This window comes from Streptomyces sp. NPDC031466 (assembly GCF_055581265.1).
Genome location: NZ_JBVIJT010000012.1, coordinates 1 through 109,220 on the forward strand (window position 1 = coordinate 1; position 109,220 = coordinate 109,220).

Consider the following 109,220-nt stretch of genomic DNA (forward strand, 5'->3'; position numbering starts at 1 on the left):
AACGCCCGGTTACATTCCGAACCCGGAAGCTAAGCCTCACAGCGCCGATGGTACTGCAGGGGGGACCCTGTGGGAGAGTAGGACGCCGCCGAACTCCTTTTAATAGCCGTGGTTCCTGGAACTGATTCCAGGAACCACGGCTTTTTTGTTTTTCGGCCACGGTGGTGCCGCCACCCCTCCGCGCCCTCGTACCGCGGCTGAGGGTAAGGTCAGGGAGTATCATTGGCTCTTTTCCCCCAGGAGGCCCCCGGGTGGAGGTCCAGGAGACGCGCGTCCAGACGGACCGCGTCCTCACCATCCCGAACATCCTCAGCATGGCGCGCCTCGCCGGCGTGCCCCTCTTCCTGTGGTTGATCCTCAGGCCGGAGTTCGGGGGGCCCAACAGCGACGGGTGGGCCCTGCTGGTGCTGGCGTTGAGCGGCGTCAGCGACTACCTCGACGGGAAGCTCGCGCGCCGCTGGAACCAGATCAGCAGCCTCGGCAGGCTGCTTGATCCCGCGGCGGACCGGCTCTACATCCTCTCGACGCTCGCCGGCCTCACGTGGCGCGAGATTCTCCCGCTGTGGCTGACCGCGGTGCTCCTGCTGCGCGAGCTGGTCCTGCTGGTGATGGTCTGGATCCTGCGGCGCCACGGCTATCCCCCGCCGCAGGTGAACTTCCTGGGCAAGGCCGCGACCTTCAACCTGATGTACGCCTTTCCACTACTGCTCCTGAGCGATGGAAGCGGCTGGCTCGCTACTCTCGCTGCTATTTTCGGATGGGCGTTCGCCGGATGGGGTACAACGCTGTATTGGTGGGCAGGGATCCTGTATGTGGTTCAGGTCCGCCGACTTGTCAAGGTGGACAACACGGCCGATTGAGCCTGCCGATTCGGTGGCTGTAGTGGCGCCGCCGGCCCGTACCTGACAAATGCGGGCCCTACACGGTGGGCTGAGTCGGCCAGGTCGTCGTCTTAGGGAGGACGTTTCCGACATGAAGGCCGTCGTAATGGCCGGCGGCGAAGGCACCCGCCTTCGCCCCATGACCTCAAGCATGCCCAAGCCGCTCCTGCCCGTGGCCAACAGGCCGATCATGGAGCATGTGCTGCGCCTGCTCAAGAGGCATGGTCTGACCGAGACCGTAGTAACAGTGCAGTTCTTGGCCTCGCTCGTCAAGAACTACTTCGGCGACGGCGAAGAGCTCGGGATGGAGCTCACCTATGCCAACGAGGAGAAGCCGCTCGGCACAGCCGGCAGCGTGAAGAACGCCGAGGAAGCGTTGAAGGACGACGCGTTCCTCGTGATCTCCGGTGACGCGCTGACCGACTTCGACCTCACCGAGCTGATTAACTTCCACAAGGAAAAGGGCGCGCTCGTCACCGTCTGTCTGACGCGCGTACCCAACCCCCTGGAATTCGGCATCACCATCGTCGATGAGGAGGGCAAGGTCGAGCGCTTCCTCGAGAAGCCGACCTGGGGCCAGGTCTTCTCCGACACGGTGAACACGGGCATCTACGTGATGGAGCCCGAGGTCTTCGACTACGTCGACCCCGATGTGCCGGTCGACTGGTCCGGTGACGTCTTCCCGCAGCTCATGAAGGAAGGCAAGCCCATCTACGGCTACGTCGCCGAGGGCTACTGGGAGGACGTCGGCACCCACGAGAGTTACGGCAAGGCCCAGGCCGACGTCCTGGAGGGCAAGGTCGACGTCGAGCTGGACGGCTTCGAGATCTCGCCCGGCGTCTGGGTCGCCGAGGGTGCCGAGGTGCACCCGGACGCCGTGCTGCGCGGGCCGCTGTACATCGGGGACTACGCCAAGGTCGAGGCCAACGCCGAGATCCGCGAGCACACCGTGATCGGCTCGAACGTCGTGGTCAAGGAGGGCGCCTTCCTGCACAGGGCCGTGGTCCACGACAACGTCTACATCGGACAGCACAGCAATCTGCGCGGCTGTGTCGTCGGAAAGAACACCGACATCATGCGGGCCGCCCGCATCGAGGACGGCGCCGTCATCGGCGACGAGTGCCTCGTCGGCGAAGAATCGATCATCCAGGGCAACGTCCGGGTGTATCCCTTCAAGACGATCGAGGCGGGCGCGTTCGTCAATACCTCCGTCATCTGGGAGTCCCGGGGCCAGGCACACCTGTTCGGCGCCCGAGGGGTGTCCGGCATCCTGAACGTCGAGATCACCCCTGAGCTGGCCGTGCGCCTCGCGGGTGCGTATGCGACGACCCTGAAGAAGGGCTCGACCGTCACCACCGCGCGTGACCACTCACGTGGCGCCCGGGCGCTCAAGCGGGCCGTGATCTCGGCGCTGCAGGCCAGCGCCATCGACGTACGCGACCTGGAGAACGTGCCGCTCCCCGTGGCGCGGCAGCAGACCGCCCGGGGCAGCGCCGGCGGCATCATGATCCGCACCACGACCGGAGTCCCGGACTCCGTCGACATCATGTTCTTCGACGAGCAGGGCGCCGACCTCTCCCAGGGGAGCCAGCGCAAGCTGGACCGGGTGTACGCACGTCAGGAGTACCGCCGGGCCTTCCCCGGTGAGATCGGCGACCTGCACTTCCCGTCGAGCGTCTTCGACTCGTACACCGGGTCGCTGCTGCGCAACGTCGACACCACGGGCATCGCCGAGTCGGGCCTGAAGGTCGTCGTCGACGCCTCCAACGGAAGCGCCGGGCTCGTGCTGCCCAGTCTCCTCGGAAAGCTCGGGGTGGACGCGCTGACGATCAACCCGGGTCTCGACGAGTCGCGGCCCACGGAGAGCGCCGACACGCGCCGAGCCGGTCTCATGCGGCTCGGTGAGATCGTCGCCTCGGCGCGGGCCGCCTTCGGTGTGCGCTTCGACCCGGTCGGCGAGCGGCTGTCGCTGGTGGACGAGAAGGGCCGGATCGTCGAGGACGACCGGGCCCTGCTGGTCATGCTCGACCTGGTGGCCGCCGAGCGGCGCAGCGGGCGGGTCGCGCTGCCCGTGACCACGACCCGCATCGCGGAACAGGTCGCCGCCTACCACGGCACCCAGGTCGACTGGACGACCACGTCGCCGGACGACCTGACGCGCGTCGGGCGCGGCGAGTCGACGATCTTCGGCGGGGACGGGCGCGGCGGATTCATCGTGCCGGAGTTCAGCGGTGTGTTCGACGGGACGGCCGCCTTCGTGCGGCTCATCGGGCTCGTGGCGCGCACCCAGCTCACCCTGAGCCAGATCGACGCGCGCATCCCGCGTGCCCACGTGCTGCGGCGCGACCTGGCGACGCCGTGGGCCGTCAAGGGGCTCGTGATGCGCAGTGTGGTGGAGGCGGCCGGGGACCGGTCCGTGGACACCACCGACGGCGTCCGGGTCGTGGAGGCCGACGGGCGCTGGGTGCTGGTGCTGCCGGACCCGGCCGAGGCCGTCACCCATCTGTGGGCCGAGGGCCCCGACGACGCGTCCGCCCAGGCCCTGCTCGACGAGTGGGCCACGGTGGTGGACAGCGCCGGCCGCTGACCGCGTCGGCCTGCCGGGCGGTACCGCAACAGGTGCCGCCCGGCACGCCGGTGGGGCCATTCGGAGGTAGCGCCCGCGACGTGCGACGATGTGCGGCATGCCGCAGCAGCCCCCCGTTCGGAGCACCCCCTTTCGCCCCAGGCGCCCGGACGCGTCCATGTCGCTGCTCACCACCGTCATGGACCACAGCCTGGACGAGGGGTACGCGGAGGCCGCGGCCAGAAGAGAAGCCCAGGGCAGCAGCGGTGTCCCTCGGCCCCTGCGGGCCAAACTGGGTCTCGCCGCGGGGCTGGTGCTCGCCGCGCTGGTCGTCACCGTCGGGGCCGCGCAGGCACGTATAGCGGCTCCGGTGCTCGCCAAGGAGCGCGAGGAACTCATCGACCGTGTCGAGGACGCGACGGCGGGCGCCGACACGCTCGAGGACGACGTGGACGAACTCCGCGACGACGTGGGCGAGCGGCAGCGGGCCGCGCTGAAGAAGCACGGCGGCAGCCAGGGCGAGTTGGTCGGTCTCCTCTCCGGCGCCACGAAGGTGACCGGGCCCGGCGTGAAACTCGTGGTGAACGACAAGAAGCAGGCCGACCAGGGCGGTGGCGGGCCCCGGGAGAGCGCCGGGTTCTCCGACACCGGGCGGGTGCGCGACCGCGACATGCAGCGCGTCGTCAACGGCCTGTGGGAGTCCGGCGCCGAGGCGATCTCGATCAATGACCAGCGGCTCACCGCACTGTCGGCCGTCCGCGCCGCGGGTGACGCGATACTGGTCGACAACAGGCCGCTCGTGCCGCCGTATACGGTGCTCGCGGTGGGTCCCGGGCAACGCTTGAGCACCCGGTTCCAGAACAGCCGCGACGGTCAGTACCTGCATGCTCTGCAGGAGAACTTCGGCATCCGGACCAGTATTTCCGTGTCGGACGAGCTCCGGCTGCCGGCAGCGCCGAGTGTGACCGTACGTACAGCAGAGCCGAAGGCAGGAAAGGGCACATCGTGATCGCCGTACTGGGCCTCGTCGTGGGAGTCGTGGCCGGATTGCTGGTTCGGCCCGAGGTTCCGGCAGTGGTCGAGCCGTACCTTCCGATCGCCGTGGTCGCGGCTCTGGACGCCGTCTTCGGCGGGTTGCGCGCGATGCTCGACGGCATCTTCGACGACAAGGTCTTCGTGGTGTCGTTCCTGTCCAACGTGGTGGTGGCGGCGCTGATCGTGTTCCTGGGCGACAAGTTGGGCGTCGGTGCGCAGCTGTCCACAGGTGTCGTCGTCGTCCTCGGCATCCGGATCTTCTCCAACGCCGCCGCCATCCGTCGGCACATCTTCAGGGCGTGACGCCGATGAGTGCCGACGAGACGCCCGCGTACGACCGTCGCAAGGAACTGCCCCCCGAGGTCCCGGCGGAACCCGGGCCCGCCGCCGAGCCGGTGCGGCGGGAGCAGCCGCCCACCGGCCGTCAGCGGCTGGCGAAGGGCCTGTGGCCGCCCCGGGTGACCCGCCCCCAACTCATCGTCGCCCTGCTCCTGTTCGTGCTGGGCCTCGGCCTGGCCATCCAGGTGCGTTCGAACAACGACAGCAGCGCGCTGCGCGGCGCCCGGCAGGAAGATCTCGTACGCATCCTCGATGAACTGGATGACCGTACTCAGCGTCTGGAAGAGGAGAAGCGGCGTCTCGAGGAGCAGCGGACCGGGCTGGAGAACAGCTCGGACCAGGCGGAAGAGGCCCGCAAGCAGACAACCGAGCGGGAGAGGCAACTCGGTATTCTGGCGGGCACGGTGGCGGCCCAGGGGCCCGGCATCACGCTTGCCATCGGGGACAAGAAGGGGGCGATCGAGGCGGACATGCTTCTCGACGCCATTCAGGAGCTGCGCGCCGCGGGCGCCGAGGCGATCCAGATCAATGACGTGCGCGTGGTGGCCAGCACTCATCTGTCGGACGCCGGCCGCGGTGGCGTGCGTGTGGACGGCCGCAAGGTCGGTAGGCCGTACCTCTTCAAGGTGATCGGCAAGCCCCAGGATCTGGAACCTGCGCTGAACATCCCGGGCGGCGTGGTGCAGACTCTGGAGAAGGAGCAGGCCACGGTCACCGTGACACGCTCGGAGAAGATCATTGTGAGTGCCTTGCGACCCGCGAAGCGGCCTGACTACGCTCGGTCGTCCTCCCCGTGAGCGGCGGGAGCATGAGGGCCGCGGGTCAAGGGCATGAGGTTGCGGGGGGTCGGCGCACCAGAAGCGTGGTGCGTGGTGGAAACTGTTTGGTGGATACGGACGTTGTGAGGATGTCTGGTTCACCGATGGATGTCGGTGTGTGCAATCAGGGTTCGTCCTGCCCCACGGGCGGGTCTGTTTCGGTCAAGGGGAATCGCCCGTGAAGTTGTTTGCGAAGTTGTTCGGCAAGAGCGCACGTGAGGACAGCGGCAATCCCGCCACTGCCCGGCACCGTGCCCCGCGTCATGGGGACGCGGAGGGACAGGGGGCCGAGCGCCCCATGTTCCGGGACCAGGTGGCTGGTCCAGGGGGTGACAATCCGGGCGGACAGGGCGCGTCGTCCGTTGACCCTGCCGGTCCCGGCCGCATAGGTTTCGGAGACCGGTCGACCTCGGGTTCGGGTGGAGGGTTCGCCTCCGGCCCGCACGCATCGAACGCCCCCGCGGGGCAGCCGCGGCAGGAGGACCCGTCCATGGCCCTGGTGTGTACGAGGTGCGGGAACCGCAACGCCGAGGCGAGCCGGTTCTGCTCCAACTGCGGTGCGCCGCTGCGAGCCGGAGCGGCTCCGGAGCGTGCGTCCGAGACGACCTCGACGATCTCCATCTCCGGTCTCGAGGCCTACGACGCCGAGGTGACGGGGCAGACGCCGTCGCCGGCGCTCTCCCCGGAGGCGCAGGCCGCCGTCGACGCCCTGCCGCTCGGCTCGGCGCTCCTGGTGGTGCGCCGCGGGCCGAACTCGGGCAGTCGTTTCCTGCTCGACGGCGAACTGACCACGGCGGGTCGTCACCCGCAGAGCGACATCTTCCTCGACGACGTGACAGTGTCGCGTCGCCACGTGGAGTTCCGTCGCCTTCAGGACGGTTCCTTCACCGTCGCCGACGTGGGCAGCCTCAACGGCACGTACGTCAACCGGGAGCGCATCGATTCCGTGGCGCTGTCGAACGGCGACGAGGTGCAGATCGGTAAGTACCGGCTGGTCTTCTACGCCAGCCAGCGGAGCGTCGGCATCTGACCCACCCCCCGGGCCTCGTCCGGGGGCCACCCCCCCATGGAAGGTCCATGCTTCACACACCGAGTGGTGGTGCCGGCACCGGCACCACCGTCGCGGACCGTCGGCTGATGAGCATCGGCACCGTGCTGAACCAGCTGCGTGAGGAATTTCCCGAGGTCACGATCTCCAAGATCCGCTTCTTGGAGTCCGAGGGCCTCATCGAGCCGCAGCGCACGCCGTCCGGCTATCGCAAGTTCAGCCCGGAAGACGTCGAGCGGCTCGGTCATGTGCTGAGGATGCAGCGGGACCACTACCTGCCGCTGAAGGTCATCCGTGAGCACCTCGAAGCACTGGAGCGCGGCGAGAGGGCCCCGCTGCCCTCTCTGGGCCGTCAGCGGGGCGCAGAAGGCGCCGGGGGCCCCGAGGAGGCCGAGAGGCCGACAGCGGCCCGTGTGGGCCGTGCCGAGCTGCTGGCCGTCGCCGAGGTGGACGAGCGGCAGCTCGACGAGTGGGAGACGTACGGCCTGGTCGTACGCCTGCCGGACGGTGGTTACGACGCGGAGGCCGTCACGGTCGCCTCGCTCGTCGTGGAACTCGGCAGGTTCGGCATCGAGCCACGCCATCTGCGGGCCATGAAGGCCGCCGCGGACCGGGAGGCCGGGCTCGTCGAGCAGGTCGTCGCTCCGCTGCGGCGGCACCGCAATCCCCAGACCAGGACCCACGCGGAAGCCCGTACCAAAGAGCTGGCGAGCCTCACGGGGAAGCTGCATTCGGCTCTTGTGCAGAGCGCCCTCGGCGTCAGACTGCCCTGAAATACGGGCTCGCGCGGGGCGGGCGGACCGTCCCCGGCCGGTACTCGACGGCTGCCCGACTACCCAAACCTGCCGGCCACGTCCTAGGGTTGCTGTGTGAACGAGCTCGACGTCGTAGGTGTCCGGGTCGAAATGCCCTCCAACCAGCCGATCGTGCTCCTGCGTGAAGTGGGAGGCGACCGGTACCTCCCCATCTGGATCGGACCAGGTGAGGCAACCGCCATCGCCTTCGCGCAGCAGGGCATGGCACCCGCACGACCGCTGACGCACGACCTGTTCAAGGACGTGCTGGAGGCGGTGGGCCAGGAGCTCTCCGAAGTGCGCATCACGGACCTGCGGGAAGGGGTCTTCTACGCCGAGCTGGTCTTCGCCAGCGGCGTGGAGGTGAGCGCGCGGCCCTCCGACGCCATAGCGCTCGCACTGCGCACCGGCACGCCCATCTACGGGAGCGACGGCGTCCTGGACGACGCCGGCATCGCGATCCCGGACGAGCAGGAGGACGAGGTGGAGAAGTTCCGCGAGTTCCTCGACCAGATCTCGCCCGAGGACTTCGGCACCAACAGTCAGTGAGCCGCTCTCAGCGGCTCACTTCGGCCCATTCGGCTAGCCTTTCCCCGCGGCGGGGCACGCGAAACCACTCTCAGGGTGATTATCACTCGGCGTGGCGAGTGTGGCGATCGTTGACGAGCCCCTGGTGACTGCCTACCGTCGAGAAGGCAGGTCAAGGACGGAGGTCGGCGTGAGAAGCAGCGGCGACGGTACGGCGGTGGACGGTCCGTACCCGTTTCACAGCGCGGCCGATCACTCTCCGAAACCGATGGCGGTCCAGGGGAGCGGGGACGCGACGGTCGAGAATTCCGAGCAGATCGGGTATCGCGGTCCGACCGCGTGCGCGGCCGCGGGCATCACTTACCGCCAGCTCGACTACTGGGCCCGGACGGGCCTGGTCGAGCCCAGCGTGCGCGCCGCCGGGGGGTCCGGTACCCAACGGCTCTACAGCTTCCGGGACGTCGTCGTCCTGAAGGTGGTCAAACGGTTCCTCGACACCGGGGTATCGCTGCAGAACATCCGGACGACGGTGCAGCATCTGCGGGAGCGTGGCTTCCGTGATCTGGAGCGGATGACGCTGATGAGCGATGGGGCGACGGTGTACGAGTGCACGTCGCCCGGTGAGGTCCACGAGCTGCTCCAGGGCGGCCAGGGCATCTTCGGGATCGCCGTGGGCGTCGTGTGGCGCGACGTCGAGGCCGCACTGTCCCAGCTGCACGGGGAGCGGATCGACACGGGGGAGACGCTCGTCGGGCACAACCCCGCCGACGAGCTGGCCAGACGGCGCAACCGGGCGGTCTGAGCCCGCGGCGGGGCATTGTCAGTGGCGTAGGGCAGCATCGGAGATGTGAGAAGCGCGCCGACGATTCTGCATCTGGACATGGATGCCTTCTACGCGTCCGCCGAGCAGGCCGCGAAGCCGAGTCTGCGCGGGAAGGCCGTCGTGGTCGGCGGGCTCGGGCCGCGCGGCGTGGTGGCCACCGCTTCCTACGAGGCGCGGCGGTTCGGTGTGCACTCGGCGATGCCGATGGGGCAGGCGCGCCGGCTGGCGCCGAACGCCGCCTATCTCGTGCCGCGCTTCGGGCTGTACCGGGAGATCAGCGAGCAGGTGATGGGGCTGCTGCGCGAGCTGTCGCCGCTGGTGGAACCACTCAGCCTGGACGAGGCCTTCGTGGATCTGGAGGCGGGTGGCGTCGCCGATGACGAGAGCTCGGCCAGGGCGGTGGGCGAGCGGCTGCGGGCGGACATCAGAGCGGTGACCGGCCTGACCGGTTCGGTGGGCCTCGCCGCGTCCAAGATGCTGGCGAAGATCGCCTCCGAGGAGGCCAAGCCGGACGGCCTGGTGCTGATAGCCCCGGGCACGGAGCGGGCGCTGCTGGGGCCGATGTCGGTGCGCACGTTGCCCGGCGTGGGGCCTGCCACCGGCGACCACCTGCGGCGGGCCGGGATCACCACGGTCGAGGAGATCGCGGAGGCGGGGGAGGACGAGCTGGTGCGGCTGCTCGGGAAGTCACACGGCGTCTCGCTGTACGCCATGGCCCTGGCGCGCGACGAGCGGCCCGTGGTCGCCGAGCGGGACACCAAGTCGGTCAGTGTCGAGGACACGTACGACGTGGACATCCACGACCGGGTCCGCGTCAGGGGAGAAGTGGCCCGGCTCGCCGACCGGTGCGTGCAGCGGCTGCGGGCGGCGGGGCACTCGGGGCGGACCATCGTGCTGAAGGTGCGGCGCTTCGACTTCTCGACGCTGACCCGGTCCGAGACGCTGCGGGGACCCACCGACGACCCCGCAGTGGTGCGGGAGGCCGCGGCGCGGCTGCTGGAGTCCGTGGACACCACGGGCGGGGTGCGGTTGCTCGGGGTAGGGGTCACGGGGCTCGCGGACTACACGCAGGAGGACCTCTTCGCCCAGGCACAGGCGCAGGCGCTGGCAGCGGAGGCGGAGGTTTCGGCGACGGAGGGTTCAGCGGGTGATCCGCCGGCAGGGGAGGCGGTGCCGGGGGCTCCTTCGCGACCGGCTGACGGTGAGGACGCGCAGGAGACGGTGGCGCCCGCGGAGCGGCGGTGGGTGGCCGGGCACGACGTGCGGCACACCGAGTACGGCTACGGATGGGTCCAGGGCAGCGGGCTCGGCCGGGTGACCGTGCGTTTCGAGACACCCGGGTCGGCGCCGGGGCGGGTGCGGACGTTCCGGACGGATGATCCGGAGTTGCGCCCCGCGGAGCCTTTGCCGCTGGTCGGAGCGGGCTCCTGCGGGGAGGAGGTGGGAGCGGTGGAGACGGGGTGAGACTCGGCGCCTCAGGTGGGGTCCGAGCCCGCGATGTGCCCGAAGTCGTGGTCGGGGGGTGGCGGGTGGGGGAGCGTGGTGTCCAGGCCGTAGTGGTGGTAGAGCTGGAGCTCCTGGGCGGGGGAGAGATGGCGGCCCACGCCGAAGTCCGGGGCGTCCTTGATCAGGTCGCGGTCGAACGGGATGCGCAGGGTGCCGTCGTCGACCAGTTCGCTCGGCTCCAGGGGGACGAAGGCGTCGCGGCTGAAGAGGCCCGTGCGTATGGCCGCCCACTCCGGTTCGCCGGTGGCGTCGTCGAGATAGATCTCGTCGATCGTGCCGATCTTGGCCCCGCTGCGGTCGAACGCCTTGCGGCCGATCAGATTCCGCGGATCGATGTCGGTCTGCACGGGCCCTCCAGCTGTCGCGGGGTCTGAGATGTGGGCATTACTCATCTTTGTCCGCTCGTACTCACTACGAAAGAGCACTTCGGGGCGGGCGGCCACTCGAGGGAACGCCTGTGACCCTCGCTGGTAGGCTGACGAACGGCTGCTGACCCCGTGCGGGAGAGCTCTCCGGGTCACGATCGCCGGAGGCGCCGAAGGAGCAAATCCTCCCCGGAATCTCTCAGGCACCTGTACCGCACGGACGAGGTCACTCTGGAAAGCAGGGCGGGCGTACGGGCGGGCACGTCCCAAACCCTTCCTCACCGACGGTGAAAGCCGGGACGGTGCCTTCACGGGCGCGCCCCGGTGAAGCTCTCAGGTTGAGATGACAGAGGGGGAGGCCGTCCGGGTACCCGCGCCGTGGTACCCCTCGTAGGTCGCGCAGACCAGGAGGCCTCCGCAATGACTGCCACCAATCGCATCCCCCTCTCCGAACTCGAACAGGGCATCCCCTTCGAGCAGCGGCACATAGGGCCCGATGCGGAAGCGCGGGCGAAGATGCTCGCCCAGGTCGGGTACGGCTCGCTCGACGAGCTGACGGCCGCCGCGGTGCCGGATGTGATCAAGAACGCCGAGGCGCTGAAGCTGCCAGGTGCCCGCACCGAGGCCGAGGTCCTCGCCGAGCTGCGCTCCCTCGCGGACCGGAACCAGGTGCTCGACTCCATGATCGGACTCGGGTACTACGGCACCTTCACGCCGCCCGTGATCCTGCGGAACGTGATGGAGAACCCCGCCTGGTACACCGCGTACACGCCGTACCAGCCGGAGATCTCCCAGGGCCGGCTGGAGGCGCTGCTGAACTTCCAGACCATGGTCGCCGAGCTGACCGGCCTGCCCACCTCCGGGGCCTCGCTGCTCGACGAGGGCACGGCCGCCGCCGAGGCCATGGCCCTGTCCCGGCGCATGGGCAAGGTCAAGGACGGCGTGTTCCTCGTCGACGCGGACACCCTGCCGCAGACCATCGCCGTCATCAGGACCCGCGCCGAGCCCACCGGCGTCGAGATCGTCGTCACCGATCTGAGCACCGGCATCCCGGCCGAGGTCGCCGAGCGCGGTGTGGTCGGCGTACTGGTGCAGTACCCGGGCGCCTCCGGTGTCGTCCGCGACATCAAGCCGCTGATCGACGAGGCGCACGAGCTCGGTGCCGTCGTCACCGTCGCCGCCGACCTGCTCGCTCTGACGCTGCTCACCTCGCCCGGTGAGCTGGGCGCGGACATCGCGGTCGGGACGACGCAGCGCTTCGGTGTGCCGATGGGATTCGGCGGCCCGCACGCCGGTTACATGGCGGTGCGCGAGAAGTTCGCCCGCAGCCTGCCCGGGCGGCTCGTCGGCGTCTCCGTCGACGCCGACGGCAACAAGGCGTACCGGCTGGCGCTGCAGACCCGCGAGCAGCACATCCGCCGCGAGAAGGCCACCAGCAACATCTGTACCGCTCAGGTGCTGCTCGCGGTCATGGCCGGGATGTACGCGGTCTACCACGGCCCGGACGGGCTGAAGTCCATCGCGCGGCGCACCCACCGCTACGCGACGCTTCTCGCCGCCGGCCTGAAGGAGGGTGGGGTCGAGGTCGTCCACGGCGCGTACTTCGACACGCTGACCGTACGCGTGCCCGGCCAGGCCGAGCACTTCGTCACGGCCGCCCGTGAGAGCGGCGTCAACATCCACCGCGTCGACGCCGACCATGTCTCGCTCGCCTGCGACGAGACCACCACGCGTCGGCAACTGGCCGCGGTCTGGAGCGCCTTCGGCGTGGAGGCCGACGTCGACGCGCTGGACGCCACCGTCTCGGACACGCTCCCCCAGGGCCTGCTGCGCAGCGACGAGTACCTCACGCACCCGGTCTTCCACCAGTACCGCTCCGAGACCTCGATGCTGCGCTACCTGCGCAAGCTGGCCGACCGCGACTACGCGCTCGACCGCGGCATGATCCCGCTGGGCTCCTGCACCATGAAGCTCAACGCGACCACCGAGATGGAGCCGGTCACCTGGCCCGAGTTCGGGCAGCTGCACCCCTTCGCGCCCGCCCAGCAGGCGCAGGGCTACCTCACGCTCATCCGCGAGCTGGAGGAGCGCCTCGCCGAGGTGACCGGGTACGACAAGGTCTCGCTCCAGCCCAACGCCGGGTCGCAGGGCGAGCTGGCGGGCCTGCTCGCCGTCCGCGGCTACCACCGGGCCAACGGCGACGACCAGCGCACCATCTGCCTCATCCCGTCCTCCGCGCACGGCACGAACGCGGCGAGCGCCGTGATGGCCGGCATGAAGGTCGTCGTCGTGAAGACCGCCGACGACGGTGAGATCGACGCCGACGACCTGCGCGCGAAGATCGACAAGCACCGCGACGAGCTGGCCGTGCTCATGATCACGTACCCCTCGACGCACGGGGTGTTCGAGGAGCACGTCGCCGACATCTGCGCGGAGGTGCACGAGGCCGGCGGCCAGGTGTACGTCGACGGCGCGAACCTGAACGCGCTGGTGGGTCTCGCCAAGCCGGGGCACTTCGGCGGCGACGTCTCGCACCTGAACCTGCACAAGACTTTCTGCATCCCGCACGGCGGCGGCGGTCCCGGGGTGGGCCCGGTCGGTGTGCGCGAGCACCTCGCGCCGTATCTGCCGAACCACCCCCTGCAGCCCGCCGCGGGCCCGAAGACCGGTGTGGGCCCGATCTCCGCCGCGCCGTGGGGCTCCGCCGGAATCCTGCCGATCTCCTGGTCGTACGTGCGTCTCATGGGCGGCGAGGGGCTCAAGCGCGCCACCCAGGTCGCGGTGCTCTCCGCGAACTACATCGCCAAGCGCCTGGAGCCGCACTACCCGGTGCTCTACACGGGCCCCGCCGGGCTCGTCGCGCACGAGTGCATCATCGACCTGCGGCCGATCAGCAAGGCGACGGGCGTCAGCGTCGACGACATCGCCAAGCGGCTCATCGACTACGGCTTCCACGCGCCGACCATGTCGTTCCCGGTCGCGGGGACGCTGATGATCGAGCCGACGGAGAGCGAGGACCTCGCCGAGATCGACCGGTTCTGCGACGCGATGATCGCCATTCGCCGGGAGATCGAGAAGGTGGGTTCCGGCGAGTGGGCCGCCGACGACAACCCGCTGCGGAACGCGCCGCACACCGCGGCGGCTCTCGGCGGTGAGTGGGAGCACGGTTACAGCCGTGCGGAGGCCGTCTTCCCTGCCGGTGTCGTCGCGTCCGACAAGTACTGGCCGCCGGTCCGCCGTATCGACCAGGCGTACGGCGACCGGAACCTCGTCTGCTCCTGCCCGCCGCTGGATGCTTACGAGGACTGATGACGGGGCCCGGGTGACGGGCATGCGTCGGGGCCGGTGCGGAGAGTTCTCTCCGGGCCGGCCCCTCGGTCTTTCGGCGTGCTGTGTGCCGTGTGTGCTGTGTGTGCTGGTCGTGCGTCCGTGCGGGTGTGCCGGTGGCGATCAGGCGGCCGTCATGATCTGGTCGGTGCCCAGCGGTCGGTGCGGGGCGATGATCTGGCCGTCCGGCAGCAGCTCACCGGTGTCCTCGAAGAGCAGGACGCCGTTGCACAGCAGGCTCCAGCCCTGTTCCGGGTGGCTCGCCATGAGGAGCGCGGCTTCCCGGTCGGCGGAGTCGGCTGTCGGGCACGGTGGTTGGTGCTGGCACATGGAAGGGTTCTTTCGCTGCGGTGAGATGGCTGTGACGTCGGTCCTGTGGCTCGATGCGGTATGCATGACCGCCCCCCGTTGTAGTCGGTCCGATCCCAGTGTTGCCCTCCGGGCGTCAATCCGCAGGGATTTTGCTGCAGCGGTTCTTACTGATTGATGACGTATCACCCGCCCGGACGGTTCAGCCCAACTCGGGTCTCTCTTCGGGTGGTTCACCCATGGCCCGTCCGGGCTAGTCCACCTGGGTGCGGGGGGTGGGGGGGCAGCATCGTGCCCCGCGGCCGAGGGGGCGGCGGGGCACGAGTGGGCGGCGGGGGCGCGGGTGTCAGGCGGGTGAGCTCAGTAAGGGGGACGGGGCCAGCCGGTGGGCCAGGACGGGCAGCAACTCGGCGACGCGATGCGGGCGATGGGCGGCGATGCCGGGCGGGGCGGGGGCGAGGGGCACGAGCAGATCGGCGGCGTCGAGCGGGGCATCGGTGCCCTCGTCCGTGCAGTCGCGGTGCAGCCAGAGGGTGAGCATGTAGAGCTCCGGCACGGAGAGCAGCCGGGGTTGGCAGGGCATCGGCATGGTCTCGGCTTGTCGCAGGGCCCGTTCCGTGGAGGCGATGTAGGGGCCCTCGAAGAAGTGGGAGAAGGCCCAGCCGTCGGGGGTGAGCATGGTGTCCGCCGCGGCGAGGGCGCGCTCCCCGCCGCGGATCATGAAGCGCCAGCCGGTGAGGCGGGTAGGAGAGGTGCCATCGGCGGTGGAACGGCCCAACACATGGAGGGGCAGCGGCAGTTCGGGGGACACGGATCCCTGGGCGGCACGCAGTGACGGGGTGCGTGCTTCGCGTACGGCGGTGGGGGAACCGAGTGCCGCGAGAACGCTGCGCAGGGCTGGCGCGGGGGCCGGGAGGACATGCAGCGGCATGGTGGGTCGCCTCTCTCGTTCGACAGGCACGGTGGGGCGGGGGCAGGTGCGTGACGGCGCTGTCAGCTCTGGGTCAGAGGGGCGGGGGACCGCGAGCGCCAACTCTCTGCCTAGAGTGCGGAGTTTATACGAGACGTGTTCGAACCATGTTTCAGCTAGACGTACTCGATATTGCGGGCAAGGGGATATCCGGTCTCCCTTGCGAGGAGTTCATCCCGATTTCATCGGGGCACCACTTGTGTGACCTCGTATTTCGCGGGGCAAGCGGTCGGCCGATTCCCGTCGGTCTTTTTGACCACACTCTCCGGAAGGGAATCTGCGCTTTGCCGCATGCCGCGTGAATGTGCCCCACGCCCACGCGTCGAGCGTACTGGCTCAACGGCCGGAAGGGGGCGTTATCGATCACATTGCCTGGGCATCATCCCCCGTACACAGCGGCCGGACCCTTGGCTGCCCATGCGAGGAGGGACGCTTCGATGGGGGAGAAGGTCGTGGCGGGCGCGTTCGACCTGTCCGATCGCCACCAGTACCGCGTCAAGCTCCGGGCGTGCCTGGCGGGGCTGGAGCGATTGTTGGAGGAGGAGCGCTTCGACCGGCCCAGGAATCTGATGGGCATGGAGATCGAGCTGAATCTCGCGGGGCTCGACGGGCTGCCGAGAATGTTGAATGCGCAGGTTCTTGAGCGTATCGCGAGCCGGGATTTCCAGACGGAACTCGGAATGTTCAATCTGGAAGTGAACATCGCCCCGCACCGGCTCGGCGGGCGCGTTCTCGACCGGCTCGCCGAAGAAGTGCGCACGGGTCTCAACTACGCCCACAGGAAAGCGAACGAGCTGGGCGCGGGCATCGTCATGATCGGCATACTGCCGACGGTGAACAGAGCCGATCTGGTCTCCGCGAACCTCTCCGACGTGGACCGTTACGCCCTGCTGAACGAACAGATAGTGGCGGCGCGCGGGGAGAGCTTCGCCCTGGACATCGAGGGCGTGGAGCGGCTGACCTGCACCTCGGCCTCGATAGCGCCGGAGGCGGCCTGCACGTCCGTGCAACTGCATCTCCAGGTCACGCCGGGCCGGTTCGCCGACGTGTGGAACGCGGCGCAGGCCGTCGCCGCGGCGCAGGTGGCCGTGGGCGCCAACGCGCCGTTCCTGTTCGGCCGCGAGCTGTGGCGCGAGTCGCGGCCCCCGCTGTTCCTGCAGTCCACCGACACGCGCCCGCCCGAGTTGCAGGCCCAAGGGGTCAGGCCGCGGACCTGGTTCGGGGAGCGGTGGATCAGCGGACCACTGGAACTCTTCGAGGAGAACCTCCGCTACTTCCCCGCACTGCTGCCCCTGATGGACGTGGAGGACCCGCTGGGCGTCCTCGACGCGGGCGGAGTGCCGCAGCTCGGCGAACTCGTCCTGCACAACGGCACCGTCTACCGCTGGAACCGGCCGGTGTACGGCATCGCTGACGGCGTCCCGCATCTGCGCGTCGAGAACCGCGTGTTGCCCGCCGGGCCGACCGTCACCGACGTCATCGCCAACGTCGCGTTCTACTACGGGCTGGTGCGGGCGCTCGCCGAGGAGGCGCGGCCCGTCTGGACCCGGCTGCCCTTCGAGGCAGCCGCCCGGAACTTCGACGTGGCGTGCCGCCATGGCATCGACGCCCGGCTGCGGTGGCCCCGGCGCGGCCGGCTCGGCGGGACGGTCGAGGTGCCTGCCGTCGACCTCGTACGCGATGAACTGCTGCCGCTCGCGGCCGCCGGGCTCGACGCGTGGGGGGTGGAGCCGGCTGACCGGGATCTGTACCTCGGGGTGATCGAGGGGCGGTGCCGACGACGGGTCAACGGCGCGTCGTGGCAGGTGGCGACGTACCACCACGCCCTGGAGGGCGGACTCGGCAGGGAGGCTGCCCTGGCCGAGACCACGCGGCGCTACTGCCGGCTGATGCATGAGGGGGAGCCGGTGCATACGTGGCCCGTGGGGCTCATCGGATCGGCGGGGCGGGCGGGCTGAGGGGGCTGGCGGAGGCGGCGGCGGCTTCCTGTCGTGGCGGCGCTCTGTCGCCCGATCTGCGAGGACGACGCCGTACGCCTGGACCCATCGATGCCGAAGGGGCCGTGGCCGACGCGCGTCCCGTGCCCCGTGACCATGATTCGGTTCGTCGGGCCGACTGTTACGTGGTGCATCGGGCAAGCTGTGACCTCCCAGGGTGGTGGTGTCCTCCTGTCGTACGCGGTCCTCGTGCGTTCTCCCGAGACCCTGGTGGGCGAGGATGGGGACGATGCGGGATCACTCAACTGGAGGCGTACGTGCACGTGGAGCCGGGGCCGATGGCCGGTTCTCTTTCAGCGGCCGGGCCGACGCGGCGGACCTTGCGGGACGAGACGCTGCTCGTCCTGGCCCTGTCGCTCGGGGCAAGTGGTGTGTCGGCCCTGATCAGCTTTGTCGGGTCGGTCACCAGGCCGGGTGGTCTGAAGGACCAGGCGGCCACGTTGAACGCGTCGGCGGCTCCGGGGCGTCCGTGGCTCGATCTCGCGTGGCAGTTGTTCGGGATCGCCAGTGCGCTGGTGCCTGTCGCGCTGGTCGCCCACCTCCTGCTGAGGGAGGGCGCGGGCTTCCGCACGATCGGGTTCGACCGGGCGCGGCCCTGGCCGGACCTGGGGCGGGGCACGGCGATCGCGGCCGTGATCGGCAGCACGGGGATCGCCTTCTACCTCGCGGCGCGCGGGCTCGGTTTCAACCTCACGGTGGTGCCGGAGGCGCTGCCGGACGTGTGGTGGAAGTACCCGGTCCTCGTGCTCTCCGCCGTGCAGAACGCGGTCCTCGAGGAAGTCATCGTGGTCGGTTATCTGCTGCGCAGGCTCGGGCAGTTGGGCTGGACGCCCATGGCCGCGCTGATCGGCAGTTCGGTGCTGCGCGGTTCGTACCACCTGTATCAGGGCGTCGGCGGGTTCCTCGGGAACGTGGCCATGGGCGTGGTCTTCGCCCTGCTCTACCGCCGGTGGGGGCGGGTCGGGCCGCTCGTCGTCGCCCATTCGCTGCTGGACATCGGGGCGTTCGTCGGTTACGCGCTGCTCGCGGGGAAGGTGGGGTGGCTGCCGACGCCTTCGTGAGGGGCGGCTCCACGGGGACATACGATTTCGTCGTACGTCCCCGTGGGGCCCTATGGGGATGCCGGGGCCTCCGGTTGCCGGTGCCGTCAGGCGAAGAGCCGGCCCTCGATGACCGTGACCGCGCGGCCCGTCAGGAGGGTGCGGTCCCCGCGCAGCTCGGTGCGGACCAGGCCGGTGCGGGGCGAGGCCTGGAGGCCCGTCAGTCCGGCGCGGCCGAGGCGCTCGGACCAGAAGGGGGCGAGCGCCGTGTGCGCACTGCCCGTCACCGGGTCCTCGTCGATGCCGACGCGCGGGAAGAAGCAGCGCGAGACGAAGTCGTAGCCACGGGACGGGTCCTCGGCGCGGGCCGTGGCGATGATGCCGCGTTCGGAGTGGCGTACGAGGGCCTTGTGGTCCGGGGTGAGCGCCCGGACCGTCTTCTCGTCGGCGAGCTCCACCAGCAGGTCGCCGATGTACGGGCCGGTGTCAAGCGCGGCGAGCGGCTCGGCGCCCAGCGCTTCGGCGACGCCGTCCGGGATGGCGGTCGCGGTGAGCGGGGCGGTCGGGAAGTCGAGGGTGTGGGAGCCGTCGTCGTGGGCCGTCGCCGTGAGGACGCCGCTGCGTGTCGCGAAGCGGACGGGGCCCGGCGTGTCACCGGTGGCGCCGGTGGTGTGCAAGACGTGGGCGGTGGCCAAAGTGGCATGGCCGCAGAGATCGACCTCGGTGGTCGGCGTGAACCAGCGCAACGCCCAGTCGGCTTCGCCACCCTCGGGGAGGCGGTGGGCGAAGGCGGTCTCGGCGTGGTTGACCTCCCTGGCCACGTCCTGAAGCCAGGTGTCGTCGGGGAAGGCGTCCAGGAGCAGGACCCCGGCCGGGTTGCCGGCGAAGGGGCGGTCGGTGAAGGCGTCGACGATGCGGAGCTGCTGGGTGGTCGGCATGGAACTGACGGTAGAGGGCCGTCGGGGAGGAGGGGTAAGGCCAATTGGGGGTGAGTGGACTGGATTGTTGGACTGGTTTGGCGGATCGGGCTGGCGGGGCGGGCTGGCGGAGTGAGTTGCTGGACTGCGTTGTGGGCCGGTTGCGGTTGCGGTTGTTGCTGCTGTGGCTGTGGCTGTGGCTGTGGCTGCGGCTGACCGGCGTAGAGCGGGGGCGAGGGGGCCTCGTCCGTCAGGAGAGGTAGTGCACGCGTCCCTCGTCGTCCATGTCGAGGGGGCCCTCGGGGATGACGCAGAACTCGTTGCCCTCGGGGTCGGCCATCACCAGGAACCCGCCGTCGTCGTACTCCTCCAGGCGGCGCCCGCCGAGCGCCTCGATCCGCTGTTGCTCGGCTGCCGGATCGGCGGAGGTGAGGTCGAAGTGCAGGCGGTTCTTGCCCGACTCGGGCTGGTCGCCGCGCTGGAAGCCGATGCCGAGGCCGTGCTCGCGCCGCAGCCACACGTAGGGGCCGATGCGGCTCACGATCGGCCTGCCGAGCAGCTCGGACCAGAAGGCGGCGAGCCGCTCGGGATCGGTGGCGTCGACGATGAGGGCGTGGATCTTCGGGGGTGAGTCCGTCATGCCTCGATCTTCTCAAGGGAGGGGGCTCGGTGGGGTGGGAAGCGGGGTTGGTCCGGCTGGACCGAGCTTCAGCGCGTGGACCCGACACGGGGTGCGGCCGCCGAGTCGCCAGCCGGCGGCGAAGCTCAGCGCCGTCGGGGCGGCCAAGGGGGTGCGCGCATTGCGCCGTGAACATCGTGACGACCGGATTGGCCTGGGGCGAGGCCGGGCTGCGGTCTTCGGTGGGTTTCGCCGACGAATGGAACTCCGCGACCGTGCCGCTCAGACTTTGTGGGGCGGCCCTCAGCTCTGGTCGAACGAGATCCAGACGTCGGGCGGCAGGTCCGGTCGTTGGCTCACTGGCCTGCGCTCCTCCGTCCAGGCGTCACCAGCGACCTCCCTGGCGACGCGTCGCCAGAAGTGGACTGCTCCTGGGTTGGCGTCCTGAAAGGCGATCTCCCAAGGGCCCGGGTGTCTGGCCATCACCTGCTGCACAGCGCTCAGGCCGATCCCCGCCCTGCGAGCCCCACGAACGACGAAGAAGCTGTTCAGCACGCGCTTTGGGCCGGTCAGGCCCCGGACGAAGGCAAGACCCGCTGGGCCTGCGTCAAGTGTCAAGAGGTACGCCGCCCAGTCGGGGTCGGTGAGAACGACATGGGGCCGCTCGGCGTAGAACATCCCGTCGGCATCGGGAAGGGCCTCATCGAACTCCGACATGTCGTGGCGGAACATCAGCCATAGCCGCTGCACCAAGGGGCGGTCGGCGGTATCTGCCAAGCGCACGGCTACCTCTTGCATCGGACTCCAATCAACAGACACCCGGGCAGTCCGATGGGACTCGAACGCCGACCTGGGACGGTGCCGCGAGGTGGCCCTCCGTGGGGGCGACATCGGGGCGGCTCCACTGTCGCAGGTCTGCAGCGGGCAGCGAGCAAGGGCTTGTCGGCGTAAGAGTTCCGATATATCGTTGAAGCATCGCGATAGTGGCGCGATGGATCTGAGTAGGTAAAAGAAGAGGAGTGGTCGCTGTGCGTTCGCATGGTTTTGAGCATGGGCACGAGCACGGACACCGGCATGGTCGTCGTGGTGGGCCCGGTGGGGGGCAGGGGCGAGAGGGCTTCGGGAGCGGGGGGTTCGACGGGTTCGAGGGGCGGCGTGGGGCGTTCGGGCCGTTCGGGCCCGGTTTCGGTGGGCCCGGGGGGCCCGGCGGACCCTGGGGTGGTCGCGGCGGGCGAGGTGGTCCGCGGGGCAGGGCGCGGCGCGGGGATGTGCGCGCGTCGATCCTGGCCCTGCTGCGGGACCGCCCCATGCACGGCTACGAGATGATCCAGGAGATCGCCGAGCGCAGCGGCGGGGCGTGGAAGCCCAGCCCCGGTTCGGTCTATCCGACGCTTCAGCTCCTGGAGGACGAGGGTCTGATCGTCAGCGCGAGTGAGGGCGGCAAGAAGCTCTTCTCGCTCACCGAGGCCGGGCGTGAGGCGGCCGACGAAGGGCCCGACGCACCCTGGGAAGAGGCCGGGCGCGGCGTCGACTGGGACACCCTGAACGAGATAAGGCAAGCCGGCTTCGGCCTGATGGAAGCGTTCGGCCAGGTCTGGAAGACCGGTAGCAAGGAGCAGCGCGACAAGGCCGTCTCCGTCATCAACGACGCCCGGAAGAAGCTGTACTTGATCCTCGCCGATGAGGATTGAGGACTGGCGGGGTACGGGTGGCGGTGAGGTTCTCGTCGAGGGGGTCTCGCCCCCCCTGTATCCCCGTAGCCGTCGCCTCCCGCGGAGTCCTCGGGGGTGCAGGTCAGGAGACCAAGGCGCTCAGTTTGCGCAGTGATTCGGTGAGCGCGGCCGTCGCCGAGTCCCTCAGTTTGCCCGCCATCAAGGAGACCGCCGCGCCGACGAACTCGCCCTCGACGCGGACCAGTGTCCCGGCGCCGTCGGGCGTGAGGGTGTAGCGGGTGGCGACGTGGACGCCCATGGGGCCCTTCCCGGCGATGGCCAGGGTGCGGGCCGGTGCCAGTTCCTCGACCGTCCATTCGACCTCGGCGGGGAAACCCATCAGTTTCATGTTCTCCGTGAAGGTGCCGCCCTCTTCCGGCGTGGTCGGTGCGCCCTTGGGGAAGTTGGTGTGGGTGACGTTCCACTCGCCGTACGAGGAGAAGTCGGTGAGCTGGGCCCAGACCCTCTCGACGGGTGCCTCCATCCGTGCTTCCGCGCTGACTTCGGCCATGTGGCCACCCCTTGGCGTCGGGCGCTGCGACAGCCGCAGCTACGGTGTCGCGGAACGTAACCCCGGGGGCTTGAACAAGCAATGCTGATGAACCGTCAGGCCTGCCCCTTCGGCCCCCCGCCCTTCGCGTCTCTCATGGGGTGCACGCGCGGTGGGGTACTGTTCGGGTGCCCTGTGACGGACGCAGGCGACGTGTTGTGGAGGTGAGACCCATTACCGCAGTAGCAGGTCGGGCGCTCCCTTCTCGCGACCGCGCGGTTCACCCGGCATAGGTGATCCGAGGGAGCCCCATCGGGATCCCGGAAGGTTTTCTTCACATGTCGGTTTCTTCTTTCTCCGCGTTCGATTCGTCTTCCTTCGGTTCGTCTTCCTTCGGTTCGTCTCTTTCAGGTTCGTCTCCCTCCGAGTCGTCTTTCGCCGCTTCCCGGTCCTCGTCGCTCCTCGCGCAGCGTCCCTCCGTGGTCGCCGCTCTGCGCGCCGCGGGCTGCGTCTTCGCCGAGGACGAGGCCGAGTTGATCCTCTCCACCGCTCGCACCCCGGAGGAGGTCTCCACCATGGTGGAGCGCCGGGCGGGCGGGCTGCCGTTGGAACACGTCCTCGGCTGGGCGGAGTTCCGCGGTCTGCGGATCGCCGTCGACCCGGGTGTCTTCGTGCCGCGCCGCCGTACCGAGTTCCTGGTCGCCCAGGCCGCCGCGCTCGCCGGGCGCGAAGCCGTCGTCGTCGACCTGTGCTGTGGTTCCGGTGCCCTTGGTGCCGCGCTCGCCGCGGACCTCGACCGGGTCGAGCTGCACGCCGCCGACATCGACCCGGCGGCCGTCCGCTGCGCCCGGCGCAATGTCACCCGCGCCAACGGCGTGGTCTACGAAGGTGACCTGTACGCCCCGCTGCCCGCCGCCCTCCGCGGGCGGGTCGACGTACTGCTCGCCAACGTCCCCTATGTCCCCACCGGTGAAGTCGGCCTGCTGCCCGCCGAGGCCCGCGTCCACGAGGCGCGGGTGGCGCTCGACGGCGGCAGCGACGGGCTCGACGTACTGCGCCGGGTGACCGAGGGGGCGCCGCAGTGGCTGGCGGCCGGTGGCCACCTGCTGTTCGAGACGAGCGAGGGGCAGGTGCCCGCCGCCGTCGACGCCGTCGAACGGGCCGGGCTGGCGGCGCGGGTCGTCGAGGACGAGGAACTGTACGCAACCGTCGTCGTCGGTACTGCGCGGGGGTAGCCCTCCTCGTGCGTCAGCGGTCACGGGTGTGCGGTCCGCGCCCGTGTCGCCGGCGCCGTACCGGCGCGGTGGCCCGCCGGGGCTCCCGCGCCGGCCCGCGTGCCCGACCGGCCCCCGCCGCCGGGCCACCCCGTCCGACCGCCCCCGCCCTCGGTCACTTCCACACCCCCGCTACCCCACGTGCCGTATGACCGCCGCGTCGAACAGGTCCGACGCCCTCGGCAGCGTGCTCTCCTCGTGGCAGTGCCAGGCGTCCCAGAACAGGTCGGCGGGCAGCGCGTCGTCGGGTGCGTAGACCCGATAGACGTACTGCCTGCCGTCGACCGCAGGCAGAGCGACCATCCAGAACCTGCTCTCCATGCATCTGTGACCGCTGACGCCCGCCCGGGGTTGCCCCCCGGGCGGCGGGCGAGACGGCGCGCGCCGTCAGGGGCGGCCGAGTGGATCTCATCCGTAAGGAGGACAACCGACCCATGTCTGCCCAACCTGTGTCGGACATGAAGATGCTTCCCGCCGCCGATGCATATGCCAGAGAGGGTTGATGAGGTGGAGAGGTGCAAAGCCGTGCCCCGTCCGGCGCCGAGTCCGGCCCGACCCGAGCAGAACCCGACTCCAGACTCAGCCCGGAGCTGGCCTCCGTGGTGGCCGGGGCGCGCCGCCGGGCGTTGCGTGACGGGGACCGGCAGATCGACACCGCCCACTTGCTGCACTCCCTCCTGGAGACCGACCCCGAGGTGCGCGCCGTCTTCGAGAACGGCGCGCAGGTGGTCCGCCTCCTCGGCTACCTCGTGCAGCGCAGCATCGGCTACGGCCTCCAGTGGCACGGCACCGTCGAGGACTCGGGCGCCGTGCCGGTGGTGACGCCCGCCGAGGAGCACGCGAAGGACACCGGCTGGTCGCCCGCCGCCCTGTCCGCGATGGACGCGGCACGGGAACGCGCCGACGTGCGCGGCGACCCGCGTGCCCTCGGCATGGACCTGCTCGCCGGGCTCACCGCCGACCCGGAGTGCCGGGCGGTCGAGGTGCTGGGACGCGCCGGGGTCGACGTCGAAGTCCTGCTGCTCCGCGTCGAGGCCGGCTGCCGGCAGTACGCGTCCGGAGGCCACGGATTCGCGGGCGGTCACGGCACGGGGCGCTGAACGCCGCAGGTCGCAGAGGCGGCACGGCACTGATCGGTGCAGGTCGGAAAGGCGACACCGCCTTGAACGGAGCCACGGCGTCCGCCGATTGAGACAGGGGTCAAGGCGGATGACGCTCGTGACACCGCCTGTCATGATGTGCCGGTGCAGGCGTCAAAGGGGATCAAGGACAGTCATGGGGGCCCGCCGCAGCGGGGCCGGGGTGTCGGGCTGGGGCTCGCCCTGGTGTCGGCGATGGCCTTCGGAGGCTCGGGCGTCGCGGCGAAGCCGCTGATCGAAGCGGGCCTCGATCCCCTGCATGTGGTCTGGCTGCGGGTGGCGGGCGCCGCCCTGGTCATGCTGCCCGTGGCCTGGCGGCACCGCCGGCTGCCGCTGCGCAGGCCCGCGCTGCTCGCCGGTTTCGGACTGCTCGCCGTGGCGGGCGTCCAGGCCTGCTACTTCGCCTCCATCTCCCGCATCCCCGTCGGCGTCGCGCTCCTTGTCGAGTACCTCGCGCCCGCGCTGGTCCTCGGCTGGGTGCGCTTCGTGCAGCGCCGGCCCGTGGCACGTGCCGCCGCCCTCGGCGTCGTCCTCGCGGTCGGCGGCCTCGCGTGCGTCGTCGAGGTGTGGTCGGGCCTGAGCTTCGACGCCGTCGGACTGCTGCTCGCCCTCGGCGCCGCCTGCTGCCAGGTCGGCTACTTCGTCCTGTCCGACCAGGGCAGCGACGCGGGGGCCGACGCGCCCGACCCCCTCGGCGTCATCGCGTACGGCCTGCTCGTCGGCACCGCGGTGCTGACCGCCGTCGCGCGCCCCTGGGGCATGGACTGGTCCGTGCTCGCGGGCCGCGCCGAACTGGACGGCTCGACTGTTCCCGCGTGGCTGCTGCTGGGCTGGATCGTGCTGGTGGCGACCGTCATCGCGTACGTCACCGGGGTGCTGTCCGTACGCCGGCTCTCGCCGCAGGTGGCGGGCGTCGTGGCCTGCCTGGAGGCCGTCATCGCGACCGCCCTCGCCTGGGTGGTCCTCGGCGAGCACCTCTCGGCGCCGCAGATCGTCGGGGGCGCCGTCGTCCTCGCGGGGGCGTTCATCGCGCAGTCGTCGGCGCCCGCGAAAGACGCCGGGGCGGCCGAGGCCGCTGAGGCAGGCGGATCCGTTGTGCAAAGTGGCGTGCCGGATCGCGAAACGCGGTTGTCGCACAGCGGCAGCGCGACCTAGTGTGCTGATCATGTACTCACGAGCACGCGTTCTGCCGCCCCCCGCCGCCTAGCGCGGGGTGCCCACGGACTCGCCCGGGCCGATGGCCGGGCGGAACGGTGCTGCCCGCAGACGGAGTCAACCCATCCTTCTGTGCTGCGGAGAACTCACGTGTCGAATGCCGTCCTCGGCCTGCCCGTCGGGCGAGGCCTCCTCTATCTGATCATCGCCGGGACCGCGTGGGGCACCGCCGGTGCCGCCGCTGCGCTGGTCTTCCGGTCCAGTGACATGGGGCCGGTCGGCCTCTCCTTCTGGCGGTGCGCGGGCGGGTTCGTCCTGCTGCTCGCCGCGCGCCTGGCGCGGCCGCGCCGGACCAGGCCCTACGGGTCGACGGCCCCGGCCCCGGCCCTGGTCCCGGTGCCGTTCGGCCGGAGGGTCCGGCGGATCGTCGTGACCGGCGTGGCCCTCACGGTGTTCCAGACGGCCTACTTCGCCGCCGTCCACACGACCGGCCTCGCCGTCGGCACCGTCGTCACCATGGGGGCGGGGCCCGTCCTCATCGCCCTGGGCGCGCGGCTCACCCTGGGGGAGCGGCTGGGCGGTGGCGGAGCCGTCGCCGTCGTGGGCGCCCTCACCGGGCTCGTGGTGCTCGTCCTCGGCGGCGGTGACGCCGGCGGTGCGACCGTGCGCCCGGCGGGGGTGGCCTGGGGGCTGGTCTCCGCTGCCGCCTACGCGGCGATGACGCTGGTCACCCGGTGGTGGGGCCGCGACGGCGGCACCGACTCGGCCGACACGACGGTCTGGTCGTTCGCCGTCGTCGCGCTCTGCCTGCTGCCGCTCGCGGGCGCCGACGGGTTGGTGCCGCACACCGCCGACCTCGCCCGCGTGGCCGGCTGCCTGCTGTACATCGCCACCGTGCCCACCGCTATCGCGTACACGCTGTACTTCGCCGGGGCCGCCGTCGTGCGGTCCGCGACCGTCTCCGTGATCACCCTCCTGGAGCCGGTCGGCGCCGCCGTCATCGCGGTCGCACTGCTCGGCGAGGAACTGACGGCGACAACGGCCGTCGGCACAGTGCTGATGCTGGCCGCGGTGACCGGGCTCGCGGTCGCGGAGACGCGGGGCGCGATCGCGGCACGGCGGGAGGTGGCGGCGCGGCGGGAAGCCACGCCGGTGTAGCGGCGCGGGGGCCGGGGCGGGGCCCGGCGGTAGCCGGTTGCGGGGAGTGGCCCGCGTCCCGGAGCGTACGGCGGCGGGGCGGGGGCGCGAAGACGCTGTCCCGCCCCGTCCGCCGACGGTCAGCTGTCGCGGCGGCGCAGGTGGTGCGCGAGGGCTGCCGCGTCGCCGGGGCCGTTCCGCTCGGCGAGCCCGGCGGCGATGCGCTGCCGGACCTCCTGCGGCCGGTGGTTCGCGTACTTGAACTTGGCCCGTACGTCCGTCACTTCCAGGCACAGCGCGCGGATGCCCGAGAGCATGCGGCCGAAGGGGGCCTCGCCCACGGCCGCGCGCGCGGAGCCGCCGCCCGGCTGGAAGTGCTCGACCTGGCGGTTCAGGATGTCCGCCGTCTCCTCGGGGTCATCGACGACGCGGGCCGTGCAGCGCAGTTGGACGGCGGCGTAGAAGCCGGTGGGCACGCCGTGCTCGGCAGGGCCGTCCGGTGCGGCCTGCCAGGGGCCCGGCACGAACACGTAGTCGTCGACCACGCTCAGGAGCACCTCCGGGTCGGCTTCCAGGGCGAGCCACAGCGGGTTCGGCCGGGCCAGGTGGGTCAGCACCCTGCCGCGCCCCCCGTGCCCGGCCTCGTAGGCGAAGTGCAGGGGCTGCACGTGCGGCGGCTCGCCGGGCAGGCCGTTGACGGCGAACTGGCCGAAGTCGTGGGCGGCGAGCCACTCCTGCCACTCCGTGTCGGTACGGGCGGCGTCCCAGGGGTGGATCAGCATTACAGCTCGATGAGGTAATCGGGGACGTCGATGCCGGGTGTGAGGTCGGCGGAAGGGATCGGGCCGCCGTGCCCCTTTTGCAGGGGGAGCACGCCTGCCCAGTGGGGGAGGTCCAGGTCCTCCGGCTCGTCGTGCGGGCCGCCGGTGCGGGCCTTCGCCGAGACCGCGTCCAGGTCGAGGCGGAGCACGGCGGTAGCCGCCAGCTCCTTGGCGTTGGCGGGGCGGGAGTCGGCGGCGCGGCCCGGCACGACGTGGTTCACGAGCGCGTCCAGGGCGGTCCGCTTCTCCTCGGGGTCCGTGACCTGGTGAGCGATGCCGTGGACCACGACGGAACGGTAGTTGATCGAGTGGTGGAAGGCGGAGCGGGCCAGGACCAGGCCGTCGACATGGGTGACGGTCAGACACACCGGGAGGCCCGGATCCTCCTGGCCCTCCTGGGTCTCGCCCGCCATGCGCAGCGGCCGGGAGCCCGTCGAACCGTGCACGTACAGGCGTTCACCGACGCGTCCGTAGAGCGTCGGCAGCACGACAGGGGAGCCCTCGCGCACGAAGCCGAGGTGGCAGACGTAGGCCTCGTCGAGTATCGCGTGCACCGTCTCACGGTCGTATGAGGCGCGCTCCCGCGAGCGGGTCGGGACCGTGCGGTCGGTCGGTGTGTAGGCGGCGCTGTCCGGCGAGGCGGCGTCGGGGGTGGTCGGCGTCGTCTGCATGGTTCTCCCTGTACTGATCCGTTTACTGACGCGTGTGCTGATTACTGATGTCTGTGCTGATTACTGACGTGTGCGCTGAGCTGAGCCAAGCCGCGTTCCGCGTGCGACGCGTGTGTGCTGAGCCGCGCCTGCGCCGTCGCGTCGTATTGCCTGGGTTATTGCACTAGTGCATACTCATCTTTGTGCTAGGAGAGTATCGGATCGAAGGCCGGCGCGCAGCGGATATCGCGGCCGGTGTGGAGCGGGCCGTCGGTGACGGCGCTCTGGAGCCGGGGCAACCGCTGCCGCCCATGCGGGAGTTGGCGGCCCGGCTCGGGGTGAATCCCAATACCGTCGCGGCCGCCTATCGCACGCTGCGTGAGCGCGGGGTCATCGAGACGGCGGGGCGGCGCGGCAGCCGCGTACGACCGAAGCCCGCCACGACCGCGCGTGAGCTGATCCGGGTGGACGCGCCGCCCGGGGTGCGCGACGTGTCGCAGGGGAACCCTGACCGTCGGCTGCTGCCCGCGCTCGCCGGGGCGTTCGCCGCAGCGGCCGCGCAGAGCGACGAGCGGGCGGTCCTCTACGGGGAGGAGGCCGTGGATCCGGAACTCGAACGGCACGCGCGCGTGGCCTTCGAAGCCGATGGCGTCCCGGCCGGACCCGTCGCCGTCACCTCCGGCTCGCTCGACGCCATCGAGAGGGTGCTCGCCGCCCACCTCAAGCCCGGTGACGCCGTGGCCGTCGAGGACCCGGGCTGGGGAAGCCTCCTCGACCTGGTCTCGGCCCTCGGGCTGCGGACGCTCGCGGTGGGGGTGGACGACGAGGGGCCGCTGCCCGCCGATGTGGGCCGCGCCCTGTCCGGCGGGGCCCGCGCGGTCATCGTCACGGACCGCGCGCAGAACCCCACCGGCGCCGCGGTGACCACCGCACGCGCGCGTGCCCTGCGCGAGGTGCTCGCCGCGCACGAGGAGGTGCTGCTCATCGAGGACGACCACGGCCACGGCATCGTCGACCTGCCGCTGCATCCGCTCGCCGGGACGACCCGCAGCTGGGTGTTGGTACGTTCCACGGCCAAGGCGTACGGGCCCGATCTGCGGCTCGCCGTGCTCACCGGCGACCCCGTCACCGTCGACCGGGTGCAGGGGCGCCAGCGGCTCGGTCCCGGCTGGGTGAGCCGGCTGCTCCAGCGTGCCGTGGTGCGGCTGTGGGCCGACGGCGCGGTCGACCCCGGCGTGGTGGCGGCGTCCTACGGGCGTCGGCGCGACGCGCTGATCGCGGCGCTCGCCGAACGGGGGGTGCCGGCGAACGGGCGCAGCGGCATGAACGTATGGGTGCCGGTTCCCGACGAGACCGGGGCGGTGGCCCGGCTGCTGCACGCCGGCTGGGCGGTCGCCCCGGGGGCGCGCTTCCGGCTGAGCGCGCCGCCCGGGGTGCGGATCACCGTCGCGGCGCTCGCCGACCAGGACATCGCGCAGATGGCCGACGCGGTGGCCTCGGCGGTCGGGCCCGCGTCGCCACGGCGCTACGAGTGACGGGGGCCCGGGGGCACGAGTGACGGAGGCCGGGGGTGCCCGCCTTCCGGCATCAAGGGCGGCCGGGGTGAGGATGCCCCGGCGTCTCAGGCGCCCCTCGCCGCGCGCGGTCGGGACTGGGTGAGCGCCGCGCCGGCCAGCACGATCACCGCGCCGACCGGCGTCGACCAGCTGAGGGACTCACCGAGCACGGCGACGCCCGCGGCGGTCGCGATGACGGGCACGAAGTAGGTGACCATCTGCGCGGTGGTCGGGCCGACGTCGTCCACCAGCGAGTACTGGAGCAGGAAGGCGAGCCCGGTGCCGAGCGCGCCCAGTGCCATGACCGCCAGCATCGGTGCCACCGGGAAGCTGGTCGGCACGGAAGTGAACAGTGGCGTCACCACGGCCAGTTCGGCCGTCGCGAGCAGCATCTGGGCCCCGGTCAGGGAGAAGTTCGAGTGGCCCGAACCGGCCAGTGTGCGGCGGACGTAGATCCAGCCGATCGGATAGCTGAGCGAGGCGAGCAGCGCCATCGCCGTGCCCGCGAGGTCGACACCGCTGAAGCCCTGCCAGACGCCCAGCACCGTCAGCACGCCGAGGAAGCCGAGCCCGAGACCCGCGACGCGGCGCCGCGTCGGGCGGTCCTCGGAGAGGGCGACGAGCGAGAGGGCCATGCCCCACAGCGGCGACGTGGCGTTGCAGATCCCGGCGAGCGTGGAGGGGATCGTCAGCTCCGCGTACGCGAACAGGGAGAACGGCAGCGCGTTGAGCAGCAGGGCGGCCACCGCCAGATGCAGCCAGGTCCGCGTCCCGCGCGGCAGCCGCTGCCGCTTGACCACGAGCACCGCCGCGACCACCAGCGTGCCGAACACGAGCCTCCCCAGGGTGACCTGGAAAGGCGCGTACGCCTCCGTGCCCACCTTGATCAGCAGGAAGCTGAAGCCCCAGATCAGCGAGAGGAGCCCGAAGCGGATGCGCCAGTCGAGAGCGGGCGGAACGGGTGCCTTCGCGGTGGGTGCGCCGACCGGACCCGAGCGCTGCACGGCGGGTGCGTCGACAGATCCCGGGTGCTGCTGCCCCGGCCCGGCGGAGGGGGCGATCGAAGGGGTGGGGGGTGTGCTCATGCGGACCACGATGCGCCTCGACGATCTCTTAGTACAAGCGATATTTCATGCGGAGTATGGCGTAGCATCGCTTACATGTTGAACCTGGAGCGTCTGCGTACGCTCGACGCCCTCGCCCGGCACGGTTCGGTGAGCGGCGCCGCAGCGGGCCTGCACGTCACCACCTCCGCGGTGTCCCAGCAGATGACGAAGCTGGAGCGGGAGGTGGGCCAGCAGCTGCTCGCCAAGAACGGCCGGGGCGTGCGCCTGACCGACGCGGGGCGGCTGCTCGCCGAGCACGCGGCGCGAATCCTCTCGCAGGTCGCCCTGGCCCAGGCCGACCTGGAGGAGCAGCGCGGCAAGGCGGTCGGTGAGCTGCGGATCTCCGCGTTCCCCACGGCCATGCGCGGTCTGCTGCCCGCCGCGCTCTCGGCGCTGCGGACCGAGCACCCCGGGCTGCGGGTCGGCTGCCGCGAGCTGGAGCCGGTGCCCGCCGTAGCGGCCGTGGTGCGCGGTGACATCGACATGGCGGTGGTCCTGGACTGGTACAACAAGCCGCTGCCGATCCCGGACGGCCTGGTCAAGACGCCCCTCCTCGACGACCCCGCCGACATCGCGATGCCGGCCGCGCACCCGCTCGCGGACCGCTCCGAGGTCGACCTGGAGGAGTTCGCGGACGACGAGTGGATCACCTGGGCGGAGGGCGAGTTCTGCGACGAGTGGCTGCTGTTCACGCTGCGCGGCAAGGGCGTCGAGCCACGGATCGCCCACCGCGCCGTCGAGCACCACACCCAGCTCGCGCTGGTCGCGGCGGGCCTCGGCGTCTGTGTGGCCCCCCGGCTGGGCCGCGATCCGATGCCGGCCGGGGTGTGCGCGGTCCCGGTGCGGCACCGGGTGCGGCGTCATGTGTACGTGGTGTGGCGGGCGGACGCGGACCGGCGCCCGTCCATCAGAGCGGCGGCGGAGGCGCTGCGGGCGGCGGGCGCGGGGCTGCGGTAGGCGGATGTACGGGAGTGGGGGGCGGGGCCGCTGCCTGGCGCGGGGGCGCTGGGAGCGGGGCTCTCGTGCGGGCCCGTCCGGACGGGGCCGCGGTGGGGGCCTGAGCGGGGACGCCGCTGAGGCAGGCGTTTGCGCGGGCCGCGGCGCGCCTGCCTTGGGCCGGCGTTCGCGCAGGCCCCGGCGCGCCTACAGTGAGGCCAGTTTCCGGAAGTCCCAGGACGCGATCGCGTCCGGCGTCAGCCGGATCCAGGCGTGGCGGCCGTCGTGCGGCATCTCGTCCACGCCGAACAGCTTGCGGGCGAACAACCGCTCGGGTGCGTCGAGTTCCGGGCACGGCTCTCCCGTACGCGGCGCTTCCCCGACGAACTCCACGGTGCCCGACAGTTCGACGCCGCGCAGCTCGCCGTACTCCTCACCCGAGTCGACCACCACGGCCACCCGCCGCTCCCGGCGCAGATCGGCCCAACGCCTGCTGCGCGTGATCGAGTACAGCCACAGGGACGTGCCGTCCCAGGCGAACCAGAGCGCGCTGACATGCGGGGCGCCGTCGGCGGAGACCGTCGCCACCCGGCAGGTGCGCTCCGAGGAGAGGAACACGTCGATCTCCTCCGGCGTCATCATGATCCTGCGGCCCCGGCGCTGTACGGCGGCCATGCGTCCTCCCGACTGGCGTGCGCCACCCGCCGACTGACTGAGCGTCAGGCAAGGATGGCGGCTCTTCCTTCGTGACGCAATGGCCGTTAGCCTCGCGCGGACTTCGGAGCCGACCGTCCGCCGGGCGCCGGGCACCCCGTACGGACGCGACAGGGGGAACCATGCCGTCGTACGAACAGCTCAAGGAGATCCTCGACCCCGCCACCACGGCGCTGCTCACCGTCGAGTGCCAGCGGGGCGTCGTCGGCCCGGAGAGCGCGCTGCCCGAACTCGCCGAACAGGCGCGCTCGTCCGGCGCCCTCGACAACGTGGCGCGCCTCGTGGCGGGCGCCCACCGCAGTGGCGTACAGGTCCTGCACGCGGTCGCCGAACGGCGGCCCGACGGACGCGGGGCCGGCCGCAACGCCCGGCTCTTCCGCGCCGCCGAACGGCTCCCGGTGCGCCAGCTCCCGGGCACGGCGGCCGTGCGCGTGGCACCGCCGATCGAGGTCGCCGACGAGGACCTCGTCGTACGCCGGCTGCACGGTCTCTCGCCCCTCGCGGGCACCGACGTGGACGCGTTGCTGCGCAACCTCGGCCGCCGCACCCTCCTGGTCACCGGGGTCTCGGCCAACGTCGCGATACCCAACGCCGTGTTCGACGCCGTGAACCTCGGCTACACCGCCGTCGTCCCCGCCGACGCCATCGCGGGAGTGCCCGCCGACTACACCTCCGCGATGGTCCGCCACACCCTCGCCCTGGTCGCCACCATCACCGGCACGCGGGAGATCCTCGACGCCTGGAAGTGACGGAGGCGCCTCAAGGGTGGCCCCGCCCGAGCCGCACGTCGGTCTCCTCGATGCCCACGTCATGACCCGCCGCGCACCGCACGGCCGGAAGGAGTGTCTCGCCGCAGCCGGCGTGCGCGAGTTCGACCCCGCTCCGCCCGCCGTCCGCGCTTCCCCAGTTCATCAACGCGACGAACAGTGGGAACAGGGAGCGGCCCCGCTCGGTCAGCACGTACTCGTGCCGGGTGCGCGCGCCCGGCTCCCGGTAGGGGCGCCGTTCCATCAGGCCGTCGGCCACCAGCTGCCGCAGGCGCTTGGCGGCCGCCGTCTCCGCGAGGCCGGTGCGCCGGACCAGGTCGTCGAAGCGGCGCCCGCCGTAGAACGCCTCCCTGACCAGCATCATCGCCGAGCGTGTGCCGACCACTTCCAGGGCCCGTTCCATGGCGCACCAGCCGGTCGCCGTGAAGGCGTCGCGGTCGGCGAACTCGCCCGTGCGCGTGAACACCGTGTCTTCGTCGTGCAGGTCAGCGCGTTCCATGAACACATTCTAACCTGGCTAGCTTTTTCAGAAGTCAGGCTGCTACTTTCCTGGCTATGCAAAACAGCAGCCAGCCATCCGGTGTGAGCACCGCGCTCCCTCCCGCCGCCCCGACCGCCGCGACACCCGCCCATCCCTGGCGCGGGGTGTTCACCGTCTGCCTCGGCGTGATGATGGCGTTCGTCAACGTCTCCTCCACCATCGGCGCACTCGGCGCCATCCAGCAGGACCTCCACCCGGCCGCGAGCACACTGGTCTGGGTGACCAGCGCCTACTCCCTGGTCGTCGCCACCCTGGTGCTGTTCGCCGGCACGCTGGCCGACCTGGTCGGACGCCGCGCGGTCTTCTTCGGCGGAGCGCTGGTGCTCACCGCGGGCAGCCTGCTGGCCCACGCCGCCGACAGCGCGGCGCTGCTGATCACCGCGCAGGCGGTCATGGGAATCGGCGGCGCGGCGGTCCTCCCCGCCAGCCTGTCGATCGTCAGCCACTCCTTCGCCGACGCGCAGCAGCGGACCAAGGCGATCGGGGCCTGGGCCAGCTGCTCCGGCCTCGGCCTCGCCGTGGGCCCGCTCGGCGCCGGGCTGCTGCTCGACGGCTTCACCTGGCACGCCGTGTACCTGATCGACGTCGTGATCGGCGCGGTCACGGTGATCCTGACACCGTTCATGGTCACCGAGACGAAGCACCCGACCCGGCGCCTGGACCTCGCCGGCGTGCTGACGGGCACCGTCATGATCGCGTCCGCGACCTACGCCATCATCGAGGGCGGCTCCTCCGGCTACACCTCCGGTCGCATCATCACCATGTACGGCGTCTTCGCCGTCTCCCTCGTCCTCTTCCTCACCGTCGAGACACGCCACCACGACCCGATGCTGGACCTGCGTCTGTTCCGCAACGCCTCCTACGCGGCCGTGATGGGCGTGGCGGCAGCCTCGATGTTCGGCTTCGTCGGCACGTCCCTGCTCGCCGTCCTGTACATGGAGCGGGTCCAGCACCTGTCCGCGCTCGCCACAGGCGTCCGGCTGCTGGCCATGTTCGCCACCTACATCGTCGTCAGCGCGCTCGCCGTCCGCCTCGTGCGGAAGGTGGGCGTCACCCTCGTGCTGACCGCGGGCCTCGTCATGCTGGGTGGCGGCGCGCTGGCCCTGCTGGCCGTCGGCCCCTTCACCGGCTACCACGCACTGTGGCCCGGTCTTTTGATCGCAGGCGCCGGCTCGGCACTGCTGACCGCCCCCTCGACGGCGGCGGCCGTCAACAGCGTGCCGCGACTGCAGGCCGGCATGGCCAGCGCGACCGTCAACATGTTCCGCCAGATCGGCTCCGTACTCGGTCCCAGCGTCCTTGGAACCATCGTCACCACCAGATTCCCCGGCTACCTGGAAGACCGGCTGATCGCCTCGGGCGTCCCGGCCCCGGACGCCGTCCGGATAGCCGACGGCGCCGTCCACGGCGACGGCGCCACCTCGCTGCCGCCCCCACTCGCCCACACCGTCAGCGACGCCGTGGCACGCGCCTTCACCGACGCCGTCCACCTGGGGCTACTGGTCGGCGGCAGCGCCCTGCTCGCCCTCGCGATCCCCACAGCGATCTTCGTCCGGCACCGCAACACGCCCGCCCCGGCGCCGTCAGTGACCTGATGTCCAGCTCGCCCCGCGCCTGGCCGTCCCGCAGGCCGGCGCCTGGTGTTCAACGTCGCCGGCCCATGGTTCGAAGCCTGCTGCGACGAGGCCGCCGGCCGCGTGACCACGACGCTGCGGCAGGGACTAATTCGGGCTGGACACCATCGCCGAAGGCGGCGGCGCGACCGGCTTCCAGCTCGCCTAGGGCGACTGGGTCAGGGTCCTGCGCGGCGCGGGTCTCGTCATCGACGATCTCATCGAGCCGCGGCCCGAACGCGGAACGCCCAACGGCCACAACGAGACCGACCCACCCGACTGGGCACACCGCTGGCCGGCCGAACTGCTCTGGGTGACCCACAAACCGTAGGTTCCGCCGCGCCGGGACAAGAGCGGGACAAGAGCGGGACAAGACCGGGGACAAGGAAGCACCCCTCGCCCGGCAACGGGCCTACGCCAGCTTGATCGTGTCGCCGTCCACGGAGATCTCGGCCACGGGCAGCGGGCTCGGCGCCGGGTCCTGCTTGACGCTGCCGTCGGCGATGTCGAACTTGCTGCCGTGGCACGGGCAGTTGATGGTGCCGCCCTCGACGCTCGACACCGGGCACTTCTTGTGGGTGCACAGGTTCGAGAAGGCCTTGAACCGCCCCTTGGTGGGCTGGGTGACCACCACCCCCTCGTCCTTGAAGATCTTGCCGCCGCCCACGGGGATCTCCGACGTCCTGGCGAGCACGGTCCCGGCGCCGCCGCCTCGCGGCGCCTGGGCGCCCGCCGGTTCGGAGGAGTCCTTCTGCTCGTCGCCGCACGCGGTGAGGGCGGCGGCCAGCCCCGCCGCGCCGATCGTGGCCACGACGGTGCGGCGGCCGGGCCCTGGGACGGTTTCTTCGTAAGTCGTCATGCCCGGTGGTACGCACCCACCGGGCACCGCGTTCACGCGCCCGGGCAACTCCTCGGGAAGCCCGACTCCCGCCGCGGCGGTGTGCGGGAAGTCCAGGGCGGGCGCTGCGGGCAACGAGGCAGGTGATCGAACGGGTCCTTCGCAGAAGTAACCTGGGGCCATGCTCACCGAAGTCACCGCGGTCCGCTATGTCACGCCCCTGCGGGAGGGCGGATCGCTGCCCGGCGTCGTCGAGACCGCCGACGCCGACGGCGCGTACGCGACGTACGTCATGAAGTTCACCGGCGCCGGGCAGGGCCGCAAGACGCTCGTCGCCGAGGTGATCTGCGGAGAGCTGGCGCGCCGCCTGGGGCTGCGGGTGCCCCGGCTGGCGCAGATCCTGCTGGACCCGGTGATCGGCCTCGGCGAACCCGACCAGCAGGTGCAGGAACTCCTCAAGTCCAGCGGCGGGCTCAACCTCGGCATGGACTTCCTGTCGGGCGCGCTCGGCTTCGACCCGCTCGCCCACGACGTCGACCCCGGCGAAGCGGGACGCGTCCTGTGGTTCGACGCACTGATCAACAACGTGGACCGGTCCTGGCGCAACCCGAACCTGCTGGTCCGGCGGGGCGACCTGTGGCTCATCGACCACGGCGCCAGCATGATCTGGCACCACAACTGGCGCACGGCCCACAGCGCCGCCGCCAAGCCGTACGACGCCTCGGACCACGTCCTCGCCCCCTTCGGGCCCGACGTGGCCTCGGCCGCCGCCGAACTCGCCCCGCTCGTCACCGAGGAACTGCTCACCGAGGTCGCCGCGCAGGTGCCCGACGTATGGCTGGTCGACGAGAGCGGCTTCGAGGGCCCCGACGACGTGCGCCGCGCCTACGTGGCGGCGCTGCTGCCGCGCGCCGAGACCATCCACCAGCGCATCGCCCTCGGCGAGCCGCGGCCGAAGGGGGCCACCAAGTGACGGACAGGGACGTCTTCGAGTACGCGCTGGTGCGTGTCGTGCCCCGTGTGGAGCGCGGCGAGCAGTTCAACGCGGGAGTGGTGCTCTACTGCCGCGCCAAGTCCTTCGTGGCCGCCCGCACGCACCTCGACGCGAACAAGCTGCTGGCGCTCGACCCGGCGGCCGACGTCGGCGGCGTCAAGGCGGCGCTCGCCGCCGTCGAGCGGATCTGCGAGGGCGGCGAAGCGGCCGGCCAGGCCGGGCACGACGACGCGGGGCGGCGCTTTCGCTGGCTCATCGCGCCGCGCTCCACGGTGGTCCAGCCGGGGCCCGTGCACACCGGTCTGACGGCCGACCCCGCGGCCGAGGTGGATCGCCTCCTTGACCTCTTGGTGAGGTAACGCGTCACAGCTCGCCCGGCGCCGTTGACACCCGGTGCCAGGGCTTCTAGCGTCACGTCCAACTGAAGGTACTAAGCGGTCGCTCACCCATCGGGCGTACCGTGGGGTGGATCACGTGGAGCGGCGTTCCGCGGGGCAGTGTTCCGTAGGGCCACGCTCCATGGAGCTGCACTCCAGGGAGCCGTGTTCCAGAGAGCCGCATTCCGTAGAGCCGCATTCCAAGGGCGAGGAGAACCAGCATGTCCACCACAGAGCAGCGCGTCGCGATCGTGACGGGCGGAGCGCGAGGCATCGGGGCGGCGACCGCCGTACGGCTGGCGGCCGAAGGCCGTGCCGTCGCCGTCATCGACCTCGACGAGGCCGCCTGCAAGGACACCGTCGAGCGGATCACCGCGGCCGGCGGCAAGGCGCTCGCGGTCGGCTGCGACGTGTCCGACGAGGCCCAGGTCGAGGCCGCCGTCGCCCGCGTCGCCGAGGAGCTCGGCGCGCCGACGATCCTCGTCAACAACGCCGGTGTGCTGCGCGACAACCTCCTGTTCAAGATGAGCGCGGGCGACTGGGACACGGTCATGAACGTGCACCTGCGCGGCGCGTTCCTGATGTCCCGCGCCGTCCAGAAGCACATGGTGGACGCGGGATTCGGCCGGATCGTGAACCTCTCCTCGTCCTCCGCGCTCGGCAACCGCGGCCAGGTCAACTACGCCGCCGCCAAGGCCGGGCTCCAGGGCTTCACCAAGACCCTCGCCAAGGAACTCGGCAAGTTCGGCGTCACCGCCAACTCCGTCGCCCCCGGCTTCATCGTCACCGAGATGACCAAGGCCACGGCCGACCGCGTCGGCATGGACTTCGAGGAGTTCCAGGCGGCGGCCGCCACCCAGATCCCGGTGCAGCGCGTCGGGCGCCCCGAGGACATCGCCAACGCCATCGCCTTCTTCACGGGCGACGCCGCGGGCTTTGTCTCCGGACAGGTCATGTACGTCGCCGGCGGACCGCTCAACTGACCGGGAGGGCTCAGATCATGACTGGACAGGACAGCGGGAAGGCCGCGCTCATCACGGGCGCGAGCCGCGGCATCGGCTACGGCATCGCCGAGGCCCTGGTCGCCCGGGGCGACCGCGTCTGCATCACGGGACGCAACGAGGACGCCCTCAAGGAGGCCGTCGAGAAGCTCGGCTCCGACCGGGTCATCGGCGTCGCGGGCAAGGCCCACGACGAGGCGCACCAGGCGGCCGCGGTCGAGCGCATGATGGAGGTCTTCGGCCGCGTCGACTTCCTGATCAACAACGCCGGCACGAACCCCGTGTTCGGGCCGATCGCCGAGCTCGACCTGAACGTGGCCCGCAAGGTCTACGAGACCAACGTCATCTCGGCCCTGGGCTTCGCCCAGCAGACCTGGAAGGCCTGGCAGAGCGAGCACGGCGGCGCGATCGTGAACATCGCCTCCGTCGCCGGCGTCTCCGCCTCGCCCTTCATCGGGGCCTACGGGATGAGCAAGGCCGCCATGGTCAACCTCAGCCTGCAGCTCGCGCACGAATTCGCGCCGAAGGTGCGCGTGAACTCCATCGCGCCGGCGGTCGTCAAGACCAAGTTCGCCCAGGCGCTCTACGAGGGCCGCGAGGCGGAGGCGGCCGCCTCCTACCCGCTCGGCAGGCTCGGCGTGCCCGAGGACATCGGCGGCGCCGCCGCCTTCCTGACCTCCGGCCAGTCCGACTGGATCACCGGCCAGACACTCGTGGTCGATGGCGGCATCTTCCTCAATGCGGGCGTCGGCTGACGAAGGCCCCACACCCTCGGGTACGCCGCGAAAGTGACGTACGCACGCATCAAGTGCCCTGTCGGCGCCAGCAGTTGGCCCGGCGGGGCACTGCGATATTGTCTGCCGATCCCATGGCATGGCCGATCGAGGAGCGTGCGCGTGTTCAGTGAAATTCCCCTTGCGAAGCGTATGAGGGGTCTGCGTCCCATGGCGGCGCTCGCGTCCGTGTCGCTGCTCGCGGGATGCGGGGTACTGTCCTCCGACGGCCCGGACGGGGAGCAGCGGATCACCGTGGGCACCATGAGCGCGCCCACCACCCTGGACCCGGCCAAGGCCTGGGACAGCTCCTGGGAGCTGTACCGGAACGTCTTCCAGACGCTGCTCAGCTTCCCGTCGGGGGCCACCGAGCCCGAGCCGGACGCCGCGGAGTCCTGCGAGTTCGCGGACGCCTCCAACACCGTCTTCACCTGCGACCTGCGCGAGGGCCTGAAGTTCTCCGACGGCGACGAACTGGACGCGGCCGCCGTCAAGTACTCCTTCGACCGCATGCGCAGGATCGAGGCCAAGGGTGTGGTCAAGGGCGGTCCCACGGGGCTGCTCGGCTCGCTCGACCGGGTCGAGACCAAGGGCGAGCGGACCGTGATCTTCCGCCTCAAGAAGGCGGACGCGACGTTCCCGTTCGTGCTGTCGACGCCCGCCATGTCGATCGTCGACCCGAACGAGTATCCGGCGGACAAGCTCCGCACGGGCAACGAGATCACCGGGTCCGGCCCGTACGCGCTTGAGGCCTACTCGCCGAACGAGAAGGCCGAACTCGTCAAGAACAGCCATTACAAGGGCGTGGCCGACGTCAAGAACGACGCCGTCACCATCCGCTATTTCAAGAAGTCCTCGGACATGGTCGAGGCCCTCAAGGACAAGCAGATCGACGTCACCTTCCGAGGCCTGGCCTCCGAGGACATCGTCGCCATGCAGAACAAGGGCCGGCGCGAACAGGAGATCGAACTCGTCGAGGGCGCGGGCACCGAGATCCGCTACCTGGTGTTCAACACCAAGGACCCCTGGGTGCGGAAGCTGCCCGTCCGGCGCGCCTTCGCGCAGGTACTCGACCGGGGGGCCATCGCCCACAAGATCTACAAGGACACCGTCGAGCCGCTCTACTCGATGGTGCCGAGGGGCCTCACGGGCCACGCCACCGGGTTCTTCGACGACTACGGGGACCCCAGTGTCGCCAAGGCCAGGAAGATCCTCACCGACGCCGGCATCAACGAGCCCGTCCCGCTCACCCTCTGGTTCACCACCGACCGCTACGGATCGGTGACCGAGCGGGAGTTCGCCGAGATCAAGCGGCAGCTGGAGGCTTCGGGGCTCTTCGAGGTCACGCTCAAGAGCCGCCCGTGGACACAGTTCCAGGAGGGCTACGGCAACGGTGAGTACCCCGTCTTCGGACGCGGCTGGTTCCCGGACTTCCCGGACGCCGACAACTTCATCGCGCCGTTCGTCGGCCCGAAGAACGCGCTCAGCACGCCGTATGTGTCCAAGGAGATCACGGAGCAGCTGCTGCCGCGCGAGCGCAGGGAGACCGACCGCGGCGCGGTGATCGACGAGTTCGAACGGGCGCAGGAGATCCTGGTCGACGACGTCAGGCTGCTGCCGCTGTGGCAGGGCAAGCAGTACATCATGTCCAGCGAGGAGATCGCGGGCGGCGAGCGGGCGCTGGACCCCTCGGCGATCATGATGATGTGGGAGCTGCAGCGCAAGACCAGCTGGTAGGGGACCGGCCTCCTCGTCGGCCCCGGTCCGGGGGCCTTGCGGGCGGGGGCCGGGGGGCCGCGTCGAATGTCAGTGGCCGCCGGTAGGTTCTCCCGTGAGAAGTGACCGCACACCGGAGGTTGTTGACGTGACCGACATCGCCATGCTGCCCGCGTCCTGGCGCGGAGTCCTCGGCGAGGAGCTGCAGAAGCCCTACTTCAAGGAACTCACCGAGTTCGTCGAGGAGGAGCGGGCGAAGGGTCCCGTCTACCCGCCGCGCGAGGAGGTCTTCGCCGCCCTCGACGCGACGCCGTACGACCAGGTGAAGGTCCTGGTCCTCGGCCAGGACCCCTACCACGGGGCGGGCCAGGGCCACGGGCTCTGCTTCTCCGTGCGCCCCGGCGTGAAGACCCCGCCCTCCCTGCGGAACATCTACAAAGAGATGAAGGAGGAGCTGGGCCACCCGGTGCCGGACAACGGCTACCTGATGCCGTGGGCCCGGCAGGGCGTCCTGCTCCTGAACGCGGTGCTCACGGTCCGCGCCGGTGAGGCCAACTCCCACAAGGGCAAGGGCTGGGAGAAGTTCACGGACGCGGTGATCCGCGCGGTGACCGACCGCCCCGACCCCGCCGTCTTCGTGCTGTGGGGGAACTACGCCCAGAAGAAGCTGCCGCTGATCGACGAGGAGCGGCATGTCGTCGTGAAGGGCGCGCACCCCTCGCCGCTGTCCGCCAAGAAGTTCTTCGGCTCGCGCCCCTTCACGCAGATCAACGAAGCGGTGGCGGCGCAGGGGCACGAGCCGATCGACTGGCGGATCCCGGACATCGGCTGAGCCGCTCAGCCGCCGATCGAGTGGTCGAAGGTGTACGCGGCGGACTTCTCGCCGTGCCGCGCGGTGAACGTGCCGGACCCGGTGAGCCCGGCCAGCTCGCCGGTGCCCGAACCGGGCAGCACGGTGAACACGCACTCGATGCCGTCGGCGACGAACGAACCGCGCTGCTCGATCACGAACGACCCCTTGTGGCCCTGGACCGCGCCCGCGATGAACTCGTAGCCGACGTAGCCGCCCGTCGTCCCGCTCGTGTACGCGAGGGTGTACTCGCACGAGGTGCCCGCCGCCTCGATGGCGCCGGCGTAGTCGTTGGTGACGGCGGCGTGCGCGATGCGGGGGCCGCCGTCCGTGCCGGCGACCGGCTGCTCGTCCCAGCCGGTGCAGGTGCAGGTGCCGGTGGTGTTCGTGCTCATGTGTGTCCTCCTGGAGTGAGGTGGCCGGCGGCGCAGTGCCGTTTTCTCGCTGCGACCGGCCGGACGTGTCTCGCTGGACCGGCCGTACCTGTGCCGCCTGTGACGTGTGGCGTTCCGCCGGTGAGGAGGACTGTGCCGCCCGTACCTGACACCTTCTGTCAGGTACGGGATGTCGGGCCGGGGACTCTCGGGACCGGGGCCGGGACCGGGGCCTGCCGGGCGCGGGTGCGTCAGGCGTCGGTTCCGCCGGGCCGAGGACACGGCCGGCCGCGGGGGCACACTTGGTGCCCATGCGCGCCGACCGCCTCCTCGCCCTCCTCCTGCTGCTCCAGAACCGCGGGCACATGACCGCGCCCGAACTCGCCGAGGAACTGGAGGTCTCGGTCAGGACCGTCTACCGGGACGCCGAGGCACTGGCCGCCTCCGGGGTGCCCGTCTACGCGGAGCGGGGCCCGGCGGGCGGCTTCCGGCTCCTGGACGGCTACCGCACGCGGCTGACGGGCCTCACCGACGACGAGGCGGACTCCCTCGCCCTCGCCGGCATGCCGGGGGCCGCGGCCGACCTCGGGCTCGGCGCGGAACTGGTCACCGCGCAGCTCAAGTTGGGCGCCGCGCTGCCCAAGGGGCTCGGAGAACGCTCGCGGCGCATCCAGGAACGGTTCCATCTCGACGCGACCGCGTGGTTCCGCACGGCCGACCCGGCGCCCGCGCAGCTCGCCGTCGTCGCCGAAGCGGTGTGGCGCCGACGGGTGCTGCGGGCCCACTACCGGCGCTGGGGCGGCGAGGTCCACCGGGAGCTGCATCCCTTGGGGCTGGTTCTCAAGGCGGGCAACTGGTATCTGGTGGCAGCCGCCGAGAGCGCCGGGACCACGGAGGAGCATGCCGCCACCGAGGGCTCCGGTGTGAGCGTACGTACGTACCGGGTGTCGCGGTTCTTGACGGCGACGGTGACGGAGGAGACCAGTGCCCGCCCCGCCGGTTTCGATCTGGCGGGGTACTGGGCGACGGCGGCGAGCGGCCTGGAGGCCCGGGTGCTGGGGGGAACGGCGCGGCTGAGGGTGTCCAGGGCGGGGCTCCGGTTGCTGCCCGCGATGTTCGGGGCGGCGGGGGAGCGGGCCGTGCGGGGGGCGGGCGCGCCCGACGCGGACGGCTGGGTCGAGGTCGGGCTCGAAGTGGAGAAGCTGCCGGTGGCGGCGGGTGACGTGCTGCGGCTCGGCCTGGAGGCGGAGGTGCTCGGCCCGCCGGAGCTGCGGGCCGAAGTGGCCAGGCGCGTCACCGGGCTGGCCCAGCGCTACGTGTGAGCACCGCTGCCGGCGAACGTGCCTGACCGCGATTGCCGGTGGGTGCGGTTAGCGTCGTGAGGTATGGGGGCGATGGCCGTACGACCATGGAGGACCCGGTGGCGGAGCAGCAGGAGCAGACGGCGGAAGACGCCATGATGACGCGGATCGGCCAAGCGGTCATGCTGCACCACGGTGGTGACCGCGAGGAGGCCCAGGACCGCTTTCTCGGTCTCTGGGGGGAGATCGGCGAGGACGGCGACGCGCTGCACCGGTGCACGCTCGCGCACTACATGGCGGACACGCAGGAAGACCCCTCGGTCGAACTGGCGTGGGACCTGCGGGCGTTGTCCGCGGCGGACGAACTGACGGACGAGCGCCTGACCGCGCACCACCAGTCGCTCGCGGTGCGCGGCTTCTACCCCTCCCTGCACCTCAACCTCGCCGCGGACTACTTGAAGCTGGGCCGCCCCGAAGCGGCCCGCAGCCACCTGCGCCGGGCCCGCGGCGCGGTGGACGCCCTGGAGGACGACGGCTACGGGAACGGCATCAGGGCGGCCATCGCGAGGCTGGAGGGGGAGGTGGGGGAGGGGAGCGAGGTGGAGTGAGGGGCGCGGTAGGCGCGTGGGGGCTTCCGGCCCGGGTCCGGGGTGGCCGGGGTCGGGGCGGCTGAGGCCGGGCGGCCCGGATCGGGACAGTGGCGGCTTCGAGATCCCGCCGGGCACGCCTTCGCTCAACGGCGGCCACCGCCCCGGTGGTCAGTTCTCCAGGCGGACAGGCATCAGTATCGAGAAGGTGTCCTCGGTGTCGGTCCGGCGGATCGCCAGGGGCGCTGTAGGGGCGCCGAACTCCAGAATCAGCTGGTCCCGGGCTCCGGCGGCGAGGGCCTGCAGCAGGTAGTCGCGGTTGACGGCGACGCGGTCCTGATCGTCGTCACCGTCTTCGCAGACGGTCACCACGCCGTCGGCCGCCACCTTGAGCACACTGAGATCACAGGGCACGCCGTCCTGCTCGCGCACCTCGCTTGCACGGACGGGGCCGGTTTCCACCGTCTCCCGGAAAGCCGGGACATCGACAAGGGCACGGCGCCCTGCCGGCAGGCGGACGAGGCGACGGTAATCAGGAAAGTCGTGATCGAGGCACTGGCCGGCCGTCTGACGGTCCCCCGTCTCCAAGGCCACGCGGTCACCGTCGACAGTGAGCTGAACGGTTGCGTCGTCACTCAGCAGCGCCCGCATCGCGTCGGCGAGCGGGGACGGCACGATGGTCTGCACACGGGGCCCGCCATGCCCGATGGCAGTGGCCCGTGCGACAGCCATCCGGTACCGGTCGGTGGCCACGACGCGGAGCTCGTCGCCCTCGATGTCGAACAGGACACCGCCGAGCATCGGCAGCTCGGGGTCGGCGCCGGCGGCGAAGCGGACCGCGTCCAGCGCGGCGCCCAGCTCGGGTGCGGAGACCGCCGACCGGACGGTCGTGGTGCGGAGCGAAGTCATGGGGTTCTCCCTGCATTCGAGTAGTGCTCGGATCGTGGAGAACTCGTCGCGGGCATCGGACAGCCCGCGTTCGAGACGGCGCAGATGCGCCTGGAGCAGCTTCCGCACCAGGTCGGTGTCCGCACCGGACCATCCGGCCAGCACCAGCCGAATGTCCGCCAACGGCATACCGGCCCGGCGCAGCCGGCCCAGCAACTGGGACTCCTCAAGCTGCCCGGGGCCGTACCAGCGGTAGCCGCTCACCGGATCCACCCAGGCCGGGACCAGCACGCCGGCCCCGTCGTAGAACCGCAGGGCGCTCACGCTCAGTCCACTGTCCCGGGCCATCTCACCAATACTGCGCATCTCGCTCTCCACACCCAGCACTCTGAGCCCTCCACCAAGTCGAGGGTCAACAGCCGACCGACTCGAACGCTGAACAGCATGCGGGTACAGCGGTGAGACAAGTTCCCATCAGAGCCTGGACGCGGTCGGCTCAAGGTGCGGTGGGCGCGCGATCACCGCTCTGCCAGGGGACGGCCGGACGGGGAGAGGGCCAATAGGGGTGAGGGTCAACGACCGTATGCCTTGTGGCAGATGGTCGACTCCGGGCTGCCCGGCCGCCAGCCCCCGTAGGCCTCGCCGAGCGCGCACACATCCGGGATCAGCGGCTTCACCACCGGTGGGGCGGGCCGGGTGGCGCGCGCGTCCGGCCGGGCCACGGGCGGCCTGCGCGCCGGGGGAGGCGGCGGCTGCTCGGAGCGGGGCGGTGGGGCGACGGGGCGGGTGTCGACGGCCGGTTTCCGCGGCGCCGGGCGAGGGGGCGGGGTCATGCGCTGCAGCACTTCCCGGCCGGGGCCCTGCTCGGTCTGCGGCCGGCTCTTCCCGTGGCCGGGGGAGGCGGCGGGGGACGCCGGTGCCCTCGTCGGCGCGGGGCCGGCCGGCCGCTCGACACCCACGCAACCGGAGGCGGTGACCGAGACGGCCACGGAGACGAGGAACGCGGCGGTGACGGAGCCGGCGGCGGACGATCGGTGCACGCGCCCAACTCTCCTGCCCGCCGACCCCCTTGAGGAGGAACGCGGCAGAGGTTGCCCCGCACGGGTGACGGAGCGGTACGCCACGGCTGACGAGACGGCGGCTCATGGGCACCCCGGCGACCATGCCCAGCACCCCAGCGCCAGGGCGCCCTGGCAAGGCTCCGCCCCCCCCGTTCCGTGCGGCATCGGCGCCCGGGCCCGAGGGCGGCCGGCGCGGGCCCCGTATGCTGCGGGAACGGCCGGCCAACCCTCGTGCGGACGGGCGGAGGGCTCGGGACGTGGGCCGGAACAGCGGTGGACCCAGTGGTGGGCGGTAGGGAGACAGTGGTGAAGATCGGCTGCATCGGACTCGGTGACATCGCGCAGAAGGCGTACCTGCCTGTCCTCACCACCCTGCCCGGGGTCGAGCTGCACTTGCAGACCCGCACGCCCGCGACGCTCGCCCGGGTCGCCGCCGTCCACCACATTCCCGACGCCCACTGCCACACCGACCTGGACACGCTGCTCGCCCAGGACCTCGACGCCGCCTTCGTGCACGCGCCGACCGCCGTGCACCCCGAGATCGTCACGCGGCTCGTCGAGGCCGGAGTACCGACGTACGTTGACAAGCCCCTCGCGTACGAACTCGCCGAGTCCGAGCGTCTCGTGGGCCTCGCCGAGGACCGGGGCGTTAGCCTCGCCGTCGGGTTCAACCGCCGCTACGCGCCCGGCTACGCCCAGTGCGTCGAGCACCCGCGCGAGCTGATCCTCATGCAGAAGAACCGCGTCGGGCTGCCCGAGGCCCCGCGCACGCTCGTCCTCGACGACTTCATCCACGTCGTGGACACCCTGCGGTTCCTGGCGCCGGGTCCGATCGACCACGTCGGCGTGCGCTCCCGGGTCGTCGACGGCCTCATGGAGCACGTCGTGCTGCACCTGGCGGGCGACGGCTTCACCGCGATCGGCGTGATGAACCGGCTGAGCGGTTCGACGGAGGAGATCCTGGAGGTCTCCGGGCAGGACAGCAAGCGCCAGGTGCAGAACCTCGCCGACGTCATCGACCACAAGGGCCAGCCCAGCGCGCGGCGACGCGGCGACTGGGTGCCGGTGGCCCGGCAGCGCGGCATCGAACAGGTCGTCCTCGCTTTCCTCGACGCCGTCCGCGCGGGCAAGGTCCTCAGCGCCCGGGATGCGCTGGCGACCCATGAACTGTGCGAGCGCGTGGTCCTCGCCGCTCAGGGACAGGCCGCCTGAGAGCCCGCGCCCCCTCGGCAGCGCACAGCGCCACGAGCACGCCGAGAGCGCCGCGCAGGGGCCAGTCGCCCCACCTGACGTACGCGGTGACGCCCTGACCGAGCGGTACGTCGTAGACGGCGGCGGCGCTCGCCGAGGTGCCCAGCGGGGCACCGACGCGTGAGCCGTCCGGGGCGTGGACGGCCGAGACGCCGGTGAGGGTGGCGTGCACCATGGGGCGGCCCGTCTCGGCGGCGCGTATCGCCGCCAGCGAGGCGTGCTGCTCGGGGGCCCAGCTGGCCTGGAACGACGACGTCGCTGACTGGGCGAGCAGCAGCTGGGCGCCGTCGCGGGTCAGTTGGCGGCTCATGTCGGGGAACGCCGACTCGAAGCAGACCAGGGGACCCACCCGCAGGCCGTGCCCGGCGTCCATCACCACCTGGCGGTCCCCGCGCCTGCGGTCCTCACCGGCGGCCTTGCCGACGGAGGTGGCCCAGCCCAGCAGGGAACGCGCCGGTATGTACTCCCCGAAGGGGACGAGCCGCATCTTGTCGTAGCGGTCGCCGGTCGGACCATTTGGGCCCACGAGCACGGAACTCTTGAAGATGCCGGGGCGGTCGGAGCGGCGGGCGTCCACGTTGACCAGGATGTCGGCGCCGACCTCGCGGGAGAGCGCGGCGATGCGGCGGGCCACGTCGGGCCGGTCGGCCAGGTCCACGCCGACACTGCTCTCGCCCCACACGACCAGGTCCGGGTCCCGTCCCGCGAGCGAGCGGGTCAGCTCCTCCTCGCGGGCGAGCCGCTTGTCCGGAGCAGAGGTGCCCTCGATGACGCCGGGCTGTACGACGGCCACCCGGACCCGCCCCGCCGGCTCGGGCCGGGGAGCCCAGGCACAGGCCGCGCAGGAGAGGCCCACCACGGCGACGAGGCCGGCGAGAGCGGGGCCGGAGGCGGCCCGCCGGGAAGGACGGCAAGCCGCTCCCGCGCCGACCGGCCCGCGCCGGGCCCAGGCGGCGGCCGACTGCGCGAGCGCGGTGTTGACGCACACCACCACCGCGCTCACCAGCCACACCCCGCCCACCGAGGCGAGCCGCAGGGCCGGGGGCAACTGCCATTGGCTGGAGCCGAGCAGGCCCCACGGCCCGCCCAAGCCCTCCGAGGACCTGACCAGTTCCACCATCAGCCAACCCGACGGCAGAGCCACCAGAGCGACCGCGGCCCGTCCCGGCGATGGCGTGCCCGCGAGGAGCCGCCGTACCAGCCAGCCCCACGGCGCCCACAACAGACCGAGCAGCGCGGCGAGGACGACCGTGAACACATGCAGGCTCGGCAGCAGCCAGTGGTGCACGGCGACCATGAAACCGAGGCCTCCGAGCCATCCGTCGAGCATGGCCCGCCGCCCGGTCGGCGCCGTCCGGGCGAGCAGGATCCACGGCACCAGCGCGACGTACGCGAACCACCACAGCGACGGGGCGGGGAACGCCAGGGCGGGCAGCGCTCCCGCCAGGACGGCGAGGGCGCCCCGCCCCCGGCGTGTCACGAGCAGCCGCTCGGCGCGGGACCGAAGCCGCCACCGCCCATCCTCGCCGAACCGAGCCATGCAGCGCCTCCCCAGCTCCCCGAAGATCCCCGACGCCCGGAGGTGTACCCAGTGTGCGGGCCGCCGACGATCAATGACAGTGGGCATTTGTTCGATCGACGGCGGGAGCGAGGGGCGGGGACGGTGAGTGCTAGGGACGGTGAGTGATGGGGGATGCGGGGCGGCGTGGCCGGTCTCAGTCCCCGGTGGGGGCCGCGCGTGGCCGGTCCTCGGCCCGGCGCCACTTCTCCTGTACGGTCACCCCGCGCAGCCGCCAGCCTCCGGGGGTGCGCAGCAGCGTAAAGATGTAGCGCCCGCCGCAGACGAAGTCCGGCGCCGTGGACGGCGCGTCACCGGCGCGGTCCGCGAACCGCATGGGGTTCACATAGTCGGCCTGTACGCGCGCGGTGTCGCCGATGTCCTGATCGAGCGTGCCGAACTCCAGGCGGCGGTTGACGATCAGATGCTGGCGCATCGGGAACACGCGCATCGTCTCGGCCAGCCAGGTGGCGACCTCGGCGGATCCTCCCTCGATGCCGCCCGCCGAGCGGTAGTCGGCGCGCCCTTCGGGAGCGAACAACTGCTGGTAGGCGGCCCAGTCACCGTCGTCGACGGTCACCGCGTACTCGGTGATGAGGGAATCGATGGCCAGCCGGTCGAGCACGGCGGCGAGTTCCACGCGCTGCGTCATCGGCTCAGTGTTGGGTACGAGCGGGTCCGAGCCAAGGGCCGCGCGGAAACGAAGGGCTCGGCGAGGCGGGAAACCGGTGCCGGTCGCCTAAGCGGCCTTCACCATCTCCGCCCGGACCGCCCGCGCCCACTCCGTCACCAGCTGCTCGTACTCTCTGCGCTGCTCGGCGGAGAGACGTCCGGAGGCGCGCAGCCACAGGCCGCGGATCCGCTCGTTCAGTTCGACAGAGGAGCGCACGGAACCATGAGGGGGTGGGGTTAAGGGCATGGCGCCCAGCCTAGGGGATGGCTCTGACAATCGGAACTGTCAGCTACCACACACCTGCGCCACGTGATCATCCCGGCTGCCGGACCCCGGACGGCCGCGGGAGCAGTGGGCGGCAATCGCCCCGAGCTGGCCGGCCCGTTGCTGTCCTGTCGTCCGATGCCTCACCCCTGTTCAGTGCGCGGCGCCGTCTGCTGCCTCTTGGGTGATGTCGGCGTAGAGGCGGAAGAGGACCGGGCGGGCTTCGTCGTGTTCTTGCCGGTGCAGGGCGGCCCAGCACCGGGTGATGAGTTCCCGGGCCTGGGTGCCGGGCCATGGCTGGGGCAGGAGTTGGGGCGGCAGGAGTGGGTCGGGTTCCATGGCGCGCGTGAGTTCGGCGGCCAGTTCGACCGCGATGGTGAGGAGTGCGGAGGGGGAGAGCCGGTCGGGGCCGGTGAGCCCGGCGAGGCGGGGCTGGGCGAGGCGGCCGAGGCGGTGGTAGCGCTCGGCGATCTCCTGCAGGGGCCACAGTTGGCGGGCGAGCTCGGCGGGTTCCAGGGTGGCGCCCCTGCGCAGGTCCGTCGTGGTGAGGAGGGTGAGCGCGTCATGGGCGCCCAGGCGGTGGGCCGCTTCTTCGACGTACGGTTCCCAAGCGTTGGCGCAGACGTACAGTCCGCCCTGCAGCGGGGCGCCGCCTAGGTGGACGAGGGTCTCGCGCAGGGAGTCACGGGCCGTGCGCGCCGATTCGGGCACCGCGAAGGCGGCGAGGTGCCAGACACCGTCCCAGGGCGCGAGCCCGGCGTCCTGCCGGAACGCGTGCCGCAGGAAGTCCGCGTTGGGGGCGAGGGCACGCAGGGTGTCCGCGGTGGCGTGCAGTTCAGCCTTGCGGCCCCGGCCCTCGTGGGTGAACCGGCCTTCGGTCACGAGGCGTTTGACGCACAGCCGCACCTGCTGGTCACTCATGCCCAGGGTGTTGGCCACGGTGTAGAGCTCGTCCGCGCGGACAGTGCCGTCCTCGCGGATCAGCGCATGGACGAGCATGCGGGTGGGGATCTCGATGTGTTCGGTCATGATGCGCTCAGTCTTCCCGGCGCGTTCGCCACGACAGGGCGGTGCATGGTGGTCACCGCGCCGAAACCCATGAGCCCGCGAAGCCAGGGCGTGTGCTCGGTCCGTACGGCCGCGAAGCCGCGCCGCTCGTACAGGGCCCTGGCACGTGGGTTGGTGTCGATCACGTCCAGTCGGATCTTCCGGCAGCCCTGCTCAGCGGCGACGGCGGCCACTTCTTCGATGAGCAGGCTCCCGACACCGCGGCCCCGTAGGTCGGGGTCCACGGCGATGCCGTCCATGACGAGCTGCCCGGGGGCCGGGTGGCGTTCGAACAGGGCGAGGAGCAGGAGTCGGCGCAGTCCCCGCAGGTGCCCGTACGTGCGCAGCACGGCGGCCGCCGAGCCCCCGGTGAGGGCCCGCCCGCCGAGCTGGTAGCCGGCGAGGCCGACGAGCTGCCCGTCGAGGAACGCGCACACCGCGCGGTCGGCGTTCAGATGGGCGGCGATGAAGGACACCGCCTTGTCCGGCGGGTTCAGGGCGGGGCCGAGTTTGCGGCCGAAGGCGTCCCAGTACAGTTCGGCCGCCCGCCGCTCGGCTCCCTCTGGTATCCCCCGCCGCACTGTCACCGGCCCGGTGCCGGTATCCGTCGCGTCGAACCCCATGCGATGTCCCCCTCTTGTGGCTGTGACCTGACCTGGCTGCGAACTCCACTCAAAACTATCATCCAAGGAACGACCGTTCCAGCAGTGATAGTTTCGTTCCGTGTGAATCGAACAGATCCGTGGATCGAACAGAGGCGGTCAGATCTCATGTGCGCAAAGATCCAACCCCGACGGCGTGGGCTCCGCATCGCCGTGTGGTCCCTCGTCGCGGTGCTGGTCGTGGCCGCTGGTCTCGTCGGCGTGGTGCTGTGGCAGAACACCTACGACCTGGAGGAGGAACGGGTGTCGATACGCCACGGCGGCCATACCCTCCACGCAGTACTCGCCACCCCCAAAGACGGCCGCAAGCAGCACGGCCTGGTCGTGTACGTCCACGGCGACGGACCTGTCAACGCCACCCACGACGACGGTTACAAACCCATGTGGGAAGCGAACGCCAGGGCCGGATACGCCTCCCTGTCCTGGGACAAGCCCGGAGTCGCGGGCGCACCCGGCAACTGGCTCGACCAGTCCATGGACGACCGAGCCGAGGAGGCCGCCGCCGCCATCGCCTGGGCGCGCGCCCGCCCGGACATTCAGGGCGACCGGATCGGGCTCTGGGGCGCCAGTCAGGCGGGCTGGGTCCTGCCGAAGATCGCCGCCCAGACGCCCGTGAGCTTCGTCATCGCCGTCTCGCCCGCGATCAACTGGCTCCAGCAGGGCCGCTACAACCTTCTCGCCGAGCTGCGCGCCGACGGAGCGTCGGCGGCCCGCACCGAGGCAGAGATCAGCAGGAGCGAGACGACCCGCCGGCTGCTGGAACGCGGCGCGACCTTCACGGAGTACGTCAGGGCGATGGGCGGCGACGCGGACGGCATGACCGCCGACCGCTGGGGCTTCATCTCCAAGAACTACACCGCGGACGCCACGCGGGATCTCCGCGCTCTGCGCGGCGTACCCGTACTGCTCACCCTCGCGGGCCACGACACCAACGTGGACATCGCCGACACGGAGCGCGGCTACCGCAATGCGCTGGACGGAGGTGGTGCATTGACGGTCAAGCGATACCCGGACGCGACCCATTCACTGCTCAAACGGTCCATCGAGCAGTCGAACCTCAAGACCACGCTCACCGCGCTCTTCTTGCCCCGTTCACTCTTCGCGGACGGATTCCTGGACGACCAACGGCAGTTCCTCGAACATCTCGGCCACGGCAGCAACCCCACGCCATGACACTCCCGCAAGGCCGGCGAGGGCGCGTGGCGCACGTTCGCGTGTACCACCCGGTGCGCTTGGACCGAACACCGACAGTTGTCGGCGTACAAGTGGACCTGCCGGCTGATCACCTGGGACATCAACGCCGACTCCGCGCTCCGTCGGGCGACCAGCACCCGCCGGAGCGCGGAAAAAGGGGACCTACAGGTCGAACCACCCGGCGGGGTCGCCATCAACGAGTGGTGGCGGCCAGCACCTTCGCCGGCGATCTGATGGCCCTTCACCGTTTCTCGGCCTCGAATGCCTGGGCGACGGCGAGGCTGTCCTCGTAGACATGGTGCCGGGTGACAAGGCCGTCCTCGACGGTGAGGTGCAGGGCGAACCGGGCACGATACGCCCGGCCCGTGGGCCGGGCGGTCTGGCGAATCTCGCCGAGCACGACCGCATCGTCTCCATCGATGAGGATGCGCTCGACCTCAGTAGCTGCGCGCTCCGCCACATGGTGCTCAGCAAGCTCGCGATAGTGGGCGGCCGCGTCGGCCCGCGTGGACCGGTGCCGGATCCACGGCGTGGCAGCGCGGCCGTGCTCGCCGTCCGGCCAGTCGAGCTTCCAATCGCCGTGCTCGGCATACAGTTCGGCGATGTGCTCGGGGTCGCCTGCGCCGATCCTGCGCAGCAACTCCTCGACGACGGTGCGCGTGTTTGTACGGGCGGCTATGGACATGGCTTGCCTCTCCGTCTTCATCCGCATCCTCTGACGCGGAGAGATCGCCAACCTTGCCAGCACGGGTCGACCGAGACGATTACCCCTGAAGTAAGGCAAGCGCATTCTCAAGATTTACTTCCGAAGGCTCGTTCGCGTGCAAGCGTGGCACCGACGCAGGCGTGATCAACCAGGGCCTGTACTACATGGCCTGGCTGACGAACCACAAGGACGCCTTCCGGAATCTGGTCAGATTCTGTGGAGCGCATCTTGGCTGATCTGCGTGGCCGGGTACTTCACCCGCTACGACGCGCACGCCGTGCGCGAGCACCGGCGCTCGATCGACCTGGTCCGCTACCGGTACTTCGACCGCGACCGCTTCGGCTTGGAGACCGTAGCCTCGGGACGTGACAGGGCTCGGCCACCACGGCACCGGCGACCAGAAACTGCGGCTGCGTACGGAGCGCGACCTGGCGATCAGGGGGCGTTCTTCGCCGAGGGCTTCCTCGCCGGTGCCCCTGGCGGGTGCCGGCGGCAGCGAGGTGCGAGGCCGGGGGTCCGGGGTGCGGGGTGAAGCGGCCGGAGAGGTCGTCCAGGCGCCAGGAAACGTTGGATAGCGCTGCCTGCGCGGCCCTGGTTCAGCCGCCGGATTCGCCCGCGTGCGGGCTGAGCGTGCCCGTGGCGACCAGGGCGATCAGGACGATGCCGAGCAGGACCCGGTAGTAGACGAACGGCATGAAGCTCTTGGTGGTGATGAACTTCATGAACCAGGCGATCACCGCGTAGCCCACCACGAACGCGATGATCGTCGCGAAGATCGTGGGGCCCCACGAGACATGTCCCTCGCCCGCGTCCTTCAGTTCGAAGACGCCGGAGGCGAGGACGGCGGGGATGGCCAGGAGGAAGGAGTAGCGGGCGGCGGCCTCGCGGGTGTAGCCCATGAGGAGGCCGCCGCTGATCGTGGCACCGGAGCGGGAGACGCCCGGGACCAGGGCCATCGCCTGGCAGACGCCGAAGATCAGGCCGTCCTTGACGCCCAGCTCCTTGAGGCCCTTGCGCTCGCGTACGGCGCGGTGCTTGCCGCCCGTCTCGTCGCGGGCCGCCAGGCGGTCGGCGATGCCGAGGACGACGCCCATGACGATCAGCGTGGTGGCGATGAGCCGCAGATCGCGGAAGGGACCCTCGATCTGGTCCTTGAACGTCACGCCGAGGACGCCGATCGGAATCGAGCCGACGATGACCAGCCAGCCCATCTGCGCGTCGTGGTCCGAGCGCGGCACCTTCCCGAGGAGCGAACCGAACCACGCCGAGATGATCCGCGCGATGTCCTTGCGGAAGTAGATCAGGACGGCCGCCTCGGTGCCGATCTGCGTGATCGCCGTGAACGCGGCACCGGGGTCGTGCCAGCCCGCGAACGCCGCCGTCAGCCGCAGATGCGCGCTGGAGGAGATCGGGAGGAACTCGGTCAGTCCCTGGACGAGCCCGAGGATGAAGGATTCAAGCCAAGACATGAGAACTGCGCCGTCCAAGTACTGATCATCAGACCGCGCGAGCGGTCACAGCGGTCATGGGGGTCATAGGAGTCATAGCGGTGCATGGCTGAGGCGTACGGGATGTGTGAGCGGGCGCCGCGGAGGCGGTACGCCCGGACGCGAGAGGAGATCACCCCCTCGTCGTGGGGCAGCGTAGCGGCCTTGGGTTACGAGAACGCTGGGAGGGCCGTCCCGTCGGCCGCCGATCAGCCCGAGGTCGTGGCAGCTCCCTGTGCCGCCGAGGGCCCCGCCGTCGTCCAGCCCGGGGCCTGCGGATGCGCGGTGAGTTCCTCGTGGCGGACCGCGTCGCCGCAGGCCGAGCAGGTCACCGTGGGGACCAGCTCGTGCCCGCAGGAGTGCTCCACGACCATCGGGCGGTCCTCGTCCCCGCGCAGATGCCGGTCGCCCCAGGCCATGAGGGTCATCAGGACCGGCTCCAGTTCGAGGCCCGCGGGAGTCGGCCGGTACAGGAAGCGCTGCGGGCGCTCGCTGTAGGCCACCTTCTCCAGGACGCCCGCCTCCACCAGCCGGCGAAGGCGCGTCGCGAGGATGTCGCGGGGCGCCCCGATGTTGCGTACGAGCTGGTCGAAGCGCTCATTGCCGAGACACACCTCGCGCAGCACGAGCAGGGAGTACTTCTCGCCGACGAGGGCGAGGGCGTCGGCGATGGAGCAGGGGCGCGGATCCTTCATGCGGGCAGTCTAGGGGCCCACGACGAGAGGGTTCGTTTTTCCAACTCGCGGAGTTATGGTGAGTCCAGATTTCCTACTTACTGGTAGCCCCATCGGTAGCCGAAAGAGGCCGCATCATGCGCGACGCCGTCATCGTCGAAGCCGTACGCACCCCCGTCGGCAAGGGCAAGCCCAACGGCGCCCTCGCCGGCGTCCACCCCGTCGAACTCCTCGCCCACACCCTGCGCGCCCTCGTCGAACGCACCGGCATCGACCCGGCCCTCGTGGACGACGTGATCGGCGGCACCGTCGACCAGGTCGCCGAGCAGGCCATGAACACCACGCGTTACGCCGTCCTGTCGGCCGGCTTCCCCGAGTCCGTGCCCGCCACCACTGTCGACCGGCAGTGCGGCTCCTCGCAGCAGGCCGTGCACTTCGCGGCGCAGGGCGTCATGTCCGGGGCGTACGACATCGTGGTGGCGTGCGGCGTGGAGTCGATGAGTCGCGTGCCGATGTGGTCGAACGTGCCCGCCGGGGCCGACCCGTTCGGGCCCGGCGTCGCCGAGCGCTACCCGGAGGGCCTGGTCCCGCAGGGCATCAGCGCCGAGCTGATCGCCGCCAAGTGGTCCCTGGGCCGCGAGCGGATGGACGCCTTCGCCACCACCTCGCACCAGCGGGCCGCACGCGCCTGGGACGCGGGCCTCTTCGACGCCGAGACCGCGCCGATCGCGGGCCTGACGCGCGACGAGTCGGTGCGCCCCGCCACCACCCCCGAGGTCCTCGCGGGTCTCAAGCCTGCCTATTACGACCCGCACTTCGGCGAGCGCTTCCCGCAGATCGACTGGTCCGTCACGGCGGGCAACTCCAGCCCCGTCAACGACGGCGCGTCCGCGGTCCTCATCACCACGAGCGAGCACGCGGCCCGGCTCGGTCTGCGTCCGCTCGCCCGCCTGCACAGTTTCGCCGTCACCGGCTCCGACCCGCTCCTGATGCTCACCGGCATCCTGCCCGCCACCGAGAAGGTGTTGCGCAAGGCATCGCTGACTCTGGACGACATCGACCTGTTCGAGGTCAACGAGGCCTTCGCCGCCGTGGTCCTGGCCTGGCTCCAGGAGACCGGCGCCGACCACGAGAAGGTCAATGTGCACGGCGGCGCCATCGCGCTCGGCCACCCCCTCGGCGCCAGCGGCACCCGCCTGATGACCACGCTGGTCCACGCGATGCGCGCCCGGGGTGCCCGGTACGCCCTGCAGACGATGTGCGAGGCCGGCGGGCTCGCCAACGCGACGATCCTCGAAGCGCTCTGAGCCGACGGGGCCGGCGGCGGGGCGGGCGGAGATCCGCGGCCGCCTCGCCACCGGCCCCGTTCGGGCTCGGCGTCCACCCCGCCGATATTGCGCCCGTGCTCAACGGCGCCCCGCGTGCCACGCTGCCTGAAGCCGGCGCGGCGCCCGGCGCGCCACGCCGACCGAACTCAGCGCGCGCCGCGCAAGTGGTGGCGCTTGAACCAGGCGACCGCCGCCCCCGCCAGCCCCGTCACCGCGATGAAGCCCATCGCGATCAGGAACGCGGGCGACGTCGGCGTCGAGGCGCGGGCGCCCGCGACGACGTACGCCGCCGTGTTCGGGATCGACCCGAGGCCCGTGGCGACGAGGAAGGGCAGCCAGCCCATGCGGGAGACGGCCGCGCAGTAGTTGGCCGCGGCGAACGGCACGCCGGGAAAGAGCCGCACGGCCAGCATCGACCGGAAGCCGTGCCGGCTGAGCTGGCCGTCCGCGGCCTTCAGCCAGCGGCCCCGCAGCAGCGGCCGCAGCGCGTCCTGGCCCAGCATCCGGCCGAGCCCGAAGGCGATCCCGGCGCCGAACACCGTGCCGGCGATCGCCGCCCCGAGCCCCGCCTGGGAGCCGAACAGCGCGCCCGCCGCCAGATTGAGCAGCGGCCGCGGGACGAACGCGGCGGTGCACACCCCGTACGCCACCGCGAACAGGGCCACCGCCGTGGCGCCGCCCAACTGCGCCGGCCACCCGTCGGAGAGGTATCTCTGCGGCTGGAACAGCAGCACGCAGGTCGCGGCCGCCGCGAGCAGCACCACGAGGAGCGACAGGCGTGACCACGGAGACAGCAGCGCCTTGGTGCAGCGCACGGCGAGGCCCTGGGGTCGGGCGGTTGCGGTCTCGAACATCCGGGAAGACTAACCGGCTGATGTGTCTGATCGCCGTATGGTGCGTCTCACGAGCGTCACAGTCCCGGGAAGTGACCCGGTCCACAGCGCGGTCGACCCCTCGTCCCGGCCCGTGCGGAAAGCGCTGCGGAACCTCTGACGTCACCGGCGGACCGCGCGCGGCAACCGCGTGCACGGCACGCGCAGTTCGGGCGGAAAACCACTCGACGCCCGCGTCCTCTTCGGTGAGGATCTGAGGCATGTCCCGGTACGCCTTCCTCGCAGCCACGCCCGCAGTCGCGGGCGCTGCGACGGCTGCCGTCCCCGCACTCGACGCCTTCGACGGCGCCCGAGGCTGACCCTCCCCGGACACACCGGCGGACCCCGCAGGGGGAGGGTCGGTCCGGCCCCCGGGGTCCCCGTCCCGACCGCGTACACGCCGGTCCGGGACAACAGCTTCGAGTTCCCGAGAAGGAACCCCCATGCCCAAAACGGCTTACGTCCGCACGAAGCCCCACCTCAACATCGGCACCATGGGCCACGTCGACCACGGCAAGACCACCCTGACCGCCGCCATCACCAAGGTCCTCGGCGAGCGCGGCACCGGCACGTTCGTGCCCTTCGACCGGATCGACCGCGCGCCGGAGGAGGCCCGGCGCGGCATCACCATCAACATCGCGCACGTCGAGTACGAGACCGACACCCGGCACTACGCGCACGTGGACATGCCGGGCCACGCCGACTACGTCAAGAACATGGTCACCGGCGCCGCCCAGCTCGACGGGGCGATCCTCGTCGTCTCGGCGCTCGACGGGATCATGCCGCAGACCGCCGAGCACGTGCTGCTCGCCCGTCAGGTCGGCGTCGACCACATCGTCGTGGCCCTGAACAAGGCCGACGCCGGGGACGAGGAGCTGACCGACCTGGTCGAGCTGGAGGTCCGCGACCTGCTCTCCGCACACGGGTACGGGGGCGACGGCGTCCCTGTCGTACGCGTCTCCGGGCTGCGGGCACTGGAGGGCGAGCCCCGGTGGACCGCCGCCATCGAGGCGCTGCTCGACGCCGTGGACACGTATGTGCCGGTGCCCGAGCGCTATCTCGACGCGCCGTTCCTGCTGCCCGTCGAGAACGTGCTCACCATCACCGGGCGGGGCACCGTGGTCACCGGCGCCGTCGAGCGCGGCACCGTCCGCCTCGGCGACCGTGTGGAGGTCCTCGGCGCGGACACCGAGACGGTGGTCGCCGGCCTGGAGACCTTCGGCAAGCCGATGGAGGAGGCACAGGCCGGCGACAACGTCGCCCTGCTGCTGCGCGGCCTGCCACGCGACGCGGTCCGCCGCGGCCATGTGGTCGCGGCGCCCGGCAGCATCAGTCCGCGACGCCGCTTCACCGCGCAGGTGTACGTCCTGTCGGCGCGGGAGGGCGGCCGCGCGACGCCGATCGCCACCGGCTACCGGCCGCAGTTCTACATCCGCACTGGGGACGTGGTCGGTGCCGTCGACCTCGGCGGGGCGGCGGTGGCCCGCCCCGGCGAGACGGTCACGATGACCGTCGAACTGGGGCGTGACGTACCGCTGGAGACGGGCCTCGGCTTCGCCATCCGCGAGGGCGGCCGCACGATCGGCGCGGGAACCGTCACGGAGGTCGCCTGACGGGTGGTTAGGCCGCCTCCTGGGGCGGGCAGTGCTCGGCGTGAGCACCGCCCGCCTCCCCGGGGCACGTTGATAGGCGACCACCTTTCGAGCCCTGGGTCATCGGTGTACGCCGTGTGCGCCGTGTGCTCCAACGCGCCGGGGGAGAGCGCCTGTTGCCCCGTGTGCTGAAGCGACTACGTAAAGTAACGTCGACCCCGTACCAAGTTCGGAGCAGGCGAACTCGCGGGAGCAGACATGCGCACCTGGAAAACGGCGGCCGCCTCGGCGTCGATGGCGGTACTGGCACTCATCGGCGGGACCTCACCCGGCGCGGCGCGAGGGGCGGGGCCCGACCCGTCCGCCCCGGCCGCCGTGCCCGCCGGGCAGAGGCCCGCGTCCGGGCACGCGGAAGCCGGCAGGTCCGGCGCGGACGCGGACGCCTCGGCGGTGATCCGCTGCGAGGGCCAGGTGCAGCGCCCGCACAACTCCACCCACGTGCCCGGCACCATCAACGTCGTCGTGACGGTCTCGTGCACGGGACCGGTGCCGGAGATCACCACCCGGGCGGCCCTCTACAAGAACGGACGCCTCGTCAACCAGTCCGCGCTCAGGACCCAGCGGAACACCCGCGGCGGCCAGAACAACGCGGCCGTGCGGTGCAGCCCCGGCAACTACCGGGGCTGGATGTACTTCAAGGTCGTCTTCCCGCCCGGCTACCGCCCGCCCACCGGGTCCTCCAACGGCTTCGGCCAGGAAGTGGCCCTCTCCTGCTGACCCGCGACCGTGCCGCGACCGCGCCGCGAGCCGCGGCGTCCGGCGCGCGGGTCGCCGCCGGGGAAGGAGTACCGGCGTGCCCCTCACCTCCGCCCAGATCCTGCGCCGTCGTGTGACCCGGCTCGACGTGGCGGCGGGCCCGGGCGCCGACACGGGCGCCGGGCTCCGCCACTTCACGTCCGTCATGACGGCCTCGACCGAGCCCGAGATGACGGCCCTGGCGGGCGGCCCGGCCGTCCTCACCCCCGCGGAGGTGGGGGAGGCGGACGAACTGGCCGACACCTGCCTGCTGCTCGCCCGGCTCGCCCGCGACGAGGAGAGCCTGGTCCGGGGGCCCCTCGACCGGACCCGCCAGCACTGGATCGGCGCCGGCCCCCACGCCCTGGCGCCGCACCGGCACCCCGTCCCGGATCCGGGCCGGTTCACCGCGCCCGGCGAACACCCCGGACCACCCGGCACGAAACCGTTCCACCTGGGGCTCTACACCTCCACGGCACGGGACGACGGGCCCGGCATGTGGCGGACCTACCTCGACATCGGCTCGACCCTCCACCCCCGGCCCTGGCAGACCTGGCACCTGCCGGTCACCGCCCCCGCCACCGACATCCTCGAGATCGGCGGCGCGGGCGACTGGGCCGCCTTCGTCGGGCGCTACCCCCTCGTCCACGGCGATGACGTCCACCCCGACTGGGCCGCCGCCGCCCGGGACCACGCCGGGGTCCACATGACGCTGCGGGCGATCGTCGCGGCCCAGGGGTTCCGCGTCCGGGTGCCGGCCGGCCTCGCGGCCGCACCCTATTGGGACATCGAGTCCACGCTGTGGCTGCGCTGGTGCTTCGCCGCCCCGCGCCTGGCCGAGGTCACGCCATGACGGACGGGGGCCGGGCCGGCGGGCGGGCACAATGGAGCGCGTGGACGAGCACATTCCCGTGACCCGCGACGTCGATCACGGCGTCGCCAAGCTGATGCCCGACGTCGACCGGGCACGGGCCTGGCTGCTCACCGTCGACGGCGCGCCCCAGTCGTACGTGGACCTGGACGCGCCCACCCACCTGGAGTTCGAGTACGCGCGACGGCTCGCCCACGTCCTCGACATCGCCGCCGGGCCGGGCCGGGCGCTGGACGTCCTCCACCTCGGCGGCGGCGCCCTCACCCTGCCCCGCTACGTCGCCGCCACCCGCCCCGGCTCCCGCCAGGACGTCGTCGAGGCCGACCGCGGGCTGCTCCGCCTGGTCGCCGAACAACTGCCGTGGGAGCCGGACTCGGGGATCGCCGTGCACGGGGCGGACGCCAGACGGTGGCTCGACGCGGCACCCGACGACAGCGCCGACCTCCTGGTCGCCGACGTCTTCGGCGGCTCCCGGATACCCGCGCACCTCACCACGGTCGCCTACGCCCGGACCGCCGACCGCGTGCTGCGCCCGGACGGGAGCTACGTGGCGAACCTCGCCGACGGCGCTCCCTTCGCCTTCCTCCGCTCCCAACTGGCCACCTTCGCCGAGGTCTTCGAGGAGCTCGCGCTGATCGCCGAACCGTCCGTGCTGCGCGGCCGCCGCTTCGGGAACACGGTCCTCGTCGCCGCGCACACCCCCATCGACGTCGCCGCCCTCGCCCGGCGCGCGGCCGCCGACGCCTTCCCCGCCCGCGTCGAGCACGGCGAACCGCTGCGGCGCCTCATCGGGGACGCGCGTGCCGTCCGCGACGAGGACGCCGTCCCCTCACCCGAGCCGCCCGGCGGCGCCTTCGGCATCGGCTGAGGTCCCGGCGATGGCGTCCGCGGAACCGCCGGCGCGCGGCGCGGGCACCGCCGCCATCTCCTTCGTGCGGCGCGTCAGACGGCGTACGTCGGGAACGAACAGGACGGCCGCCGTCACCAGCACCACGAGCACCGCGCAGCCCCACAGCGACGCGGAGCGCCCGAACGCGGACTCCGCGGGACCGGCGAGGGCCGTCGCCAGCGGGACCATCGCGATCGAGCCGAACCAGTCGTAGGCGGCGACGCGCGACAGCTTCTCCTCCGGGATCTCCTGGTGCATCGCGGTCATCCAGGACACGCCGAACACCTCGATGGCCACGCCGCTGACGAACATCACCGCGGCGAGCCCCGTCACCGGCAGCGGCACGGCGAGCGCCGCCGAGGGCGCGGCCAGCGGGAAGACGCAGAGGGTGCCCGCGAGCAGCAGCCGGCGCGGCCGCCACCGCGTCATCAGGAACGCGCCGCCGACCGTACCCGCGCCGAACGCGCCGAGCGCCAGGCCCCACGGCCCGGCGCCGCCCAGCTCGTCCCGCGCGACCAGCGGCCCGAACACCGACTCGGCGGCGCCCACCACCGCCACCACGACCGAGAACTGCGCCACGATCGACCAGAGCCAGGGGCGCCCGGTGAACTCCCGCCAGCCCTCCCGCAGGTCGGAGAGGAGCCCGCCGCCGGGCGCGCGCGCCGGGATGTGACCGACGTCGAGGAAGGAGCGCAGCGCGCCCGCGACGGCGAACGCCACCGCGTCCACGGCGAGCACCCAGCCCGGGCCGATCGCCGCGACCAGCAGCCCGCCGAGCGCGGCACCGCCGAGGCCCGCTCCCTGCATCGCCATCCGGTACATCGCGAACGCCCGGCTGACCTGTTCGCCGCTGACCGAGGACATCAGCATGCCCTCGGCCGCGGGGCCGAAGAAGGCCTGGCCCACGCCGCCGAGGCCGGTGAGCAGCATCATCTGCCACAGCTGCGGCTCGCCCGCGACGACCAGCACGGCGAACGCGGCCTGCGAGAGGCAGTTGAGGGCGTTCGCGGCGACCATCACATGGTGGCGCGGCAGGCGGTCGGCGACCGCGCCGCCGATGAGCAGGAACAGGACGAGCGGCAGCGTCCGCGCGGCCGCCACGAGCCCGACGTCCCCGCCGTCGCCCCCGGCGTCGAGAACCGCGAACGCCGCCGCGATCAACGCCCCGTGGCTTCCGAGGTTCGTCACGATCGCGGCGGCGGTCAGCAGCGTGTAATTGCGGCCCGCCCACGAGGGGCGGCGGCGCGGCGCGGGAGCGGGATTCGTCACCCGGGGACTATCCCCGGCGGTGGACCGACTTGCCAAACCGATTCTTCAGTGGCTCAGAGGTGAAGCGGCTCAGCGTCGGCCCGCGCCCGCACAGGCCCGAAGGATGCGCCGGCTCACGACTCCTCGGAACCCGCCTCGCTCCACCGGACCGTGGAGAGGATCTTCTTCACCGTCGCGTCGGACAGCTCGTCCTTGACGCCCTTGGCGCCGTAGAGCGTCCAGGCCACGTACTCACCGGCCTCGTTCTTGAAGGCGAACGTGGTGGCCTTGCCGTCCGAGTCGCACTTGGCGGACGTGGCGGTGCCGGACGTCGTGGAGGTGGCGACGCTGCCCTTGACGCCCGACTCGGTGGTGAAGTCCTCCACCTTGCCGATCTTGATCTTCTTCTTGTCGGCCTTGGTCTGCTCGGTGTAGCCGCCGTAGACCCACCAGGCCGAGTCGTTGCGCGCGATGTCCTTGGTGTTCTTCGCGCCGTTCTGGCCCTTGGTGCCGACCGCGGCGAGTTCGGTGTCGTCGGACGTGCCGTCCTTGTCGTCGTCGGACGTGCACCACTTCTCTTTGTAGATGGCGGGCGCCGACATGCCGATGATCGCCTTCGCGCCCTTGTCCTTGCGGTCGTCGAAGCCGATGAACGTGTCCGGGGTCCTGAGCACCCAGTCCGCCGGCACGTCGAAGGCGGTGCCCCACTTGGGGTTCACCACGACCTGCCAGCCGGGGATCGTCGGCTTGTCCTCGCCGCCCTCACCGCGTTCGTTGCCGCCGCCGGTGGGCGTCGGGCTCGGCTTCTTGGTGGCGGACTTCGAAGGCTCTGCCGGGGCCGCCTCGTCGTCCTTGTCGCCGCCGAGGACGAGGAAGCCGGTCACACCGGCCGCCACCACCACGGCCAGCGAGGCGACGATGGCGGTGATCTTCGTCTTGTTGCCGCCGCCCCCGCCCTGGCCGCCGCCGGTCTGCTGCGGCAGTCCGGCGGCCGGTGTCGGAGCGGACCACTGGGACTGCTCGGGCTGCGAGAACGCTCCCGGATGCGGCTGCTGGTAGCCGCCCGCGGGCGCTGCCGGCGGCTGCTGCGGGTAGCCCCCCGGCTGCTGCTGCTGATACCCCGGCTGCTGATAGGGGTTCGGCTGCTGGTAACCCGGCTGCTGATACGGGTTCTGATTCTGGTCCTGCGGGTTCTGCTCGCCCCCGGGCGGCTGCTGTTCTGGCCACATGGCCAGTAACCATAGAGGTGCCCGGGGGCAAGGTGCCACGGGCGTCCCCACCCACGCCGAGCGCGCGCGGGGGACGTATGGAGGGAACGTGCGGCGAAAGCGGGGAAAAGCGTCAGGATTCCCTCGCGCTCCCTCCCGCCGGGCGGCCGGCCGAGGGCCTGGCCAATGGGGCTACTCATGGGTAACATCGCGGCCATGAGCGCAGACCAGATGTCGATCGGCGAGATGCTCGCCGCCACGGTGCCGATGGCCAGGACCCTGAACCTGGAGTTCCGCGAGACCGCGCCGGACAAGGCCGTGGTGGCCCTGCCCGACCAGAGCGACTATCACAACCACGTCGGCGGCCCGCACGCCGGCGCCATGTTCACGCTGGGCGAGTCCGCGAGCGGGGCCATCGTCCTCGCCGCGTTCGGCGCGCAGCTCTCCCGCGCCGTGCCGCTGGCCGTCAGCGCCCAGATCGCGTACAAGAAGCTGGCCATGGGCCCCGTGACGGCGACGGCCACCCTCGGCCGCCCGGCCGACGACGTGATCGCCGAGCTCGACGCGGGCAAGCGCCCCGAGTTCCCGGTCGCCGTCGAGATCCGGCGCGCGGACGGCGCGGTGACCGGGGAGATGACGGTCCTTTGGACCCTGCGGCCCAACGACCCGAGCTGACGCGTTCCTTTCCGGTGAACCGGGGCGGGTAGGCTGCGCGGCGTGCGCGGCCGAGGGGCGCGTGCGCCGGGGCAGGACTGGGAACTACGGGAGGAGCCGGCGTTGCACGTCCAGGAGTGGCTGGAGCAGGTACCGGCCGTCAGCATCTACGCGCTGGTGGGCATCGTCATCGGCCTGGAGAGCCTGGGCATTCCGCTGCCCGGTGAGATCGTCCTGGTCTCCGCGGCCCTCCTCTCCTCCCAGCACGGGGAACTCAACCCCGTGATCCTGGGCGCGTGCGCCACCGCGGGCGCCATCATCGGCGACTCCATCGGATACGCCATCGGGCGCAAGGGCGGCCGGCCGCTGCTCGCCTGGCTGGAGCGCAAGTTCCCCAAGCACTTCGGCGCGGCCAATGTGGCGAGCGCCGAGCGGTCCTTCCAGAAGTGGGGCATGTGGGCGGTCTTCTTCGGCCGCTTCGTCGCCCTGCTCCGCATCTTCGCGGGGCCGCTCGCGGGCGTCCTGCGCATGCCGTACTGGAAGTTCCTCGTCGCCAACGTCCTCGGCGGCATCGTCTGGGCGGGCGGCACCACCGCGGTCATCTACTACATCGGTGTGGTGGCCGAGGACTGGCTGAAGCGCTTCTCCTACGTGGGGCTCGGCATCGCCGTGCTGATCGGCGTCGGCTCGATGCTGTTCGTCAAGCGGCGGGCGAAGAAGGCGGCGGCCGAGATCGAGGCGGAGGCGGCCGAGGCCCCCGACGCCGAGCCGCGGCGCGTCCCGGTCGCCGACTGAGTCATTTTCCGGCGTGTGCGTCGCGGTGGGCCCTGGCCAGCTCGACGTACATCGTGCCGTTGTGGGAGATGCCCTCGCGCTCCTCGTCGGTGAGCGGCCTGCGCACCTTGGCGGGCACGCCCGCGACGAGCGAGCCCGGGGGCACGCGCATGCCCTGCGGCACCAGGGCCTGCGCGGCGACCAGCGAGCCGGCGCCGATCACCGCGCCGTTCAGGACGGTGGCGCCCATCCCGATCAGGCAGTCGTCCTCGACGGTGCAACCGTGCAGGACGGCGTTGTGCCCCACCGAGACGCGCTCGCCGATGGTGAGGGGGAAGCCCAGGTCGACGTGGAGACTGCAGTTGTCCTGGATGTTGCTGTCGGCCCCCACGACGATGGGCCCGCCGTCGGCGCGCAGCACCGCGCCGTACCAGGCGCTCGCCCCCGCGTGCAGCGTCACCTCGCCGAGCACGACCGACGTCGGCGCGGTGAAGGCGTCCTGATCGATCTTCGGGTCCTTGCCGCCGATGCCGGCGATGAGTGCCTCGTGGCCCATCGGATGTCTCCCTCTTCGCTACGTCGTCGCGCCTGACGGCACGGTACGGGACGCGGGGACGGGCGCGGCCGCGTGGGGTGAAGATCACAGGCCGGGGACCTGCGGGGCAGGGTGGCACTGAGTAACGTGAGCGCGTGCCGACGAACAGGAACACGTTCTCATCCCTTGCCGCCGCGCCCCGCCGTCTCGCGCAGCGCGCGGTCCACTCGGGCTGGTCGTGGGTGCAGCGCACGGGCGCGGTGACCGCCGCGCACCCGGGGCGGCTGCGGTTCGGCGCGATCGGCGAGGGCACGAAGCTCGCCTTCCCCCAGGGAACCGTCTTCGGTGAGCCGTGGATACGGCTCGGCGACCACTGCATCGTGGGCGAGCACGTCACGCTCACCGCGGGGATGATGCCGGACCTCGACCTCGGCCCCGACCCGATCCTGCGGATCGGCAACGGTGTCGTGCTCGGGCGCGGCAGCCACGTCATCGCCGACACGGCGGTGACGATCGGCGACGACTGCTACTTCGGCCCGTATGTGTACGTGACGTCCACCAACCACTCCTACGACGATCCGCACACGCCCATCGGCAAGCAGTGGCCGCGGATGGAGCCCGTGGAGATCGGGCCCGGGTGCTGGGTGGGGACGGGCGCGGTGATTCTGCCGGGGGCCCGGATAGGGCGCAACGTGGTGGTCGCCGCGGGGGCGGTCGTGCGGGGCGAGGTCCCCGACCATGCGGTGGTGGCGGGGGCGCCGGCCCGGGTCGTGCGGACCTGGGACGCGCGGGCGGGATGGCAGCCGCCGCTGCGTACGCCCGCGCCGGTGCCGATTCCCGACGGGGTCACGCCGGAACAGCTCGTCGCGCTGGGGGAGTTGGCGGATCTGGAAGAGCTGGAAGAGCTGGGGGAGCCGGGCGAGGGGTGAGCCGGGCCAGGTGCAAGTCGGGCAAAGAGTGAGTGGGGAGAGGGGTGAGTCGGGTCTCGTGTCGGCCGCGCGTCCGCCGTGGCTCGTCGCGCCCCTCGTGGGGCGCTGTCGGCTCGCCGTGTGCCGCGCGGTTCCCGCGCTGATCGCGCCGAAGGAATCGCCCCGCCGCGTGCCCCTCGTGGGCCGCTGTCAGCTCGCCAGCAACACCGTTCCCACCAGCGCCAGGCCCGCCCCCGCCGCCTGGATCCCCCGCAGCCGCTCCTTCAGTACCGCCCGCGCCGCCAGTGCCGTGACCACCGGGTAGACGGAGGACAGGACCGCGGCGACGGTGACCGGCCCGTGCTGGGCCGCCACGGAGTACGTGCCGTTGGCCGCGACGTCCGCCAGGCCGACGAAGGCGAGGGCCGGGAGCGCGGCCCACAGGACGCCCGGTCCGGTGCCCTCGGGCAGCGCCGCGCCGCCGCGCCGCACGGAGACGTACAGCGCGATGCCGCCCGCCGCTACGTTCGTCACCCGCTGCACGAAGAGCGCGAGGAACAGTCCGGTGAGGTTGCTCGACGCCTCGGAGATCAGTGCCATGACGCCTCCGAAGCCGAACGCCGCGAGCAGCGTGAGCAGCACCGCCCGCCGCCGCACGGGAGCGCCGCGCAGCTCGGGCCCGCCCGCGAGCACGATGCCCGCCATGGCCACGGCGATCCCCGCGAACTGCGCGAGCCCGGGCCGTTCGCCGAGGAGGAGGCCGACGCCGACCGGCACGGCGACACCGAGCGAGCCGAGCGGCGAGACGACGCCCATCGGGCCGAGGGCGAGGGCCTGGTAGAACGCGAGCATGGCGACGGGGCCGACCAGTCCCGCGCCCACCGCGAACCACAGCCGGGGCCCCCACTCCGTCCACCCGCCGGTCGCCACCACGATGGCGCCCAGCACGAGCACGGCGACCGCCTGCGAGGCGACGACCACTGTCAGGGCGGGGATGCGCCGGGTCAGCAAACCGCCGCCGAAGTCGGCGAGACCCCACAGGAGGCTGGTGGCCAGGGCGAACAGTGCGGTCATGGAGAGGGCCTCGCAGTACAGTGTCGTGAACCATCGGGAACCATCAGGTGCACCACACGGTAGTTCAATATCCTGAACTCTGTCATACAAAATATTGGACGGAATGTGTCGGACCTCGACCAGCTGACCCAGTCGCTCGCGCGGAACCTCAAGCGCTGGCGCAACGAGAGGGGCTTCACTCTCGACGCCCTCGCGGCCCGCGCCGGCGTGAGCCGCGGCATGATCATCCAGATCGAGCAGGCCAGGACCAACCCCAGCGTCGGCATCACCGTCAAGCTCGCGGACGCGCTGGGCGTCAGCATCACCACGCTCCTGGACTACGAACAAGGCCCGCACGTGCGGCTCGTGCCGCCGGAGCAGGCGGTGCGCATGTGGTCCACCGAGGCGGGCAGCAGCACCACGCTCCTGGTCGGGGCCGAGGCGCGCGGCCCCTTCGAGCTGTGGTCCTGGCACCTGGTGCCGGGCGAGGGCAGCGCCTCCGACGCGCACCCGCCGGGCACCGTCGAGCTGCTGCACGTCTCGCGGGGCGAACTGACCCTCATGGTGGACGGCGTCGAGCACCTCGTCACCGCGGGATCGGCTGCCACCTTCGAGGCCAACGTGCCGCACGGCTACCACAACAAGGGGCCCGAACCGGTCGAGATGACCATGTCGGTCTCGGTGCCGCCCGCCCACGCGGCCTCGTACTGACGGCTCAGGCGTCGAGGTCCCCGCGTGCCACGAGTTGACGGGCGATCACATTGCGCTGGATCTCGTTGGTGCCCACTCCGGCGATCATCAGCGGCGCGTCCCGGAAGTAGCGTTCGACGTCGAACTCCGTGGAGTGGCCGTTGCCGCCGTGGATGCGGACCGCGTCCAACGTGATCCGCATCGCCGTCTCCGACGCGAACAGCTCGGCCATGCCCGCCGCCATGTCGACGCGCCGGCCCGCGTCGGCCTCCCGGGCGGCGTGCAGGGTGAGCTGACGGGCCGCGGAGAGCGAAGTGGCCATGTCCGCCTGGTGGTTGCCGATGGACTGGTGCCGCCAGATCGGCACGCCGAAGGACTCGCGCTCCCGCGCGTGGCGCAGCGCGTCCTCGAACGCGGCGCGGGCCACGCCGAGCGCGCGGGCCGCGACCTGGAGCCGCCCCGTCTCCAGGCCCTTCATCATCTGGCCGAAACCCTCGCCCTCGACGCCGCCGAGCAGCGCGTCGGCCGGGGCGCGGTGGCCGAAGAAGGACAGCTCGCAGCTCTCCATGCCCTTGTGGCCGCGCTCTTGCGGATCGCGGGGTGAGACGGTCAGGCCCGGGCCGTGTTCGACGAGCAGGACGGAGACGCCCCGGTGGCCGGGCTCGGCGTCGGGGTCGGTCCTGCAGAGCAGGGCGATCAGCCGGGAGCGGCGGGAGTCGGTGATCCAGGTCTTCGTGCCGTCGACGACGTAGCCGTCGCCGTCCTCGTCGCGCCGGGCGACGGTGCGCGGCGCCTGGAGGTCGCAGTCGCCGTCCGGCTCGGTCAGCGCCACCGTCGCGCGGACCTCGCCGCTGGCCATCCGGGGCAGCCACCGGCGCTTTTGCGTGTCGGTGCCGAAGCGCAGGAGCAGCTTCGCCACGACCGTGTGCCCGCCCATGGCGCCCGCCAGGCTCATCCAGCCGCGCGCCAGCTCCTCGGTGACCAGGACGCAGCAGGGCGTGGAGACGGGGGTCCCGCCGAACTCCTCGGGGACGGCGAGCCCGAAGACGCCGAGCTCCTTCATCCGCTCCATGAGCGCCTCGGGACAGGCGTCGGCGTGTTCCGGCTCCCTGGCCACCGGCCTGACCCGGCGCTCGACGAAGTCCCGCACGGTCGTGACGACCAGTTGTTCCTCGGGCGGCAAGGTGTCCAGGGCGCTCACCGGCAGACCCCTTCCGCGCACAACCGGGCGATGTCCTCGGGGCCGTGGCCCAGTTCGGCGAGGATCGCCTCGGTGTGCTCGCCCGCCGCCGGCACCGGGTCCATGCGCGGGGTGACCCCGGAGAGGGCGGCCGGCGGCAGCAACGCCCGCACGGGCTCGGACGTGCCGGGCACACGGATGTCCTGCCAGCGGCCCCGCTCGGTGAGCACCGGGTGGTCGAGGAACTCGTGCACCGAATTGACCCCGGCGTTGGCGATGCCGGCCCGGTCGAGCAACTTCATCGCCTCCTCGCTGCCGAGTTCCCGGAAGCGTACGGAGATGAGCGCGTCGAGCGCCTCGCGGTGCGCCACGCGGTCCGAGCCGGTGGCGAAGCGCGGATCGTCCGTCAGCTCGGGGCGGCCGAGGAACTGCCCGCACAGCGCGGCCCATTCGCGTTCGTTCTGCACGGACAGCAGCACGTCCTTGCCGTCGGACGCGGTGAACGGGCCGTACGGGGCGACCGTCGCGTGCCGGGCGCCGACGCGGGGCGGCTGGGTGCCGCCGTACCGCGTGTAGTAGGCGGGCTGGCTCATCCACTCGGCGAGCGCGTCGAAGAGGGAGACCTCCACGGTCGGGGCGCGGCCGGTCGTCGCCCTGGTGAACAGGGCCGACAGGATGCCGCTGTAGGCGTACATCCCGCCCGCGATGTCGGCCACGGAGATACCGACGCGCACTGCCTCGTCCTCGGTGCCGGTGAGCTGGAGCAACCCGGTCTGGCACTGGACGAGCAGGTCGTACGCCTTGCGGTCCGCCCAGGGGCCGTCGGTGCCGTATCCGCTGACGGTGCAGGGGATGAGAGAGGGGTGGCGTTCCTGGAGCCGCTCGGCGCCGAGGCCGATGCGGTCGGCGGCGCCCGGGGCGAGGTTCTGCACGAACACGTCGGCGCCCGCGAGCAACTCCTCCAGGATCTGCCTGCCGCGCTCCGACTTCAGGTCCAGGGTGAGCGACTCCTTGGAACGGTTGAGCCAGACGAAATAGCTGGCCTGGCCCCGCACGGTGGTGTCGTAGCGCCGCGCGAAGTCACCGCCGTCCGGCCGCTCGACCTTGATGACGCGAGCGCCCAGATCGGCGAGCTGCCGGGTGGCGAAGGGGGCGGCGACGGCCTGCTCAAGGCTGACGACGGTGATACCGGCGAGGGGGAGGGGAGGTGGCATGCGGCGTTTGTACGGCGTTGGCCCCGGGCGGGTCAATGGCGGCCCCCGGCCGACGGCCGGAGTCGTGCGCCGCGCGGGGCGAACACGGCTCCGCCCGACCGGCGTCCGGCGCTACGGCCGTACCGCCACCGCGTCCACCTCGAACAGCATGCCGGGCAGGGCGAGTGCGGCCACGCCGCTCAGGGTCTGGGCCGGGAGGCGGTCGCCGAAGCGGGCGTGGAGCGCCTGGCCCAGGGGGGCGAGCTTGTCCGGGCCGTGGTCCACGATGTAGGTGCCGAGCCGGACCACGTGCTCGTATCCGAGGCCGACCGCCTCCAGTGCCGCCCGCAGCCGGTCCAGGGCCAGGTCGACCTGTGTGGCGAAGTCGCCGGGCACGGCGGCGCCCGTGGCGTCGGAGGCGTACTGGCCGGCGATGAACACGATCTCGCCGGGGGCCGATACGGCATGGCTGTAGCCGAACGGCTCCGGGTCGTGGAGGGAGGCCGGATTGGTGATCGTGCGCTGATCGCTGGTCATGTCGGCTGAAACGTCCCGGCGGGTCCCGCTCATTCCGCGAACGGGGCCCGGGCGTCCGGCGGCGTGCCGTTCTCGACGTGCGCCGGACGTGCGGGCGACGCGCGTCCGAAGCGTGCCGTTCAGTCCGCGCCGCCACCGTGCTGAACGTCCCCGAAGCCGAACGTCCCCGAACGCGCCCCGCGCCCCCCCTCGCACCGAACCGAGAACGGAAGTGTCATGCCCTCGACATCAGTCGTTTCGACGGCCGCCGGTTCCTACGTCACCGCCATCGCGGACACCACCGATCAGATCAGGGCCGCCCAGCGGCTGCGCCACCGCGTGTTCGGCGAGGAGCTGGGCGCGACGCTCGACACGCCCCTGCCCGGCCACGACATCGACGCCCACGACGACCTCGCCGACCACCTCGTCGTCAGCGACACCGCGACCGGCGACATCGTCGGCACCTACCGTCTGCTGCCGCCCGGCCGAACCGAACGGTCCTACTCCGACGGGGAGTTCGACCTGAGCGCCCTCGCCGGGCTGCGGTCCGCCACCGTCGAGGCGGGCCGCTCCTGCGTCCACCCCGACCACCGCTCGGGGGCCGTCATCAACCTCATGTGGTCCGCCCTCGCCCGCTACGTCCTGCTCGCGGGCCACCGGTACCTGGCGGGCTGCGCCTCCGTACCGCTCGCCGACGGCGGCCGGGCCGCCTCCAGTGCCTGGCTGCTGGGCGCCACCAAACACGCCGCGCCGCCCGAGCTGCGCGTCCGCCCCCGGCGCCCCTGGACCCCCACGGCGCCCGTGCCCGAGCGCCCCGCCCCCGCCGACCTGCCGCCGCTGCTGCGCGGCTACCTCCGCCTCGGCGCCTGGATCTGCGGGGCACCCGCCCACGACCCGGAGTTCGACGTCGCGGACTTCTTCGTCCTCCTGGACACGGAGCGGCTCAGCGCGCGATACCGCCGCTACTTCCTGGGCGAGGACGCCCCGGGCGGACCGCGGTGAACCCCGCCGGCCCCTGGGCGCTCGACCCCGGCTGCCCGGCGAGCTGCGCCACCGACCCGGTGACCCGTGTGCCGCGGATCGAACTGGCCCGCCGCTACGCCGCGTTGGCCGGCGTGCTCACCCGGGCCGCCGCGCGGGGCGAGCGGCTCGCCGCACCCCGGCTGCTGCGGGCCGAGGCGCGGGCGGTGCTCGGCGCACTCGGGGTGCGGCTGGAGACAGGGGGCGCGAGGTGCCTGAGCGCGCCGGACGGCACGGGTGTGGGCACCCTCGTCGTGGCCAACCACATCTCCTGGCTCGACGCCGTCGCCCTGCTCGCCGTGGAACCGGTGCGGGTCCTCGCCAAACGGGAGGTGGCCCGGTGGCCGGTGGTCGGCACGCTGGCCCGGCGCGCGGGGACACGGTTCATCGACAGGAGCGGCAGCCCGCGACAACTCCCGCAATTCGTCGAAGAGTTGGCGGGCGACCTCCGGGGTGGCGCGTCGGTGCTCGTCTTTCCCCAGGCGACGACGTGGTGTGCCGCGGCGGGCGGCCGCTTCCGGCGGGCCGCCTTCCAGGCCGCGGTCGACGCGGGCGCGCCCGTGCGGCCGGTGACGGTCGCCTACCGGCAGACCGGCGCGCCCACCGCGGCGGCCGCCTTCCTCGGCGAGGAGGACTTCACGACCTCGCTGCGCCGGGTGGCCGCCGCCCGCGGCCTGACCGTACGGATCACGGCGCACCCGCCGGTCCGGGGCGCGGACCGGCGGACACTGGCCGCCACCGCCAGGCGGGCGGTCACGTCACCGTTCCCGGTCACCGGCCGGCGGGCTGGGTGAGCCGCTTGACGTTGTCCCCGAACGTCCACCCCTTCGACCCGTCCCAGTTGATGGACCACGTCATCAGGCCCTTCAGTGCGCCGTTGTACCTGTTCCACGCCTGGGCCACCAGACTGGGCGACATGTGGCCGCCGCCCGCGCCGGGCTGGGCCGGCAGGCCGGGGACCTGTTTGTCGTAGGGCACCTTGATGGTGGTGCCCTGCACCACCAGGCCCTTGTCAAGACAGTCGGTCTGGGCGGTGAAGCCCTGGACGGTGCCCGCGGAGTAGGAGTCGCCGGAGCAGCCGTACATGCTGCCGTTGTAGTACTGCATGTTGAGCCACCACAGGCGGCCGTTGTCCGCGTACTTCTTGACGATCGGCAGGTACGCGCCCCAGATCGAGCCGTAGGTCACGCTGCCACCGGTGACGTACGCGGTTTCCGGGGCCATCGTCAGGCCGAAGTTCGCGGGCATGCGGGCGAGTACGCCGTCGATGATGCGGACGAGGTTGGCCTGCGAGGCGGAGAGCTGGTTGATGTTGCCGCTGCCCACGAGGCCGGTCTCGATGTCGATGTCGATGCCGTCGAAGTTGTACTTCTTCAGGATCGGCACGATCGTCTCGACGAAGCGGTCCGCGACCTTCGCGGAGCTGAGGTCGATGCCGGCCGCCGCGCCGCCGACGGACATCAGGATCGTGGCGCCGTCCGCCTTGGCCCGGCACATCTCGTCGGGTGTCGCGACCTTCACCGTCGAGTCCATCCCGTCCTCCCACAGGACCGTCCCGTCGGAGCGGATCACGGGGAAGGCGGCGTTGATCACGTTGTAGCCGTGCTGGCGGATGCGGGAGTCGGTGATGGGGGTCCAGCCGAAGGGCGGGTGCACGCCGTTGGCCGCGCCGTCCCAGTTCTCCCAGTAGCCCTGGAGGACCTTGCCGGTGGGTCTCGACTTGACCGCGCAGGTGTCCGCCCGGGGGGCGGCGGAGGGGGCCGCCGCGGCCGCCGGGAGCTGTGCGACACAGGCCAGCGCCAGGGCGGTCCCCAGCAGGCGTAACGTCCGACCGATCACGCTGTGCTCCTTGGGTGCGAGGGGGGAGGAGACGTGCGTGGTGCGAAGCGTCACGGTAGGAAGGACCGGACCCGCCGTCAATAGGTCTGTACCAAATAGGTCTGTACCAAGGAGGTCTGCACCCGAGGCGGCCGCCGCTGTCGGGGGGTCAGCCGTCCACGGGCAGGCCCTCGGGCTCCTTGATCCGCTTCATGATGATCTGTGAGTTGACCTCGGTGACCCCCGCGAGCGCCGTCAGCCGTTCGATCCACAGCCGCTCGTACGCCGCGAGGTCCGCGACGGCGATGCGCAGCAGGCACCCCGGGCTGCCGAACAGGCGGTACGCCTCGATCACGTCCGGGATCTCCTGGAGCGCCGCCTCGAACGCCTCGACCGTCGCGCGGTCCCGGCGCACCTCGATGGAGACCAGCACCTCGAAGCCCCGGCCCACCGCCTCGGGGTCGACGACCGCGCGATACCCCTGGATCACGCCGTCCAGCTCCAGCTGGCGCACCCGCCGCAGACAGGGGGACGCACTCAGGCCGACCCGCTGGGCCAGCTCCTGATTGGTCAACCGGCCATCGCTCTGAAGCTCGCGCAAAATATTGCGGTCGATCTCATCCATGGCGCAATTATCCACCACGCACATTACGTGGGACGCGGAGCTAGGCAAGCACATTGCGCGGTGTTCGATCTAACCTTGCGTGGAGGTCGCCCGCCGTTCGGAGGGTCGAAAAGTCCTCGTGACGCACGGGAGGTACGCAGAGGTGGAAGCGCAGGCGCGACGGGTCGTCGTCATCAGCACCGGCGGGACGATCGCCAGCCGCTGGCAGGGGACCGGCTTCGCCGCCGACGCCCCCGGCCGCGAGGTGCTCGCCTCGGCCTCCATACCCCACGGCATAGCCTCCGAGGTCATCGACCTGTTCAACGTGAACAGCCCGCGACTGACCTCCGCCCAGCAGCTCACCCTGCTGCGCACCGTGCACGAGGTGCTCGCCGACCCCGGCGTCGACGGCATCGTCGTCACCCACGGCACGGACACCCTGGAGGAGTCCGCCTTCCTGCTCGACCTGCACCACCACGACCCCCGCCCGGTCGTCTTCACCGGGGCCCAGAAGCCGCTCGGCGCCGAGGACGGCGACGGGCCCGGCAACCTCTACGACGCGCTGCTCACCGCCGCCACCGTGCGCGACCTCGGCGTCCTGGTCGTCTTCGACGGCAAGGTGCACGCCGCGCGCGGCACCGTCAAGACCCAGACCCTCGCCGCCGACGCCTTCGCGGACCCCTCGGGGCCGCGCGTCGGCAAGGTCGGCTTCGGCAAGGTGTCGATCACCCACCGCCCGCGGCGCCCCGAGCCGCTCCCGCTGCCCGCGACCGCCGACTCACTGCCCCGCATCGACATGGTCATGCACCACGTCGACGCCGACCCGCTGCTCCTGGAGACGGCGGTCGCGGCGGGCGCCCAGGGCATCGTGCTGGTCGCCACCGGGGCGGGCAACGCCACCCCGGAGTTCGTCACCGCCGTCGCGGACGCGGTGGCGCGGGGCGTGCTCGTCGCCCTCACCACCCGCGTCCCGTCCGGCCCCGTCACGGAGATCTACACCCACGGCGGAGCCGTCGACCTCTCGGCCGCCGGCGCCGTCCTCACCGGCACGCTGCGCGCCGGGCAGGCACGCAGCGCGGTCCTCGCGGCGCTGCTCGGCGCCACCGGCCCGCAGGAGCGGACGGCCGCCCTGCGGCGCGCCGTCGGGGAAGCGGCCGTCTCGGAGGAAGCCGCGGCCGCCTGAGCGTCCGTCTGAGCGTCCCGCCGGAGACCGTGTCCGGCCGCGGGCCGTCGTGACCGGCCGCGCAGTTCCTCGCGCCCCTGTCGGGGCGCCCAGCCCCACCGCGTACGACCCCCGGAAGAGACCAGCACCCATGACCGCCGCCCCCACCGCCCCCCTCCGCCGCGAACACGACCTGCTCGGCGACCGCGACGTCCCCGCCGACGCCTACTGGGGCATCCACTCCCTGCGCGCCACGGAGAACTTCCCCATCACGGGCATCCCCATCTCCGTCTACCCGCAGCTCATCGACGCGCTCGCCGCCGTCAAGGAAGCCGCCGCGCGCGCCAACGAGGAACTGGGGCTGCTCCCGAAGGCCAAGGCGGACGCGATCGTCGCCGCCTGCCGGGAGATCCGCACGGGCCGGCTGCACGACCAGTTCGTGGTCGACGTCATCCAGGGCGGCGCGGGCACCTCCACCAACATGAACGCCAACGAGGTCGTCGCCAACCGCGCCCTCGAACTCCTCGGCCACCCCAAGGGCGCCTACGAGCACCTGCACCCCAACGAGGACGTCAACCTCAGCCAGTCCACCAACGACGTCTACCCGACCGCCGTCAAGATCGCGACGATCAGCGCGGTGCACGGGCTGCTGCGCGCCATGGCACGCGTGCAGGACGCGTTCGCGGCGAAGGCCCTGGAGTTCCGCGACGTCCTGAAGATGGGGCGCACCCAGCTCCAGGACGCGGTGCCGATGACGCTCGGCCAGGAGTTCTCCGCGTACGCCGTGATGCTCGACGAGGACCGGATGCGCCTCGCCGAGGCCGTCGAGCTGATCCACGAGATCAACCTCGGCGCCACGGCCATCGGCACCGGCCTCAACGCCCCTCCCGGGTACGCCGAGACGGCGCGCCGCCACCTCGCCGACATCACCGGCATGCCGCTGGTGACCGCCGCCAACCTGGTCGAGGCCACCCAGGACTGCGGTGCCTTCGTGCACCTGTCCGGCGTCCTGAAGCGGATCGCCGTCAAGCTCTCCAAGAGCTGCAACGACCTGCGGCTGCTCTCCTCGGGGCCGCGCGCCGGGCTCAACGAGATCAACCTGCCGCCCGTGCAGGCCGGTTCGAGCATCATGCCGGGCAAGGTCAACCCGGTGATCCCCGAGGTGGTCAACCAGGTCGCCTTCGAGGTCATCGGCAACGACGTCACCATCACCATGGCCGCCGAGGCGGGCCAGCTCCAGCTCAACGCCTTCGAGCCGGTCATCCTGCACTCGCTCGCCAAGAGCATCACCTCGCTGCGCGCCGCCTGTACGACCCTCGCCGAGCGCTGTGTCGAGGGCATCACCGCCAACACCGAGGTGCTGCGGGCCTCGGTGGAGAACTCCATCGGCCTGGTCACCGCGCTCAATCCGCACATCGGCTACACGGCGGCCACGGAGATCGCGCGGGAGGCGCTCGCCACGGGGCGGGGCGTCGCCGAACTGGTGCTGGAGAAGGGGCTGTTGCCGCCGGAGCGGTTGGCCGAGCTGCTCACTCCCGAGCGGGTGGCCGGCGCCGCCTGAGCAGCGGGCCGCATGGGGCCGGGCCCGCGGCGCCCCGCATCCCTTGGGCGCTCAGCGCGCTGCCAATACGTCCAGTGCCGCCCGCGCCGTGAACTCGCCGTGGCCGCCGGGGAACAGCAGTTCCGCGTCCGCGAACGCCTCGTCGTCGGCATGGGCGGCGACGTAGGGGATCGCCACGCACCGCATGCCCGCCGCCCGTGCGGCCACCGCTCCGGGCGCGGCGTCCTCGAAGACCACGCAGTCCGCGGGTTCCGCGCCGAGCAGCGAGGCCGCCGCGAGGAACACGTCCGGCGCCGGCTTGCCGCGCGGCACCTCCTCCGCGGAGACGAGCACGGTCAGCCGGGCGTCCAGGCCGGTGCCCGCCAGGATCGCCTGGATGGCCGCGCGGGAGGACCCCGACGCCACGGCCATCGGCACACCCGCCTCGTGCAGCCGCTCGACGAGCACGCGCATCTGCGGGTAGACGTGCGTCTTCGCGCGCGCCAGCTCCAGGTAGCGGCGGTCGAGGTCGGCGATCAGCTCGGCCACCGAGGCCTCGATGCCGTACTCCCGCCGCCACGCGGCGAGCGTCTCGCGGGAGCTGATGCCGACGTAGCGCTCGTTGTCGGCCCAGGTGTACTCCCGGCCCGCGAACTGGGCGAGCAGGGCACGCGACGCCTCGTAATAGTTGGGCTCGCTGTCCACGAGCGTGCCGTCCAGATCGAAGATGACCGAGGTCCTGCCGAAGCTGCTCATGACGTCCAGCATGCCAAAGCCCCAGGTCGGGGCCATGGGGCAAGGTTCAGCGCGATCCGGCGGCCGCTCTGCCGACCGACTCGACCAGCGGGAGCAGCCGGTGCGGCACCCGCTCCCGCAGGGCCATCTCGGTGCGGGTGCGCACCACGCCGGGCAGCTTGATCAGCTGTTGGATGACGTCTTCCAGGTGGCCGTTGTCCCGCGCCGCGACCCGGGTCAGCAGATCGCCGCCGCCCGTGATCGAGTGCGCCTCGATGATCTCGGGTACGGCGGCCAACGCGTCGCCCACCTCGTCCAGATACCCCTGCGTGACCTCGATGTGCACGAAGGCGAGCACGGGGTGACCGAGGGCGGCGGGGGACAGGAAGGGGCCCGTACCGGTGATCACGCCGTCCCGCTCCAGGCGGTCCAGCCTCGCCTGGAGGGTGCCGCGCGCGATGCCGAGTACGCGCGCGTACTCGCGCAGGCTGGTGCGGGGCTGTTCGAGGAGCAGCCGCAGGATGCGGGTGTCGAGTTCGTCGACGGCCATGGTCGGAGGTTCTCCCGGGTGAGCGAGGCGGATCGCTGGTGACTGTAGCCGTGGCGAGGGCCGGGGCGAACTCCAGGCTCGACGGACCACTTGACGGGATTAGTGCCCGATGTCTCCCTTTTTAGGGATTCATACAAGAAGAGGACATTCCAGTAGAAAGATACAACTGTGGTGCTTTCGGGATGGGATCGCCGAGCACCACCGCGGTGTCCGCTGCCCCGTCGAACGGCTCTCGCCGGCCCCGCTCTCGTTGCCCATAGGACCGCCGCTGATCTCCGGACTCTGTCCACAGGGGAAGTTCCCCAGGCTGCCGGGATGATCGTTCGTGTCTGCCCGCCCGTGTCCGCGCACCGCCCTGCCGTGGCAGTGGGCCGATGAGCGTCATGGTGGCCCCGGCCGCCGTGATCCCGCGCCCTCGCGCAAAGTTCGCCGACGGGGCCTCGCGTCGTCGGCTGCGGTCGGTCCCGGCGCAGGCCGGGCCGGTCGTGCAGCTGGAGGTGGGCAACCCGCTCCAGTCGACGGAGGCGATGCGCTCCCGGCTGCTCGCCGCAGTGCGTGCCCTGGTGTCCGATCCCGTCCTGGACGGGGCGGGTGACCCGGCGCGCCTGGCGGCGGTGGTGCTGATGGCGAAGGAGCCGTTGCTCCCGGTCGTGTACGTCACGCGGCGAAGGTGGCGACGAACTACCGCGCGACGAACGCGGGAGTGGGGACGCACTTCGACGTGGGGGTGGATGTTCGCCGGCGAGCCCGCGCCGACTAGGCTCGCCCGCCGAAGCGCGAAGCCACCCGCCTTCCCCCTCGCTGCGGTCGACGACCCGACACTGCCGGAGGTCCTGGCCGAGCTGGCGGCAGCGCGGGCGGATGAGATGGACGCCGGCACTCCAGTACCCGCCTGGCGGCGGCCAAAGTTCCAGGCCACCGTATGGGCGGGAATGCGCCAGTGCCGCCCAAAGCGGCACCGAACTCAGGTGCGTCGTACGAGCATTCCCCTGCTGGCCGGGCCGACCGGCCGGGACCCGCAACCGAGGGCTTCTCGCCTCCAGACAGACAGGAATCGTGCATGTTCCGACTCAGACGCCTGCGTGTCCTCTCCGCGTCCGTGGCTGCCTTCGCCGCCATCGCCACGCCAGGCGCCGGCGCCGGAATCGCCCAGGCGCAGGATGGGACCAAGGCGGTCAAGCGCGTCCACAACGCCATGCAGATAGCCGATCCGTCCAATCCCGACGCCTTCTGCACGATCGGCGCGGTGGGCACGGACGACTACGGGCGCAAGGTGGCCATCTCGGCGGGCCACTGCGGGGGCGGTCCGATCGCCGATCGCGAGATCCACGACAACAGCTACCCCGTCTACGACCGAAAGGACTTCGCATTCGGCCCGATCGGGTACGTACGTTACTTCAAGAGCCCCGAAGGCTCGGCGACGGGACACCCGACCAAGGACTACATGATCATTGAACTGGTCCCGGAGGTCACGCCCTCATCGCAGGGGCCGTCCCTGAAACAGACCGGGCAGCTGGAGGTCCCCGGCGGACAGCCCAGCCCGAACGCCATGAGCCCCGCACGCGCCGACGAGCGTCTGCTGGGCGCCGGCCTCCTCGACAACAACGAGCTTGTGGTCTCTGGCCAGTTGGGCGTCTGGTACGGCCGTGTCACGAACAACTCGAACGGCATCTACCAGTCCTTCGCGCATCACGATGCCGGAGACTCCGGTGGCCCTGCCATCTGGCACGTGCCGGGCACCGCCTACCCGTCCGAGGCCAACGGCTTTCACGCGCAAGGGCCCTGGGCCGGCATCACCAAGGCGCGCGTTCTCCACTTCCCGTTCTACGTCTACACCAGCTCGGCCAACATCCTCGCCGACCTGCGAGCCCGCGACGCCGCCGACCCCGCCGACGTCTACGGCGCAGGCTTCGAGGTCACCACCAACCCCTGACCCCACCAACGCGGCAGGTCGCCGGCTCGCCGCCCCAGCCGGTGAACAGTGCGCTCAAATCTCCGGCGCCGCGGCGAACCGGCTGGTCACTGCCACGCCTACCTCGTCCTCCGGGTCACCCGCCCCGAGGCCGGCCACGAAGAACGTCCGACGCTTCGGGCGCTGCTTCGCCTGTACCGCCAGCGCTCACACAAGGAGGCTCGCAGTCGGTCAGGCGGCCTGGGCGAGGCCGGCGACGATCAGGCCCTGCTCGCGCAGCTGTGTGAAGTCGACGTCGAGCTCCGGGTCGTACGCGTCGGGCGGGATGCCGAGTTCATGCGTGCTGTACTCGCCGAACCGATTGATGTGCTCGGTCAGGTACGGCGAGATGTGCGCCAGGTCCTCCGGGTCGATCTCCCATCCCTCCCCGACGATCATTTACGTGACCCGTCACAGAAGTTGCGTCAGAAGTCATTCTCGTGAACAGAGCCAACACCGGCGTAAGGGGACCCAACCCACCCAGTGATGGGGGTGGCATCTGTCTGACCCCGCTGCTGCGTGTCCTGAGCCGACTCAGCCGCACAGTGCCGCGCACCTACCCCGAGGCGGCGCAGGCCGTCATCAAATTCGTCGCCGCCTCCGTGACCGCCGGATACGCCCAGCACCCCCACCTCGAGCTTCCGGTGCCGGGGGCCCATTTCGCCGACAGCCTTGAGCCAGAGAAGCAGCGACTTGGCCGACGAGGTCGGCTCCTGGCTGTGCGCCGTCGTCGAGGACGGCCCTCGGCGCTGGTGTTGGCGTGGTGACACCAGTGATCACCATGGAGGGCATAGGGGTGGACCGGTGCGTCCGAGTAGTTCTCCGTGGCGAGTCGATCCTTCAGCGGGCCGCGTCGCGATCGGTGGTGTCGGCGGGTGTCACCGTACGAGGGACGCCCGGCCTTCGCCGCCGTGGACATTGATTGCACCGCCGCAACCACATCGCTGCTCCAGGGTGCGAAGCTGGGGGGGGCGATGCCGAGGGCCCGCTCGACACGCTCGGCCTCGCCCGCAGCCTGACGTGGTCGGGGTTGCCCGCGCGGGAGGACTCGGTGACCAGTCCGCGGCGCGGGTTGTGTCCGGTGAGCCGGACGTCCAGCTTGGCGCGGATACCGAGGCGCTCGAGGATGTCGCCGACGGTCCCGGCTCGATGCCGGAGTTCAGCACGGTGGGCCGGCGGTTGTGCAGGGCCCGGTAGGTGAGGGAGTCCGGATCGGCGTCCGGGTCCAGCTCGGCGCGCCAGCGGTGCCAGGGGCGGACGGGGCAGAGGTGGGCGCGGGAGCCGAACGGCACGGCGACCTTGCGGGGTTTTCACCTTGGAGACGCGGATGTCGACCAGGAGGCCGCGGCCTTCGGGGTCCTCGGTGATGTCCCGCAGCCGCAGCCAGGCCAGTTCGTGTTCGCGGCTGGCGACGGCGAAGTGCAGCGTCAGCAGGGACAGGTTGCGCATGCCGCAGCGGTTGCGGGGCAGGGTGGCGGCGACCTTCTTCATGCGCCGCATGAGCAGGGCGGCGGCGGGCCCGTGGCCGCGGGTTTCCCCGTCCTTCTGCATCTGCTTGACCTTGGCCTTGAACACGGCGCGGGTCTCTTCGGCGATGTCCTCGGCGAGCTGCATCTTGTACTGGCGCCGCGCGGTGACGTCGACGCCGGACAGGCGGCGGGCGATGGTGGTGGGGGCGAGCAGGGTTCCGGGGCGGCGGCCGGGCTGGCGCCAGACCATTCGCTGAGGAACCCGCCAAGGCTGGCTGAAACCTATTTTCCCACGCGACGAGGTGGAGTCGTCTACTCACCGGCGCGGGCCACGAGCAGCGGCTGGAAAAAGCCCGTCTCTTGCGGCATCCGCCACTCGGGGTCGGCAAACCCGGCTCCGTCTGCGAGGCCGGCCAGCCGGTCTCCGCCGAGTGCCCAGTAAGTAGTGCGGCGGACCTGGACGCGCCATTCTCCGCCTGCCGGAAGGAGTTGGAAGTGCTCCAGGTCGTAGTGCTCGCCGTCGTGCCAGTGCCAGTGCCAGAGCTGGAAGCTGACGGTTCGTTCTTCGCCATCGACGCGGTCAGCGTTCCTGTGGACTTGTGGAGGCGTGGAAGCCGGGTGGTCGTGCAGCACCTCGTCATAGTGGCGTGTGCTGACCAGCAGCAGGCCGTCGGGACGCAGCACGCGGCGCATCTCGACCAGCGCGGCGTGCACATCCTGCTCTGTCAGCAGGTGAGGCAGTGAGTTGTCGGCGCAGACGACCGTGTCGAACCGGCCGTCAGGAAAGGGGAGGCGTCGCATATCGGCGGCGGCCGTGTGCAGGCTCAGGTTCCGGCTGGCGGCCTCACGGGCAGCGCGGGCGGCGGCGCGGGGGCTGAGGTCGGTTCCGGTGACCTGGTGTCCGCGCAGCGCCAGGCCGATGGCCTGCGTGCCGATGCCGCAGGAACAGTCGAGGACGGCAGCGCGCTCTTGGCCGATCAGGGCGTCCAGGGCGCCCCCTTGCCGACGGATGCTCGCGTCCCAGTCCGGATAGATCAGGTGGTAGTCATCAGCCAGTCCGTCGTAGAAGTGCGCCACCGATGTCTCGGGCATGGCCCGAGGTTACGTGCCTGGTTCCCCGAGGTGCCGGTCATCCCCGTGATCGGCACGAACGCCCTCACTGATGGCAGCATCGTCATATCTGCGAGGGGCGCGGCAGCGAGTTCCGCGAACAAGGACCTTTTCTACGGCAAGGACGGCGACCTGGCCGGTGTGGACAAGGAGTCTCAGGAGGTCAGCATGCTCGCGCTACACCTGCTCCAGTCCGTTGGTTCACGTCAACACGCTGCTGATGCGGGAGGTCCTGGCTGATCCGAAGTGGGCGGACGGGCTGACCGATGCAGACCCGCGGGCGCTGCCGCCGCTGTTCTGGACGCACGAGAATCCGTACAGCCGCTTCGAGCAGGACATGAACAGCCGCCTCGATGTGAACTTGTCTATCCGGGCGACGGTGCCCAGGCCGCACATCCCGAGCAGCGGGGCAGACGTCGTCCGGCCTGATATTTGGGCTCCGGGCCTGGCCTGAGACATGGTGAAGACCATGGTGTCCGAGACGCTGAAGCGTCTCGGACACCATGCGTGAGGGGCGGCGAGGTTACCGGGACGACTGTGTCTCACGGACCGGGGTGGCAGGGGTCTGGTCGTGGGTGGTGGAGGTCGTGCGGATGAGGAGGGAGACCAGTGCGGCGCCAGCGCAGGTGGCGCCGAGGGCCGGCCAGACCGGGGCGTAGCTGCCGAAGGTGTCGCGTGCGACGCCGCCGAGGAGGGCGGCCAGGGCGGCGCCGATCTGGTGGGCCGCGTTGACCCAGCCGAAGACGATGGCGCTGTCGTCGCCGTAGAAGGTTCGGCACAGGGCAAGGACGGGTGGCACGGTGGCGAGGTCAAGGAGGCCGAAGGCGACGACGAAGACCATCATGGCCGGGTTGACGGTGGCGGCCATCATCAGGGGAAGCAGTACGAGAAGGAGGCCGCGCAGCGTGAAGTAGAGGGCGAGTAGGCGTCGGGCGTCTATGCGGTCTGTGAGCCAGCCGGAGGCGACAGTGCCCACCACGTTGAAGATGCCGATGAGGGCGAGCAGGGTCGACGCGGTGGTGACGGCCATGCCGTGGTCGTGGGCTGCCGGGGTGAAGTGCGTCCACATGATCCCGTTGGTGGTTGCTCCGCAGACCGCGAAGGCGCTCGCGAGCAGCCAGAAGGGCGTGGTGCGTAGGGAGTCGCGGAGCACGGCGAGGGTGCGACGGGCCGCGCCCGTGACAGGTGGCGGCTTGGGAACGAACTCATCGCTTCCGTAGGGGCTTTGGCCGGTGTCGGCGGGGTGGTCGCGCAGGATCAGCCATACGAGAGGGGCTACGGCCAGCGCGGCGAGCGCAAGGGTGACCAGGGCGGGGCGCCAGTCGTAGTGGTCGATGGTCCATGAGAGGGCGGGCAGGAACACCATCTGCCCGAAGACGCTGCCCGAGGAGAGGATGCCGGTGACCAGGCCCCGCCGGGTGGTGAACCAGCGGTTGGTGACGGTGGCTCCGAATGCCATGGCCATGGAGCCGGTGCCGAGTCCGACGAGGAGCCCCCAGAAGAGGGTGAAGTGCCAGGAGGCGTTCATCACCGTGGTGAGCAGAGAGCCGGCCGCAACCGTGGTCAGGGCTGCGACCACCACGCGGCGGATACCGAAGCGGTCCATGAGGGCGGCGGCGAATGGGGCGGTGAGTCCGTACAGGACCATGTTCACCGAGGAGGCGACGCCGATGGTGCCGCGCGACCAGTGGAACTCCTGCTGAAGAGGCTTCTGGAGGATGCCGGGCATCGTGGAGAAGGCTCCGGCGACGACGATGGCCAGGGTCGCCACGGCGGCCACCCACCAGGCGCGACAACCCGTAGCGCCGCGCCGTGGATCTGCCGGTGAACGGTCAGCAGGGTCTTGAGGCTGTCGGAGGTGTCGGGTGGTCGTTTCTTCCATGTGTTCCATCCTTGGTGGGCAGGGCGACCCGCGACCACTGGCCAGATGGCCGCAAAGTGAAAGCATCTGGCCATGGCTGAGACAAGTGAGAGAGCGCCGCATCGGGTGGTTGCCCTGGTGCGTCCGGGGCTGCTGCCGATGGAGCTGGGCATCGTCCACCGGCTGTTTGGAACGGCCGTCGGAGCCGACGGCCGGCCGCTGTATTCGGTGGTGACCTGTGCGCCGGAGCCTGGTGAGCTGACCACCGACGCGGACTTCACGGTGAACGTCGCCCATGGGCCGCAGGCACTGGAGAACGCTGACACGGTGCTCGTGCCCGCTGCCGCCGAGGACTATGAACCGCAGGAGCGGGGGCGGTTGGCGCAACCGGTGCGCCAGGCGCTGGCCCGCATCCCGGCTGGGGCTCGGGTGGCTTCGATCTGTACCGGGTCGTTCGTGCTGGCGGCTGCTGGGATGCTGGCGGGGCGGCGGGTGACGACACACTGGAAGTCATGTGACGAGCTGCGGACCTTGTACCCGGAGGTGGACGTGGATCCCGATGTGCTGTACACGGATGATCAGGGTGTGCTCACGTCCGCAGGAGTCGCCGCCGGTATCGATCTGTGTCTGCACATGATCCGGAGCGACCACGGGGCTGAGGTGGCCAACACCGTCGCGCGGCGCACCGTGGTACCGCCGCACCGGGAGGGCGGGCAGGCGCAGTACATCGAGCAGCCGGTGCCCGAACCCGGCACCAGTTCGACGGCCGCCGCCCGCGCCTACGCCCTCGGTCACCTGGGGGAGCCGCTGGCATTGGAGGATCTGGCCCGGGAGGCCTCGATGAGTGTGCGGACACTGAGCCGGCGCTTCCTGCTGGAGACGGGAGTGACACCGATCCGCTGGATCACGGAGCAGCGGTTGCAGCACGCGCGGCGCCTCCTGGAACGGACCGATGAGCCGGTGGACCAGATCGCATCGGAGGCCGGTTTCGGCACGGGGACTGCGATGCGTCAGCACTTCCGGGAGGCGCTCGGGGTGTCGCCGCGCGCGTACCGCAACACGTTCCGAGGAACGAACTGAGCGATACGCGCGCGGCGCCCTCAACGGACAGGGGCGGTCTCGTCGGACATGCTCCTCAGGGTGTCAGCGGGGCGAGGGGCCCGATCCGGTAGAGCACTTCGTCGTGGTGCTCGCCGGGGAAAAGATCGCTGGGGAAGAGGATTTGGGTGTGCACGTCAGCGCTGTACCGCTTCGCGACCTTCTTCAGGAGCATGATGATGGCCTTGTTGTCGGCGGAGACTGTGGCCTCGATGAAGCGGGCGCCCTGCTCCACGGCGCGGTCGGCGGCCCGTTCAAAGAGCTTTACGCCGAGGAATGGGATGCCGTGGCAGGGCTTGGTGGCTGCCTGCCACACCAGACAGGTGTCGGGTTCGTCAGGGCGGAAGTAGCCGGTGAGGAAGGCGACGACGTCGTCCTCGACGGTGGCCACGAGGGATGTCGCGGCGAAGTCCTGCACCGAAACCCACCACTCCCGGGCCCGGCCGCCCGCCCGGCTCCAAGAACCGCCGGTCGGCGCCACGCCACGACGTGGGACGCGTCCTGGCCGCAGGCAAGGCTCACACTCGCCCCACCCACCACAAGAAGGGCACCAAGCCTCGCCGAACGCAATAGACGAGCAGCCCAACGCATCGTGCTGCCACGATGCACCCATGGATCTCGAGAACCCCGACAGACTGGTGATACGCCACGCGGATGCCTCGGACTGGCCCGCATTGGCCGGCATCGACTCCATCGCGGCATCGGGCGACGATGCGCGGCGCGCGAGTATCCGACACTGGTGCGAACAAGGCTCGGTCCTCCTGGCCGAGGACGCATCCGGCCCCTTGGGCTACAGCGTCCTGGAATACACCTTCTTCGAGCAAGGCTTCATCACCATGCTGACGGTCGCGCCCACCGCCCGCCGACAAGGCGTGGGCGCACGTCTCCTCAAGGCCACCGAGGCCGCGTGCACCAGCCCGAAGCTGTTCACCTCGACCAACGTCTCCAACCACCCCATGCAACTGCTACTGCAGCGCGTCGGCTGGAGCCCGGTCGGCCTGCTCCACGGCCTGGACGAAGGCGATCCCGAACTCTTCTACCTCTGCCCAGGCGCCCCACCACGCGGCCTGGTCGAGGCCGAAGGGCGACAAGCTCAGGTGTCACGGCATGTTGGCGTGATGAGGCGGTAGAGCGCCACGTTGTGCGAACGATCTTGACCGGGCACCATGTCGTACCGCCGGGACACCGTGCTCATCAGGGATGCGCGGAGACCGGACCCGGAAGGAACAGCGCATGATCCGGCTGGCCGATTCACCCATGACCTGGGTGGCGACCGGAGACAGCATCACCCAGGGGGTGCTGCACACGCACGGCGCCCGCGGCTGGGTGGAGCATCTGCACGAGCGCGTCCGGTGGCAGTTGAACCGCCTCACGGACGTCGTCATCAACACCGGCGTCTCCGCGTGGACGGCCACCGATCTGCTCGCGGCGTACGACCTGCTCGTCGGCCGCCACGAGCCCGACGTGCTGTCGGTGTCGTTCGGCACCAACGACTGTCTGGAGGGCGAGGCCGGACTGCCTCGGTTCCATGACGCGGTGCGGGGCATCATCGAGCGGACGCGGCCTGCGACCCAGCTCGTCCTGCACACACCGGTACTGGTCAGCGCCTCAGGCTCGGACCGGCGCGCGGCGCTCCCCGCGTACTGCCAGGCGGTACGGGAGATCGCCGCGGACACCGGCGCGCTGCTCGTCGACCACGAGGCGTACTGGCGGGAGCACCACGGCTCGGACGACCCGATCGCCTGGCTCGACGACCCGGCCCACCCCAACGCGGTCGGCCACCGCCACATGGCCGACCACGCCCTGCGCGTCATGGGGCTCGGCGAGATGGACCCTCTCTAGCGCGGCGCGGCCGCTCGTGTCTCGTCCAGGCGGGCGCGCTGCTCCTCGGTCAGCTCCAGGTCGAGCGCCTCGAGTGCCTCGTCGAGCTGGTCGAGGCGGCTGACGCCGACCAGCGGGATGACGGCGGGCGAGCTCTGCAGCATCCAGGCGTAGACGACCTGGCCGGGCGTGGCCCCGGTCTCCGCCGCGATCTTCGCGAGGGCCTTCAGGGCAGGCTCGGTGCCGTCGTGCCGGTACTCGGCCGGGACGGGCTTGCTGCCCGCGTAGGCGCCGTTCAGCAGCGCGCTGTAGGCGAGCACGGTGAGATCGGGCTGCGTGGCGGCGTACGCGAGCGTCGGCTCGTCCAGGGCCACTTGGTAGTCGAAGTCCGCGTCGGGCGCCGGCGTCAGATAGGTGTGCCGTTGCTGGAGCGCGGTGAACGCGGGCAGGTTCTGCCGTTTCGCGAGTTCCCGGGCCCGGGCGAGCCGTGTCCCGTTCTGGTTGCTCATGCCGACCTGGCCCACCAGGCCTTCGGCGACGAGCGCGGCGTACGCGCCGACGGTCTCCTCCAAGGGGGTCGACGGGTCGTCGATGTGCCCGTACAGGAGGTCGATCCGGTCGGTGCCGAGCCGTCGCAGGCTGCCGTGGACGGCGTGCCGCAGGGCCTTCTCGGACAAGCCTTCGCGGTTGGCGGGCCAGGTCCCCTCGCCGGCGGGCAGTGCGCCGGTCTTGGTGGCCACGATCACCTCCTCCCGGATGCCGCGAGTGGCCAGCCAGCGGCCGAGGAGCCGCTCGCTGTCGCCGCCGTCGCTTCCCTCGCGCCAGAAGCAGTAACAGTTCGCGGTGTCGATGAACGTGCCGCCCTTCTCGACGAACCGGTCGAGCAGCGCGAAGGACATGTCCTCGTCGACCACCGTGCCGAACGGCAGTGTGCCCAGGCACAGCGCAGAGACCCGTTGAGAACCCATGGTGTGATGACGCACGCGATACCCCCTCCTCAAGCCCACGAGCAGCCGCCGTCGCTCGGCGGTGATCGGATCCTGGCACCTGGAGTGCGCTCCAGTGCAAGGCCAAGGCCAAGGCCAAGGCCAAGGCCAAGGCCAAGGCCAAGGCCAAGGCCAAGGCCAAGGTCAAGGTCAAGGTCAAGGTCAAGGTCAAGGTCAAGGTCAAGGTCAAGGTCAAGGCCAAGGCCAAGGGCCAGGCCTGCCGGGTGTTCCGCGCGGGCCGCCCCGCACAATGGCCGGGGTCGGCCGGCCCCGTACATCCGGGTCGTCGCGCGGTAGGGCGCGGATCACACGAACTCCGCCGACGCGGCGGAGAGAAATCACCGTGAGGGACTCAGAGAACGATGTGCGCAGACGTGTGAGAGCCGGGGAACGCGACGCGTTCGCCGAGTTGTACGACGACGCCACCGTCGTGGTGCTGCTGCGTCGCGGCGACGAACCCGCCTTCGTCCGCGGCTGACCGACCACACGGGTCATGACGCCGCGCCTGGGACTGAGATCGCCCCGGGCAGACAAGGGGACACTCCAGCCCCGAGCCATGGCCGACAGCCGATCGTCACTGCGCCCGACCGTCGGCGTTTCGGCCAACTACTTCCGAGCCGGAGCCCCTTGCGCGGCAAGGGCGGGTGCACCGCACACCTGGCGCCCACGACCTGCCGGTTCGCCGAGCCCGCAGGACCGTCCCCTGGTTCCGCGCCCCGCTGGTGCTCATGATCGGCTGGCAGAGGTGGTGCTCACGAAGCCCGGATTCCGGCGTTTCCGCAGGGAACAGCGCTCATGAACTCGCGGAACCAGGGTCCGGGGGCGGCCGGCCCAGCCACGCGTGACTATTTGGGCGTGACCCAGCGCTGGCGCTTGCTCGCGTTCGCCGTGTGCAGCCGCACCTGCGTGCCGTCGGCGGTGCTGCTGTCCGCGAGATCGAGGACCTTGCCGGACGCGAGGTGCGCGATCTGGCCCCCGGCCGTCACCGCCCAGCGCTGGGACGCCCCGCCGTCGCAGTCGCGCAGGCTGACCCGGTTGTCGGCGGGCGCGTCGCGGTGGTTGTCCAGACACTTGCCGAAGGCGCGGAACGTGCCGTCCTTCTGCAGGATCCACGACTGCGCGACACCACCGTCGCAGGCGTACAGCTGGATCCGGGTGCCGTTGGCCGCCTTGCCGCCCGCGACGGCGAGGCACTTGCGGCCGATGCCGGTGACCTTGCCCTGCGGCGGCAGCACGGCGCCGCCGGCGCGCGCCAGATGGCGCAGGCCCTGCACGTCGTACTGCTGGACATAGGTGCCCGCGCGCTTGTCCTGGTAGGCGCGGCTGGGGGTGCACATCACGGGGAACTGGCCGGAGTCGGTGCCCTTGACGCAGTCGCCGCGCGCCGGGCCGTGCTGGGCGTGCGCGAGACCCATCGTGTGCCCGAGCTCGTGGCTGATGTGATTGCGCAGATCGGTCTCGCCCATGGAGGGGGCGGGTTCGCCGTCGGCGGTGAAGAACTCGTCGTCGATGTACGCGTGCCCGCCGGTGACCGTGCCGGCCACGGAGGACGCGTAGAAGCCGCAGCTCAGGCTCTTGCCGCCGGAGCCGTCCCGGACGACCTGCCAGTCGGCGCCGCCACCGTCGGCGGGCGGTACGCACGGGCGGTGCAGCAGGCCGATGACGACCTCGCCCTTGGGCCGGACGTAGTCCCAGCCCGCCGGCCGCGTGTCCACGGTGAAGGGCAGATTCGTGACGCGTCGCAGGTCGGCGGCCGACCGCCGCACGTAGGGGGCCAGCCGGTCGGCGGCCTTCCGGTCGTAGAACTTGATGGTGTAGCCGGTGTTCAGGAGCTTGGTCGCGCCGCCCGACCGCCAGCCCTCGCCGTGCGGGGCGGGGGCCGCGCGCCTGGACGGGTGCGCGGAGGGCGCGGAGGGAGGCGTGGGGGACGGGGGGCTTGTGGCGGACGAGGACGGCGAGGCGGGCGCCCGGAAGGTCATGACGCCGTCGCGGAACCGGTTTCCGTCGACGTCGGAGAAGCCGAAGTCCTGCCGTTCCGCGCGGCTGGAGGCGGTGGGCGCGGGCGTGGTGGCCGGCCGGGCGTCCGCCGGTTCCTTGTCGTCGGTGCCGAACGCGGTGGTCGAGAGCTGGAGCCCCGCCACGACGGCGACCGCGGCGCCCACGGCGGCGGCAACCCTGCGGCGCCTGCGTGCGGCGCGCTTGCGTATCGAGCTCAAGTCCCCGTCGTCCTCTCACTGAAGAGCGTGTGCCGTCCCCGGGCCGCGCCACCGGGGCGGCGACTCCGGGGAGGAACAGTCGAACCGATGATAGGCGTGAAGGGCGGGGCGGGCGGTACGAGTTGGACTCCGTGTCAACGCGGTGCCGCCGAGTACGGCCAGGCGGACCGCCGGGCGGTTCGCGTCACCCTCCGGCGGGCGGGCGGTGCGCGTCCTGCTGCGGGGCGGGAAGCCATCCCGTCCAGGACGTCTCGTCGGTCTCGGCGATGCGGTACCTCTGCCAGTCCGCAAGGGACTTGGGGACGTCCAGAGGTCAGTCAGAGGTCAGTGCGCGCTCTCCGTGGGGCGCAGGTCCCGCGGGATCTTCGCCCAGGTCAGCGCCGCGGCGGCCAGCGGCAGTGCCGCCGCCATCAGGAACGTCGGCGTCATCCCGGAGGTGAACGCCTCGGAGGCCTTCGACAGCAGGGCGGGGCCGGCCGGGCCGGTCAGCCCGTGCGCCACGTGAGCGGCCTCGCCGATCGAGTCGCTCACCGCCGAGGCGCTCTCGGCCCCGAGGCCCAGAGCGGGGAGGTTCAGGCGATACAGCGCCGTGGCGACACTGCCGAGGACGGCCACGCCCATGGCCGCGCCCAGCTCGTAGCAGGTCTCCTCGACGGCCGCGGCACCGCTGACGTCCCGCGCCGGCGTGGCGGCCATCAGCGTCACGGACGCGGTGGTCGTCGCGATGCCGACACCGCAGCCGAGTACGCCCAGTGCCACGGCGATCCGGCCGTAACCGAGCGGACCCGACAGCGCGAACAGCCAGGGCAGGGCGAGGCCCGCCGTCATCAGCAGCAGACCGCCGCCCATGACGTGCCGGATCGGCAGCCGGTGCATCAGGATCGGCGTCACCAGCGAGGTGAGGACGAGGCCCAGCGGGGCGGGCAGCAGCCGGACGCCCGCCTCCAGTGGGGTGTAGCCCTGCCCGTACTGGAACCACTGGGTGATCAGGAACAGGGCGGAGCCCAGCGCGATCATGCCGAGGAAGATCGAGGTCGCCGCGATGGCGAACGGCCGGGAGGCGAAGAGGCGCACCCGGAGCAGCGGGTGCTCGATGCGCAGCTGACGGCGCACGAAGACGGTGAGCGTCACCGCGGCGAGGAGAAGCAGCGTCCAGGCCACGGGGTCGGTGGGGCCGCCCTTGCCGAGCTGCTTGATGCCGCCGGCGAGGGCGAGCAGGCCGAGGACCGACTGGCCCACGCCCCACCAGTCCCAGCGGCCCTGGCGGGGCTGATGGGACTCGGGCAGGACCCACAGGCCGAGCGCGATGACCACCAGCGCCACCGGGATGTTGACGAGGAACGCGGAGTGCCAGCCGTCGTGCTCCACGAGCAGGCCGCCGATCACCGGGCCGAGCGCCATGCCGCCACCGAAGACGGCGGACCACACGGCATAGGCGAGCGCGCGCTCACGGGCGTCGGTGAAGACGTGCCGCAGGATCGACAGGGTGGCCGGCATGATCGCCGCGCCACCGGCGCCGAGCAGCGCGCGGGCGGCGATGACTTGCCAGGCGGCGGTCGCGAAGACGGCGAGCAGCGAGGCGAGGGCGAAGACACCGAAGCCGATGAGCAGCAGTCGCTTGCGCCCCCACCGGTCGCCGAGGGCGCCGGCGGTCACCAGGAGCCCGGACAGCACGAGGGCGTAGACGTCGATGATCCACAGCTGCTGTACGGAGCTGGGCCGTAGATCGGCGACGAGGGACGGGAAGGCGACGTTCAGGATCGTGGTGTCCATGGCGATCAACAGCAGGCTGCCGGAGAGGATCGCGAGGACGGCCCAGCGCCGTGCGTCACGCTGCGGGGTCATGGTGGAACACTCCAAGTTCGAATGAGACACTAATGTCTCACATGGAACGTACGTGCGTCCACTGGGTGGTGATGCGTCCACTGGCCGGTGATGAGGGAGAGGGTCTCCTAACCGTCAGCCCACCGCGGCCCCCTCAGAGCACCCTCCGCAACGCCTCCGGCGTGAGATCCGCGAGGGTCGGGTATCCGTCGACGGCCATCAGCAGATCCGCCTCGGCGAGCAGTGAGCGCAGGACGTGCGTGACGCCGTCGGTGCCGCCGATGCCGAGGCCGTAGGCGTACGGGCGGCCGACGCCCACGGCGCGCGCGCCGAGCGCGATCGCCTTCACGATGTCCGCGCCACTGCGCACCCCGGAGTCGAACAGCACCGGCAACCCCTCGGCGGCCTCGACGACGGCGGGCAGGGCGTCCAGCGCGGGCAGTCCGCCGTTGGCCTGGCGGCCGCCGTGGTTGGAGCAGTAGACGCCGTCCACCCCGCCGTCCCTGGCGCGGCGGACGTCCTCGGGGTGGCACAGCCCCTTCACGATCAGCGGCAGTGAGGTCAAGGAGCGCAGCCAGGGCAGATCGTCCCAGGTGAGCGGGTTGCCGAAGACCCGCACCCACGTCAGGATCGCGGACTGCGGGTCCTGTTCGGGTTCGGCGGGCAGCAGGGCGCGGAAGACCGGGTCACTGGTGTAGTTGGCCAGGCAGTGGCCGCGCAGCTGGGGGAAGTTGGCGGTGCTCAGGTCGCGCGGGCGCCAGCCGGTGATCCACGTGTCCAGCGTGACGACGATCCCCTTGAACCCGGACTTCTCCGCGCGGCCGACCAGGCTCTCGGCGAGCGCGCGGTCGGTCGGCGTGTACAGCTGGAAGAAGCCCGGGGTGGAGCCCAGCTCGCAGGCCACCGACTCCATCGGGTCGGCGGACAGCGTCGAGGCGATCATCGGCACGCCGGTCCGCGCCGCCGCCCGCGCGGTCGCGAGATCGCCGTGCCCGTCCTGCGCGCAGATGCCGAGGACCCCGACGGGCGCCAGGAACAGGGGAGAGGGCAGGGTCATGCCGAACAGGTCGACGGACAGATCCCGCTCGGTGGCGCCGACGAACATCCGGGGCACCAGGCCCCAGCGTTCGAACGCGGTGACGTTGGCGTCCTGCGTCCGCTCGTCGCCGGCCCCGCCCGCGACGTACGACATGACCGAGGGCGGCAGCGCCGCGTGCGCGCGGGACTCCAGCTCGGCGAAGGTCATGGGGAACCGGGGGACGACGCCCCGCAGACCGTCCAGGTAGATCTCGTCCTGGTAGTCCTTGAAGGGGCGGGGCGGCTGCTGCATGGACGGCCTTTCCGGTTCGTGGCCGGCCTCTCCGGGGCCGGCCGGACGTACGCGCCCGCGCCCGCGCTGAAGGACCAGGCCAGTGTTGGTCGCACCCGATCTCGACGTCAACGCCGAGGACCGGGGCACATGACAACGTCACACACCGCCGAGGGGGTTGTCGGAGCGGCTGCGTCAGGTGCGGTACGGCATGGGGGACGGGCGGATTGGCGATCAGTCGGCGGGGGCATCACCGTGGGGCAGGACTGGTCGCGCAAGACACACCGCGACCCCGGTGGCGACAGAGATCGCGGTGACCGGTTGTCCCAGGGAGGGGAAGTGAGTTGCCATGCGTGCGCACCAGCGCGCCCATCGGCCCACCGCACGGGTGGAGTACGCATTGCCGCAGGAACCCGCGTCGGCGGGCCGGGCGAGAAGGCTGGCCTGCGCGTTCCTCGTCAGGACGCACCGCCGTAGGAGCGAGGTGACCGCCGAGCGCGTGGACGACGTCGCCCTGGTCGTCTCCGAGTTGGTGTCCAACGCCGTGCAGCACGCGCACGGCGGCTGCCGGCTGCGCGTCGAGGTCTCCGGCGGCCGGGTCACCGTCGAGGTCCACGACACGAGCCCGGTCCGACCCCGGGTACGTAAGCCGAGCAGCGTACGGGAGAGCGGCCGGGGCCTGGCACTCGTCCGCCAACTCACCCATCGCCTGGAGGTCGTGGAGACCCGCCGCGGCGGCAAGACGGTGCGGGCGGTACTGGCCTGACAGGGCGGGCGACCCGCCGGCGCGGGTGAGCGCGATCGTCAGCCCCGACGTCCCAGGAGGAACCATCAAACTCGGTCAGGACGAGCACCAGCTTGTCCTCGGCGAAGCCACATGCCTCGGCATCGAACTGAACGTGCCGCGGTAGAGGTCCTGTACAACCTTCCCGCACCGTCGAAGGTCACATGATCGGCCGGTGTGAACCAGCGGGTGACTCGCAGTGAACAGCGGGGAACCACCGGTGGCTTCACACGCCGTGGCCGCTCAACCGCACCTTGACCGAGGGAAGTCGTATGTCGCGTGCCCGTCGCTCCGCCCGTCTCACCATGCCCGTGATCGCCGCCTCGCTGCTGGTGGGCGGCGGCCTCTCCGCCCTCACGCTCGGGCAGGGCACCGCCCGTGCCGCCGCTCCCGCCGCCGACGCCGGGCGCGCGGGGGCCGCGGTGAAGGCGACGGAAGACTTCAACGGCGACGGGTACGGCGACCTGGTCGTCGGCGCCCCGGGCGGCACCGTCTCCGGGCAGGCCAAGGCCGGGTACGTGGTGGTGACGTACGGGGCGAAGGACGGCCTCGCCCCGGCCCGCAAGAAGGTCGTCAGCCGCTCCACGAGCGGGGTGCCCGGGGCGGCCACCGCCAAGCAGGGGTTCGGCAGGTCGTTCACCAAGGGCGACCTGGACCACGACGGCTACACCGACCTGGTCATCGGCGTGGAAAGCAAGAGCTCCGCGGCGGGCGCCGTGGTGCTGTGGGGCTCCGCGTCCGGCCTGACCGGCGGCACCAAGATCGCCACCCACGGTTTCACCCCGCAGGCCGGTGACTTCGACGGCGACGGCACCACCGACCTCGCCCTGTTCTCCGGGACGGGCTCCTACGGAGACGACCCGATCGGCCAGCAGGCACGCCTCTGGAAGGGTCCCGTCGCGCGGACCGGCACCCCGGCCAAGTCCCTCGACTTCATGGACAAGTCGCAGTGGTGGAACTACGACAGCGAACAGCGCCCCGACCCGACCTGCGCCGACCGGGACTGCATCGACGGCCCCACGTCCGTGCAGGGCCCGGTCGTCCCCAAGGCCGTCGGCGACATCAACGGCGACGGCCGTGCCGACATCGCCATGAACGACTACTACGGTGACGGCGAGTGGGGCAACAGCGTCCTGTACGGCACCCCGACCGGCTTCAGGCGTGGCCGGGCGCCGGGCTCGGCCGGCGAGTTGGGCATCGGCGACGTCAACGGCGACCACTACGACGACCTGGTGCTCGGTGACGACGACTACGAGCCGGGGGTCAGGGTCGCCTTCGGCTCGGCCGACGGCCTCAAGGAGCAGACGCAGAAGTTCGACCAGAACCTGCCGGGCGTGCCCGGCGCCGAGGAGGACGGGGACCAGTTCGGCAGCGCGATCGCCGTCGGCGACGTGACGGGGGACGGGTACGCGGATATCGCGGTCGGTGTCATCGGCGAGGACGTCGGCGGCGTCACCGACGCGGGCGCCGTCGTCCTGGTACGCGGCAGCGCCGGCGGCGTGACCGGGTCCGGGGCCCAGGCCTTCCACCAGAACACGGCGGGCGTACCCGGCGTCGCCGAGAAGGGCGACTTGTTCGGTGCGGCCACCGCGCTGCTCGACGTCACCGGTGACGGCCGCGCCGACCTCGCCGCCTCCTCCGAGCAGGAGAACGCCCAGGCGGGCGCGGTGTGGTCGCTGCGCGGTACGTCCACGGGCCTGACCGCCACGCACTCCGTCGCCTTCGGGCCGAAGGACGTCGCGGCCCCGAACACCACGGCGCTCTTCGGCAGCGCGCTGCGCTGAACCCCGCCGCAGCGGTGGTGGCCCGGTCCGAGAGCTCCCTGTGGCTCTCGGACCGGGCCGCGGTTCGTGTGGGCGCTCCACGCACGTGCCCTCTCCGCTCCTGAGCGCTCGGTGTGCAGCCGGGTGTCTTCACGCTGGTCGGCTGGGCCGCGTACTGGCGGTGTGCCGCCGCCCATGTGGCGTATCGGGCCACAGCCGAGGTCGCCGCCCGGTCCGCGTCCTCGACCTGAGCCCCTGAGCCGGCGTGCGTCGGAAGGGCCGGTCAGGGGCAAGCCGGCCAACCACTGCGACGTGAACTTCCTCGCCGTGGAGGTCTGAGGGAACTGCTTCGGCGCGATGGGCGAAGGACAGGTGAAAGCCCACGTATTCGAGCATCGTCCCGTGGACGAGAGGAGCCCCGATGACCGTCGGACCAGGCGTCGGCATCGGCACCGCGCGTGCCGATAGTGACGCCTCCGTGATCGCGCGGTCCCGGGATGAGCCCGAGGAGTTCGCCGCGCTCTTCGACCGGCACGCCGACGCCGTGCACCGCTATGCGGCCCGCCGACTCGGCGGCGAGGCCGCCGATGACCTCGTGGCGGAGACCTTCACCACCGCGTTCCAGCAGCGGCATCGCTACGACCCGGCCCGCGGCGCGGGCACCGATGCCCGGCCCTGGCTGTTCGGCATAGCGACCAACTTGGTCAGCCGGCATCGGCGGGCTGAGGCCCGCCGGTTCAAGGCCATGGCCCGGGTCCCGGCCCTCGCCGACCACGACGAGCCGCTGGCCGACCGGGCCGCGGACCGGGTGATGGCGCGGGCCGTACGCCGCGAGCTGGCGGCGGCGCTGGCCGCGCTGCCCGCTCGGCACCGGGACGTGCTCCTGCTGGTGGCCTGGGGGGATCTCAGCTACGAGGAGGCGGCCCAGGCCCTCGGTATCCCCGTGGGCACGGTCAGATCACGGCTGCACAGGGCTCGCACCAAGCTGCGCGAAGCATTGGGCGGATCCAATCCGACGGCACTGCGAGAGGTATCCGACCATGAGTGACGAACTCGAACTCTTGAGGGAGTGGGACGCGGACGCGGCCCCGCTCACCGGTCCGGCCCGGGACCGGGCCCGGCACCAGCTGCTCAACGCGATGGCCCGCGCGGACCAGCGCACCGGCACCAGCCCCGGTCGCCGCCATGTACTGCGCTTCGTGGCGGCCGCGGTGGTCGCCACGGGCGTTACGGGGACGGCCGTGCTGATGGGCGAGGACGGCTCCGGCGGGAGCGGCGCACCGGGTACGAGCACCCCGCGAATGGAGGTCGCCGCCGTGACGGTGCTGAACGGGGCGGCGGCTTGGGAACGCAAGCAGGAGAAGGAGCCGGTGGTGCCGCGCGACGACCAGTTCATCTACTCCAAGCGGATCATCAAGGAGACGGAGCAGAAGACCGGCGAGGTCAAGAGCTACACCGACGAGATGTGGGACTCGGTGGACGTCTCCAAGCCCTCGTTGTCCATGGAGCTGGGCCGCGAGATGTGGGAGGAGCCTGCGGGGAAGGGCGGCGGGGTGTGGCCACCCCGGAAGTGGAGCGAGCTGAAGAAGCTGCCCCAGGACCCGGAGAAGCTCATCTTGGCCATCGTCTCCCTCGGCTCCCGGACCGACGACCGGTCGGTCAGCGATCTCGACAAGCTCGAGCGGTTCGAGGCCTACTGGCTGCTCGGTGAGCTCCTGAAAAGCCCGGTGCTGCCCCAGGGACTGCGCCCCGCGGCGTACGAGGCGCTGGCCCTTGTGCCCGGCGTTCGAACGATCCCGGGAGTGAAGGACTCCGCCGGGCGGACCGGGGTGGGGATCGCCCATACCGGGCGTGGGCTCTCCGAAGGCAAGTACCTGATCTTCGACCCGTCGTCGTACGAATTCCTGGGCTTCCGCGACGAGCGCATCTCGGCTTCCGGGGAGAGGAAGTACATCCAGCTGTCGCACGTGGTGGACTGGGGGATCGTCGACCGGGTGAAGCAGCGCCCGTAACCGCCATCCCACGGCCGGGCCCCGCAGGGCTGCCGACACCGGCAGATGGTCACCGACGGCCCAGGTGGCAGCGGCCGACGAAGTCGCGCCCTCTGGATAGCCGGCAGTCGGCCTAGAGGCGGTTCCGTAAGAGGTCGGGGCCTGGGAAGATGTCGTGCGGTGACGTACGGGGCGAAGAACGGCCTCGCCCCCGCCCGCAAGCAGGTCGCCGGCGGCGGCCTCCGTGCTGCCCTGCCCGTGGGGGAGGGCCGAGAGGCCGCCGCCCACGAGCAGGGGCATGGTGAGACGGGTGGTGCGACGGGCGCGCGGCATGTGACTTTCCTTGGTCAACGTTCGGCTGGGCCGACGAGTTGACCTTCAGGAACCGCCGATGGTGGTACGAGGGTGCCCCTGCGGGCAGGTGCGGCTACTGCGGCACGTTCAGGACGAAGTCGAAGTCGGCCTCCTTGGCGTTCCCGACGGTGCGCACGTTCATCAGCAGCCGGGCGTCGAAGATCGGGTCCGTGTTGTTGCGCGGCTCACCGGGGAAGTACAGCTGGGTCGTGAGCACCGGGCGCCCCGGTGCCTGCACCTTGACGTGCAGATGGCGGGTGCGCCCGGGGTAGAGGCCCGGGACGACCGTGGTGAGCCGGAACGCGCCGTTCGCGTCGGTGTACTGGTGCCCGCGGAAGCGGAACCCCGTGTTGTCGTAGGTGCCGTAGGTGTCGGCCTGCCAGAAGTCCATCAGGACCTGGGGTATCGGACGGCAGGCACGCCCGAAGACGTACCCGGTGACGGTGAGCCGCACGCCCGGCGTACCCGGCTGCAACAGCGAGGTGCGGCGCGGGGAGTTGGGCTTGAAGTACGGCCCCTCCGTCTGCGGCGGCGTCGGGTCGTCGCCGTCGTCGCAGGCCGGGGTCACCACGGGCGCCTCGCCCCGCTCGCCCGCGGTGCGGGCCAGCGCGGGAACGCCCATGAGGGTCACCGGGACGGCCATGCCGACCGCGGCGGCGGCTCTCAGTACCGCCTTGCGGCTCGGTCCCTTGGGGTTGCCGGTCTCGTCGTCCATCGCTCCTCCTGAAAGGTGGGGTGGGTTCCGGATCGGCTACGAAGCTATGTGCGGGAACGGGCCCGGGCGATGGACTGGAGCCGGTGGTCGTGGTGAATATCGCCGGTGCCGCGGCGGAAGTCCCCGGGGCTGGCGCCGGTCTCACGGCGGAAGAAGCGGCAGAAATAGGCCGGGTCGCCGAACCCGACCCGCCCGGCGATCTGACGCACCGACAACTCCGTGCGCAGCAGCAGGCGTTTGGCCTCGTGCACCCGCGCCTGCCGGATCAGCTCGCCCGGTGTCCGCCCGGTGGACGCCTTCACCGCCTCGCTCAGATAGCTCACCGAGACGCCCAGGTGCTCCGCGCAGGTGCGCACCGAGGCGGGCGCCCCCTCCGGCGTGCCCAGCAGGTCCGTGAACCGGGCGGCCACCGACCCGGGGCGCGAACGCGGTGGCGGGGAGGCCGGCCGCTGCGCGGGCAGCCGCGCGGCCCGTACCACCAGGACGTGCAGCAGGGCCCGCAGCACGCTCTGGAACCCGTCGGCACCCGTGCGGTACTCGTCGTCCAGCTCCGCGACGAGGCGCGCCACCCGGTCCGCCGCCTCGCCGGGCAGTTCGAGCCAGGAGCGCCGGCCGAGCCCCCGTAGCGTGTCCCGGTCCGCGGGGTGGTCCACGAGGAAGTCGTCGGTGAAGAGGATGACCCGGCCCCGCAGGCCGCTCACGCCCTCCCAGTGGTGGACCTGGCCGGGGCAGATGAAGCAGAGGTGGGGCGGGCGCAGCGCGAATTCCGCGAGGTCGACGACGTGCCGGCCGGTGCCGCCGGTGACATGGACGATCTCGTGGAAGGTGTGCCGGTGCGGGAACGACGCGCGCGACATCGGCCCGATGGTGTCGAACGTGCCGATGGCGAACGGCAGTGCGTTGGGCATCGGCACCTGGAGGCGGTGCGTCGGCATGCCCTCCCCGGTCGGCTCGCCGTTGTTCCCCTCGCCGGGCAGGACCGTGGTGCCGCGCATACGTACGCTCCTCATCCCGACGTCGTCCGGACCGGCCGCCTCCCCACGATGGCACGCGCGAGCGCGGCCCGGGAGGGGCCCGTGCGTCAGCGGCGCGTCAGCCCCCTTCGGCACGATCGGGCGTACACGTGGAGCGCGATGGGTCGAGGGCCCGCAGCGCCGCGGACGAGCGACACGGGCCGAGCCGCCGGGGGAGAGTGGGACATGGGCCTCAGACAACGCGCAGCAGGCCATGCCGCGGACACGCCGGGCGGTACGACGGTCCCTCGCCCCGCGAGCCGGCCTTGGCGGGCCGGTGGCCGAGGCCGGCGGACGGCCTTGGTGGGCGTCCTCACCTGTGCCGCGGCCCTCACCGTGGTACCGCCCTCCCAGGTCACGGCCTCCGCTTCCACGGAGGTCGCCGCGAGCTGCCAGGCGCGGCCCGACGCCCGGCACACGGACTGGACCGGGATGCACTTCCTCGGGGACGTGGTCTGCTCGCACACCACCGGTTCGATCCGGGTGCAGTCCACGACCGACAGCTCCGTCAACGGCCAGATCGCGTTCTCCCCCAGCTGGTTCGTGTGCTGGAAGCGCGGCAGCCCGTATCAGGGCGCGGACATCTGGTACTACACGCAGGGCGACACCGTCTCCGGCAGCCGTACGACGAAGGGCTGGGGATACCTCCCCGCCGCCGAACTCGCCTCCGCCGCGCATCCGGTGCCGGGGCTCAAGCAGTGCACCTGGTCGTAGGCGCCCGTACCGCACGCCGTCCACGACTCCGTCGCCCTCCCGGACCCCTGGAGTACGCGCATGAGCCTCACCCTCTGTGGCCGACGGCCCCGCACGACCCTCGCGGGCGCCGCGCTCTGCCTGGCCCTGACCGCCGTGCTCGCCCCGGCCGCCCAGGCGAGCCCCTCCGGGCCGGCGCCCGGCGCGGCGGACGCCTCGGCGACCTGCTCGCTGCGCCAGAACACGCCGCACAAGGACACGCTGGGCAACGTCTTCACCCTGGACCTGTACTGCGACAACCGGGCCTCCGACGCGTTCGGCCGCCCCGCCTTCAACGCCCCGGTCACCGGCCGCCTCAAGTTCTCGCCGAGCTGGTTCGTGTGCTGGACCGAGGGCGACGCGGCCCCCGACGGGAACAAGGTCTGGTACTACACCCAGGGCGACGAAGTCGTGAGCCTGCCCGGCATCAAGGGCTGGGGCATGGTCCCGGCCAAGGTCGTGGAGACGCAGAAGCACCCGTACCCGGGGCTGCCCCGCTGTCCCTGGTTCTGACCCCCAGTCAGGGAGAAGGTTCACCGTGAGCACACGACTCGACCGACGCGGCCGCACCCGTGCCCGCACGCTCGCCGCCGCACTGCTCGGCTGCGCCCTCCTGGCCGGCCCCGCCGTGGCACTGGCCTCCGCCGGCCCGTCCGGCGGACAGGACAAGGGAGCGCCGGCCACCGCGGCCATCGGCACCAGGCAGGCCACCGACGGCGAGTGGCGCCACTGCCCCTACACCGGGGCCCACCCGGAACTGGGCAAGGGCCACGCGAACGACGCCGTGGGGCACCTGCAGTGCGTGCTCAACAAGGTGTACGGCTACAAGACCGTCGCCATGGACAAGATCTTCGGCGACGGCACGCTCGCCGCCGTCAAGAACTTCCAGCAGAGCGTCGGCCTGACCGCGGACGGTTTCGTGGGCCCGAACACGTGGGCGGCACTGCACCCCTGACGGGCCGGCGCCCGCGGGTGCGACGGGAGTGGCGGTGGGCGGATCCACGCCCAGATGGTTCAATGATTGAGATTGTTCACCATCGAGCCAGTATCGAGCCGTCATCGACTCACCATCGAGTCATCACCGCCGTGCCAGGAAGTGGCGATCGACCGCTTCCGAGCGTCCTGGGAGTGCCATGTCCACCCGTATCCGGCTCACCCGTCGGCTGGTCCCCGTAGCGATGCTCCTCGCCTGGCTCGCGATCGGCGGCGCGCTCGGCCCGTACGCGGGCAGGCTCGGCGAGGTCGCCACCAACGACCAGGCCGCCTTCCTGCCGCGGAACGCCGAATCCACCAAGGTCATCGACGCGCGGCGGGCGTTCGACGAGGACGAGACACTGCCCGCGATCGTCGTCTGGACCGGCGACGGCGACGGCGACCACGACGGACGGCGCCTGACGGCGGACCAGCGCGAGGCCGCCGACCGGGCGCTGGCGTCCCTCGGCGGGGCCCCGGGCCTCGTCGGCACGGCGTCCCCCGCCGTGGCGTCCAAGGACGGTTCGGCGCTCCAAGGCGTCGTGCGGCTGCGCCCCGACCTCGGCGACGAACTGACGCCGACCCTGGAGCGGATCGACCGCGCGGCGGCGCGGGTGCCGGGGACCAGTGCGCGGATCGCGGGCCCGGCGGCCGTCCAGGCGGACCTGTCCGACGCCTTCGCCGGGATCGACGGCCTGCTCCTCGCGGTGGCCCTCGCCACGGTCCTGCTGATCCTGCTGCTCGTCTACCGAAGCCTGCTGCTCCCCGTCGTCATCATCCTCGGCGCGGTCTTCGCCCTGGGGCTGGCCTGCGCGGTCGTCTACGCCCTCGCCGACCGCGACGTCGTCCGCGTCGACGGTCAGGTGCAGGGCATCCTCTCCATCCTCGTCATCGGCGCCGCCACCGACTACGCGCTGCTGCTGACCGCTCGTTTCCGGGAGGAGCTGGCGGCCGGCGAGGACAGGGTCCGGGCGATGAGCGCCGCCCTGCGCCGGTCGTTCGGCCCCATCGCCGCCAGCGGTGCCACCGTGGCACTCGGGCTGCTCGCCCTCCTGCTGAGCGACCTCACCAACAACCGCGCCCTCGGCCCCGTCGGCGCCATCGGCATCGCGTGCGCCGTCCTGAGCAGCCTCACCTTCCTGCCCGCCGCCCTGGTCCTCCTCGGCCGTGCCGCGTACTGGCCGGCCAGACCGAAGACCGCGCGGGAGAAGTCCGCGGCGCACGGCGTCTGGACGAAGGTCGCGGACCTCGTGGACCGGGCGCCCCGCAAGGTCTGGGCGGTGACGCTCGCCGCTCTGCTGGCCTGTGCCGCGTTCGCCCCGACGCTCGCCTCCCACGGCGTGCCCCAGGACGAGATCTTCGTCAACGACGCACCGTCGGTCGCCGCCCAGAAAACGCTCGGCGACCACTTCCCCGGCGGCACGGGCAACCCGGTCGTCGTGATCGCGAACGCCGATCGGCTGAAGCCCGTGACAGCGGCGGTGCAGGGTGCGCGAGGAGTGGCCGCCGCCGCTCCGGCGAGCACGTCGGGCAGGCCCGGCGCGGGGGAGCCCCGCGTGGTCGAGGGGCGGGTCCTGATCAACGCCACCCTTCGGGACGCCGCCGACAGCGACGCCGCCAAGGAGACCGTGGCGCGCCTGCGCACCGCGGTCCACGCCGTGCGCGGCGCCGACGCCCTGGTGGGCGGCTACACCGCGCAGCAGTACGACACCCAGCGCACCGCCGAGCGCGACCGCACGCTCATCGTCCCGGTGGTGCTCGCGATCATCCTGGTCATCCTCGTGGGACTGCTGCGCTCCCTCGTGGCGCCCCTGCTCCTGGTGGCGACCGTCGCCCTCAACTTCCTCGCCACCCTGGGCGTCTCCGCGCTCGTCTTCCGGCACGTGTTCGGCTTCAGCGGCACGGACGCCTCCGTACCCCTGTACGGCTTCGTCTTCCTGGTGGCGCTCGGCGTGGACTACAACATCTTCCTGATGTCCCGGGTCCGGGAGGAGTCGCTGCGCCACGGCACCCGTCAGGGAGTGCTCCGCGGCCTCACCACGACGGGCGGAGTGATCACCTCCGCGGGAGTGGTGCTGGCGGCCACCTTCGCCGCGCTCGGCGTCATCCCGCTGGCGTTCCTCGTCCAGATCGCCTTCATCGTCGCGCTGGGCGTCCTCCTGGACACCCTGGTCGTCCGCTCGCTCCTGGTACCGGCGCTGGTGCGCGACCTCGGCCGCCGATCCTGGTGGCCGTGGCAGGGATCTATAGGCTGAGCGGGTGGCCAGCACAGAGGACGCGGCGTCCGCCGCGAGCGGGGTTCCGGGCGAGGAGCGAACGCGGCGGGACCCCGCGGAGCGGACGGACCTGCAGTCGTTCGCCGTCCGGCTGCGCCGGTTGACCGGCGAGGTGAACCGCGTGGTGCACGGCTTCGCCGCCGGCCAGGGCCTGCACGCCACGGACGTCCAGGCCCTCGCGGCCATCCTGGACGCGGACGAGCCGATGACCCCCGGGCGGCTGCGGGACCGCCTCGGACTGACCTCCGGCGCCGTCACCGCCTGCCTGGACCGGCTGGAACGAGCCGGACACATCCGCCGTACGCGCGAGAGCGCGGACCGCCGGGTCGTGCACCTGCACTACGCGCCCGAGGCGCGCGCCGTGGCCCGCGCCTTCTTCCGGCCGCTCGCCACCGCGACGGAGGCCACGCGGGCGCGGTTCAGCGACGACGAACTCGCGGTCGTGCTGCGCTTCCTCGACGGCCTCAACGCGGAACTGTCCGAGCTGCGGACACCCGGCCGCGCCCCCCGACCGTAGGGCCGTGCCCCGGTAGTCCCCGTCCGCCTTCCCGCCGGACCGCCGCCCATGACCGCCATGAGGCTCACAGCCGTGTGCCGATGGAGTGACAGGCGTCCGACAGATGGTGTGAGCGGCAATACATGAGGGAGCGCATCCGTCCCAGGGCCGTCGGCAGAAGCAGTGGTGGCAGGTCATCCAGAGCGAGAAGAGGCTGTGCATGCTCGGACTTCGGCCGACCACCGCCGAACGGCCCCGACCCGTCGACGTACCCCGCACGGCCGTCGACGCCACCGCGTCGGTGGAGAGGGTCCTGGCGCAGGTCCTCCGCGAGCGGCTGGACGGGGCGCACCGCACCGACCCCGTCTTCGCCCGCGACCTCGCCGAGCGGGTCTCCGCCTTCGTGCGCCAGGGCGGGAAGCGGCTGCGCACGGCGTTCGCGTGGTGCGGGTGGCGGGCCGCCGGCGGCTCCGGTGACGCCACGGCGGTGCTGCGTACGGGCGCCGCCCTGGAACTCGTCCAGGCCTGCGCGCTCATGCACGACGACGTGATGGACGGCTCCCGCCTGCGCCGAGGCGCGCCCGCCATGCACGTCGAGTTCGAACGCCTGCACAGAGCTGCCGCGATGACCGGCCCGCCGGAGGCGTTCGCCACGGCCGCCGCCGTGCTCGCCGGTGACATGGCGCTGGCCTGGGCGGACGACCTGCTCACCGAGACGGCGCTGGGCTCCCCGCACGGCACACGGCTCCACCGTCAGTGGCGGGAGATGCGCACCGAGATGGTCGCCGGGCAGTACCGCGACATCCACGCCCAGGCGACCGGCGCGTCCGGCCTGGACGAGGCGGTGGCCATCGCCACGCTCAAAAGCGCCCTGTACACGGTCGAACGGCCGCTGGCGCTGGGCGCCTGCCTGGGCGGCGCGGACGACCGCACCCTGCACGCCCTGCGCTCCGCCGGCCGGTGCGCCGGGCTGGCCTTCCAACTCCGGGACGACCTCGACGGCGCCTTCGGCGACCCGGCCGTGACGGGCAAGCCGGCCGACGACGACCTGCGGACGCGCAAGCTCACCTACCTGCTCGCCGTGGCCCTCACGCTCGCCGCGGCCGCCGGGGACAAGGCCGCCGCCGACACCCTCGCCCCCGGCGCGTCCGCCCGCCCGCACGACGCCGTGGAGCGCATGCGCGAGGCGCTGCGGCGGACCGGGGCGCAAGCGGCCGTCGAGGCCAGGATCGCCGCACTGGCGACGGCGAGTCTGCGGCACTTCGAAGCGAGCGGCGCCGAGCCCGACGTACGGCGGGAGTTCGCCGCACTGGTCGAGCGGGCCTCGGGCGCCCGCCCCGGCTGCCTCGGGGAGGCGCCGTGCGGACGGTGACCGGGCGCACCGACCATGTGGTCGTCGTCGGCGCCGGGCTCTCCGGGCTCGCCTGCGCCCTGCACCTGCTGGGCTCCGGGCGCCGGGTCACGGTCGTCGAACGGGACGCGGGCCCGGGCGGCCGGGCCGGGCGCGTGCGGCTCGGTGGATACCAGCTGGACACCGGCCCCACCGTGCTGACCATGCCGCACCTGGCCGACGAGGCCTTCGCCGCCGTCGGCGACAGCCTGCACCGCCGCGTGGACCTGATCGCCCTGCACCCCGCCTACCGGGCGCACTTCGCGGACGGCACCTCGCTGGACGTCCACACCGACGGCGAGGCGATGGAAGCCGAGGTGCGGCGCTTCGCCGGACCGGCGCAGGCGGCCGGCTACCGCGGGCTGCGGCAGTGGCTCGAACGGCTCTACCGGGCGCAGATGAAGCGTTTCATCGACACGAACTTCGACTCCCCCCGCCAACTGCTCCACCCCGACCTGGCGCGCCTGGCGGCGCTCGGCGGCTTCGGACGACTGGACAGCCGCATCGGCCGCCACCTCACCGACCCCCGGCTGCGCCGGGTCTTCTCCTTCCAGGCCCTGTACGCGGGGGTCGCCCCGGCCCGGGCGCTCGCGGCCTACGCCGTGATCGCGTACATGGACACCGTGGCCGGGGTCTGGTTTCCCAAGGGCGGGATGCACGCGCTGCCTCGCGCGATGGCCGACGCCGCCGGCGACGCCGGGGCCGACTTCCGGTGGGGGGCCGAGGTGAGCGCGCTGGAGCGGTCGGCGGGCCGGGTGCGCGCCGTACGGCTGGCCACCGGGGAGCGCATCGCCTGCGACGCGCTCGTGCTGTCCTGCGAACTCTCCACCGCCCACCGGCTCCTGGGCCGGGCCCCGAGGCGCCCGGTGGCGCTGCGCCACTCCCCGTCGGCGGTGGTCCTGCACGCCGGCACCGACCGCACCTGGCCCGGCCTGGCCCACCACACCCTTTCCTTCGGCGGGCAGTGGGAGCGGACCTTCGACGAACTGACCCGCACCGGAAAGCTGATGAGCGACCCCTCCTTGCTGATCACCCGGCCCACGACCCACGACCCCGCCCTCGCCCCGCCCGGCCGGCACCTCCACTACGTCCTCGCGCCCTGCCCCAACACCGCCGTCGGGCCCTCCGGCGCCACCTGGCGCGACCTGGGGCCGCGCTACCGCGACGACCTGGCCGCCGAGCTGGAGCGCCGGGGCCTGGACGGGTTCCGGGCCAGCATCGAGGAGGAACTGCTGGTCACCCCATGGGACTGGGCGGCACAGGGGCACGCGGCGGGCAGCCCCTTCTCCGTCTCGCACACGTTCGCCCAGACCGGCCCCTTCCGGCCCCGCAACCTCGTGCGCGGACTCGACAACGTCGTCCTCGCCGGCTGCGGGACCACGCCGGGCGTGGGCGTGCCGACCGTCCTCATCAGCGGCAAGCTCGCCGCCGCCCGCTTCCCCGGCCAGGGCCCCCGGTGACCCGCCGCGAACTGGACGCGGCGGGGATCACCGACCCCGCCCTGCGCGCCGACTACGCCCGCTGCCGCCTGCTCAACGCCCGCCACGGCCGCACCTACTTCCTCGCCACCCGCCTGCTGCCCCTG

The 109,220-nt window shown here is 71.6% G+C and carries 110 protein-coding genes, 1 rRNA gene, 4 pseudogenes and 1 riboswitch (1 of these 116 running past the window's edge); of the genes and pseudogenes, 67 read left to right on the forward strand and 48 right to left on the reverse strand.

What is annotated here, in order from left to right; translation table 11 throughout:
* The 11 genes from rrf to ACZ5GP_RS27890 all read left to right on the forward strand — a co-directional run.
* A 5S ribosomal RNA gene (gene rrf, locus ACZ5GP_RS27840) occupies nt 1–94 on the forward strand; the annotation flags it as partial.
* A 157-nt stretch (nt 95–251) separates the two neighbouring features.
* Nucleotides 252–860, forward strand: coding sequence for a CDP-alcohol phosphatidyltransferase family protein (locus ACZ5GP_RS27845; RefSeq protein WP_468753438.1), 609 nt, complete (start codon nt 252–254; stop codon nt 858–860).
* A 112-nt stretch (nt 861–972) separates the two neighbouring features.
* Entirely contained in the window at nt 973–3,468 is a 2,496-nt protein-coding gene (locus ACZ5GP_RS27850; protein ID WP_468753439.1) for a sugar phosphate nucleotidyltransferase, read from the forward strand.
* Between the two features lie 88 nt (nt 3,469–3,556).
* Nucleotides 3,557–4,456 carry a DUF881 domain-containing protein gene (locus tag ACZ5GP_RS27855; RefSeq protein ID WP_468753440.1) on the forward strand — a complete coding sequence of 300 codons (900 nt, stop codon included), beginning with the start codon at nt 3,557–3,559 and terminating at the stop codon, nt 4,454–4,456.
* A complete protein-coding gene (locus ACZ5GP_RS27860; RefSeq protein ID WP_030794354.1) occupies nt 4,453–4,785 on the forward strand; it encodes a small basic family protein in 333 nt (110 codons plus the stop codon). The genes ACZ5GP_RS27855 and ACZ5GP_RS27860 overlap by 4 nt, the downstream gene beginning before the upstream one ends.
* Nucleotides 4,786–4,790: 5 nt before the next feature.
* On the forward strand, nt 4,791–5,618 hold the full coding sequence (locus tag ACZ5GP_RS27865; RefSeq protein ID WP_468753706.1) for a DUF881 domain-containing protein: 828 nt from the start codon (nt 4,791–4,793) through the stop codon (nt 5,616–5,618).
* Between the two features lie 82 nt (nt 5,619–5,700).
* The gene (locus ACZ5GP_RS27870) at nt 5,701–6,669 is read left to right on the forward strand and encodes an FHA domain-containing protein (protein WP_468753707.1); all 969 of its coding nucleotides are present in this window, start codon (nt 5,701–5,703) and stop codon (nt 6,667–6,669) included.
* A gap of 47 nt (nt 6,670–6,716) precedes the next feature.
* Nucleotides 6,717–7,460 (forward strand): transcriptional regulator FtsR, encoded by a 744-nt coding sequence (gene ftsR, locus ACZ5GP_RS27875; RefSeq protein ID WP_468753441.1) that lies wholly within the window; start codon nt 6,717–6,719, stop codon nt 7,458–7,460.
* A 96-nt stretch (nt 7,461–7,556) separates the two neighbouring features.
* On the forward strand, nt 7,557–8,030 hold the full coding sequence (locus tag ACZ5GP_RS27880) for a bifunctional nuclease family protein (RefSeq protein WP_030794342.1): 474 nt from the start codon (nt 7,557–7,559) through the stop codon (nt 8,028–8,030).
* 169 nt (nt 8,031–8,199) lie between these two features.
* Nucleotides 8,200–8,811: a MerR family transcriptional regulator gene (locus ACZ5GP_RS27885; RefSeq protein WP_468753442.1), complete on the forward strand. Its 612-nt coding sequence runs from the start codon at nt 8,200–8,202 to the stop codon at nt 8,809–8,811.
* Between the two features lie 45 nt (nt 8,812–8,856).
* Nucleotides 8,857–10,296: a DNA polymerase IV gene (locus ACZ5GP_RS27890; RefSeq protein WP_468753443.1), complete on the forward strand. Its 1,440-nt coding sequence runs from the start codon at nt 8,857–8,859 to the stop codon at nt 10,294–10,296.
* An 11-nt stretch (nt 10,297–10,307) separates the two neighbouring features.
* Here the strand turns inward: ACZ5GP_RS27890 and ACZ5GP_RS27895 are convergent, their stop codons facing one another.
* Nucleotides 10,308–10,685: a PRC-barrel domain-containing protein gene (locus tag ACZ5GP_RS27895; RefSeq protein WP_468753444.1), complete on the reverse strand. Its 378-nt coding sequence runs from the start codon at nt 10,683–10,685 to the stop codon at nt 10,308–10,310.
* Between the two features lie 143 nt (nt 10,686–10,828).
* Nucleotides 10,829–10,928: riboswitch (glycine riboswitch) on the forward strand.
* 195 nt (nt 10,929–11,123) lie between these two features.
* On the opposite strand from ACZ5GP_RS27895, the gene gcvP reads away from it, so the two are divergent.
* Nucleotides 11,124–14,012 carry an aminomethyl-transferring glycine dehydrogenase gene (gcvP, locus tag ACZ5GP_RS27900; protein ID WP_468753445.1) on the forward strand — a complete coding sequence of 963 codons (2,889 nt, stop codon included), beginning with the start codon at nt 11,124–11,126 and terminating at the stop codon, nt 14,010–14,012.
* 141 nt (nt 14,013–14,153) lie between these two features.
* Here the strand turns inward: gcvP and ACZ5GP_RS27905 are convergent, their stop codons facing one another.
* The gene (locus ACZ5GP_RS27905) at nt 14,154–14,360 is read right to left on the reverse strand and encodes a DUF5999 family protein (protein WP_030794330.1); all 207 of its coding nucleotides are present in this window, start codon (nt 14,358–14,360) and stop codon (nt 14,154–14,156) included.
* 325 nt (nt 14,361–14,685) lie between these two features.
* A complete protein-coding gene (locus ACZ5GP_RS27910; RefSeq protein ID WP_468753446.1) occupies nt 14,686–15,270 on the reverse strand; it encodes a hypothetical protein in 585 nt (194 codons plus the stop codon).
* A gap of 476 nt (nt 15,271–15,746) precedes the next feature.
* Here ACZ5GP_RS27910 and ACZ5GP_RS27915 point away from each other — a divergent pair, with 476 nt between their 5' ends.
* Nucleotides 15,747–17,267 carry a glutamate-cysteine ligase family protein gene (locus ACZ5GP_RS27915; protein WP_468753447.1) on the forward strand — a complete coding sequence of 507 codons (1,521 nt, stop codon included), beginning with the start codon at nt 15,747–15,749 and terminating at the stop codon, nt 17,265–17,267.
* A 296-nt stretch (nt 17,268–17,563) separates the two neighbouring features.
* A complete protein-coding gene (locus tag ACZ5GP_RS27920; protein ID WP_467465738.1) occupies nt 17,564–18,367 on the forward strand; it encodes a CPBP family intramembrane glutamic endopeptidase in 804 nt (267 codons plus the stop codon).
* 86 nt (nt 18,368–18,453) lie between these two features.
* On the opposite strand, the gene ACZ5GP_RS27925 is transcribed toward ACZ5GP_RS27920, so the two are convergent.
* The 3 genes from ACZ5GP_RS27925 to ACZ5GP_RS27935 form a co-directional block, all read right to left on the reverse strand.
* Nucleotides 18,454–19,284, reverse strand: a complete 831-nt coding sequence (locus ACZ5GP_RS27925) for a PhzF family phenazine biosynthesis protein (RefSeq protein WP_468753448.1) — start codon at nt 19,282–19,284, stop codon at nt 18,454–18,456.
* 229 nt (nt 19,285–19,513) lie between these two features.
* Complete coding sequence (locus ACZ5GP_RS27930; protein WP_468753449.1) at nt 19,514–19,903, reverse strand: VOC family protein; 390 nt, start codon at nt 19,901–19,903, stop codon at nt 19,514–19,516.
* A gap of 282 nt (nt 19,904–20,185) precedes the next feature.
* A complete protein-coding gene (locus ACZ5GP_RS27935; RefSeq protein WP_468753450.1) occupies nt 20,186–20,680 on the reverse strand; it encodes a GNAT family N-acetyltransferase in 495 nt (164 codons plus the stop codon).
* Nucleotides 20,681–20,910: 230 nt separating this feature from the next.
* Between ACZ5GP_RS27935 and ACZ5GP_RS27940 the strand changes: the two genes are divergently transcribed.
* A complete protein-coding gene (locus ACZ5GP_RS27940; RefSeq protein WP_468753451.1) occupies nt 20,911–21,573 on the forward strand; it encodes a PadR family transcriptional regulator in 663 nt (220 codons plus the stop codon).
* Between the two features lie 103 nt (nt 21,574–21,676).
* Here the strand turns inward: ACZ5GP_RS27940 and ACZ5GP_RS27945 are convergent, their stop codons facing one another.
* Nucleotides 21,677–22,105 carry a type II toxin-antitoxin system Rv0910 family toxin gene (locus tag ACZ5GP_RS27945; RefSeq protein ID WP_468753452.1) on the reverse strand — a complete coding sequence of 143 codons (429 nt, stop codon included), beginning with the start codon at nt 22,103–22,105 and terminating at the stop codon, nt 21,677–21,679.
* A gap of 458 nt (nt 22,106–22,563) precedes the next feature.
* On the opposite strand from ACZ5GP_RS27945, the gene ACZ5GP_RS27950 reads away from it, so the two are divergent.
* Nucleotides 22,564–23,319 carry a putative protein N(5)-glutamine methyltransferase gene (locus ACZ5GP_RS27950; protein WP_468753453.1) on the forward strand — a complete coding sequence of 252 codons (756 nt, stop codon included), beginning with the start codon at nt 22,564–22,566 and terminating at the stop codon, nt 23,317–23,319.
* A gap of 171 nt (nt 23,320–23,490) precedes the next feature.
* On the opposite strand, the gene ACZ5GP_RS27955 is transcribed toward ACZ5GP_RS27950, so the two are convergent.
* Entirely contained in the window at nt 23,491–23,679 is a 189-nt protein-coding gene (locus ACZ5GP_RS27955; RefSeq protein ID WP_358580599.1) for a hypothetical protein, read from the reverse strand.
* Nucleotides 23,680–23,873: 194 nt separating this feature from the next.
* Between ACZ5GP_RS27955 and ACZ5GP_RS27960 the strand changes: the two genes are divergently transcribed.
* From ACZ5GP_RS27960 to ACZ5GP_RS27970, 3 genes are all read left to right on the forward strand, one after another.
* Entirely contained in the window at nt 23,874–24,458 is a 585-nt protein-coding gene (locus tag ACZ5GP_RS27960; protein ID WP_468753454.1) for a peptidase, read from the forward strand.
* 144 nt (nt 24,459–24,602) lie between these two features.
* Nucleotides 24,603–25,652, forward strand: coding sequence for an EamA family transporter (locus tag ACZ5GP_RS27965; RefSeq protein WP_468753455.1), 1,050 nt, complete (start codon nt 24,603–24,605; stop codon nt 25,650–25,652).
* A 150-nt stretch (nt 25,653–25,802) separates the two neighbouring features.
* The gene (locus ACZ5GP_RS27970) at nt 25,803–26,810 is read left to right on the forward strand and encodes a DMT family transporter (RefSeq protein WP_468753456.1); all 1,008 of its coding nucleotides are present in this window, start codon (nt 25,803–25,805) and stop codon (nt 26,808–26,810) included.
* Between the two features lie 119 nt (nt 26,811–26,929).
* Here the strand turns inward: ACZ5GP_RS27970 and ACZ5GP_RS27975 are convergent, their stop codons facing one another.
* Complete coding sequence (locus tag ACZ5GP_RS27975; RefSeq protein ID WP_468753457.1) at nt 26,930–27,571, reverse strand: FMN-binding negative transcriptional regulator; 642 nt, start codon at nt 27,569–27,571, stop codon at nt 26,930–26,932.
* Nucleotides 27,571–28,281, reverse strand: a complete 711-nt coding sequence (locus ACZ5GP_RS27980) for a pyridoxamine 5'-phosphate oxidase family protein (protein ID WP_468753458.1) — start codon at nt 28,279–28,281, stop codon at nt 27,571–27,573. Before ACZ5GP_RS27980 ends, ACZ5GP_RS27975 begins: the two co-directional genes overlap by 1 nt.
* A gap of 182 nt (nt 28,282–28,463) precedes the next feature.
* Here ACZ5GP_RS27980 and ACZ5GP_RS27985 point away from each other — a divergent pair, with 182 nt between their 5' ends.
* Nucleotides 28,464–29,795, forward strand: coding sequence for an aminotransferase class I/II-fold pyridoxal phosphate-dependent enzyme (locus tag ACZ5GP_RS27985; RefSeq protein ID WP_468753459.1), 1,332 nt, complete (start codon nt 28,464–28,466; stop codon nt 29,793–29,795).
* Between the two features lie 86 nt (nt 29,796–29,881).
* Here the strand turns inward: ACZ5GP_RS27985 and ACZ5GP_RS27990 are convergent, their stop codons facing one another.
* Nucleotides 29,882–30,901 carry a DMT family transporter gene (locus ACZ5GP_RS27990; RefSeq protein WP_468753460.1) on the reverse strand — a complete coding sequence of 340 codons (1,020 nt, stop codon included), beginning with the start codon at nt 30,899–30,901 and terminating at the stop codon, nt 29,882–29,884.
* A gap of 75 nt (nt 30,902–30,976) precedes the next feature.
* Between ACZ5GP_RS27990 and ACZ5GP_RS27995 the strand changes: the two genes are divergently transcribed.
* Nucleotides 30,977–31,879 (forward strand): LysR family transcriptional regulator, encoded by a 903-nt coding sequence (locus ACZ5GP_RS27995; RefSeq protein ID WP_468753461.1) that lies wholly within the window; start codon nt 30,977–30,979, stop codon nt 31,877–31,879.
* A gap of 186 nt (nt 31,880–32,065) precedes the next feature.
* Here ACZ5GP_RS27995 and ACZ5GP_RS28000 read toward each other — a convergent pair whose 3' ends face one another.
* The gene (locus ACZ5GP_RS28000) at nt 32,066–32,533 is read right to left on the reverse strand and encodes a pyridoxamine 5'-phosphate oxidase family protein (RefSeq protein ID WP_468753462.1); all 468 of its coding nucleotides are present in this window, start codon (nt 32,531–32,533) and stop codon (nt 32,066–32,068) included.
* Nucleotides 32,534–32,694: 161 nt separating this feature from the next.
* On the opposite strand from ACZ5GP_RS28000, the gene ACZ5GP_RS28005 reads away from it, so the two are divergent.
* Nucleotides 32,695–33,321, forward strand: a complete 627-nt coding sequence (locus ACZ5GP_RS28005) for a cysteine hydrolase family protein (RefSeq protein WP_468753463.1) — start codon at nt 32,695–32,697, stop codon at nt 33,319–33,321.
* A 10-nt stretch (nt 33,322–33,331) separates the two neighbouring features.
* Here ACZ5GP_RS28005 and ACZ5GP_RS28010 read toward each other — a convergent pair whose 3' ends face one another.
* A complete protein-coding gene (locus ACZ5GP_RS28010; RefSeq protein ID WP_468753464.1) occupies nt 33,332–33,838 on the reverse strand; it encodes a winged helix-turn-helix transcriptional regulator in 507 nt (168 codons plus the stop codon).
* A gap of 56 nt (nt 33,839–33,894) precedes the next feature.
* Between ACZ5GP_RS28010 and ACZ5GP_RS28015 the strand changes: the two genes are divergently transcribed.
* Nucleotides 33,895–35,475: an MFS transporter gene (locus ACZ5GP_RS28015; protein WP_468753465.1), complete on the forward strand. Its 1,581-nt coding sequence runs from the start codon at nt 33,895–33,897 to the stop codon at nt 35,473–35,475.
* 430 nt (nt 35,476–35,905) lie between these two features.
* Here ACZ5GP_RS28015 and ACZ5GP_RS28020 read toward each other — a convergent pair whose 3' ends face one another.
* The gene (locus tag ACZ5GP_RS28020; RefSeq protein WP_468753466.1) at nt 35,906–36,352 is read right to left on the reverse strand and encodes a Rieske (2Fe-2S) protein; all 447 of its coding nucleotides are present in this window, start codon (nt 36,350–36,352) and stop codon (nt 35,906–35,908) included.
* Nucleotides 36,353–36,512: 160 nt separating this feature from the next.
* On the opposite strand from ACZ5GP_RS28020, the gene ACZ5GP_RS28025 reads away from it, so the two are divergent.
* The 7 genes and pseudogenes from ACZ5GP_RS28025 to ung all read left to right on the forward strand — a co-directional run bounded on the left by ACZ5GP_RS28025 (nt 36,513) and on the right by ung (nt 42,024).
* Nucleotides 36,513–37,304: a HipA family kinase gene (locus tag ACZ5GP_RS28025; RefSeq protein WP_468753467.1), complete on the forward strand. Its 792-nt coding sequence runs from the start codon at nt 36,513–36,515 to the stop codon at nt 37,302–37,304.
* Nucleotides 37,301–37,684 (forward strand): DUF3037 domain-containing protein, encoded by a 384-nt coding sequence (locus ACZ5GP_RS28030; RefSeq protein ID WP_468753468.1) that lies wholly within the window; start codon nt 37,301–37,303, stop codon nt 37,682–37,684. Before ACZ5GP_RS28025 ends, ACZ5GP_RS28030 begins: the two co-directional genes overlap by 4 nt.
* Before the next feature lie 126 nt (nt 37,685–37,810).
* Nucleotides 37,811–37,957 (forward strand): annotated as a pseudogene (locus ACZ5GP_RS28035) (pentapeptide repeat-containing protein); the annotation flags it as partial.
* Nucleotides 37,924–38,685, forward strand: a complete 762-nt coding sequence (gene fabG, locus ACZ5GP_RS28040) for a 3-oxoacyl-ACP reductase FabG (protein ID WP_468753469.1) — start codon at nt 37,924–37,926, stop codon at nt 38,683–38,685. The pseudogene ACZ5GP_RS28035 and the gene fabG, both read left to right, overlap by 34 nt.
* 17 nt (nt 38,686–38,702) lie before the next feature.
* Complete coding sequence (locus ACZ5GP_RS28045; protein ID WP_468753470.1) at nt 38,703–39,458, forward strand: SDR family oxidoreductase; 756 nt, start codon at nt 38,703–38,705, stop codon at nt 39,456–39,458.
* A 189-nt stretch (nt 39,459–39,647) separates the two neighbouring features.
* On the forward strand, nt 39,648–41,213 hold the full coding sequence (locus tag ACZ5GP_RS28050; RefSeq protein WP_468753471.1) for an ABC transporter substrate-binding protein: 1,566 nt from the start codon (nt 39,648–39,650) through the stop codon (nt 41,211–41,213).
* A 127-nt stretch (nt 41,214–41,340) separates the two neighbouring features.
* Complete coding sequence (ung, locus tag ACZ5GP_RS28055) at nt 41,341–42,024, forward strand: uracil-DNA glycosylase (RefSeq protein WP_468753472.1); 684 nt, start codon at nt 41,341–41,343, stop codon at nt 42,022–42,024.
* Nucleotides 42,025–42,029: 5 nt separating this feature from the next.
* On the opposite strand, the gene ACZ5GP_RS28060 is transcribed toward ung, so the two are convergent.
* A complete protein-coding gene (locus ACZ5GP_RS28060) occupies nt 42,030–42,437 on the reverse strand; it encodes a DUF3224 domain-containing protein (protein WP_468753473.1) in 408 nt (135 codons plus the stop codon).
* Between the two features lie 290 nt (nt 42,438–42,727).
* On the opposite strand from ACZ5GP_RS28060, the gene ACZ5GP_RS28065 reads away from it, so the two are divergent.
* Both ACZ5GP_RS28065 and ACZ5GP_RS28070 read left to right on the forward strand, forming a co-directional pair.
* Entirely contained in the window at nt 42,728–43,738 is a 1,011-nt protein-coding gene (locus ACZ5GP_RS28065) for a helix-turn-helix transcriptional regulator (RefSeq protein WP_468753474.1), read from the forward strand.
* 98 nt (nt 43,739–43,836) lie between these two features.
* The gene (locus ACZ5GP_RS28070; protein WP_468753475.1) at nt 43,837–44,325 is read left to right on the forward strand and encodes a hypothetical protein; all 489 of its coding nucleotides are present in this window, start codon (nt 43,837–43,839) and stop codon (nt 44,323–44,325) included.
* Between the two features lie 150 nt (nt 44,326–44,475).
* Here the strand turns inward: ACZ5GP_RS28070 and ACZ5GP_RS28075 are convergent, their stop codons facing one another.
* Both ACZ5GP_RS28075 and ACZ5GP_RS28080 read right to left on the reverse strand, forming a co-directional pair.
* Nucleotides 44,476–45,570, reverse strand: a complete 1,095-nt coding sequence (locus ACZ5GP_RS28075) for a DNA polymerase III subunit beta family protein (RefSeq protein ID WP_468753476.1) — start codon at nt 45,568–45,570, stop codon at nt 44,476–44,478.
* A 194-nt stretch (nt 45,571–45,764) separates the two neighbouring features.
* On the reverse strand, nt 45,765–46,232 hold the full coding sequence (locus ACZ5GP_RS28080; RefSeq protein WP_468753477.1) for a hypothetical protein: 468 nt from the start codon (nt 46,230–46,232) through the stop codon (nt 45,765–45,767).
* 327 nt (nt 46,233–46,559) lie between these two features.
* On the opposite strand from ACZ5GP_RS28080, the gene ACZ5GP_RS28085 reads away from it, so the two are divergent.
* Entirely contained in the window at nt 46,560–47,465 is a 906-nt protein-coding gene (locus tag ACZ5GP_RS28085; protein WP_468753478.1) for a Gfo/Idh/MocA family protein, read from the forward strand.
* On the opposite strand, the gene lnt is transcribed toward ACZ5GP_RS28085, so the two are convergent.
* The 5 genes from lnt to ACZ5GP_RS28110 form a co-directional block, all read right to left on the reverse strand.
* Nucleotides 47,389–49,044: an apolipoprotein N-acyltransferase gene (gene lnt / locus ACZ5GP_RS28090; protein WP_468753479.1), complete on the reverse strand. Its 1,656-nt coding sequence runs from the start codon at nt 49,042–49,044 to the stop codon at nt 47,389–47,391. The two genes, ACZ5GP_RS28085 and lnt, sit on opposite strands and share 77 nt — an antisense overlap.
* A 175-nt stretch (nt 49,045–49,219) precedes the next feature.
* Nucleotides 49,220–49,714: a nuclear transport factor 2 family protein gene (locus ACZ5GP_RS28095; RefSeq protein ID WP_468753480.1), complete on the reverse strand. Its 495-nt coding sequence runs from the start codon at nt 49,712–49,714 to the stop codon at nt 49,220–49,222.
* Between the two features lie 87 nt (nt 49,715–49,801).
* Nucleotides 49,802–49,951, reverse strand: coding sequence for a hypothetical protein (locus tag ACZ5GP_RS28100; RefSeq protein WP_468753481.1), 150 nt, complete (start codon nt 49,949–49,951; stop codon nt 49,802–49,804).
* A gap of 201 nt (nt 49,952–50,152) precedes the next feature.
* Nucleotides 50,153–51,028, reverse strand: a complete 876-nt coding sequence (locus ACZ5GP_RS28105; RefSeq protein ID WP_468753482.1) for a PaaX family transcriptional regulator C-terminal domain-containing protein — start codon at nt 51,026–51,028, stop codon at nt 50,153–50,155.
* The gene (locus ACZ5GP_RS28110) at nt 51,025–51,669 is read right to left on the reverse strand and encodes a GNAT family N-acetyltransferase (RefSeq protein WP_468753483.1); all 645 of its coding nucleotides are present in this window, start codon (nt 51,667–51,669) and stop codon (nt 51,025–51,027) included. The genes ACZ5GP_RS28105 and ACZ5GP_RS28110 overlap by 4 nt, the downstream gene beginning before the upstream one ends.
* A gap of 147 nt (nt 51,670–51,816) precedes the next feature.
* Here ACZ5GP_RS28110 and ACZ5GP_RS28115 point away from each other — a divergent pair, with 147 nt between their 5' ends.
* Nucleotides 51,817–52,881, forward strand: coding sequence for an alpha/beta hydrolase family protein (locus ACZ5GP_RS28115; RefSeq protein WP_468753484.1), 1,065 nt, complete (start codon nt 51,817–51,819; stop codon nt 52,879–52,881).
* A 262-nt stretch (nt 52,882–53,143) separates the two neighbouring features.
* Here the strand turns inward: ACZ5GP_RS28115 and ACZ5GP_RS28120 are convergent, their stop codons facing one another.
* On the reverse strand, nt 53,144–53,587 hold the full coding sequence (locus ACZ5GP_RS28120) for a nuclear transport factor 2 family protein (protein WP_468753485.1): 444 nt from the start codon (nt 53,585–53,587) through the stop codon (nt 53,144–53,146).
* Nucleotides 53,588–53,727: 140 nt separating this feature from the next.
* On the opposite strand from ACZ5GP_RS28120, the pseudogene ACZ5GP_RS28125 reads away from it, so the two are divergent.
* Nucleotides 53,728–54,065, forward strand: a pseudogene (locus ACZ5GP_RS28125) (transporter); the annotation flags it as partial.
* 139 nt (nt 54,066–54,204) lie between these two features.
* Here ACZ5GP_RS28125 and ACZ5GP_RS28130 read toward each other — a convergent pair.
* Together ACZ5GP_RS28130 and ACZ5GP_RS28135 are read right to left on the reverse strand one after the other, a co-directional pair.
* Entirely contained in the window at nt 54,205–55,077 is an 873-nt protein-coding gene (locus ACZ5GP_RS28130; protein WP_468753486.1) for an undecaprenyl-diphosphate phosphatase, read from the reverse strand.
* A gap of 227 nt (nt 55,078–55,304) precedes the next feature.
* Entirely contained in the window at nt 55,305–55,790 is a 486-nt protein-coding gene (locus tag ACZ5GP_RS28135; RefSeq protein WP_468753487.1) for a winged helix-turn-helix transcriptional regulator, read from the reverse strand.
* Between the two features lie 116 nt (nt 55,791–55,906).
* On the opposite strand from ACZ5GP_RS28135, the gene ACZ5GP_RS28140 reads away from it, so the two are divergent.
* Nucleotides 55,907–57,076: a thiolase family protein gene (locus ACZ5GP_RS28140; RefSeq protein WP_468753488.1), complete on the forward strand. Its 1,170-nt coding sequence runs from the start codon at nt 55,907–55,909 to the stop codon at nt 57,074–57,076.
* 167 nt (nt 57,077–57,243) lie between these two features.
* On the opposite strand, the gene ACZ5GP_RS28145 is transcribed toward ACZ5GP_RS28140, so the two are convergent.
* Nucleotides 57,244–57,951, reverse strand: coding sequence for a TVP38/TMEM64 family protein (locus ACZ5GP_RS28145; protein WP_361087135.1), 708 nt, complete (start codon nt 57,949–57,951; stop codon nt 57,244–57,246).
* Nucleotides 57,952–58,412: 461 nt separating this feature from the next.
* Between ACZ5GP_RS28145 and tuf the strand changes: the two genes are divergently transcribed.
* The 4 genes from tuf (at nt 58,413) to ACZ5GP_RS28165 (ending at nt 62,095) form a co-directional block, all read left to right on the forward strand.
* Nucleotides 58,413–59,582 carry an elongation factor Tu gene (gene tuf / locus ACZ5GP_RS28150; protein ID WP_468753489.1) on the forward strand — a complete coding sequence of 390 codons (1,170 nt, stop codon included), beginning with the start codon at nt 58,413–58,415 and terminating at the stop codon, nt 59,580–59,582.
* 237 nt (nt 59,583–59,819) lie between these two features.
* Nucleotides 59,820–60,338 (forward strand): hypothetical protein, encoded by a 519-nt coding sequence (locus ACZ5GP_RS28155; RefSeq protein ID WP_468753490.1) that lies wholly within the window; start codon nt 59,820–59,822, stop codon nt 60,336–60,338.
* Between the two features lie 76 nt (nt 60,339–60,414).
* A complete protein-coding gene (locus ACZ5GP_RS28160; protein ID WP_468753491.1) occupies nt 60,415–61,209 on the forward strand; it encodes a hypothetical protein in 795 nt (264 codons plus the stop codon).
* 40 nt (nt 61,210–61,249) lie between these two features.
* Nucleotides 61,250–62,095 carry a spermidine synthase gene (locus tag ACZ5GP_RS28165; protein WP_468753492.1) on the forward strand — a complete coding sequence of 282 codons (846 nt, stop codon included), beginning with the start codon at nt 61,250–61,252 and terminating at the stop codon, nt 62,093–62,095.
* On the opposite strand, the gene ACZ5GP_RS28170 is transcribed toward ACZ5GP_RS28165, so the two are convergent.
* On the reverse strand, nt 62,057–63,385 hold the full coding sequence (locus ACZ5GP_RS28170) for an MFS transporter (RefSeq protein WP_468753493.1): 1,329 nt from the start codon (nt 63,383–63,385) through the stop codon (nt 62,057–62,059). The genes ACZ5GP_RS28165 and ACZ5GP_RS28170 overlap by 39 nt on opposite strands.
* Before the next feature lie 113 nt (nt 63,386–63,498).
* Nucleotides 63,499–64,593, reverse strand: coding sequence for a DUF8017 domain-containing protein (locus tag ACZ5GP_RS28175; RefSeq protein ID WP_468753494.1), 1,095 nt, complete (start codon nt 64,591–64,593; stop codon nt 63,499–63,501).
* Between the two features lie 210 nt (nt 64,594–64,803).
* On the opposite strand from ACZ5GP_RS28175, the gene ACZ5GP_RS28180 reads away from it, so the two are divergent.
* Both ACZ5GP_RS28180 and ACZ5GP_RS28185 read left to right on the forward strand, forming a co-directional pair.
* Nucleotides 64,804–65,247, forward strand: coding sequence for a DUF4442 domain-containing protein (locus ACZ5GP_RS28180; protein WP_468753708.1), 444 nt, complete (start codon nt 64,804–64,806; stop codon nt 65,245–65,247).
* 102 nt (nt 65,248–65,349) lie between these two features.
* The gene (locus ACZ5GP_RS28185; protein WP_468753709.1) at nt 65,350–66,021 is read left to right on the forward strand and encodes a DedA family protein; all 672 of its coding nucleotides are present in this window, start codon (nt 65,350–65,352) and stop codon (nt 66,019–66,021) included.
* 1 nt (nt 66,022) lies between these two features.
* Here the strand turns inward: ACZ5GP_RS28185 and ACZ5GP_RS28190 are convergent, their stop codons facing one another.
* The gene (locus tag ACZ5GP_RS28190; protein WP_468753495.1) at nt 66,023–66,556 is read right to left on the reverse strand and encodes a gamma carbonic anhydrase family protein; all 534 of its coding nucleotides are present in this window, start codon (nt 66,554–66,556) and stop codon (nt 66,023–66,025) included.
* A gap of 134 nt (nt 66,557–66,690) precedes the next feature.
* Between ACZ5GP_RS28190 and ACZ5GP_RS28195 the strand changes: the two genes are divergently transcribed.
* Nucleotides 66,691–67,464, forward strand: coding sequence for an acyltransferase (locus tag ACZ5GP_RS28195; RefSeq protein WP_468753496.1), 774 nt, complete (start codon nt 66,691–66,693; stop codon nt 67,462–67,464).
* Between the two features lie 189 nt (nt 67,465–67,653).
* On the opposite strand, the gene ACZ5GP_RS28200 is transcribed toward ACZ5GP_RS28195, so the two are convergent.
* Nucleotides 67,654–68,517, reverse strand: a complete 864-nt coding sequence (locus tag ACZ5GP_RS28200; protein WP_468753497.1) for a DMT family transporter — start codon at nt 68,515–68,517, stop codon at nt 67,654–67,656.
* Nucleotides 68,518–68,622: 105 nt separating this feature from the next.
* Between ACZ5GP_RS28200 and ACZ5GP_RS28205 the strand changes: the two genes are divergently transcribed.
* Nucleotides 68,623–69,207 (forward strand): helix-turn-helix domain-containing protein, encoded by a 585-nt coding sequence (locus ACZ5GP_RS28205; protein ID WP_468753498.1) that lies wholly within the window; start codon nt 68,623–68,625, stop codon nt 69,205–69,207.
* A 4-nt stretch (nt 69,208–69,211) separates the two neighbouring features.
* On the opposite strand, the gene ACZ5GP_RS28210 is transcribed toward ACZ5GP_RS28205, so the two are convergent.
* The 3 genes from ACZ5GP_RS28210 to ACZ5GP_RS28220 form a co-directional block, all read right to left on the reverse strand.
* The gene (locus ACZ5GP_RS28210) at nt 69,212–70,387 is read right to left on the reverse strand and encodes an acyl-CoA dehydrogenase family protein (protein ID WP_468753499.1); all 1,176 of its coding nucleotides are present in this window, start codon (nt 70,385–70,387) and stop codon (nt 69,212–69,214) included.
* Nucleotides 70,384–71,580: a CaiB/BaiF CoA transferase family protein gene (locus ACZ5GP_RS28215; protein WP_468753500.1), complete on the reverse strand. Its 1,197-nt coding sequence runs from the start codon at nt 71,578–71,580 to the stop codon at nt 70,384–70,386. The genes ACZ5GP_RS28210 and ACZ5GP_RS28215 overlap by 4 nt, the downstream gene beginning before the upstream one ends.
* 111 nt (nt 71,581–71,691) lie before the next feature.
* Entirely contained in the window at nt 71,692–72,096 is a 405-nt protein-coding gene (locus ACZ5GP_RS28220) for a RidA family protein (protein ID WP_468753501.1), read from the reverse strand.
* 216 nt (nt 72,097–72,312) lie between these two features.
* Between ACZ5GP_RS28220 and ACZ5GP_RS28225 the strand changes: the two genes are divergently transcribed.
* Both ACZ5GP_RS28225 and ACZ5GP_RS28230 read left to right on the forward strand, forming a co-directional pair.
* Entirely contained in the window at nt 72,313–73,077 is a 765-nt protein-coding gene (locus tag ACZ5GP_RS28225; protein WP_468753502.1) for a GNAT family N-acetyltransferase, read from the forward strand.
* Nucleotides 73,074–73,889 (forward strand): lysophospholipid acyltransferase family protein, encoded by an 816-nt coding sequence (locus tag ACZ5GP_RS28230; protein ID WP_468753503.1) that lies wholly within the window; start codon nt 73,074–73,076, stop codon nt 73,887–73,889. Before ACZ5GP_RS28225 ends, ACZ5GP_RS28230 begins: the two co-directional genes overlap by 4 nt.
* Here the strand turns inward: ACZ5GP_RS28230 and ACZ5GP_RS28235 are convergent.
* Together ACZ5GP_RS28235 and ACZ5GP_RS28240 are read right to left on the reverse strand one after the other, a co-directional pair.
* Nucleotides 73,867–74,931 (reverse strand): chitinase, encoded by a 1,065-nt coding sequence (locus tag ACZ5GP_RS28235; RefSeq protein WP_468753710.1) that lies wholly within the window; start codon nt 74,929–74,931, stop codon nt 73,867–73,869. The two genes, ACZ5GP_RS28230 and ACZ5GP_RS28235, sit on opposite strands and share 23 nt — an antisense overlap.
* 151 nt (nt 74,932–75,082) lie before the next feature.
* The gene (locus ACZ5GP_RS28240; RefSeq protein WP_468753504.1) at nt 75,083–75,538 is read right to left on the reverse strand and encodes an Lrp/AsnC family transcriptional regulator; all 456 of its coding nucleotides are present in this window, start codon (nt 75,536–75,538) and stop codon (nt 75,083–75,085) included.
* A 142-nt stretch (nt 75,539–75,680) separates the two neighbouring features.
* Between ACZ5GP_RS28240 and ACZ5GP_RS28245 the strand changes: the two genes are divergently transcribed.
* Together ACZ5GP_RS28245 and aspA are read left to right on the forward strand one after the other, a co-directional pair.
* Nucleotides 75,681–76,700: an asparaginase gene (locus ACZ5GP_RS28245; protein WP_468753505.1), complete on the forward strand. Its 1,020-nt coding sequence runs from the start codon at nt 75,681–75,683 to the stop codon at nt 76,698–76,700.
* Between the two features lie 130 nt (nt 76,701–76,830).
* Nucleotides 76,831–78,240 (forward strand): aspartate ammonia-lyase, encoded by a 1,410-nt coding sequence (gene aspA, locus ACZ5GP_RS28250; protein WP_468753506.1) that lies wholly within the window; start codon nt 76,831–76,833, stop codon nt 78,238–78,240.
* Between the two features lie 51 nt (nt 78,241–78,291).
* Here aspA and ACZ5GP_RS28255 read toward each other — a convergent pair whose 3' ends face one another.
* On the reverse strand, nt 78,292–78,975 hold the full coding sequence (locus ACZ5GP_RS28255; RefSeq protein ID WP_468753711.1) for an HAD family hydrolase: 684 nt from the start codon (nt 78,973–78,975) through the stop codon (nt 78,292–78,294).
* Between the two features lie 46 nt (nt 78,976–79,021).
* Entirely contained in the window at nt 79,022–79,504 is a 483-nt protein-coding gene (locus tag ACZ5GP_RS28260) for an Lrp/AsnC family transcriptional regulator (protein ID WP_358585557.1), read from the reverse strand.
* Nucleotides 79,505–80,603: 1,099 nt separating this feature from the next.
* On the opposite strand from ACZ5GP_RS28260, the gene ACZ5GP_RS28265 reads away from it, so the two are divergent.
* Nucleotides 80,604–81,437 carry a chymotrypsin family serine protease gene (locus ACZ5GP_RS28265; RefSeq protein WP_468753507.1) on the forward strand — a complete coding sequence of 278 codons (834 nt, stop codon included), beginning with the start codon at nt 80,604–80,606 and terminating at the stop codon, nt 81,435–81,437.
* A gap of 210 nt (nt 81,438–81,647) precedes the next feature.
* Here ACZ5GP_RS28265 and ACZ5GP_RS28270 read toward each other — a convergent pair whose 3' ends face one another.
* The 3 genes from ACZ5GP_RS28270 to ACZ5GP_RS28280 form a co-directional block, all read right to left on the reverse strand.
* Nucleotides 81,648–81,854: a Tn3 family transposase gene (locus tag ACZ5GP_RS28270; RefSeq protein ID WP_468753508.1), complete on the reverse strand. Its 207-nt coding sequence runs from the start codon at nt 81,852–81,854 to the stop codon at nt 81,648–81,650.
* A gap of 441 nt (nt 81,855–82,295) precedes the next feature.
* Nucleotides 82,296–83,174 (reverse strand): site-specific integrase, encoded by an 879-nt coding sequence (locus ACZ5GP_RS28275; RefSeq protein ID WP_468753509.1) that lies wholly within the window; start codon nt 83,172–83,174, stop codon nt 82,296–82,298.
* Nucleotides 83,175–83,236: 62 nt separating this feature from the next.
* Nucleotides 83,237–84,016 carry a class I SAM-dependent methyltransferase gene (locus ACZ5GP_RS28280; RefSeq protein WP_468753510.1) on the reverse strand — a complete coding sequence of 260 codons (780 nt, stop codon included), beginning with the start codon at nt 84,014–84,016 and terminating at the stop codon, nt 83,237–83,239.
* Nucleotides 84,017–84,230: 214 nt separating this feature from the next.
* Between ACZ5GP_RS28280 and ACZ5GP_RS28285 the strand changes: the two genes are divergently transcribed.
* A complete protein-coding gene (locus ACZ5GP_RS28285) occupies nt 84,231–84,488 on the forward strand; it encodes a hypothetical protein (protein WP_468753511.1) in 258 nt (85 codons plus the stop codon).
* Between the two features lie 69 nt (nt 84,489–84,557).
* Here the strand turns inward: ACZ5GP_RS28285 and ACZ5GP_RS28290 are convergent, their stop codons facing one another.
* The gene (locus ACZ5GP_RS28290) at nt 84,558–85,916 is read right to left on the reverse strand and encodes an MFS transporter (protein ID WP_468753512.1); all 1,359 of its coding nucleotides are present in this window, start codon (nt 85,914–85,916) and stop codon (nt 84,558–84,560) included.
* Nucleotides 85,917–85,988: 72 nt separating this feature from the next.
* Here ACZ5GP_RS28290 and ACZ5GP_RS28295 point away from each other — a divergent pair, with 72 nt between their 5' ends.
* Nucleotides 85,989–86,975, forward strand: coding sequence for a GlxA family transcriptional regulator (locus ACZ5GP_RS28295; RefSeq protein ID WP_468753513.1), 987 nt, complete (start codon nt 85,989–85,991; stop codon nt 86,973–86,975).
* A 55-nt stretch (nt 86,976–87,030) separates the two neighbouring features.
* On the opposite strand, the gene ACZ5GP_RS28300 is transcribed toward ACZ5GP_RS28295, so the two are convergent.
* On the reverse strand, nt 87,031–87,411 hold the full coding sequence (locus tag ACZ5GP_RS28300; RefSeq protein ID WP_468753514.1) for a GNAT family N-acetyltransferase: 381 nt from the start codon (nt 87,409–87,411) through the stop codon (nt 87,031–87,033).
* Between ACZ5GP_RS28300 and ACZ5GP_RS28305 the strand changes: the two are divergent.
* From ACZ5GP_RS28305 to ACZ5GP_RS28315, 3 genes and pseudogenes are all read left to right on the forward strand, one after another.
* Nucleotides 87,360–87,566: pseudogene (locus ACZ5GP_RS28305) on the forward strand (NF041680 family putative transposase); the annotation flags it as partial. The gene ACZ5GP_RS28300 and the pseudogene ACZ5GP_RS28305 sit on opposite strands and share 52 nt — an antisense overlap.
* A gap of 38 nt (nt 87,567–87,604) precedes the next feature.
* Nucleotides 87,605–88,123, forward strand: coding sequence for a GNAT family N-acetyltransferase (locus ACZ5GP_RS28310; RefSeq protein ID WP_468753515.1), 519 nt, complete (start codon nt 87,605–87,607; stop codon nt 88,121–88,123).
* A gap of 103 nt (nt 88,124–88,226) precedes the next feature.
* Entirely contained in the window at nt 88,227–88,835 is a 609-nt protein-coding gene (locus tag ACZ5GP_RS28315) for an SGNH/GDSL hydrolase family protein (RefSeq protein WP_468753516.1), read from the forward strand.
* On the opposite strand, the gene ACZ5GP_RS28320 is transcribed toward ACZ5GP_RS28315, so the two are convergent.
* The gene (locus tag ACZ5GP_RS28320; RefSeq protein ID WP_468753517.1) at nt 88,832–89,782 is read right to left on the reverse strand and encodes an aldo/keto reductase; all 951 of its coding nucleotides are present in this window, start codon (nt 89,780–89,782) and stop codon (nt 88,832–88,834) included. The two genes, ACZ5GP_RS28315 and ACZ5GP_RS28320, sit on opposite strands and share 4 nt — an antisense overlap.
* A 361-nt stretch (nt 89,783–90,143) precedes the next feature.
* On the opposite strand from ACZ5GP_RS28320, the gene ACZ5GP_RS28325 reads away from it, so the two are divergent.
* Nucleotides 90,144–90,278, forward strand: a complete 135-nt coding sequence (locus ACZ5GP_RS28325) for a hypothetical protein (protein WP_468753518.1) — start codon at nt 90,144–90,146, stop codon at nt 90,276–90,278.
* 367 nt (nt 90,279–90,645) lie between these two features.
* On the opposite strand, the gene ACZ5GP_RS28330 is transcribed toward ACZ5GP_RS28325, so the two are convergent.
* From ACZ5GP_RS28330 to ACZ5GP_RS28340, 3 genes are all read right to left on the reverse strand, one after another.
* Nucleotides 90,646–92,016: a ricin-type beta-trefoil lectin domain protein gene (locus ACZ5GP_RS28330; RefSeq protein WP_468753519.1), complete on the reverse strand. Its 1,371-nt coding sequence runs from the start codon at nt 92,014–92,016 to the stop codon at nt 90,646–90,648.
* 324 nt (nt 92,017–92,340) lie between these two features.
* A complete protein-coding gene (locus ACZ5GP_RS28335; protein ID WP_468753520.1) occupies nt 92,341–93,861 on the reverse strand; it encodes an MFS transporter in 1,521 nt (506 codons plus the stop codon).
* A 133-nt stretch (nt 93,862–93,994) separates the two neighbouring features.
* Complete coding sequence (locus ACZ5GP_RS28340) at nt 93,995–95,170, reverse strand: alpha-hydroxy-acid oxidizing protein (RefSeq protein ID WP_468753521.1); 1,176 nt, start codon at nt 95,168–95,170, stop codon at nt 93,995–93,997.
* A gap of 328 nt (nt 95,171–95,498) precedes the next feature.
* On the opposite strand from ACZ5GP_RS28340, the gene ACZ5GP_RS28345 reads away from it, so the two are divergent.
* From ACZ5GP_RS28345 to ACZ5GP_RS28360, 4 genes are all read left to right on the forward strand, one after another.
* Complete coding sequence (locus tag ACZ5GP_RS28345) at nt 95,499–95,915, forward strand: ATP-binding protein (protein WP_358697999.1); 417 nt, start codon at nt 95,499–95,501, stop codon at nt 95,913–95,915.
* 290 nt (nt 95,916–96,205) lie between these two features.
* Nucleotides 96,206–97,717 (forward strand): hypothetical protein, encoded by a 1,512-nt coding sequence (locus ACZ5GP_RS28350; protein ID WP_468753522.1) that lies wholly within the window; start codon nt 96,206–96,208, stop codon nt 97,715–97,717.
* Nucleotides 97,718–98,117: 400 nt separating this feature from the next.
* Nucleotides 98,118–98,744, forward strand: a complete 627-nt coding sequence (locus ACZ5GP_RS28355) for an RNA polymerase sigma factor (protein WP_468753523.1) — start codon at nt 98,118–98,120, stop codon at nt 98,742–98,744.
* Nucleotides 98,737–99,708 carry a CU044_5270 family protein gene (locus tag ACZ5GP_RS28360; RefSeq protein WP_468753524.1) on the forward strand — a complete coding sequence of 324 codons (972 nt, stop codon included), beginning with the start codon at nt 98,737–98,739 and terminating at the stop codon, nt 99,706–99,708. The genes ACZ5GP_RS28355 and ACZ5GP_RS28360 overlap by 8 nt, the downstream gene beginning before the upstream one ends.
* A 409-nt stretch (nt 99,709–100,117) precedes the next feature.
* Here the strand turns inward: ACZ5GP_RS28360 and ACZ5GP_RS28365 are convergent.
* Nucleotides 100,118–100,756: pseudogene (locus ACZ5GP_RS28365) on the reverse strand (dioxygenase family protein); the annotation flags it as partial.
* A 44-nt stretch (nt 100,757–100,800) separates the two neighbouring features.
* Nucleotides 100,801–101,751: a helix-turn-helix domain-containing protein gene (locus ACZ5GP_RS28370; RefSeq protein ID WP_468753525.1), complete on the reverse strand. Its 951-nt coding sequence runs from the start codon at nt 101,749–101,751 to the stop codon at nt 100,801–100,803.
* 321 nt (nt 101,752–102,072) lie between these two features.
* Between ACZ5GP_RS28370 and ACZ5GP_RS28375 the strand changes: the two genes are divergently transcribed.
* The 8 genes from ACZ5GP_RS28375 to ACZ5GP_RS28410 all read left to right on the forward strand — a co-directional run.
* Complete coding sequence (locus ACZ5GP_RS28375; RefSeq protein ID WP_468753526.1) at nt 102,073–102,483, forward strand: hypothetical protein; 411 nt, start codon at nt 102,073–102,075, stop codon at nt 102,481–102,483.
* Nucleotides 102,484–102,543: 60 nt separating this feature from the next.
* On the forward strand, nt 102,544–103,014 hold the full coding sequence (locus tag ACZ5GP_RS28380; protein WP_468753527.1) for a hypothetical protein: 471 nt from the start codon (nt 102,544–102,546) through the stop codon (nt 103,012–103,014).
* Between the two features lie 25 nt (nt 103,015–103,039).
* Complete coding sequence (locus tag ACZ5GP_RS28385) at nt 103,040–103,456, forward strand: peptidoglycan-binding domain-containing protein (RefSeq protein ID WP_468753528.1); 417 nt, start codon at nt 103,040–103,042, stop codon at nt 103,454–103,456.
* Nucleotides 103,457–103,634: 178 nt separating this feature from the next.
* A complete protein-coding gene (locus ACZ5GP_RS28390; protein WP_468753529.1) occupies nt 103,635–105,728 on the forward strand; it encodes an MMPL family transporter in 2,094 nt (697 codons plus the stop codon).
* A 4-nt stretch (nt 105,729–105,732) separates the two neighbouring features.
* Nucleotides 105,733–106,266: a MarR family winged helix-turn-helix transcriptional regulator gene (locus ACZ5GP_RS28395; RefSeq protein WP_468753530.1), complete on the forward strand. Its 534-nt coding sequence runs from the start codon at nt 105,733–105,735 to the stop codon at nt 106,264–106,266.
* A gap of 199 nt (nt 106,267–106,465) precedes the next feature.
* Entirely contained in the window at nt 106,466–107,617 is a 1,152-nt protein-coding gene (locus tag ACZ5GP_RS28400) for a polyprenyl synthetase family protein (protein ID WP_468753531.1), read from the forward strand.
* On the forward strand, nt 107,605–109,095 hold the full coding sequence (crtI, locus tag ACZ5GP_RS28405) for a phytoene desaturase family protein (protein ID WP_468753532.1): 1,491 nt from the start codon (nt 107,605–107,607) through the stop codon (nt 109,093–109,095). Before ACZ5GP_RS28400 ends, crtI begins: the two co-directional genes overlap by 13 nt.
* Nucleotides 109,092–109,220, forward strand: the start of a protein-coding gene (locus ACZ5GP_RS28410) for a phytoene/squalene synthase family protein (RefSeq protein WP_468753533.1). 864 nt of this gene lie beyond the right edge of the window; 129 of the gene's 993 nt are visible here — the first part of the coding sequence; the start codon lies at nt 109,092–109,094; its stop codon lies beyond the right edge, outside the window. The genes crtI and ACZ5GP_RS28410 overlap by 4 nt, the downstream gene beginning before the upstream one ends.

What these genes read in the sequence shown, in the direction of transcription:
- ACZ5GP_RS27850 (WP_468753439.1), top strand. Translation starts at nt 973, where the DNA reads ATGAAGGCCGTCGTAATGGCCGGCGGCGAAGGCACCCGCCTTCGCCCC.
- ACZ5GP_RS27855 (WP_468753440.1), top strand. Translation starts at nt 3,557, where the DNA reads ATGTGCGGCATGCCGCAGCAGCCCCCCGTTCGGAGCACCCCCTTTCGC.
- ACZ5GP_RS27865 (WP_468753706.1), top strand. Translation starts at nt 4,791, where the DNA reads ATGAGTGCCGACGAGACGCCCGCGTACGACCGTCGCAAGGAACTGCCC.
- ftsR (WP_468753441.1), top strand. Translation starts at nt 6,717, where the DNA reads ATGCTTCACACACCGAGTGGTGGTGCCGGCACCGGCACCACCGTCGCG.
- gcvP (WP_468753445.1), top strand. Translation starts at nt 11,124, where the DNA reads ATGACTGCCACCAATCGCATCCCCCTCTCCGAACTCGAACAGGGCATC.
- ACZ5GP_RS27905 (WP_030794330.1), bottom strand. Translation starts at nt 14,360, where the DNA reads ATGTGCCAGCACCAACCACCGTGCCCGACAGCCGACTCCGCCGACCGG.
- ACZ5GP_RS27910 (WP_468753446.1), bottom strand. Translation starts at nt 15,270, where the DNA reads ATGCCGCTGCATGTCCTCCCGGCCCCCGCGCCAGCCCTGCGCAGCGTT.
- ACZ5GP_RS27915 (WP_468753447.1), top strand. Translation starts at nt 15,747, where the DNA reads ATGGGGGAGAAGGTCGTGGCGGGCGCGTTCGACCTGTCCGATCGCCAC.
- ACZ5GP_RS27925 (WP_468753448.1), bottom strand. Translation starts at nt 19,284, where the DNA reads ATGCCGACCACCCAGCAGCTCCGCATCGTCGACGCCTTCACCGACCGC.
- ACZ5GP_RS27930 (WP_468753449.1), bottom strand. Translation starts at nt 19,903, where the DNA reads ATGACGGACTCACCCCCGAAGATCCACGCCCTCATCGTCGACGCCACC.
- ACZ5GP_RS27935 (WP_468753450.1), bottom strand. Translation starts at nt 20,680, where the DNA reads ATGCAAGAGGTAGCCGTGCGCTTGGCAGATACCGCCGACCGCCCCTTG.
- ACZ5GP_RS27945 (WP_468753452.1), bottom strand. Translation starts at nt 22,105, where the DNA reads ATGGCCGAAGTCAGCGCGGAAGCACGGATGGAGGCACCCGTCGAGAGG.
- ACZ5GP_RS27955 (WP_358580599.1), bottom strand. Translation starts at nt 23,679, where the DNA reads ATGGAGAGCAGGTTCTGGATGGTCGCTCTGCCTGCGGTCGACGGCAGG.
- ACZ5GP_RS27975 (WP_468753457.1), bottom strand. Translation starts at nt 27,571, where the DNA reads ATGCTGATCCACCCCTGGGACGCCGCCCGTACCGACACGGAGTGGCAG.
- ACZ5GP_RS27980 (WP_468753458.1), bottom strand. Translation starts at nt 28,281, where the DNA reads ATGCAGACGACGCCGACCACCCCCGACGCCGCCTCGCCGGACAGCGCC.
- ACZ5GP_RS27990 (WP_468753460.1), bottom strand. Translation starts at nt 30,901, where the DNA reads ATGAGCACACCCCCCACCCCTTCGATCGCCCCCTCCGCCGGGCCGGGG.
- ACZ5GP_RS27995 (WP_468753461.1), top strand. Translation starts at nt 30,977, where the DNA reads ATGTTGAACCTGGAGCGTCTGCGTACGCTCGACGCCCTCGCCCGGCAC.
- ACZ5GP_RS28000 (WP_468753462.1), bottom strand. Translation starts at nt 32,533, where the DNA reads ATGGCCGCCGTACAGCGCCGGGGCCGCAGGATCATGATGACGCCGGAG.
- ACZ5GP_RS28005 (WP_468753463.1), top strand. Translation starts at nt 32,695, where the DNA reads ATGCCGTCGTACGAACAGCTCAAGGAGATCCTCGACCCCGCCACCACG.
- ACZ5GP_RS28010 (WP_468753464.1), bottom strand. Translation starts at nt 33,838, where the DNA reads ATGGAACGCGCTGACCTGCACGACGAAGACACGGTGTTCACGCGCACG.
- ACZ5GP_RS28015 (WP_468753465.1), top strand. Translation starts at nt 33,895, where the DNA reads ATGCAAAACAGCAGCCAGCCATCCGGTGTGAGCACCGCGCTCCCTCCC.
- ACZ5GP_RS28020 (WP_468753466.1), bottom strand. Translation starts at nt 36,352, where the DNA reads ATGACGACTTACGAAGAAACCGTCCCAGGGCCCGGCCGCCGCACCGTC.
- ACZ5GP_RS28025 (WP_468753467.1), top strand. Translation starts at nt 36,513, where the DNA reads ATGCTCACCGAAGTCACCGCGGTCCGCTATGTCACGCCCCTGCGGGAG.
- fabG (WP_468753469.1), top strand. Translation starts at nt 37,924, where the DNA reads ATGTCCACCACAGAGCAGCGCGTCGCGATCGTGACGGGCGGAGCGCGA.
- ACZ5GP_RS28045 (WP_468753470.1), top strand. Translation starts at nt 38,703, where the DNA reads ATGACTGGACAGGACAGCGGGAAGGCCGCGCTCATCACGGGCGCGAGC.
- ACZ5GP_RS28050 (WP_468753471.1), top strand. Translation starts at nt 39,648, where the DNA reads ATGGCGGCGCTCGCGTCCGTGTCGCTGCTCGCGGGATGCGGGGTACTG.
- ACZ5GP_RS28060 (WP_468753473.1), bottom strand. Translation starts at nt 42,437, where the DNA reads ATGAGCACGAACACCACCGGCACCTGCACCTGCACCGGCTGGGACGAG.
- ACZ5GP_RS28065 (WP_468753474.1), top strand. Translation starts at nt 42,728, where the DNA reads ATGCGCGCCGACCGCCTCCTCGCCCTCCTCCTGCTGCTCCAGAACCGC.
- lnt (WP_468753479.1), bottom strand. Translation starts at nt 49,044, where the DNA reads ATGGCTCGGTTCGGCGAGGATGGGCGGTGGCGGCTTCGGTCCCGCGCC.
- ACZ5GP_RS28095 (WP_468753480.1), bottom strand. Translation starts at nt 49,714, where the DNA reads ATGACGCAGCGCGTGGAACTCGCCGCCGTGCTCGACCGGCTGGCCATC.
- ACZ5GP_RS28105 (WP_468753482.1), bottom strand. Translation starts at nt 51,028, where the DNA reads ATGACCGAACACATCGAGATCCCCACCCGCATGCTCGTCCATGCGCTG.
- ACZ5GP_RS28110 (WP_468753483.1), bottom strand. Translation starts at nt 51,669, where the DNA reads ATGGGGTTCGACGCGACGGATACCGGCACCGGGCCGGTGACAGTGCGG.
- ACZ5GP_RS28115 (WP_468753484.1), top strand. Translation starts at nt 51,817, where the DNA reads ATGTGCGCAAAGATCCAACCCCGACGGCGTGGGCTCCGCATCGCCGTG.
- ACZ5GP_RS28120 (WP_468753485.1), bottom strand. Translation starts at nt 53,587, where the DNA reads ATGTCCATAGCCGCCCGTACAAACACGCGCACCGTCGTCGAGGAGTTG.
- ACZ5GP_RS28130 (WP_468753486.1), bottom strand. Translation starts at nt 55,077, where the DNA reads ATGTCTTGGCTTGAATCCTTCATCCTCGGGCTCGTCCAGGGACTGACC.
- ACZ5GP_RS28135 (WP_468753487.1), bottom strand. Translation starts at nt 55,790, where the DNA reads ATGAAGGATCCGCGCCCCTGCTCCATCGCCGACGCCCTCGCCCTCGTC.
- ACZ5GP_RS28140 (WP_468753488.1), top strand. Translation starts at nt 55,907, where the DNA reads ATGCGCGACGCCGTCATCGTCGAAGCCGTACGCACCCCCGTCGGCAAG.
- ACZ5GP_RS28145 (WP_361087135.1), bottom strand. Translation starts at nt 57,951, where the DNA reads ATGTTCGAGACCGCAACCGCCCGACCCCAGGGCCTCGCCGTGCGCTGC.
- tuf (WP_468753489.1), top strand. Translation starts at nt 58,413, where the DNA reads ATGCCCAAAACGGCTTACGTCCGCACGAAGCCCCACCTCAACATCGGC.
- ACZ5GP_RS28155 (WP_468753490.1), top strand. Translation starts at nt 59,820, where the DNA reads ATGCGCACCTGGAAAACGGCGGCCGCCTCGGCGTCGATGGCGGTACTG.
- ACZ5GP_RS28175 (WP_468753494.1), bottom strand. Translation starts at nt 64,593, where the DNA reads ATGTGGCCAGAACAGCAGCCGCCCGGGGGCGAGCAGAACCCGCAGGAC.
- ACZ5GP_RS28180 (WP_468753708.1), top strand. Translation starts at nt 64,804, where the DNA reads ATGTCGATCGGCGAGATGCTCGCCGCCACGGTGCCGATGGCCAGGACC.
- ACZ5GP_RS28190 (WP_468753495.1), bottom strand. Translation starts at nt 66,556, where the DNA reads ATGGGCCACGAGGCACTCATCGCCGGCATCGGCGGCAAGGACCCGAAG.
- ACZ5GP_RS28200 (WP_468753497.1), bottom strand. Translation starts at nt 68,517, where the DNA reads ATGACCGCACTGTTCGCCCTGGCCACCAGCCTCCTGTGGGGTCTCGCC.
- ACZ5GP_RS28215 (WP_468753500.1), bottom strand. Translation starts at nt 71,580, where the DNA reads ATGCCACCTCCCCTCCCCCTCGCCGGTATCACCGTCGTCAGCCTTGAG.
- ACZ5GP_RS28220 (WP_468753501.1), bottom strand. Translation starts at nt 72,096, where the DNA reads ATGACCAGCGATCAGCGCACGATCACCAATCCGGCCTCCCTCCACGAC.
- ACZ5GP_RS28225 (WP_468753502.1), top strand. Translation starts at nt 72,313, where the DNA reads ATGCCCTCGACATCAGTCGTTTCGACGGCCGCCGGTTCCTACGTCACC.
- ACZ5GP_RS28240 (WP_468753504.1), bottom strand. Translation starts at nt 75,538, where the DNA reads ATGGATGAGATCGACCGCAATATTTTGCGCGAGCTTCAGAGCGATGGC.
- aspA (WP_468753506.1), top strand. Translation starts at nt 76,831, where the DNA reads ATGACCGCCGCCCCCACCGCCCCCCTCCGCCGCGAACACGACCTGCTC.
- ACZ5GP_RS28255 (WP_468753711.1), bottom strand. Translation starts at nt 78,975, where the DNA reads ATGAGCAGCTTCGGCAGGACCTCGGTCATCTTCGATCTGGACGGCACG.
- ACZ5GP_RS28260 (WP_358585557.1), bottom strand. Translation starts at nt 79,504, where the DNA reads ATGGCCGTCGACGAACTCGACACCCGCATCCTGCGGCTGCTCCTCGAA.
- ACZ5GP_RS28270 (WP_468753508.1), bottom strand. Translation starts at nt 81,854, where the DNA reads ATGATCGTCGGGGAGGGATGGGAGATCGACCCGGAGGACCTGGCGCAC.
- ACZ5GP_RS28275 (WP_468753509.1), bottom strand. Translation starts at nt 83,174, where the DNA reads ATGGTCTGGCGCCAGCCCGGCCGCCGCCCCGGAACCCTGCTCGCCCCC.
- ACZ5GP_RS28280 (WP_468753510.1), bottom strand. Translation starts at nt 84,016, where the DNA reads ATGCCCGAGACATCGGTGGCGCACTTCTACGACGGACTGGCTGATGAC.
- ACZ5GP_RS28290 (WP_468753512.1), bottom strand. Translation starts at nt 85,916, where the DNA reads ATGGAAGAAACGACCACCCGACACCTCCGACAGCCTCAAGACCCTGCT.
- ACZ5GP_RS28295 (WP_468753513.1), top strand. Translation starts at nt 85,989, where the DNA reads ATGGCTGAGACAAGTGAGAGAGCGCCGCATCGGGTGGTTGCCCTGGTG.
- ACZ5GP_RS28310 (WP_468753515.1), top strand. Translation starts at nt 87,605, where the DNA reads ATGGATCTCGAGAACCCCGACAGACTGGTGATACGCCACGCGGATGCC.
- ACZ5GP_RS28315 (WP_468753516.1), top strand. Translation starts at nt 88,227, where the DNA reads ATGATCCGGCTGGCCGATTCACCCATGACCTGGGTGGCGACCGGAGAC.
- ACZ5GP_RS28320 (WP_468753517.1), bottom strand. Translation starts at nt 89,782, where the DNA reads ATGGGTTCTCAACGGGTCTCTGCGCTGTGCCTGGGCACACTGCCGTTC.
- ACZ5GP_RS28335 (WP_468753520.1), bottom strand. Translation starts at nt 93,861, where the DNA reads ATGACCCCGCAGCGTGACGCACGGCGCTGGGCCGTCCTCGCGATCCTC.
- ACZ5GP_RS28340 (WP_468753521.1), bottom strand. Translation starts at nt 95,170, where the DNA reads ATGCAGCAGCCGCCCCGCCCCTTCAAGGACTACCAGGACGAGATCTAC.
- ACZ5GP_RS28345 (WP_358697999.1), top strand. Translation starts at nt 95,499, where the DNA reads ATGCGTGCGCACCAGCGCGCCCATCGGCCCACCGCACGGGTGGAGTAC.
- ACZ5GP_RS28350 (WP_468753522.1), top strand. Translation starts at nt 96,206, where the DNA reads ATGTCGCGTGCCCGTCGCTCCGCCCGTCTCACCATGCCCGTGATCGCC.
- ACZ5GP_RS28355 (WP_468753523.1), top strand. Translation starts at nt 98,118, where the DNA reads ATGACCGTCGGACCAGGCGTCGGCATCGGCACCGCGCGTGCCGATAGT.
- ACZ5GP_RS28360 (WP_468753524.1), top strand. Translation starts at nt 98,737, where the DNA reads ATGAGTGACGAACTCGAACTCTTGAGGGAGTGGGACGCGGACGCGGCC.
- ACZ5GP_RS28370 (WP_468753525.1), bottom strand. Translation starts at nt 101,751, where the DNA reads ATGCGCGGCACCACGGTCCTGCCCGGCGAGGGGAACAACGGCGAGCCG.
- ACZ5GP_RS28380 (WP_468753527.1), top strand. Translation starts at nt 102,544, where the DNA reads ATGAGCCTCACCCTCTGTGGCCGACGGCCCCGCACGACCCTCGCGGGC.
- ACZ5GP_RS28390 (WP_468753529.1), top strand. Translation starts at nt 103,635, where the DNA reads ATGTCCACCCGTATCCGGCTCACCCGTCGGCTGGTCCCCGTAGCGATG.
- ACZ5GP_RS28400 (WP_468753531.1), top strand. Translation starts at nt 106,466, where the DNA reads ATGCTCGGACTTCGGCCGACCACCGCCGAACGGCCCCGACCCGTCGAC.